At 65.0% G+C, this 113,636-nt stretch carries 108 protein-coding genes (1 of these 108 running past the window's edge); 45 read left to right on the forward strand and 63 right to left on the reverse strand.

The annotated features are described in order from the left end of the window. The 13 genes from QCE88_RS21330 to QCE88_RS21390 all read left to right on the forward strand — a co-directional run. Positions 1-727: bacteriophage T4 gp5 trimerisation domain-containing protein (locus QCE88_RS21330; RefSeq protein ID WP_409018177.1), on the forward strand; the 727-nt coding region annotated here is incomplete at its 5' end. A gap of 30 nt (positions 728-757) precedes the next feature. Further along, a complete protein-coding gene (locus QCE88_RS21335; RefSeq protein ID WP_309905831.1) occupies positions 758-883 on the forward strand; it encodes a hypothetical protein in 126 nt (41 codons plus the stop codon). Between the two features lie 181 nt (positions 884-1,064). After that, the gene (locus QCE88_RS21340; protein WP_309905833.1) at positions 1,065-3,266 is read left to right on the forward strand and encodes a type VI secretion system tip protein TssI/VgrG; all 2,202 of its coding nucleotides are present in this window, start codon (positions 1,065-1,067) and stop codon (positions 3,264-3,266) included. A 30-nt stretch (positions 3,267-3,296) separates the two neighbouring features. Further along, a complete protein-coding gene (locus QCE88_RS21345; RefSeq protein ID WP_309905835.1) occupies positions 3,297-5,747 on the forward strand; it encodes a DUF2169 domain-containing protein in 2,451 nt (816 codons plus the stop codon). Further along, positions 5,744-6,817 (forward strand): pentapeptide repeat-containing protein, encoded by a 1,074-nt coding sequence (locus QCE88_RS21350; RefSeq protein ID WP_309905838.1) that lies wholly within the window; start codon positions 5,744-5,746, stop codon positions 6,815-6,817. Before QCE88_RS21345 ends, QCE88_RS21350 begins: the two co-directional genes overlap by 4 nt. Positions 6,818-6,835: 18 nt before the next feature. Next, positions 6,836-7,498 carry a DUF3540 domain-containing protein gene (locus QCE88_RS21355; RefSeq protein ID WP_309905840.1) on the forward strand — a complete coding sequence of 221 codons (663 nt, stop codon included), beginning with the start codon at positions 6,836-6,838 and terminating at the stop codon, positions 7,496-7,498. Positions 7,499-7,514: 16 nt separating this feature from the next. Next, complete coding sequence (locus QCE88_RS21360) at positions 7,515-7,904, forward strand: PAAR-like domain-containing protein (protein ID WP_309905842.1); 390 nt, start codon at positions 7,515-7,517, stop codon at positions 7,902-7,904. Positions 7,905-7,918: 14 nt separating this feature from the next. After that, complete coding sequence (tssJ, locus tag QCE88_RS21365) at positions 7,919-8,431, forward strand: type VI secretion system lipoprotein TssJ (protein ID WP_309905844.1); 513 nt, start codon at positions 7,919-7,921, stop codon at positions 8,429-8,431. An 8-nt stretch (positions 8,432-8,439) separates the two neighbouring features. Then, on the forward strand, positions 8,440-9,816 hold the full coding sequence (tssK, locus tag QCE88_RS21370; RefSeq protein WP_309905846.1) for a type VI secretion system baseplate subunit TssK: 1,377 nt from the start codon (positions 8,440-8,442) through the stop codon (positions 9,814-9,816). 57 nt (positions 9,817-9,873) lie between these two features. Continuing rightward, entirely contained in the window at positions 9,874-11,139 is a 1,266-nt protein-coding gene (gene icmH, locus QCE88_RS21375) for a type IVB secretion system protein IcmH/DotU (protein WP_309905849.1), read from the forward strand. Beyond that, positions 11,136-14,684 carry a type VI secretion system membrane subunit TssM gene (tssM, locus tag QCE88_RS21380; RefSeq protein WP_309905850.1) on the forward strand — a complete coding sequence of 1,183 codons (3,549 nt, stop codon included), beginning with the start codon at positions 11,136-11,138 and terminating at the stop codon, positions 14,682-14,684. Before icmH ends, tssM begins: the two co-directional genes overlap by 4 nt. 38 nt (positions 14,685-14,722) lie before the next feature. Next, positions 14,723-15,628, forward strand: a complete 906-nt coding sequence (locus tag QCE88_RS21385) for an FHA domain-containing protein (RefSeq protein WP_309905852.1) — start codon at positions 14,723-14,725, stop codon at positions 15,626-15,628. Between the two features lie 19 nt (positions 15,629-15,647). After that, positions 15,648-16,475 carry a peptidase gene (locus QCE88_RS21390; RefSeq protein ID WP_309905854.1) on the forward strand — a complete coding sequence of 276 codons (828 nt, stop codon included), beginning with the start codon at positions 15,648-15,650 and terminating at the stop codon, positions 16,473-16,475. A 37-nt stretch (positions 16,476-16,512) separates the two neighbouring features. On the opposite strand, the gene QCE88_RS21395 is transcribed toward QCE88_RS21390, so the two are convergent. Both QCE88_RS21395 and QCE88_RS21400 read right to left on the reverse strand, forming a co-directional pair. Then, complete coding sequence (locus QCE88_RS21395) at positions 16,513-17,541, reverse strand: hypothetical protein (RefSeq protein ID WP_309905856.1); 1,029 nt, start codon at positions 17,539-17,541, stop codon at positions 16,513-16,515. A 41-nt stretch (positions 17,542-17,582) separates the two neighbouring features. Continuing rightward, positions 17,583-18,512 carry a LysR substrate-binding domain-containing protein gene (locus QCE88_RS21400; protein WP_309905858.1) on the reverse strand — a complete coding sequence of 310 codons (930 nt, stop codon included), beginning with the start codon at positions 18,510-18,512 and terminating at the stop codon, positions 17,583-17,585. A gap of 135 nt (positions 18,513-18,647) precedes the next feature. On the opposite strand from QCE88_RS21400, the gene QCE88_RS21405 reads away from it, so the two are divergent. Then, positions 18,648-18,935, forward strand: coding sequence for a hypothetical protein (locus tag QCE88_RS21405; protein ID WP_309905860.1), 288 nt, complete (start codon positions 18,648-18,650; stop codon positions 18,933-18,935). A gap of 411 nt (positions 18,936-19,346) precedes the next feature. On the opposite strand, the gene QCE88_RS21410 is transcribed toward QCE88_RS21405, so the two are convergent. The 7 genes from QCE88_RS21410 to QCE88_RS21440 form a co-directional block, all read right to left on the reverse strand. Next, positions 19,347-20,105: a flagellar brake protein gene (locus tag QCE88_RS21410; protein ID WP_309905861.1), complete on the reverse strand. Its 759-nt coding sequence runs from the start codon at positions 20,103-20,105 to the stop codon at positions 19,347-19,349. A 189-nt stretch (positions 20,106-20,294) separates the two neighbouring features. After that, a complete protein-coding gene (locus QCE88_RS21415) occupies positions 20,295-21,314 on the reverse strand; it encodes an ABC transporter substrate-binding protein (protein ID WP_309905863.1) in 1,020 nt (339 codons plus the stop codon). A 36-nt stretch (positions 21,315-21,350) separates the two neighbouring features. Further along, on the reverse strand, positions 21,351-22,256 hold the full coding sequence (locus tag QCE88_RS21420; protein WP_309905865.1) for an SMP-30/gluconolactonase/LRE family protein: 906 nt from the start codon (positions 22,254-22,256) through the stop codon (positions 21,351-21,353). 36 nt (positions 22,257-22,292) lie between these two features. Further along, a complete protein-coding gene (locus QCE88_RS21425; RefSeq protein ID WP_309905867.1) occupies positions 22,293-23,282 on the reverse strand; it encodes an ABC transporter permease in 990 nt (329 codons plus the stop codon). Next, a complete protein-coding gene (locus QCE88_RS21430) occupies positions 23,279-24,214 on the reverse strand; it encodes an ABC transporter permease (protein WP_309905870.1) in 936 nt (311 codons plus the stop codon). The genes QCE88_RS21425 and QCE88_RS21430 overlap by 4 nt, the downstream gene beginning before the upstream one ends. After that, on the reverse strand, positions 24,211-25,668 hold the full coding sequence (locus QCE88_RS21435; protein WP_309905872.1) for a sugar ABC transporter ATP-binding protein: 1,458 nt from the start codon (positions 25,666-25,668) through the stop codon (positions 24,211-24,213). The genes QCE88_RS21430 and QCE88_RS21435 overlap by 4 nt, the downstream gene beginning before the upstream one ends. Before the next feature lie 21 nt (positions 25,669-25,689). Continuing rightward, positions 25,690-26,718, reverse strand: coding sequence for an ABC transporter substrate-binding protein (locus QCE88_RS21440; protein ID WP_309905874.1), 1,029 nt, complete (start codon positions 26,716-26,718; stop codon positions 25,690-25,692). A 443-nt stretch (positions 26,719-27,161) separates the two neighbouring features. On the opposite strand from QCE88_RS21440, the gene QCE88_RS21445 reads away from it, so the two are divergent. From QCE88_RS21445 to QCE88_RS21455, 3 genes are all read left to right on the forward strand, one after another. Continuing rightward, entirely contained in the window at positions 27,162-27,980 is an 819-nt protein-coding gene (locus QCE88_RS21445) for a hypothetical protein (protein ID WP_309905876.1), read from the forward strand. A 284-nt stretch (positions 27,981-28,264) separates the two neighbouring features. Beyond that, the gene (locus tag QCE88_RS21450; RefSeq protein ID WP_309905878.1) at positions 28,265-29,497 is read left to right on the forward strand and encodes a GNAT family N-acetyltransferase; all 1,233 of its coding nucleotides are present in this window, start codon (positions 28,265-28,267) and stop codon (positions 29,495-29,497) included. Between the two features lie 358 nt (positions 29,498-29,855). Continuing rightward, on the forward strand, positions 29,856-30,812 hold the full coding sequence (locus QCE88_RS21455) for a GNAT family N-acetyltransferase (protein WP_309905880.1): 957 nt from the start codon (positions 29,856-29,858) through the stop codon (positions 30,810-30,812). 115 nt (positions 30,813-30,927) lie between these two features. Here QCE88_RS21455 and QCE88_RS21460 read toward each other — a convergent pair whose 3' ends face one another. The 4 genes from QCE88_RS21460 to QCE88_RS21475 all read right to left on the reverse strand — a co-directional run bounded on the left by QCE88_RS21460 (position 30,928) and on the right by QCE88_RS21475 (position 35,850). Next, a complete protein-coding gene (locus QCE88_RS21460) occupies positions 30,928-32,121 on the reverse strand; it encodes a GNAT family N-acetyltransferase (RefSeq protein WP_309905882.1) in 1,194 nt (397 codons plus the stop codon). A gap of 530 nt (positions 32,122-32,651) precedes the next feature. Continuing rightward, positions 32,652-34,211 (reverse strand): diguanylate cyclase, encoded by a 1,560-nt coding sequence (locus QCE88_RS21465; protein WP_409018179.1) that lies wholly within the window; start codon positions 34,209-34,211, stop codon positions 32,652-32,654. 139 nt (positions 34,212-34,350) lie between these two features. Beyond that, positions 34,351-34,668, reverse strand: coding sequence for a hypothetical protein (locus QCE88_RS21470; protein ID WP_309905884.1), 318 nt, complete (start codon positions 34,666-34,668; stop codon positions 34,351-34,353). Between the two features lie 60 nt (positions 34,669-34,728). Then, entirely contained in the window at positions 34,729-35,850 is a 1,122-nt protein-coding gene (locus QCE88_RS21475; protein ID WP_309905886.1) for a CAP domain-containing protein, read from the reverse strand. Between the two features lie 360 nt (positions 35,851-36,210). On the opposite strand from QCE88_RS21475, the gene QCE88_RS21480 reads away from it, so the two are divergent. Next, positions 36,211-37,254, forward strand: coding sequence for a helix-turn-helix domain-containing protein (locus QCE88_RS21480; protein WP_309905889.1), 1,044 nt, complete (start codon positions 36,211-36,213; stop codon positions 37,252-37,254). A gap of 121 nt (positions 37,255-37,375) precedes the next feature. Beyond that, positions 37,376-37,630: a DUF1272 domain-containing protein gene (locus QCE88_RS21485; protein ID WP_309905891.1), complete on the forward strand. Its 255-nt coding sequence runs from the start codon at positions 37,376-37,378 to the stop codon at positions 37,628-37,630. Between the two features lie 87 nt (positions 37,631-37,717). Here the strand turns inward: QCE88_RS21485 and QCE88_RS21490 are convergent, their stop codons facing one another. Then, complete coding sequence (locus tag QCE88_RS21490; protein ID WP_309905894.1) at positions 37,718-38,575, reverse strand: DMT family transporter; 858 nt, start codon at positions 38,573-38,575, stop codon at positions 37,718-37,720. A 138-nt stretch (positions 38,576-38,713) separates the two neighbouring features. On the opposite strand from QCE88_RS21490, the gene QCE88_RS21495 reads away from it, so the two are divergent. Then, positions 38,714-39,583, forward strand: coding sequence for a LysR substrate-binding domain-containing protein (locus QCE88_RS21495; RefSeq protein ID WP_309905896.1), 870 nt, complete (start codon positions 38,714-38,716; stop codon positions 39,581-39,583). On the opposite strand, the gene QCE88_RS21500 is transcribed toward QCE88_RS21495, so the two are convergent. Both QCE88_RS21500 and QCE88_RS21505 read right to left on the reverse strand, forming a co-directional pair. After that, on the reverse strand, positions 39,575-40,570 hold the full coding sequence (locus QCE88_RS21500) for an FkbO/Hyg5 family chorismatase (protein ID WP_309905898.1): 996 nt from the start codon (positions 40,568-40,570) through the stop codon (positions 39,575-39,577). The genes QCE88_RS21495 and QCE88_RS21500 overlap by 9 nt on opposite strands. Further along, positions 40,567-40,839 carry a hypothetical protein gene (locus tag QCE88_RS21505; RefSeq protein WP_309905900.1) on the reverse strand — a complete coding sequence of 91 codons (273 nt, stop codon included), beginning with the start codon at positions 40,837-40,839 and terminating at the stop codon, positions 40,567-40,569. Before QCE88_RS21505 ends, QCE88_RS21500 begins: the two co-directional genes overlap by 4 nt. Positions 40,840-41,041: 202 nt before the next feature. Here QCE88_RS21505 and QCE88_RS21510 point away from each other — a divergent pair, with 202 nt between their 5' ends. Both QCE88_RS21510 and QCE88_RS21515 read left to right on the forward strand, forming a co-directional pair. After that, positions 41,042-42,103, forward strand: coding sequence for an Ldh family oxidoreductase (locus QCE88_RS21510; RefSeq protein ID WP_309905901.1), 1,062 nt, complete (start codon positions 41,042-41,044; stop codon positions 42,101-42,103). A 107-nt stretch (positions 42,104-42,210) separates the two neighbouring features. Then, the gene (locus QCE88_RS21515) at positions 42,211-44,403 is read left to right on the forward strand and encodes an ATP-binding protein (protein WP_309905903.1); all 2,193 of its coding nucleotides are present in this window, start codon (positions 42,211-42,213) and stop codon (positions 44,401-44,403) included. Positions 44,404-44,421: 18 nt separating this feature from the next. Here the strand turns inward: QCE88_RS21515 and QCE88_RS21520 are convergent, their stop codons facing one another. From QCE88_RS21520 to QCE88_RS21530, 3 genes are read right to left on the reverse strand one after another with little or no spacing between them, the layout of a single operon-like run. Next, entirely contained in the window at positions 44,422-45,009 is a 588-nt protein-coding gene (locus QCE88_RS21520; protein WP_309905905.1) for a flavin reductase family protein, read from the reverse strand. 19 nt (positions 45,010-45,028) lie between these two features. Continuing rightward, complete coding sequence (locus QCE88_RS21525) at positions 45,029-45,715, reverse strand: GntR family transcriptional regulator (protein WP_309905907.1); 687 nt, start codon at positions 45,713-45,715, stop codon at positions 45,029-45,031. Continuing rightward, complete coding sequence (locus QCE88_RS21530) at positions 45,712-46,629, reverse strand: polysaccharide deacetylase family protein (protein ID WP_309905910.1); 918 nt, start codon at positions 46,627-46,629, stop codon at positions 45,712-45,714. Before QCE88_RS21530 ends, QCE88_RS21525 begins: the two co-directional genes overlap by 4 nt. A 273-nt stretch (positions 46,630-46,902) precedes the next feature. Between QCE88_RS21530 and QCE88_RS21535 the strand changes: the two genes are divergently transcribed. The 7 genes from QCE88_RS21535 to hpxZ are packed head-to-tail and all read left to right on the forward strand — an operon-like array spanning position 46,903 to position 53,117. Next, positions 46,903-47,958 (forward strand): ABC transporter ATP-binding protein, encoded by a 1,056-nt coding sequence (locus tag QCE88_RS21535; protein ID WP_309905912.1) that lies wholly within the window; start codon positions 46,903-46,905, stop codon positions 47,956-47,958. Positions 47,959-47,995: 37 nt separating this feature from the next. Continuing rightward, positions 47,996-49,285, forward strand: coding sequence for an extracellular solute-binding protein (locus tag QCE88_RS21540; RefSeq protein WP_309905914.1), 1,290 nt, complete (start codon positions 47,996-47,998; stop codon positions 49,283-49,285). 16 nt (positions 49,286-49,301) lie between these two features. Beyond that, positions 49,302-50,216 carry an ABC transporter permease gene (locus QCE88_RS21545; RefSeq protein WP_309905916.1) on the forward strand — a complete coding sequence of 305 codons (915 nt, stop codon included), beginning with the start codon at positions 49,302-49,304 and terminating at the stop codon, positions 50,214-50,216. A gap of 1 nt (position 50,217) precedes the next feature. After that, positions 50,218-51,105 carry an ABC transporter permease gene (locus QCE88_RS21550; RefSeq protein ID WP_309905918.1) on the forward strand — a complete coding sequence of 296 codons (888 nt, stop codon included), beginning with the start codon at positions 50,218-50,220 and terminating at the stop codon, positions 51,103-51,105. A 40-nt stretch (positions 51,106-51,145) separates the two neighbouring features. Continuing rightward, complete coding sequence (locus QCE88_RS21555) at positions 51,146-51,337, forward strand: AtzG-like protein (protein ID WP_309905920.1); 192 nt, start codon at positions 51,146-51,148, stop codon at positions 51,335-51,337. Next, positions 51,334-52,740 carry an AtzE family amidohydrolase gene (locus QCE88_RS21560; protein WP_309905922.1) on the forward strand — a complete coding sequence of 469 codons (1,407 nt, stop codon included), beginning with the start codon at positions 51,334-51,336 and terminating at the stop codon, positions 52,738-52,740. Before QCE88_RS21555 ends, QCE88_RS21560 begins: the two co-directional genes overlap by 4 nt. Then, complete coding sequence (gene hpxZ, locus QCE88_RS21565) at positions 52,737-53,117, forward strand: oxalurate catabolism protein HpxZ (RefSeq protein ID WP_309905924.1); 381 nt, start codon at positions 52,737-52,739, stop codon at positions 53,115-53,117. The genes QCE88_RS21560 and hpxZ overlap by 4 nt, the downstream gene beginning before the upstream one ends. 12 nt (positions 53,118-53,129) lie before the next feature. Here hpxZ and QCE88_RS21570 read toward each other — a convergent pair whose 3' ends face one another. The 11 genes from QCE88_RS21570 to QCE88_RS21620 all read right to left on the reverse strand — a co-directional run bounded on the left by QCE88_RS21570 (position 53,130) and on the right by QCE88_RS21620 (position 65,821). After that, positions 53,130-54,191, reverse strand: a complete 1,062-nt coding sequence (locus QCE88_RS21570) for an amidohydrolase family protein (protein WP_309905926.1) — start codon at positions 54,189-54,191, stop codon at positions 53,130-53,132. A gap of 1 nt (position 54,192) precedes the next feature. After that, entirely contained in the window at positions 54,193-55,497 is a 1,305-nt protein-coding gene (locus tag QCE88_RS21575; RefSeq protein ID WP_309835122.1) for an MFS transporter, read from the reverse strand. 156 nt (positions 55,498-55,653) lie between these two features. Then, positions 55,654-56,304, reverse strand: a complete 651-nt coding sequence (locus tag QCE88_RS21580) for a GntR family transcriptional regulator (RefSeq protein WP_309835125.1) — start codon at positions 56,302-56,304, stop codon at positions 55,654-55,656. A gap of 190 nt (positions 56,305-56,494) precedes the next feature. Further along, entirely contained in the window at positions 56,495-57,931 is a 1,437-nt protein-coding gene (gene aldA, locus QCE88_RS21585; protein ID WP_309905928.1) for an aldehyde dehydrogenase, read from the reverse strand. 50 nt (positions 57,932-57,981) lie between these two features. After that, a complete protein-coding gene (locus QCE88_RS21590) occupies positions 57,982-58,896 on the reverse strand; it encodes an SMP-30/gluconolactonase/LRE family protein (protein WP_309905930.1) in 915 nt (304 codons plus the stop codon). Between the two features lie 27 nt (positions 58,897-58,923). Further along, positions 58,924-60,267, reverse strand: coding sequence for an MFS transporter (locus tag QCE88_RS21595; protein ID WP_309905932.1), 1,344 nt, complete (start codon positions 60,265-60,267; stop codon positions 58,924-58,926). 48 nt (positions 60,268-60,315) lie between these two features. Beyond that, on the reverse strand, positions 60,316-60,726 hold the full coding sequence (locus QCE88_RS21600; protein ID WP_309835132.1) for an OB-fold domain-containing protein: 411 nt from the start codon (positions 60,724-60,726) through the stop codon (positions 60,316-60,318). Between the two features lie 3 nt (positions 60,727-60,729). Next, entirely contained in the window at positions 60,730-61,914 is a 1,185-nt protein-coding gene (locus tag QCE88_RS21605) for a thiolase family protein (RefSeq protein ID WP_309905934.1), read from the reverse strand. After that, positions 61,911-63,128, reverse strand: coding sequence for a CoA transferase (locus QCE88_RS21610; RefSeq protein WP_309905936.1), 1,218 nt, complete (start codon positions 63,126-63,128; stop codon positions 61,911-61,913). The genes QCE88_RS21605 and QCE88_RS21610 overlap by 4 nt, the downstream gene beginning before the upstream one ends. Continuing rightward, positions 63,128-64,267 carry a CoA transferase gene (locus tag QCE88_RS21615; protein ID WP_309905938.1) on the reverse strand — a complete coding sequence of 380 codons (1,140 nt, stop codon included), beginning with the start codon at positions 64,265-64,267 and terminating at the stop codon, positions 63,128-63,130. The genes QCE88_RS21610 and QCE88_RS21615 overlap by 1 nt, the downstream gene beginning before the upstream one ends. 132 nt (positions 64,268-64,399) lie before the next feature. Continuing rightward, positions 64,400-65,821, reverse strand: coding sequence for an aldehyde dehydrogenase family protein (locus tag QCE88_RS21620; RefSeq protein WP_309905940.1), 1,422 nt, complete (start codon positions 65,819-65,821; stop codon positions 64,400-64,402). A 100-nt stretch (positions 65,822-65,921) separates the two neighbouring features. Here QCE88_RS21620 and QCE88_RS21625 point away from each other — a divergent pair, with 100 nt between their 5' ends. The 7 genes from QCE88_RS21625 to QCE88_RS21655 all read left to right on the forward strand — a co-directional run bounded on the left by QCE88_RS21625 (position 65,922) and on the right by QCE88_RS21655 (position 73,574). Then, complete coding sequence (locus tag QCE88_RS21625; protein ID WP_309905943.1) at positions 65,922-66,851, forward strand: LysR family transcriptional regulator; 930 nt, start codon at positions 65,922-65,924, stop codon at positions 66,849-66,851. Positions 66,852-67,264: 413 nt separating this feature from the next. Further along, entirely contained in the window at positions 67,265-68,479 is a 1,215-nt protein-coding gene (locus tag QCE88_RS21630; protein ID WP_309906552.1) for a porin, read from the forward strand. Positions 68,480-68,583: 104 nt separating this feature from the next. Continuing rightward, positions 68,584-70,359 carry a tannase/feruloyl esterase family alpha/beta hydrolase gene (locus QCE88_RS21635; protein WP_309905945.1) on the forward strand — a complete coding sequence of 592 codons (1,776 nt, stop codon included), beginning with the start codon at positions 68,584-68,586 and terminating at the stop codon, positions 70,357-70,359. A 584-nt stretch (positions 70,360-70,943) separates the two neighbouring features. After that, complete coding sequence (locus QCE88_RS21640) at positions 70,944-72,041, forward strand: lipopolysaccharide biosynthesis protein (protein ID WP_409018180.1); 1,098 nt, start codon at positions 70,944-70,946, stop codon at positions 72,039-72,041. A gap of 87 nt (positions 72,042-72,128) precedes the next feature. Beyond that, positions 72,129-72,392, forward strand: coding sequence for a hypothetical protein (locus tag QCE88_RS21645; RefSeq protein ID WP_309905947.1), 264 nt, complete (start codon positions 72,129-72,131; stop codon positions 72,390-72,392). An 82-nt stretch (positions 72,393-72,474) separates the two neighbouring features. Further along, complete coding sequence (locus QCE88_RS21650) at positions 72,475-73,017, forward strand: hypothetical protein (RefSeq protein ID WP_309905949.1); 543 nt, start codon at positions 72,475-72,477, stop codon at positions 73,015-73,017. Positions 73,018-73,043: 26 nt separating this feature from the next. Next, the gene (locus QCE88_RS21655; RefSeq protein ID WP_309905951.1) at positions 73,044-73,574 is read left to right on the forward strand and encodes a hypothetical protein; all 531 of its coding nucleotides are present in this window, start codon (positions 73,044-73,046) and stop codon (positions 73,572-73,574) included. Positions 73,575-73,726: 152 nt separating this feature from the next. Here QCE88_RS21655 and QCE88_RS21660 read toward each other — a convergent pair whose 3' ends face one another. From QCE88_RS21660 to QCE88_RS21670, 3 genes are read right to left on the reverse strand one after another with little or no spacing between them, the layout of a single operon-like run. Continuing rightward, entirely contained in the window at positions 73,727-74,599 is an 873-nt protein-coding gene (locus QCE88_RS21660) for a tyrosine-protein phosphatase (RefSeq protein ID WP_409018181.1), read from the reverse strand. 2 nt (positions 74,600-74,601) lie between these two features. Then, positions 74,602-75,897 (reverse strand): ATP-binding protein, encoded by a 1,296-nt coding sequence (locus QCE88_RS21665; RefSeq protein ID WP_309905956.1) that lies wholly within the window; start codon positions 75,895-75,897, stop codon positions 74,602-74,604. A gap of 4 nt (positions 75,898-75,901) precedes the next feature. Next, entirely contained in the window at positions 75,902-76,630 is a 729-nt protein-coding gene (locus QCE88_RS21670) for a response regulator (protein WP_309905959.1), read from the reverse strand. Positions 76,631-76,863: 233 nt separating this feature from the next. Between QCE88_RS21670 and QCE88_RS21675 the strand changes: the two genes are divergently transcribed. Next, a complete protein-coding gene (locus QCE88_RS21675) occupies positions 76,864-77,613 on the forward strand; it encodes a response regulator (RefSeq protein WP_309905961.1) in 750 nt (249 codons plus the stop codon). A gap of 15 nt (positions 77,614-77,628) precedes the next feature. On the opposite strand, the gene QCE88_RS21680 is transcribed toward QCE88_RS21675, so the two are convergent. The 6 genes from QCE88_RS21680 to QCE88_RS21705 all read right to left on the reverse strand — a co-directional run bounded on the left by QCE88_RS21680 (position 77,629) and on the right by QCE88_RS21705 (position 81,419). Then, positions 77,629-78,282: a flagellar basal body L-ring protein FlgH gene (locus tag QCE88_RS21680; protein WP_309905963.1), complete on the reverse strand. Its 654-nt coding sequence runs from the start codon at positions 78,280-78,282 to the stop codon at positions 77,629-77,631. A gap of 18 nt (positions 78,283-78,300) precedes the next feature. Next, positions 78,301-78,921 (reverse strand): hypothetical protein, encoded by a 621-nt coding sequence (locus QCE88_RS21685; protein ID WP_309905966.1) that lies wholly within the window; start codon positions 78,919-78,921, stop codon positions 78,301-78,303. 1 nt (position 78,922) lies between these two features. After that, complete coding sequence (locus tag QCE88_RS21690) at positions 78,923-79,105, reverse strand: DUF6726 family protein (protein WP_309835155.1); 183 nt, start codon at positions 79,103-79,105, stop codon at positions 78,923-78,925. A 3-nt stretch (positions 79,106-79,108) separates the two neighbouring features. Continuing rightward, complete coding sequence (locus tag QCE88_RS21695; protein WP_309905968.1) at positions 79,109-79,279, reverse strand: hypothetical protein; 171 nt, start codon at positions 79,277-79,279, stop codon at positions 79,109-79,111. Between the two features lie 141 nt (positions 79,280-79,420). Beyond that, the gene (locus QCE88_RS21700; RefSeq protein ID WP_309905970.1) at positions 79,421-80,575 is read right to left on the reverse strand and encodes a phytanoyl-CoA dioxygenase family protein; all 1,155 of its coding nucleotides are present in this window, start codon (positions 80,573-80,575) and stop codon (positions 79,421-79,423) included. Positions 80,576-80,642: 67 nt separating this feature from the next. Next, positions 80,643-81,419: a helix-turn-helix transcriptional regulator gene (locus tag QCE88_RS21705; RefSeq protein WP_309905972.1), complete on the reverse strand. Its 777-nt coding sequence runs from the start codon at positions 81,417-81,419 to the stop codon at positions 80,643-80,645. A gap of 97 nt (positions 81,420-81,516) precedes the next feature. On the opposite strand from QCE88_RS21705, the gene QCE88_RS21710 reads away from it, so the two are divergent. Then, positions 81,517-81,795: a hypothetical protein gene (locus tag QCE88_RS21710; RefSeq protein WP_309905974.1), complete on the forward strand. Its 279-nt coding sequence runs from the start codon at positions 81,517-81,519 to the stop codon at positions 81,793-81,795. After that, the gene (locus QCE88_RS21715) at positions 81,792-82,748 is read left to right on the forward strand and encodes a zinc-binding alcohol dehydrogenase family protein (RefSeq protein ID WP_309905975.1); all 957 of its coding nucleotides are present in this window, start codon (positions 81,792-81,794) and stop codon (positions 82,746-82,748) included. The genes QCE88_RS21710 and QCE88_RS21715 overlap by 4 nt, the downstream gene beginning before the upstream one ends. A gap of 22 nt (positions 82,749-82,770) precedes the next feature. Here the strand turns inward: QCE88_RS21715 and QCE88_RS21720 are convergent, their stop codons facing one another. From QCE88_RS21720 to QCE88_RS21745, 6 genes are all read right to left on the reverse strand, one after another. Then, positions 82,771-83,109 (reverse strand): DUF3140 domain-containing protein, encoded by a 339-nt coding sequence (locus QCE88_RS21720; RefSeq protein WP_309905977.1) that lies wholly within the window; start codon positions 83,107-83,109, stop codon positions 82,771-82,773. Positions 83,110-83,171: 62 nt separating this feature from the next. After that, the gene (locus QCE88_RS21725; RefSeq protein ID WP_309905979.1) at positions 83,172-84,425 is read right to left on the reverse strand and encodes an allantoate amidohydrolase; all 1,254 of its coding nucleotides are present in this window, start codon (positions 84,423-84,425) and stop codon (positions 83,172-83,174) included. Further along, positions 84,422-85,303 carry an alpha/beta hydrolase gene (locus QCE88_RS21730; protein WP_309905981.1) on the reverse strand — a complete coding sequence of 294 codons (882 nt, stop codon included), beginning with the start codon at positions 85,301-85,303 and terminating at the stop codon, positions 84,422-84,424. Before QCE88_RS21730 ends, QCE88_RS21725 begins: the two co-directional genes overlap by 4 nt. Before the next feature lie 16 nt (positions 85,304-85,319). Continuing rightward, the gene (locus QCE88_RS21735; protein ID WP_309905983.1) at positions 85,320-86,453 is read right to left on the reverse strand and encodes a pyridoxal phosphate-dependent aminotransferase; all 1,134 of its coding nucleotides are present in this window, start codon (positions 86,451-86,453) and stop codon (positions 85,320-85,322) included. 10 nt (positions 86,454-86,463) lie between these two features. Beyond that, on the reverse strand, positions 86,464-87,249 hold the full coding sequence (locus tag QCE88_RS21740) for a short-chain dehydrogenase/reductase (RefSeq protein ID WP_309905985.1): 786 nt from the start codon (positions 87,247-87,249) through the stop codon (positions 86,464-86,466). Between the two features lie 147 nt (positions 87,250-87,396). After that, positions 87,397-88,713 carry an MFS transporter gene (locus QCE88_RS21745; RefSeq protein WP_309905987.1) on the reverse strand — a complete coding sequence of 439 codons (1,317 nt, stop codon included), beginning with the start codon at positions 88,711-88,713 and terminating at the stop codon, positions 87,397-87,399. Positions 88,714-88,942: 229 nt separating this feature from the next. On the opposite strand from QCE88_RS21745, the gene QCE88_RS21750 reads away from it, so the two are divergent. The 4 genes from QCE88_RS21750 (at position 88,943) to QCE88_RS21765 (ending at position 92,814) form a co-directional block, all read left to right on the forward strand. Continuing rightward, a complete protein-coding gene (locus QCE88_RS21750) occupies positions 88,943-90,013 on the forward strand; it encodes an SDR family oxidoreductase (RefSeq protein ID WP_309905989.1) in 1,071 nt (356 codons plus the stop codon). Positions 90,014-90,072: 59 nt separating this feature from the next. Beyond that, on the forward strand, positions 90,073-90,279 hold the full coding sequence (locus QCE88_RS21755; RefSeq protein ID WP_309905991.1) for a hypothetical protein: 207 nt from the start codon (positions 90,073-90,075) through the stop codon (positions 90,277-90,279). An 81-nt stretch (positions 90,280-90,360) separates the two neighbouring features. Further along, positions 90,361-90,669 carry a DUF4148 domain-containing protein gene (locus QCE88_RS21760; protein WP_309905993.1) on the forward strand — a complete coding sequence of 103 codons (309 nt, stop codon included), beginning with the start codon at positions 90,361-90,363 and terminating at the stop codon, positions 90,667-90,669. A gap of 339 nt (positions 90,670-91,008) precedes the next feature. Then, positions 91,009-92,814, forward strand: coding sequence for a serine hydrolase domain-containing protein (locus QCE88_RS21765; RefSeq protein WP_309906556.1), 1,806 nt, complete (start codon positions 91,009-91,011; stop codon positions 92,812-92,814). Positions 92,815-92,844: 30 nt separating this feature from the next. On the opposite strand, the gene QCE88_RS21770 is transcribed toward QCE88_RS21765, so the two are convergent. From QCE88_RS21770 to QCE88_RS21835, 14 genes are all read right to left on the reverse strand, one after another. Further along, entirely contained in the window at positions 92,845-93,606 is a 762-nt protein-coding gene (locus QCE88_RS21770; protein ID WP_309905995.1) for a 3-oxoacyl-ACP reductase, read from the reverse strand. 58 nt (positions 93,607-93,664) lie between these two features. Then, entirely contained in the window at positions 93,665-95,011 is a 1,347-nt protein-coding gene (locus tag QCE88_RS21775; RefSeq protein WP_309905997.1) for an MFS transporter, read from the reverse strand. A 159-nt stretch (positions 95,012-95,170) separates the two neighbouring features. Further along, positions 95,171-95,623 carry an RpiB/LacA/LacB family sugar-phosphate isomerase gene (locus tag QCE88_RS21780; RefSeq protein WP_309905999.1) on the reverse strand — a complete coding sequence of 151 codons (453 nt, stop codon included), beginning with the start codon at positions 95,621-95,623 and terminating at the stop codon, positions 95,171-95,173. Between the two features lie 41 nt (positions 95,624-95,664). Then, entirely contained in the window at positions 95,665-96,426 is a 762-nt protein-coding gene (locus QCE88_RS21785) for a triose-phosphate isomerase (RefSeq protein ID WP_309906001.1), read from the reverse strand. Between the two features lie 71 nt (positions 96,427-96,497). Further along, positions 96,498-97,451 (reverse strand): D-ribose ABC transporter substrate-binding protein, encoded by a 954-nt coding sequence (locus QCE88_RS21790; RefSeq protein ID WP_309906003.1) that lies wholly within the window; start codon positions 97,449-97,451, stop codon positions 96,498-96,500. A gap of 61 nt (positions 97,452-97,512) precedes the next feature. Further along, positions 97,513-98,613 carry an ABC transporter permease gene (locus QCE88_RS21795; RefSeq protein WP_309906004.1) on the reverse strand — a complete coding sequence of 367 codons (1,101 nt, stop codon included), beginning with the start codon at positions 98,611-98,613 and terminating at the stop codon, positions 97,513-97,515. Between the two features lie 23 nt (positions 98,614-98,636). After that, the gene (locus QCE88_RS21800) at positions 98,637-100,199 is read right to left on the reverse strand and encodes a sugar ABC transporter ATP-binding protein (RefSeq protein ID WP_309906006.1); all 1,563 of its coding nucleotides are present in this window, start codon (positions 100,197-100,199) and stop codon (positions 98,637-98,639) included. Further along, entirely contained in the window at positions 100,196-100,849 is a 654-nt protein-coding gene (locus QCE88_RS21805) for a DUF2291 domain-containing protein (RefSeq protein WP_309906008.1), read from the reverse strand. Before QCE88_RS21805 ends, QCE88_RS21800 begins: the two co-directional genes overlap by 4 nt. Positions 100,850-100,900: 51 nt before the next feature. Further along, positions 100,901-101,554: a dihydroxyacetone kinase subunit DhaL gene (gene dhaL, locus QCE88_RS21810; RefSeq protein ID WP_309906010.1), complete on the reverse strand. Its 654-nt coding sequence runs from the start codon at positions 101,552-101,554 to the stop codon at positions 100,901-100,903. Beyond that, entirely contained in the window at positions 101,551-102,573 is a 1,023-nt protein-coding gene (locus QCE88_RS21815; RefSeq protein WP_309906012.1) for a dihydroxyacetone kinase subunit DhaK, read from the reverse strand. Before QCE88_RS21815 ends, dhaL begins: the two co-directional genes overlap by 4 nt. A gap of 10 nt (positions 102,574-102,583) precedes the next feature. Next, positions 102,584-103,516: a TIM barrel protein gene (locus tag QCE88_RS21820; protein WP_309906014.1), complete on the reverse strand. Its 933-nt coding sequence runs from the start codon at positions 103,514-103,516 to the stop codon at positions 102,584-102,586. Between the two features lie 16 nt (positions 103,517-103,532). Then, positions 103,533-105,041, reverse strand: a complete 1,509-nt coding sequence (locus tag QCE88_RS21825) for a glycerol-3-phosphate dehydrogenase (protein ID WP_309906016.1) — start codon at positions 105,039-105,041, stop codon at positions 103,533-103,535. Between the two features lie 21 nt (positions 105,042-105,062). Next, positions 105,063-106,658, reverse strand: coding sequence for an FGGY-family carbohydrate kinase (locus tag QCE88_RS21830; RefSeq protein WP_309906018.1), 1,596 nt, complete (start codon positions 106,656-106,658; stop codon positions 105,063-105,065). Continuing rightward, entirely contained in the window at positions 106,658-107,635 is a 978-nt protein-coding gene (locus tag QCE88_RS21835) for a sugar-binding transcriptional regulator (RefSeq protein WP_309906020.1), read from the reverse strand. The genes QCE88_RS21830 and QCE88_RS21835 overlap by 1 nt, the downstream gene beginning before the upstream one ends. Before the next feature lie 176 nt (positions 107,636-107,811). On the opposite strand from QCE88_RS21835, the gene QCE88_RS21840 reads away from it, so the two are divergent. Further along, entirely contained in the window at positions 107,812-109,329 is a 1,518-nt protein-coding gene (locus QCE88_RS21840; RefSeq protein WP_309906022.1) for an FGGY-family carbohydrate kinase, read from the forward strand. 16 nt (positions 109,330-109,345) lie between these two features. Further along, a complete protein-coding gene (locus QCE88_RS21845; protein WP_309906024.1) occupies positions 109,346-111,064 on the forward strand; it encodes a glycerol-3-phosphate dehydrogenase/oxidase in 1,719 nt (572 codons plus the stop codon). A gap of 8 nt (positions 111,065-111,072) precedes the next feature. On the opposite strand, the gene QCE88_RS21850 is transcribed toward QCE88_RS21845, so the two are convergent. The 4 genes from QCE88_RS21850 to QCE88_RS21865 all read right to left on the reverse strand — a co-directional run. Beyond that, the gene (locus tag QCE88_RS21850; protein ID WP_309906026.1) at positions 111,073-111,534 is read right to left on the reverse strand and encodes a GNAT family N-acetyltransferase; all 462 of its coding nucleotides are present in this window, start codon (positions 111,532-111,534) and stop codon (positions 111,073-111,075) included. 163 nt (positions 111,535-111,697) lie between these two features. Beyond that, on the reverse strand, positions 111,698-112,018 hold the full coding sequence (locus tag QCE88_RS21855; protein WP_309906028.1) for a hypothetical protein: 321 nt from the start codon (positions 112,016-112,018) through the stop codon (positions 111,698-111,700). Between the two features lie 57 nt (positions 112,019-112,075). Continuing rightward, a complete protein-coding gene (locus QCE88_RS21860; RefSeq protein WP_309906030.1) occupies positions 112,076-113,413 on the reverse strand; it encodes a chloride channel protein in 1,338 nt (445 codons plus the stop codon). A gap of 80 nt (positions 113,414-113,493) precedes the next feature. Next, positions 113,494-113,636 carry the 3' end of a MarR family winged helix-turn-helix transcriptional regulator gene (locus tag QCE88_RS21865; protein WP_309906032.1) on the reverse strand. It continues 283 nt past the right edge of the window, so only the last 143 of its 426 coding nucleotides appear in the window; the start codon falls outside the window, past its right edge; its stop codon occupies positions 113,494-113,496.

A 113,636-nucleotide genomic window follows, 5' to 3' on the forward strand; every position in this document is an offset into this window, starting at 1 on the left:
CAACGCCAACATGTTCCGCTTCGAGGACAAGCAAGGTTCCGAGCAGGTCAAGCTGCATGCCGAGCGCAATTACGACACCTCCGTCGAAGCCAACACCACGCATACCACGGCGGGCTCGCACACCATCGAAGTGGGCTTGCCGCTCGCTTCCGGCGACAGCTCGACCTCGCCGCCGCCCTCCGGTGCGCAGCGTCTGTTGCAGCAGCAAGCAGGCACCCGCTCAGCCGGGCAGCAATTGCAGCAGGCCATGGCCGCACGGCGAGGCAAGCGCGGCAGGAAAGCCTATGCGCACCGCGAGATGCAGCAATCGACCACACCCGCTGCGCCAGCCATACAGCCGGCGCACCATGGCCTGGACGGTACGGACAACTTCTTTGCCCCGAAGGTCGACGCTCACGCCTTCTCCCTGACGGTGAACGGCAATGAAAACAAGCTCATCGCGGGCGAGTCGACGTCCCTGGTGCTCGGCATCGTCAACGACTTCGTCGGCGGCGACGAAAACCGCCTCAACGTAGGAAACAAGCTCGATGTCATCGGCGGGCTTTCCGAAGAACTCCACACTATTGACGTCGCTGCAACGGGAGCCGAGGTCAAGAACACCGGCTCCGTCGTCGAGAACAAGGGAAGCGAGATTACGTCGACCGGTTCATCCATCTCGAGCGTCGGCTCGGAGGTGTCGAACACGGGATCGTCGGTCCAGACCGTCGGTTACGAAGTCAAGTTTTGAAACCGGCATAACCAGGAAAGAAGACGCGCAATGAAGGTCATGAAACTCACCCGGCTGCCGTCGATGACGCGCCCTTATCGCCACCGCGGCAACCAGCAGCCGCGCGTTGAGGCGATGGCGAGCTCGTCAGCCGGCATGCCGGGGATGCGCGCATGACAGCCGTGAAGATCGAAGCAAGCATGCGAACCGTTTTGGAAGTTCCGTCACCAGAGTTCGACCTACGCAGTCGGCCGACAGCATTCGGGAATCGCAAGACCCAGTCTACCGATTCCCCTCAGGATGACTCAGTTTCAAAAAACGTTTTTCAGACCCACTATCCGATTATCACGAGAGCGACATGACCCAGATTGTCACCGCCTACACCCAGGCATTTGCAGCCGACACCCTCAGTTTCCGTTCCATGACGGGTAACGAAGCCCTTTCCACGCTCTTCGATTTCGAAGTGCAACTCGTCTCCAGCGATGCCTCGCTCGATCTCAAGAGCGCCCTCGGTAAATCGCTCACGCTGGAGATCCAGCCGCAGGTCGGTGCGCTGCGTTACCTCGATGGCCAGATCACCCGCTTTGAGTTCAACGGCCGCGAGACGCTCACTTCGCGCAGCTATATCTATACGGCCACCGTGCGGCCTTCGTTGTGGTATCTCACGCGCTCTGTCAACTGCCGCATCTTTCAAGAGAAGACGGTTGTCGAGATCATCCAGGAAGTCTTCACCGCTTACGGCTTTCCCGTCACCAACCGCTTGAGCACCACGTATCGCACCTGGGGTTTCTGCACCCAGTTCCAGGAGTCCGACTTCGCCTTCGTCAGCCGTCTGATGGAGCAGGAAGGCATCTACTACTACTTCACGCATCAGATGGGTCAGCACACGCTCGTGCTCGCCGACGACATGAGCGCGCATGATCCCTTGCCCGATTACGCCTCGCTGCCCTATCTCGCGCCCGATCAGATCGCGCTGCCCGAGACCGAAGGCGTCGATCAGTGGCACACCGAGGACAACGTCACCACCGGCCGCTATGTCGTCGATGATTACGACTTTCGCAAGCCCAAGGCCGACTTGCAAAGCCAGCAGGCCAATCCGCTCAGCGATGATCACGGCTCGTACGAGAAGTACAACTGGCAACTCGGCTACGTCAACGGCGACGAAGGCGATCATTACTCGCAGATGCGTCTCGAAGAGGAACAGACCGGTAGCGAAAGCGCTCACGGTCACACCACTATCCGCGCCTTCGCGCCAGGTTATCTTTTCACGCTCACCGGCTCTCCCCGCACGACCGACAACCGCGAGTACCTGATCGTCGGCGCAAGCTATCAGTTCCAGAGCGGTGGCGATGCCAGCGGCAGCAGCACTGCCCAATACGACACGGAGTTTCTCGCGCAACCCACGTCGCTGCCCTGGCGCGCTCCCTCGGTCACGCCGCTTCCTAAAGCAACCGGACCACAGACCGCAGTCGTCGTCGGCCCGGAGGGCGAGACCATCTGGACGGATCAGCTCGGTCGCGTGAAGCTGCAATTCCGCTGGGACCGCTACGGCAAGAGCGACGAGAACAGCTCCTGCTGGGTACGTGTCTCCGATGCATGGGCCGGGTCGAACTATGGCGGGATCTATATTCCGCGTATCGGCCAGGAAGTCGTCGTGGACTTCATGAACGGCAACATCGATCGGCCGCTCATCACCGGGCGCGTCTACAACGCCTCGCAGATGCCGCCGTTCAATCTCCCCGACTCGGCCACACAGAGCGGTTTCCTCACCCGCACGCCCAACGGCAACAGCAGCAACGCCAACATGTTCCGCTTCGAGGACAAGCAAGGTTCCGAGCAGATCAAGCTGCATGCCGAACGTAACTACGACACCTCCGTCGAAGCCAACACCACGCATACCACGGCGGGCTCGCACACGATCGAAGTAGGCTTGCCGCTCGCTTCCGGCGACAGCTCGACCTCACCACCGCCCTCCGGTGCGCAGCGTCTGCTGCAGCAACAGGCAAGCGCACCCGCCAGCACGACCGGCCAGTTGCAGCAGGCCATGGCGGCACGGCGAGGCAAACGCGGCAAAAGAGCCCATGCGCGCAGCGTCATGCAGCAATCCACGCCGCCGACATCGACCTCGACACTAGCCCCAACCTCATCGGACACGTCACAGCCCAAGACGCTGGCCAGCCAGATCCCTTCCTTCATCCAGAACTACTTCCAGCCGGACCTGGGCGGCAGCATCTACAGCGTCACCGTGAACGGTTTCAAGAACACGCTCGTCGCCGGCGAGTCGACGTCCGTGACGCTCGGGGTCGCCAACAACGTCATCAGCGGCGTCGAGAACCGCCTCAGCATCGGCAACAAGTTCGAAATCATCGCCGGGACGCGTGAACAGCTTCACGCTTTCAACACCAGCGTCAGAGGCGTCGAAATCGCGGCCCGAGCCTTCACCGTCGAAACCAAGGGGAACGAGATCAAGGCGACCGGTTCGTCCATCTCGACCCTCGGTTCAACGATATCGAGCACAGGGTCATCGATGCGTACCGTCGGCTACGACGTCAAGTTCTGACACCCGCATCACCATGAAAGAAGACGTGCAATGAAGATCATGAAACCAACCCGGCTGACGGTGCTGACGCGCCCTTACCGTCATCAGGGCAGTGAACTGCTGGGCGTTGCGGTGGCGTGCATGGCCACACTGGACGAAGCCTCGCGCGTCCTCGGCGAACAGGCGCTCTGGAATACGGTCGGTGCTGAACTGGCCGGTCAGACGCTGGATCTCGGCTTGCCCAAACGCCATCCCGAGTATCTCGCGACCGCCTGGGCCTACGGCGCGCATTGCGATGACCAGCACGCCTGCGAGGTCGGTCTGCGGGTCGCGCAGAGCAGCAAGCGGCTGCGCGTCACCGGGGACCGCGTCGCGCAGGACGGGCGGCCCCTGCCCGCCGCCCCGTTCGAGCGCTTGGCGCTCGACTGGACGATGGCGTATGGCGGCCCGGACTATCCGCAGAATCCGCTCGGCCTGGGCCACGAGACCTCCTCTGCGAAGCTGCCGAATCTCGCTTACGCCGACGACCCCATGACCCCGTCGGACGCACCGGTGCGCAGCGCCAGCTTCGCGCCGGTGCCCTCTGCGTGGCCGCAGCGTCGCGCGCTGTACGGCGAACTCGACGACACCTACATCGAAGAGGATTTCCCCGGCTTTCCGCGCGGCATGGATGCCGCGTACTTCAACATCGCGCCGGCCGACCAGCAGTTCCCCGACCTGAGCGCGCTGCCCGCCGCGTGCGACTATGAGCTCGTCAACCTGCATCCGGAGCGCGCGCGCATCGCGGGCCGGCTGCCGCCGCTGCACGTGCGCGCCTTCGCCTGGCACTCGAACACCGCCCCGGGCCGCGAGATTCCGATGCGGCTCACGACGCTCTGGTTCCTGCCGCACATCGAGAAGGTCGTGATGATCTATCACGGCGTAACGGCGATCCGTACCTTCGATGCAAGCGATATCGCCTGCCTGATGCTGGCCGCCGAGACCGACGGCCATCCGCGTCCCGCCGCGCACTACGAAGACATTCACACGCGCAGACTCGATCCACGGCGGGGCGTGCTGTACGCGATGCGCGACGGCGATCTGTTCCCGGAAGATCTGGCCGCAAGCGGCGACTCGCCCTGGACGCCCGGCGAACCGAATGCGATGGCCCGCCAGTTCCTCAACCGCCTGGAGCGCGAGACGCAGGCGCTCGGCGCGCCGGCGGCCCCGGCCGCGACGCCCATGCCCGCGCGGCCGGAGCAACTGGTCGAATACGTCGAGCAGACCCAGACGGACGCGGACCGCCGAATCGCTGATCTGCACAAGCGCGCGGACGAGATCCTCGCGGCCCCGCGCCCGCCCGCGCCCGCCGAGCCGGCGACGCCTCCCGAGATGCCGGAGATGCCGGGGGCGGTCATCGATCCCGCGCTGCTCGCCATGCGCCGCAAGACCCACTTGCATGCCGCGCAATTCCGGCCCGCGCCGCCGCAAGCCGTCGCGGGCCAGAGCGCCCGGGCGGCCAGCAGGCGCGCGTGGGTGACGCAGGCGCTCGCGGAAGGCCGGTCGCTGATCGAAGCCGATCTCGCCGGAGCGGATCTCTCGAACCTCGATCTCTCCGGTGTCGATCTCTCGCGCGCCAGCCTCGACGGCGCCGACCTGAGCAGCGCGATCTTCATCGGCGCCTGTCTGCGGCAGGCCAATCTGGTGCGTGCGAAGCTGCGCGGCACGCGCCTCTCCAACGCCGACCTGAGCGAAGCGAATCTCTCACTCGTGGAAGGCGAATCCGCCGATTTTCGCGAGGCCTGCCTGCGGCAAAGCGTGATCGAGCAAAGCAGTTTCGAGCACTGCGATTTCTCGGGCGCCACGCTCGACCGCACGCAGTTCAGCAAGGGACGGCTCGGCACGAGCCTCTTCCGTGAAGCGCGCATCAGCAACGTCGTCATGATGGATCAGGAGATCGAGCGGGCCGACTTCAGCCGCGCGGTCATCCGCAAGTTTGTGCTGTTCCGCTGCCCGTCGCAGACACTGGACTTCAGCGGCGCCGACATCATCGGGCTCGGCCTGACGGAATCCCCGGTCGAGCAGCGCCTGTGCTTCAACGGCGCGCGCCTGCACAAGGCGTGCTTCCTCCAGTGCGGCGCGCTGCATGCGAGCACCTTCGTGGAGGCCGAACTGGTTGAAGTGAACCTGCACGCCGCCGACCTCGCCCGCAGCGATTTCACGCGCGCCCGCATTGCCAACAGCGACCTCTCGAACGCCGATCTGCAAGCCTGCACGTTCCTCGACGCCCGCTTCGAGCGCGGCTATCTGGTCCGCGCCGACCTGCGGCTGGCCAGCCTGCACAGCGCCGATCTGATCGAGGCCCTGCTGCGCGCCGCCGATCTGCGCGGCGCGGACCTGCGCCAGGCCAATCTGTTCCGCGCCAATCTGGGCGACGTGCTGATCGACGACGCGACGCGTCTCGACGACGCCTATCAGGAACGGGTCATCTGGTGTCCGCGCGCGCGCCCGGAGGCGGCATGACGGATCGGCTCGGCCTTGAACAGCAGGTGCGTGACGGCATGCCGGTCAGGGCGCTGTCGCTCGAAGGCGCCGCGTTGCAAGGCATGGATTGCTCGGGCGGGGTCTTCGAGAAGGTGGATTTTCGCGCCGCGAACCTGACAGGCGCGCAACTCGCCGACTGCGTGTTCGACCATTGCCGCTTCGACCACGCGGTGCTGGCCGGCGCGCGCGTGAAGGGCAGCCAGTTCCTGAATTGCGACATGGAACAGGCCGACTGGTCTGCCTCGACCCTGCAGAGCGTGAGCTTCGTCGATTGCCGCGCGCCGCATGCGCGTTTCACGCGGGCCGCGCTGGACAGCTTCAATGTCCTGAAGGGCGATCTTGCGGGCAGCCACTTCGATCACGCGAAGCTCGCGTTCAGCTTCTTCGACGAAACCGCCGTGGCGGGCATCAGTTTCAACGCCTGCACGCTGCACAAGGTGTTCTTTCATCGCGTCGATCTGCGTCAGGCAGCGTTTCCCGACGCGTCGTTCGACAACGCCATCTTCGCGGAATGCAACCTGAGCGGCCAGACCTTGAGCGGCCAGACGCTGCTGCGTTGCCAGTTCATCGAGTGCGACATGAGCGGGGCCTGCTTCAACGACGCGCATCTGCCGCACACCGGCTTCACCGGCTCGCTGCTCGAAGGCGCCCGCTTCGACGGCGCGCGCGCGGCCTCGGCCTGCTTCTTCCGCGCCCGGGCCGAGCGCATCCAGTGCCGCGAAGCGGATCTGCCCGGCTCGATCTGGAGCGAGGCGCGGATAGACAACGCGGACTTTTCGCGGGCGCAGTTGCGCGGCAGCCAGTTTCGCCAGGCACAGGGCCGCGCCGCCTGCTTCGACGCGGCGCGCCTCGAAGCCGCGGATTTCACGGGCGCGACGCTGCACGACGCCCGCTTCGAAGACGCCACCTTCGAACGCACGCTGTTCCATCGCGCGGAGTCGGAAGAACGGCCCTGGTCGGACAAGGAAGGCGCCCGCGACGCCGACGAAGAACTGCACGCCGCCGAACAATGGTCGTCCCGGCGCGCCAGCCGGACGCCTGCTGCCTGATTACCGGAGAACCACTCAATGAGCATTCCTGCCAACCTGTTGACCCAGCAGCACATCGAAGCACAGTGGCCGCGCATCGGCCGCGTCCAGCAACTCGACGACGACGGCGCAACCGTACGCGTCGCGCTGGACGGTGAAGTGATCGCGTGCCAGCCCGCGTTCAGCTGCCTGCTCGCGCCGGCCTGCGGCGACACCGTGCTGGTCACGCGCGAACGCACGCACGGGCATTTCGTGATCGCCATCATCGAGCGGCCCGGCGACGCGCCGGCCACGCTGCGCATGGCCCGCCCGCTGATCGTCGAAGCCGAAGGCGGTCTGCGGCTGTCGAGCGCGCGGGATATCGAACTGGACGCGGCACGGCGCTGCGCGCTTCACGCGGACCACATGACGCTCGACAGCGCCCGCGCCGAACTGCACACCCGGACGCTGTCGCTGCGCGCGACGGTCGCGCAGGCGAGCACGGAGACCTGGCGCAGCGTGACGCGCTCGCTGGAAACACTGGCCGATCACATCGTGCAGGTCTGCAAGCAGAGCTTCCGCACCTGCGAAACGGTGGATCACGTGCGCGCCGCGCAGATCGATCACGAAAGCACGGAACTCATGCGGCTGCACAGCCGCAACGTGCTGTTGAGCGCCGACCATCTGTCGAAGATCGACGGCGAACAGATTCATCTCGGCTAACCCAGGGAGAACCAACATGGTGATGGTGAATTCGAGTGCGGGCGGCGGCAACGACGCGGTGTCGGTGAACAAGACGCCGCCGGTCGGCACGCCGGCGGGCTACGACAACAACTCACAGCGCGCGTCCGCCGAGCCCAACGTGACGAACGTGATGGTCGGCGGCGGCTTCGCGCACAACATGGGCACCACGACCCCGGCGTCCAACGGCGATCAGGGCGGCTCGCAAGGCGGCGTGGCGTCGGGCTCGGTCTCGGCTTCGTCGCGCAACTCGCGCGGCGCGAACACGGTGTTGCTGCAAGGCATGCCGACCACGCGCATGACCGATCCCACCTTGCAGAACAACGCCAACACCACGGGCACCGGCAGTTCGCCCAGCCAGACCAAAGTGCTGAACATGGCGTCGTAACACCGGGAGTTTCCATGATGAAAGGATTCGCACACCGTGCGGTCTGCGTCGTCGCGGCCATCGCGATGTGCGGATGCGCGTCCACCGAGCGCGACATGGACGTGCCGTACGAGATCACGCTGCATGTCGCCAACGACGCCAACCTGGGCGTGACCGGCAAGCCGTCGCCGATTCTCGTCGGCCTGTACGAGCTGAAGTCGACCGCGGCCTTCGACGCGGCCAGCTTCCCGACGCTTCAGGACCGCGCCAAGGAAGCGCTCGGCGAAGACCTCGTCTTCACGCAGCAACTCATCATGCAGCCCGGCGAAACGAAAACGCTGCACCGCCCGGGCGGCGCGCTCGCCACGCAGCTCGGCATCGTCGCGGGGTATCGGCTGATCGACAAGCGGGTGTGGAAACAGACCGTGGCGCTGACGCCGCCGAAGAGCACCAACCTCTACAAGGTGTGGCAGTTCTCGCCCCGCACCGAAAAGATCGCCGTGGACATCACCCGCCAGAGCGTGACCGTCACGCTCGACAAACGTTGAAGAACCTCATGAAAAACACCATCCGGGAGCGCGAATCATGGATCGATCACAGCAAGGTCGTGTGGTCCGAAGGCATGTATTTGCGGCCCCAGCACTTCCAGCAACTCGAGCGCTACGTCGAGCACTACGTGCAGCATCGCAGCGCGGCCGGCGCGTCGCCGTTCTTCTGGGGTCTCGCCGATATCGAAATCGATCACGGCGCGCTCAAGATCGGCAAGATTGCGTTGTTGTCGGCGCAGGGCGTGCTGCCTGACGGCACGCCGTTCTCGTTCCATAGCGGCGAGGACGCGCCCGTGCCGCTCGACGTTCCCGCCACGCTGCGCGACCAGCGCATCGTGCTCGCCGCGCCGCTGCGCCAGCACGGCGCGGTGGACGTGATCTACGAGGAGAGCCAGGCCTCGCTCGCGCGCTACGTCGCGCAGAACACCGAGCTGGCCGACAACGTCGCGGTCTCGCTCGGACCGGCGGCGGTGCAGCTCGGCAAGATGCGGCTGCGCCTGATGCCCGAGTCCGAACTCGGCGCGGACTGGCAGGGCATTGGCGTGGTGCGGGTGCGCGAACGTCATCCGGACAACCACGTCTCGCTCGATCCCGACTACATCGCGCCGATGCTCTCCGCGATCCGCCATCCGGTCCTGACCGGCCTCGTGCGCGAACTGCATGGCCTGCTCGAACAACGCGGCGCGCTGCTCGAACAGCGGCTCAAGCGCTCGGGGCGCGGCAGTGTCGGCGAAGTGGCGGATTTCCTGCTGCTCGGCCTGGTGAACCGCGCGCAGTCGGAAACCTGGCACGTGCAGCAGGCCGGCATGCAGCATCCGGAAATCCTCTTTCGCGACTGGCTGAGGCTCGCCTGCGATCTCAGCACCTTCACCAGCCCGACGCGGCGCCCAGTGGTGTGGCCGGTGTATCGCCACGACGACCTGCAAAGCGCGTTCGGCCCGCTGATGCTCGAACTGCGGCGGTCGCTGTCGAGCGTGATGGAGCAGAGCGCAGTGGCCATCGAGTTGCAGGAACGCGCGCAACGCGTCTGGGTGGCCCGCATCCCGACGCCCGAGCTGCTGCGCCGCGCCGCCTTCGTGCTCGCGGTGCGCGCGGACCTGCCCGCCGAAGCGGTGCAGACGCGTTATCCGGCGCAGGTCAAGATCGGGCCGGTCGAGCATCTGCACAACCTCGTGCATCTGCAACTGCCCGGTATCGGACTGCGCGCGCTGCCGGTCGCGCCGCGCCAGATTCCGTATCACGTCGATCACCACTACTTCGAGCTGGACTCCAGCTCGGAACTGTGGGGCCAGCTCGAAAAGTCAGGCGGACTCGCGCTGCACGTCGCGGGCGACCTGCCCGGGCTCTCGATGGAATGCTGGGCGATCCGCAGTCAGGACCGCTAGCCCGGCGCGCCGCCCCGATTCACTCTTCACCGACTTCAAGACGCTATGGCAGAAGCAATGGCACTGACGCCGCCGGACACGGTTGCGTCGCCGGCAGCCCCGGCACGCGGCGGCACCCCGCTGCTCGCAACCGCAAACAGCCTGCTCGATACGGCGATCCAGATCCGCATCGGCGGTCCCATCGAGCTCGAGGCCTTGCGCACCTGTCTCGTCAGCGAGATGCATGCGTTCCAGGAGCGCGCCACGCTGCTGGGCATTCCGGTCGAGACGATCATCGGCGCGCGCTACTGCCTGTGCACGGCCCTCGACGAGGCGATCGCGCTGACGCAATGGGGCGGCGAAGGGCGCTGGTCCACGCACAGCCTGCTCGTGACCTTCCACAGCGAAACCTGGGGCGGCGAAAAGTTCTTCCAGTTGCTAGCGCGGCTGTGCCAGAACCCGGCCGCGCATCTCGACCTGATCGAGTTGCAGTACTACTGCCTGCAACTGGGCTTCGAAGGCCGTTACCGCGTGCTCGACCAGGGCCAGAGCCAGCTCGACGGCATCCGTCAGCGGCTGTTGCGGATCCTGCGCGCGCAACGCGGCGAGTACGGCGCGCTGCTGTCGCAACATGCGCTGCCGGACAAGCGCATGGCAACCGGACGGCGCGGCCGCGTGCCGGTCTGGGTCTGGCTGATCGGCGCAGTGCTGGCGACGGGCGGCATGTTCACGGCGTTCAAGAGTTCCGCCGACCGGCGCGGCGACGTCGTCGCGGCCGCGATTCGCCACGCGCGGCTGCCGGACATCGCCGCGCAGAGCGTGAAGGCGCCGACGGCGGCGAGCCTGCTGCAGGGCCTGTGCCGGCTCGGGCTGATCGAGGTGAAGGATCTGCCTGACCGCAGCATCGTGACGATTCACGGCGACGGCCTGTTCGCGTCGGGTTCGGCCAACGAGAAGGACGCGTACCGGCCGGTGCTGGCGAGCATCGCGGGCGCGCTGAACCAGTTGCCCGGCGACATCGTCGTCAACGGCTTCACCGACGACCAGCCCATGCACTCGAAGGAATTCCCGTCGAATGACGCGCTCTCGCTGGCGCGCGCCCGGCGCGTCGAACAGATGCTGCTGGTGAACGGCTTGTCGGCCACCCGGCATATCACCGCGGCGGGGTTGGGCGACGCGAATCCCATCGCGTCGAACGACACGGCGAGCGGCCGGTCGCGCAATCGCCGCGTGGAGATCGTGCTGATGCGCTCGGCGGCCTCGCAGATCAGCGACGCACCGGGCGGCGATCCGCAGAACCCGCAGAGCCCGCCGGACAGCACACCCCAGGGAGCAGCGCAATGAGCTTTTTTCAACGCATCAGGAGCGCGCTGTTCAGCCGCGAAATGGCGGTGACGATCATGGTGCTGATCGTCGTCTGGATCATCTGGAACGACTTCTCGATCATTGCGATCGGCAATGCGCATCCGTTCGACACGCCCGAGGCCCGCGAGTGGCTGATCGCCGCCGTGCTGCTGATCTGGGCTATCTGGCTGCTCTGGCGGCTTGGCTGGATCGTCGCCATCGCGCGCGCCTGCGGCCGCACGCGCACCCGCTGGGTCGACCGCGCCGAAGTGGTGCGGCAACGGCGCGTGCCGCTGGGCGAAACCGAAAAGCGGCTGCGCGACGCCCTCACCGTGCTCAGGCGCGGCACGCACGAGCGCGGCAAGCCCTGGCGCGGCTGGCTCGACCGGCTCACCGGCCATTACGTCTATACGCTGCCGTGGTATGCGCTGCTCGGCGCGGACGGCGCGGGCAAGACTTCGTTCATCCGCGAGGCCGGGCTTGCGCAGCCGAAGTCGTCCGGGCCCGCTTCGCCGCTCGAAGACTGCTCGTGGTGGTTCGGCAATCGCTGTGTGCTGGTGGACGTGCCGGGCAGCTTCCTCGCGCCCGCCGATGGCAGCGCGGAGCGTTTCCCGCTGATGCGCCTGCTGCGGCGGCATCGTGCGGACCAGCCGGTCAACGGCGTGATCCTCGCGCTGCCCGTGGATGACCTGATGCATGCCGACGAGCGCCACTGTCTCGAGCTGATCGCCCGGCATCGCGCGCGTCTGCAGCGCATGCAGGACGAAGCCGGGATCGTGCTGCCGGTGTATCTCGTCGTGACCAAGATGGACCGTCTCGCGGGCTTCGCCGAAACCTTCGACGCCCTGCCTTCCGAAGCGCGCGCGCAGGTATGGGGCTGGACGCGTCCGGCCGATCCCGGCGCTGCGCCAGACGTCGCCTTCGAAAGCGGACTCGCGGCGCTGCTCGACCGCCTCAACGACGGCCTCGCCGACACGCTCGCCCGCGAGCCCGACGTGCGCAAGCGCCAGGACATCTATCTGTTTCCGCAGCAGTTCGCCGCGCTCAGGCCACGGCTCGCGCAGTGGTACGGAGAACTGTCGCGGCACTCGCAATACGAAACCAATCTTGCCGTGCGCGGGGTCTATTTCACCAGCGCGCGGCAGGGCGGCGAGCCGCTCGACCTGGTGCTCGGCGAACGGCGCGAGCGGCTCGGGCTGGCGGCGGCCCAGGCCATGCCGGCATTGGCGCCGCGCCTCGGCAGCACGTTCCTCGCGCGGCTCCTGCCGGACGTGTTGCTGGAGGAAAGCGCGTGGGCCGGCCGGAACCGCGCACAGACCGTCAGGCGCATGCTGATGCACGGCGGGGCGCTGCTCTGCACCGGACTGGCGCTGACCGTGCTGGCCGCGCTCTGGACCAACAGCTATCTCTCCAACCGGACCTTCCTGCGCGATGTCGCCGGGCAGACGGCCGACCTCGATCACACCGCCGGCGCGCCGCTGGAAGTGCCGCCCGGCGATGTCAGCGCGCTCGCGCCGCTGCTCGAAATGGAACGCGCCTTGCCGGAGAGTCCGGCCATCGACGTCGAGAATCCTTCTACGTTGAGTCACCGCATGGGCCTGTACCAGGGCGACAAGATCGTCGATGCAACCGGCGAGCTCTATCGGAAGACGCTGCGCGAAAAGCTGCTGCCGGTAGTCGCGGTGCGCATCCACGACATCCTCGAAGGGGCGCCGCCCGCCGACCTGGAATTCACCTATGACGCCCTGAAGGCCTATCTGATGCTCTACGACCAGAAGACCTGGGATCCCGAATTCCTCGCCGCCTGGCTGCAATTGAACGTCAACCACGCGCTGCCGGGCAACGCCACGAAGGAGGCGCGTTCACTGATCGACGGCCAGCTCTCCGACCTCGTCGCGCTGGGACCGCTCGCCTCGCCGTTTCCGCTCGACAACACGCTCGTGGGCACCGTGCGCAGCCGCCTGCTGCAAATGCCGTTTGCGCAGCGCACCTACCATTACCTGCGCCGCAAGGAGATGGACGCCATCAAGGCGCCCGCCATTTCGATCGCCTCCGCCGGCGGTCCGGAAGCGAGCCTCGTGCTGACGCGCAAGAGCGGACGGGCCATCACCGAGGGCGTGCCCGCGCTGTTCACCGTGAACGGCTACTGGGAGCACATCAACAAGGACATCGACGATGCGGTCGAGCAGATGCGCCGCGAGGATCACTGGGTGCTCGGCGTGCCCGCCGACGCCGCCGGCCAGGAAAGCAGCGACTCGCGCCGCCAGTTGATCGACGCGGTCAAGCGCCAGTACTTCGGCGACTTCATCCAGACCTGGGACGACTATCTCGGCGACATCAAGGTCGTGCCCAGCCAGTCGCTGGTGCAGAGCATGCAGATTGCCCGCACGCTGTCCTCGCGCGACTCGCCGCTCAAGCTGTTCTTCACGGCCGTCGCCCGTCAGACCGATCTGCTGGATGGCCATGGCGCACCGCTCAGGCGCGATACCGGACGCATTGCCGAACGCATCGGCGAGGCGCGCAGGTCGCTGGCGCAGATGTTCGGCGACGAATCGTCGCCCACGGGCAGCAGTTCCGGCGAACGGCCCGAGAGCATCGTCGACGATCATTTCGCGTCGCTCAGGCATCTGGTGCTGACCGGCGACGTCAACGACAAGGGCCCGGCGCCGATCGACGACGTGCTGAAGACCATCGACGGGCTGTATCAGTATCTGGTGTCCGTGAACGGCGCGGTGGACAGCAACAATCCGCCGCCCCAGACCGACGTGTTCAACCGGCTGAAGGCCGAGGCGGGACGCATGCCGTCGCAGATGCAGGGGATCGTCACCGACGTCTCGAAGACCGGCGAAGCGCAGGTCAACGGCATGATGAAGCGCGATCTGCGCAAGAACGCTTACTCCAGCGTGGGCGCGGTGTGCGCGCAGACCATCGCGGGACGCTATCCGTTCGCGCGCAATTCCAACCATGACGTGGCGAGCAGCGACTTCTCGCGGATGTTCTCGCCAGGCGGCCTGATGGACGACTTCTACCAGAAGAACCTGACGCACGCCGTGACGACGAGCGCGGATACGGCGTCGTTCAACTCCGACCCGGGCGGCGGCTTCGCGGCCTCGTTCCGCAACGCGTCGATCATCCGCAACGTGTTCTTCACGGGCAACGCGGCTTCGATGTCGTATGGCTTCTCCATCACGCCGCTCGACCTCGATCCCGCAATCACGGAATTCGTGCTCGACGTCGGCGGGCAAAGCATGCGTTACGCGCATGGCCCGCAGATCCCCGTCAACATGCAATGGCCCGGATCGCACAGCGAAGTGGTCAGCCTCCAGGTGGTGACGCCGTCGGGCGCGTCGGGCATCCGCACGCAGGGTCCGTGGGCGCTGCAACACCTGTTCGATCAGGCGAGCATCGTGCCCAACGGCAACGCGGACGGCTTCGTCGCCACGTTCACGGTGGACGGCCACAAGCTGTCGATGACGATTCGCAGCAACAGCGCGTACGACCCGTTCTTCCTGCCGCAAATGAGGGCCTTCGCATGTCCGTCGTGAACGCCTTGCACCACAGCAACACAGATAGCGAGTCCCTCATGCGACCTCTCAGACTGACCGCCATTGCCTACGACAACAAGATCCTGACGTCCCGCCTGAGCGCGACCTGCGACGCCGACGGCGCGGGCATCGGCCGGGCGGACGGCAACCTGCTGATCCTGCCCGACGAAGCCGCGCGGGTCATCGAGCGGCACGCGGTGCTGCATCACGAAGACGGCTGGCATATCGAGAACCTGGGCCCCGCCGCGAGTGTGGCGCTGAACGACCGGCCGCTCGCGGCGGGCGAGCGGGCGGGCATCGCGCCGGGCGACCGCATCGCGGTAGGTCCGTATACGCTGCTCGCCAGCGACGCCGCCCCGGCCAACTGGAATCTCGCGCCGGCCGCACCCTCGCCGGAACCCAGCGCTACGGCCAAGGAAAGCACGCTGACCAGCCTGACCGGCACGGCGCTGCCGGACCTGCTGGATCTGCCTTCCGACCCGCTGCTGCTGTTCGCGCAACAGGACGGCGTAAACCGCACGCTGCTCAGCGGCCCGGAGGATCCGATGGGCATGCCCGGCCTGGCGGAGTTCGGTGCGCCGCTGTTCGCGGAGCGCGCCGGCGGGCTCAAGTCCGATTACTCGCGCACAGCCAGCCTCGACGACGGCGCGATGCGCTACGACAGTCACTTCGGCTCACTGCATCCGTATGCGGACGACACGCCGTCGCCGTCGCCATCGCCTTCGCTTTCGCTTTCGCCACGAAACATCGAGGCGAATGCGGACGTACGTGGCGTCTCGGCAGAACTGTCGCGCTGGATCGAACTCGCCCGCGCCCTGGCCGCCGGCGGCGGCTGGCAGGCCGAGCAGGCGCTGCCACCCGCGCGGCTCACGCCGGAACTGATGCACACGCTGGGCTCGCTGCTGCGCTATCTCGAATTCCGCACGCGGGGCGATCTCCAATGACCGCCCTCAAGGAGTCTTCATGACCTACTGTGTGGCGATCAGCGTGGACGACGGCCTCGTGTTCCTGTCGGACACGCGTGTCAGCGCGGGCGTCGAGGAAGTCGCCGAGGCGCGCAAGATGACCGTATTCGAAACGCCCGGCGAGCGCGTGCTGGTGCTGCTCGGCGCGGGCAGCCTGGCGCAGACCCAGGCGGTCGTCGACCTGCTGAAGGACGCCTGCGACGGCGGCAGCGCGTCCCTGTTGACGGCGCCGACGCTGCGAGCCGCAGCCGGCATGGTCGCCGATGCCGTGCGCGCCGTGCATCGGCGCGAGGCGTCGGCGCTGGAGGCGTTCGAGCTCGACTTCAACTGCAGCTTCATTCTCGGCGGGCAGATTCGCACGCATGCCGCCACGCCGCCGGCACGGCCGCTTGCAGAACGCGAGCCCGTCGCTCCGCCGGAGCCGCAGCTCTTCCTGATCTATCCGAGCGGCAACACGGTGTGCGCGTCGGCCGCGATGCCTTATCTGCAGATCGGCGAGTCGCGCCATGGCCGTCCGCTGCTCGACTGGGCCTTCACGCGGCGCGCGCTGTCCCTCGACGAAGCAGCCAAGTGCGCGTTGCTCTCGATGGATGCGACCCTGCGCGCGAATCTCTCGGTAGCCTATCCGCTCGATCTGCTGGCGTACGAGCGCGACACGTTCCGCGTGGACCGGTTCACATCGCTGGACCAGCATCACGACTATCCGCGCAACTTGCGGCGCGCGTGGTGCGAGCGGGTCGATGCCGCGCTCGAAGGCATGCCCGCGCTCATCTGGGGCGAGCCCGAAGGCGTGCCGCGCGCACGCAAGGGAAGACGCGCGGGCTGAAGCAGGACTGATGCAGGGTTGATGCAGGACCGCCCGCTTACCTGAACCGTCCGAGCAGGCCCACGTCCGCGGCCATGCGGGCGCAGGCGCGGATGTCGTCGAGTCCGAGCTTCTTCTTGATCGACTTGTACAGCCGGTAGACCTGCCGCTGCGTCACGGAAAGATCGGCGGCGGCATGGCGCGCGTCGCCGCCGCGCCGGATCCATTCGAGAATGATGCGCTCGGAGTCGCTGAGGCCGTACTGCAAGGCGGCCGTGCGGCGAAAGCGGATCGACGGCCAGTCGAGCAGTTCTTCAGCCAGGCCGCGCAACTCGCGCTGCCCCCGCCAGATCCGTTCCTCGCCCTCCGGTGCGGCCGCCTCGGACCCGACGTGCAGGAGGCCGAACACGCGGCCGTTGGCGCCGCCGCGGTTGGCGGGAAAGAACACGTGACTGAGCAGTCCGTGCTGATGGGCCTCGGCACCCAGCCAGGAACCGCCCGACCCGGCGAACATGCCGAGGCCGCGCACCGGGAAATGCTCGTTCCTCGCATATTCCAGCACCGGGTCCGTCACGACGCGGCGCACATAGGTCTGCAGCCAGCCCGGCGAACAGGCGGCCAGGATCACATGGGTATCGTAGGTCGCCCGGCTCGGTGCCGCACCCGGCGTGGCCGAGAGCCAGTGGAACAGGGCGAAGGTGCCACCGTGGCGCCGGCACACCGGGCGCATCAGCCTCGACACGTCGAGTTCGCTCGCGCACTCGGACACGCTCGCCGGCGGGCGCACCGCGCCGTGCACGTGGACGCGGTGCGCAATGGCGTCGAGACAGGTGCGGTAGTGTTGCGCCAGCATCTCCTTGTAGGGATCGCTCTCGCGGAATTCGATCAGCTCCGCTACGCCGGCCACCGGCAACAGCTGCACGACGACGCTGCCGTCACGCCGCGTGAGCACGCGCTGGAGCATGACTTCATCGTCGCCGGCGTCGTCGAGCCGCAGTTCGACCGACCCTTCCCGCACCACGACCCGCTGGCTCCCGGCAGTGCTGCCGCCCGCCTCACGGTACAGATTGTGGAGCTCACGGCTCATGGCTCGAGACTTCCGCCGGACAGTGTTTATGGGTTGCGCGCCTAGATCCGCACAAGGCCCGAGTTGATCAGTTGCGTGTCCCAGCGCGCGGGTTCGCCAATCTCTTCGATCAGGTGATCGACGAGCACCTTGATGCGCGGCGGCGTGCCCACCGTCTTGCGATACACCGCCGAAATCCGCCCGCCGCACGGCGCGTAGTCCTGCAGCACCGGCACCACGTCGCCGGAGAGGATGGCATCCGCCGCGACGAAGGTCGGCAGGATCGCGAGTCCGAGCCCGGCGCGCACCGCTTCCAGCAGGACGGCGCCCGAGTCCGCGCGCATGCGCCGGCCGATGCGGAACGAGCGATACTTGCCGTCCACCATCAGGCTCCACATGCCGTTGGGTTCGAAATTGCAGTTGTTGAGGCCGTCGTGATGAATGAGGTCGCCGGGATGCGTCGGCGTGCCGCGCTTGTCCAGATACGCCGGGCTCGCACACACCAGCGTGTGATTGGCCGTGATCGTGCGGGCCACCAGCCGCGAATCCGGCAGTTCTCCGGTACGGATCGCGACGTCGTACTGTCCGTCCTGCAGGTTGCCGATGCGGTTCTGCGCTTCCACGTCGAGGCACAGATCGGGATGCCTTGCCGCAAACGTCGTGAGGACCGGCCCGAAGTGCGACGCCAGCAGGCTGGTCGGCACCACGATGCGCAGCGCACCGCGCAGGCTCGACTGGCTATCGCGCACCGACTCTTCCGCGAATTCGACTTCCTCCAGGATCTGCACCGCGCTCTTGTAGAACACCAGACCCGGCTCGGTCGTCCGCAGCGGCCGGCCCCGTTCGAGCAACGCGCAACCCAGATAGCGTTCGAGCTGGGTAATGCGCTCGCTCACGATCGACTTGGTTGCCCCCAGCCGGCGTGCGGCCTCGGAAATACTCGCTGCTTCCACAACGGCCACGAACGTCGCCATGTCGCTGAACTTGTTCATACTCTTTTCCCCTGATGCGAAAAGCCTGTTCGCGTACTGCTTTTCTGATTTGGCATCCCTGCCCGACCCTTGCATGAAACCGGCCGTGCCGGCGCACATCGCGACGCGTAGAGATGTCGATTTCGCGAGATTTTCATGCTGCTCAATCGCCACTTAATATTTTTGGCGAATCCTGAAATTAAAACCGTATTCAGTGTTTATTTCGCAGGCCATTTTAGAAAACACTTAATGCCCGCTTTTAGAAAACACTTAAACCGCTTGCATATGAAACGTTTGAACGCGGGTCGCCCCGGCGGTTATACCGTGAGTAAGGTAAATGACAGGGAGGCAAAGGCTTTCGAAAATATTTTCGGAAAGGCGCCGGCTTCGCCGGGCACCGCCGTCGAGGATTCCGCAATACGGAGCCCGCGACGGCGTGGCTGATTCATTTCTTTTGGAAAGTCATTCGAGACAACTGGAAAATGACGCGATCACCCCCGGCCCGCGTTGCGCAGTCTACGACGCTATTCTCAGCCGCAAATAATGATATTAATTTATAGCGGGATAACTTTGGAGAATCGCTTTGGAACCCGGTTCTCATCCCAACTATTGAAAATAGCCCGGATACGGGATTTATTGCGGAACCGGAAAATCACCATTGCGTCACAATTGTAATACACGGTAAAGAACGGTATTAATCCAGCGGATTTTCAGCCGCATGTCACTTTCAAATGGACTAAGCAGAAGCAGAAGTCGGAACGCAGAAAAGGGCTGCAAGCCGACGGCTTGCAGCACCCGTAAAGAATCGAATGCGCCGCGGCTCGTCCCCACGAAGCCAGCCGGCACACAAACGCATCAACGGCCGGCCGTGCGCAGATTACGGCTTTCCAGCTGCGTAATGACCCGCTGCAGCGTGCGTTCCGCGCGGCCGGAGAGATCGTTAAAACGGCAGCCGAGTACCGTGCGCGCTTCGCCGGAAGGCGTGATGGCCTGACGCGGCGCGACGATCTCGAGATGGACCGTCACCAGGCTGAACGCGCCCATTTGCAGCGTGACGTCGTTCCAGACCGTCCCGCGCGGCAGCGCTGCAAAGCGCGGGTCGGACGTCCGCAGTGCAATGCCGCCGAGCGACATATCCTGCAAATCGAGATCGAACGGCTCGCCTTCCGCATCGATTCCGCTCGCGACGAACGGCTCGCCCACCGGCGTCTCCACGCGATGAAACTCGCGCCGCTGGACGAAATACAGCAGTGCGGGAAATGCCGCTTCGAAGGCCGGGCGGCCCTCGAAGCTCACCGGCGTTGCGCGGCCCGTGACGAACTCCGTGCGGATGCCGCCCGGATGGCTGCGGAAGGTGAGGCTGTCGGCGGCGGCGAGCGCGGCGTTGTCGCTGCGCGCGCCGCCGTAGTCGAACACGAAGCGGGCCCTGCGGGAATCGACGTCGAGGAGTTGCGTGACGATCTGGCCGCCTTCGAACCCGGCCACCAGAAAGTCGCGGCGGGCCACCAGCCCGCGCAGACAAAGCGCCATCTGCAACGGATGGCGCAACGCGTAACGCGCGTCGATCTGGCTCGGGCGCGCGGCGGTATCGGCGAAAGTGAGTTCGGCAGTCATGTTGGGTTGGTCTCAGCGTATGGTTTTTTTTCGGCACATGAAGCGCCGCCTTTCACCATGCAGAGTCCGTGCCAACCTGCGCTGAAGCCGTGTGGTCAAGCGGGAGCGGGTTTTAGCCGCTCCCGGAGTGCCCGACGTTACGTTACGTCACGTGCCTGCGTCACGCACATCGAGGCCGCACGCAGCGCGCTACTTCTTGCCGTCCACCACCGCGACCACTTCCTCGCGCGTGTATTCCTTGTTCGCGAGCGCGCCGGCCGGCGTCTTCGCGAGCACGGCATCGAGTTCGTCCGGTTTGACTTCGAGCACCGGCATGCGGATGTCGTGCGGCACTTTCTTGCCGGCGAGAATCTGCTGCGTGACCCAGAACGCAAACGACGAGGCCCCCGGCGGAATGGTCACCGACATCGTCTGATAGCCGCTCTTCTTCTGCTCGGCCCACCACGCGAGTTCTTCCTGGCGGTTGCCGAGGATGATGATCGGCGTCGGACGGCCGGCCGCCTTGAGCGCCTGCGCCGCGCCGAAGCCGTCGCCGCCCTGCGTGACGACCGCGTCGATCGGCGGCAGCGTCGGCAGGATGCCGGCCACCTGCTTTTGCGCGACCGTTTGCGTCCAGTCGCCATGCACCGACCCGACGATCTTCATGTCCGGATACTTCTTCAGCTCGTCGACGATGCCCTGATGGATCTCGTCATCCACCGACACCCCGGCCAGCCCGCGGATCTCCAGCAGGTTGCCCTTGCCGTTGAGCCGTTTGGCGAGGTAATCGACCTGCATGCGCCCCATGCCCTGGAAATCCACGGCGATGCGATACGCACACGGTTCGGTCGCTATGCCGTCGAACGACACGATCGTCACGCCCGCGCCGCACGCCTGCTTGATGACGCCGTTGAGCGCGGTCGGCGAGACCGCGTCCACGGCGATGGCCTTGTAGCCCTGCAGGATCAGGTTCTGGATCTGCTGCACCTGTTCGGTGGCCTGGCTCTCGGCCGTGGTGAAGCTTGGCGCCGCCGCGACGACCTTCTGCTTCACCGCCGGATCGGCGACGTTGGACCAGCTTTTGAGCATCTGCTGGCGCCAGCTGTTGCCGGCATAGTTGTTGGACAAGGCGATCTTCATCGCCGAAGTGTCGCCGCTGGCAACCTGCGCGAACGCGGATGCCGACAGTGCGGTCATGAGCAGGCCCGCGGCCAGCCGATGCAATTGCATGCTGAGTCTCCTGTTGTTGGTGTTTGTGCTGGCCGGTCAGCGGCCCGCGCCTCTCACACCCACGTGCAGCGAGTAGATCGACGAGGTCGCGGCAATGAACAGCCGGTTGCGGTTGAATCCGCCGAAGGTGACATTCGCCACCACTTCGGGGATCAGGATCTTGCCGAGCAGCGCGCCATCGGGCGCGTAGCAGTGCACGCCGTCCTCGGCGCTGGTCCAGACGTTGCCGTGTTCGTCGAGGCGCATGCCGTCGGGCACGCCGCTTTGCATCTCGATGAAGACGCGGCCATTGCGCAACGCGCCGTCTGCCGCCACATCGAAAACGCGGATATGACGCGGCGCGGCGTCGTCGTGCGAAGCGCCGGAGTCCGCCACATACAGCTTCTTCTCGTCGGGCGAGAACGCGAGGCCGTTGGGCTTCACGAAGTCGTCGCAGGCAATGCGCACCTGCCCGTTCTCCGTCACGCGATACACGTTGCAGCGCCCGATCTCGCTGTCCGCGCGATAGCCTTCATAGTCGCTGAGAATGCCGTAGTCAGGATCGGTGAACCAGATCTCGCCGCGCGAATCGACAATCACGTCGTTCGGCGAATTGAGCCGCTTGCCTTCGAACGTGTCGGCCAGCACGGTCACGCTGCCGTCGTGCTCGGTGCGCGTGACGCGCCTTGCGCCGTGCTCGCAGCTGACGAGCCGCCCTTCGCGGTCGCGCGTGTTGCCGTTGCTGTAGTTCGACGGCGCGCGATACACGCCCACGCCCATGCCGGGCGCCCAGCGCAACATGCGGTTGTTCGGGATGTCGCTCCAGATGAGCAGGTCGGAGGCCGGGAAATACACCGGGCCTTCGGCCCACAGGCACTGGTCCGTCAGCTTGCTCAGGAACGCGTTCGGCTGCAGCAGCAGTCTGAAACGCGGGTCGTGGACTTCGATATCGCTCGGTTTCATGTCTCCTCGTCCGGTTGATTCTTCAAGTTGTGCCGTTCAGCGCACGGCCTTGCCGCCCGCCGCGACCGTCACCGCGATGATGAGCACGCCATAGACGATCGAGCGCACGCCCGCGTCCGCGCCCACCGCGTTGAGCACGGCGTTGGTCAGGAACAGGAACATCGATGCGCCCCACACGCCCGCGATGCTCGCCTTGCCGCCGGTCACGAGCGTGCCGCCGATCACGACCACGGCAATCGAGATCAGCATGTACTCGACGCCCATGTCGAGCGACGCGCCGCCCGACACCGCCGCGAGCAGCAACGCTGCGAGCGCCGCGATCATCGACGACAGCACATAGGCGAGGCAGCGCGTGCGATGCACGTTCACGCCGGCGAGCCACGCGGCGCGCGCGTTCTGGCCGATGGCCGACAGCCGGCGTCCGTACACCGCGCGATGCAGCAGCACGGCGAGCGCGCAGGACAGCGCCAGCGCCACGAGCGCGATATAGGGCACGCCAAGCAGCCGGTCCGTCGCGAACGCGCCGAGCGCGGGCGGCGGCGGCGGAAGCTGGCGTCCTTGCGTGATCGCGACCGACTGGATGATGAAGCTCGAGGACAGCGTCGCGATGATCGGCGGAATGCGCAGCAGGCGGATCAATGCGTAGTTGGCGACACCCACCACGACGCCCACGCCGAGCGCGGCCGCGACGCCTGTCGCAATCTGCGCGTTGTCGGCGTGCATCGCATGCATGCCGACCACGCCCGCCAGCGCGATGGTCGACGGCACGGACAAGTCGATGTTGCCGACGCCCGAGGTGATGACGAGCATCTGCCCGAGGCCGACCAGCACCATGAACACGCCGTAGGTGAGCGCCGTCTGCGCGACATTGCCCGCGATGCCCAGCCCGAAGATTCCGGCGATGGCGATCCACACGAGCACCGCGCCCACGAACGACCACGCCCACGGCGCCTGAATGTTGCGCAGCCGCGTCCAGCCGCTCTGCGCGGGCGTGGCGACGGCGTCGCTTGAAGATTGCGGATTCATCGGCGCTCTCCTCGTTGCAGCAGCACGCGCAGCGACAGCACGACAATCAGGATCGCGCCCTGCATGCCGACCTGCCAGTCCGCCGAGATGTTGAGGAAGGCGAGGAACGACGCGGCCAGGGTCAGCGTGATCGCGCCGAGCACCGCGCCGACCACACTCACGCGTCCGCCGACGAACTCGCCGCCGCCGAGGATCACCGCCGCGATCGAGAGCAGCGTGTAGCGCAAGGCGAGATTGGCGTCGGCGGACGTGGTGAGGCCGAGCAGCGACAGCCCCGACAGCACGCCGAAGCAGCCCGCCACGCCGTACAGCGTCGCCTTGCTGCGCACCAGCGACCAGCCGAAGCGGCGCATCGCGCGCGGATTGCCGCCCGCGCCGCGAATCCGCACGCCTGCGGAGGTGCGCATCAGCAGCAGATGACCGATGGCCGCGATCAGCACGGACCAGACGATGGGCGCGGCGATCCACGGCGTCTGATAACTCATGGCCGTGCCGAGCCACGCGGGACTCGTGCCGCCCGGCGACGGCAGCAGCACGATGGCGAGCCCGCTCCACACGAACGAGAGCCCGAGCGTCACGACAATCGACGGTATCTGCCGCAGTTCGATCAGCGCGCCGACGGCCGCATACGCGAGCACGCAGCCGATCAACGCCAGCACGCCGAGCCACGGCTGCTTGACGAGCAGCGTCGCGCCGATGCAGGCGACCAGGCTCACGAACGGGCCGATCGAGAGATCGAGATCGTTCACGGTGATGATCGCGAGTTGCGCGAGCGTCGCGAGCACGATGGGCACCGCGAGATTCAGCAACAGGTTCGAGCCGAAGTAGCTCATCACCGCGGGCTGCATGACGAGGATCGGCACCAGCACGGCGATCAGGGAAATGGCGGGCAACGCAGCGCGCAAACGTCCTTGAGCAATGGCGAGACTCATGCGGCGTGCTCCTGGAAACTGGCGGCGAGCAGCGCTTCTTCCGTGCATTCGTCGGCGTGCAGGATCCGTGTGACCGCCGACGAGCGGAACACATAGGTGCGGTCGCAATGCGACAGCTCCTCGTTTTCGGTCGTGTACCAGACGAAGGTGCGGCCCTTCGCGGCCTCGTCGTGCACGAGCTGGTAGATGTCGCGCTTGGTGCCGACATCGACGCCGCGCGTGGGATCGTCCATCAGGATGAGATCGGCGTCCGAGGCGAGCGCACGCGCGAACAGCACCTTCTGCTGATTCCCGCCCGACAGCGACAGGATGCCCGCGTTCATCGACGCGCCGCGTATGCCGATCTTCGTGCGCCACGCCTCCACCACCGCGCGCGCCGCCGCGAAGTCGATCAAGCCGCGCTTCCTGCGCGCGCCGCCGAGCAGCCAGCGGATGTCGAGATTGCCGGCAATCGACCAGACGGGGAACACGCCGTCGCAGCCACGATCGCCCGCGACGAACGCGACTTTGGCGCGCGCCGTGCCATGTCCCGTTGCCGCCGTATAGATGGACAGCAGCGCCTCGGTCTGCCCCTGCCCCGCCAGCCCCGCGAAGCCGACAATCTCGCCGCGCGCCGCCTCGATCGCCGTGTGCCTGCGCGCGCCGACTTTCCAGTGGAACTGCGGCCCGGCCTCGCGCACGGCACGCGCGCGTTGCGCGGCTGGCGTGCGCTCGGCTTCGAGATGCTGACCCATCGCCTGAATGATCGAGGCCCGGCTCGACGCCTCGCGCGGCAACACGCTGACGACGCCGCCGTCGCGCATCACCACGACGCGGTCGGCCACGCGCTCGATCTCGCCCAGCATGTGCGTGATCAGCACGCACGTGATGCCGCGCTCCGCCGCCTGTCGCACGAAGGCGAGCAACTGGTCGGCCGTGTGGGCGTCGAGCGAGGACGTGGGTTCATCGAGTATCACGAGCCGCACCGGCGACTCCGTCACCGTGAAGCCGCGCGCGATCTCCACCATCTGTTGCTGCGTGAGCGTCAGGTCGGAGACGAGTTCGTTGCCTTTCAAACCATTGCCCGGAAAGATGGCTTCCAGCGTCTCGCGCATCAGCGCCGTGGCCCGGCGCCGCCAGCCGCGCCCGCGCAACTGCGGATGCACGATGCACATGTTCTCGGCCACCGTCAGGTTCGCGCACAGCGACAGTTCCTGGAACACGCAGCGCACGCCCGCCGCGCGCGCCGCGTTGGCGTCGTAGTGCGGCGCGGCCTGTCCGTCCACCTCGATGCGGCCGTGCGTCGGCGGGTAGACGCCAGCGAGCACGGCCATCAGCGTCGACTTGCCCGCACCGTTGTGTCCGGCGATGCCCACGCATTCGCCGCGCTCGAACGCGAAGTCCACGCCTTCCAGCGCGCGCACCCGGCCGAACGTCTTGCCGATGCCTTCGAAGCGAATCAGCGCGTCATTCATCCACAAGCTCCTTGCGGGCAGTTATTTCTTGTCGAGCAGCGCGACCGTCTGCGGCAGCGTATAGGTCACGTCGGCGATCCCGCCCGGCGGCGTGGCCGCGAGCGTCGCGGGCAGTTCTTGCTGCGAGATCGCGAGCAGTGGCACGTTGATGGTCACGTCCTTCGGCAGCTTCTTGCCCGCCAGCACCTGCTGCGCGACCCAGAACGCAAAGCTCACCGCGCCTGGCGGATTCGACAGCGAACGCGACTGATAGCCGCTCTTCGTCTGCTCGTTCCACCACTGGAGTTCGGGATAGGTGCTGCCGATGATCATCGGCGGCGCGGGACGGTTGGCCGCCTTGAAGGCCTGCGCGATGCCGAACGACATCTCGCCTTCGGTCGCGACGCCGTCCACGTGGGCGAGCGTCGGCAGGATGCCCGCGACGGCCTTCTGCGCGACGGACTGCGTCCAGTCGCCATTGACGGAGCCGACCAGCTTCATGTCCGGATGCTTCTTGAGCCCTTCGAGGACGCCTTCGTGCATCAGGTTATCGACGGAAATGCCCGCCACGCCGCGCACTTCCAGGATATTGCCCTTGCCGTTCAGCCGCCCCGCCAGATACTCGACGCCCTGCTCGGCCCAGCCCTTGAAGTCGAAGTTCACGCGATACGCGCAGGGCTCGTCGACGATGCCGTCGAACGACACGACCACCACGCCCGCCGCGCAGGCCTTCTTGATGGTGCCGTTGAGCGCGGTGGGCGAGACGGCGTCGATGACGATCGCGTTATAGCCCTGCAGGATCAGGTTCTGGACCTGCTGCGCCTGCTCGGTGACCTGATTCTCGGCGGTCGTGAAGGCGGGCGCGGCGGCGACTTTCTTCTCCGTCACCGCCTGCTGCGAGACGGTATTCCAGCTCTTGAGCATGGACTGCCGCCACGCGTTGCCGGCGAAGCTGTTGGAGAGCGCGATCTTTTTCTGCGACGTGTCGCCGGTGGCGACCTGTGCGTGCGCGGCCTGGGTGAGCATGCAAGCGGCCAGCGCGGCCGTGGCCAGCATTCCTGTGCGGAACATACCGTTGTCTCCTGCTGTTCTTGTTGATCGAACTGCGCCGCTTTCAGCGGCGGTGACGGGATGGACGGCAGGGTGGAAAGCAGGTGTGTCGGGCCCAGCCCGAATGCGGAAGGAACGAATGGAGCGACATCATCTTGAGCACGCCTCTTTGGGAGCGCCTCGGTGCGATACCGAAGCCTTGCTTTCGAACAGCTGCCGGAGTGTTTCCATTTTGGTCAGGCCAATCAGAGTGGTCAGGCCAGACCGCCGACGCAGTATAACGACTGCTTAACTCGCATGCAATTCGTTCGACGATCGGCTTGAGCGCGGCGCGGAGCCTCTGCCAGCGCGGCCATCGTCAATTTATGTTGCCGATAGTCAGCGTAAAGCGCGCTTCCTTAGAATCGGTCTCGTGCCCGCTCGACCTGCCCGGCCGGCTTTGAACTTCAGCACAGGAACGCCTCATGTACCGATTCCCCGTACGGCTCCGAACCGTGCCTGTGAAGCGCACGCTCGCCACCATCCCGGAGCAGGATGAAGCATCGCTCATGCAGGACGCGGACGTGTCCGACGGGCCTGGACAGGTCGCAGCGGAGACCGCCGGGTCGCGCGTGCAGGCTTTGCTCAACCTCGTGGGCTTGCCGGAATGGCAGGCGTTCTGTCATGACCTGGACTTGAGTGCGGCGCTGGACGACGAAGTGGGCGGCGCGGAGCCGGACGAGATCTATTCGCGCCGGGCCTTCGCCATGGTCCGCAACCAGTTCAGGAAGGTCGGCTTCAAGTCGGGCAACAAAGTCCGTCCGGACGATCCGGCCAGCGTGCAGCGCGCCGAAGCCGCCAACGACATGGTCATTGCGCTTCAGGATTGCGTGTATGGCACCATGCCGCCCGATTTCGTCCTGCCGATGATCTGGGGCTGTGGCAACTGCGGCGAAATGAGCGGCGCGGCGGCACGCCTGCTCCGGCGTGCCGGCGTGCCGGCATCGATCCATGCCGTGGACGACAAGGGCAGCCATGCCTTCACGCTGGTCGGCGAGATTCCCGAGCACGCCAGGGATAACGTCAGGCTGACGGACTACGACGGCTGCTGGGTCGTCGATGCCTGGGCCGGTATCGTCTGCCCCGCAACCCGCTATTGCGAGACGTTTCTCCGCAAGATGGACACGTGGGCTCAGCGAGGGAAGAAGATCCTGCACAACAAGCGCTGGATCAGGGCCAACGACCTGAGCTGGCTCGACGCGGTCATCAACGGACCCAAGCATCCCGCCGTCGCACAGCCCTGAACGGCATGTCTTTCCTGTTTGCCCCTGCAGCGCAAGCACATCGCCACCGCCCTCGCAAGCTTCATGATCCGACCGCGCGCCTATGCCGCAGCCCTGTTCCGGCGCTTTATTACAGTTTGTCAGGAATGTGATCCAGCGCATATTCCGGTGCAGCCCCGCACGTGAAACTGGTCGCCGATCCACTCTCCAACGACGCGATGAAGCACCACGAGAAGTGCAATCGCTCCGCTCGGGACGCCGCGTCCGCGCGCCCGGCAGGGGAATCACTCTTAGAGGCCGGAGACATGAACAGCACATCGGAAGACGGCGACGCGCATCCCGCCGGATCCTCCCGCGCGGCGGATCGGGCGCTCAGCATCGAAGCCTGCCGCGATATAGAAACGTTTCGGCTGCTGCGCGACGAATGGACCGATCTGTCGCAGCGCGCCCAGGGACGCTACTTCCAGTCGTTCGAGTATTGTCACGGCAGTCTGATGGCCGAACATGCCGGCACTGCGCGCACGCTGTATTGCGTCGTTGCGCGGCGTGAGGGCCGGCTCGTCGCGGTGTGGCCGCTGGTGACGTCGGTGCGTCGCTGGTGGACCTTCGCGGAGCCGCTGGCGCCGCGCAATCAGTCGCCGAGCGATATCCTCGTCGCGCCCGAACCCGACGCCGACGCCATCGTCAAGGCCGTCTGGAACCATGCCGCGCGCACGAGCCGCGCGGACGTGTTCGAGCTGTGGCGCATCCGCAAGAGTTCACCGTTGCATGCCTGTCTGAAGCAGCACGCGATGATGCGTCGCGAAGTCGATGAAGCCACGCCGTTCGCCGCGCTGCGCGACGAGCGCGACTGGCTCGCGTATTGCCGGTCGCGACCCGCGCGCGAGCGGAATGCGCCCGAGTATCTGAAGCGCCGCATGGCAAAGCACGGGGCGTTTGCGATCGACGTGATCGAGCCTAAGGATGTGCGTCTGCCTGGGTTGATCGAATGGTTCGTCGCGCAGAAGCGCAAGTGGGCCGAAGAGAAAGCGGCAGACAGCCAATGGACTTTTTCCGCCGCGAGCCTGCGCTTCTGGCAAGCGTTGCTCACGGCAGACGCAGGCGCGCACTCGCCCTTTCGCCTCTTTGTCCTCACGCTCGACGGACAACCCGTTGCCGCGAACATTCTCGCCATCGACAGCGACACGGTCAGCCTCGTTGCCAATACGTACGATCTCGCGCATCGCAAGCTGTCGCCGGGGACGGTGCTCGTTGATGAATGCGTGCGCTGGGCCTTCGAACGTCATCTGGACTTCGACTTCGGTCCCGGCGAACAACGCTACAAGACCTCGTGGAGCGCGGGAGCAGCTTATGCCAGCGCGTCCTTCGTCGTGCTCGCCACGCGCTGGGGGCGAGCGGGCTACATGAGCAAGCAAGTCTTCAAGCACGCACGCGACTTCGCGATGCGTGGAGTGGAACGGCTCACACGCCGCCGTGATTTCAGCGAACGTTTACCACGTGTGGGGTCGACAACAATCCATCCATGCACCAGCAGATAACATTTGGTAACACCTTGCATGCATTGGCAGTTTTCGCCTCATGCGTATCGGTAGTTTGCGAGACCGCATCGACTCGGGATCGGCGTCGTCTGCAGCGCTTCAACGCCACGCGTCCCGATGTTGCCTTGAACAGCGCTATACGACGTATCGACCTGTTCCGAACCGCACAACACTAGACAATGGTCCTGAATGTATGGAATCGTCACTCGCCGGTAAATTCCTGAGGTTCGAGACGAACCGCAAGACCGCGTCCAGCAAGTTTCGCTTCGAAAGCGATCTTCGAACCACGCCTGGCCGCATCGAACCGATAACGGCGCAGCCGGCTCAAGTCGAAGCGCCTGCGTCCCTTGAGTCTACTGTGTCCCTTGTGGCCGACCCGCTGCCCGCCCGCTCGATCTTCCATGAACCCTGGTGGCTCGACCTCGCGACCGACGGCAACTGGCAAGCGGCCACCGTCCGGCGCGGCAACGAAATAGTGGGCGAAATGCCCTACTCGCTGCAACGCAAGGGATGGTGGACCACGTCGAAGATGCCGCCGCTCACGCGCACGCTCGGACCGGCGTTCAGACCTTCGACGGGCGACACGACCCGCGCGATGCTCGACCGCATCAGCATCACCGAAGAACTGATCGCGCAGATTCCCGAGGTGGACAGCTTCTATCAGATCCTCGATCCGCGCATCGAAGACGCGCTCGCCTTCGGACTCAACGGCTTCACCGTGGCCACGCGCTATACCTTGCAGTTCGCGCCGGACCGGGACATCGAAGCCTTGTGGAAAGGACTCAACGGCAAGACGCGCAACCTGATCCGCACGGGACAGAAGTTCCTGACGGCGCGGCGCATCGAGTCGCCCGAGGAGTTCAACGCTTTCTATGAAGCGAACCTCGCGGTCCGCAGCCGCAAGAACGTCTATGGCACGCAGTTGATGCGCCGGCTCGTGCAGGCATTCGTCGAGCGTGACGCGGGTTATCTGCTCGGCGCCTACGATGCCAGCGGAAAACTGGTCGCCGCGATTGGCGTGACCTTCGATTCCCATGCCGCCTACTACCTGCTTTCCTCGCGCGACCCCGGGGCGCACGCGGGCGCCATCAGCGTGTTGATCTGGGAAGCGATCCAGGATGCCCAACGCCGCAATCTGATCTTCGATTTCGACGGCATTCCCAATGCCAGCACGTTCCGCTTCCTCTGCGGCTTCAAGCCGATGCTCAAGCCGCGCCTGGTGATCGAACGCCACAAGTCGGTGTGGTCCATGGCGCGCGCAGTCAAGCGCGTGCTGCGTCCGGGCCGGTCCGAGTGGTTCCTTCCCACTGCGTGAATGAAGCCAGGCGCATGAAAGAACAAGGGCGGACATGAAGCATCATGTCCGCCCTTTTTGCTTGCCCTGAAGTGATTCCTTGAAGCCGCGGCGTTCATGCGCCGCGGCTTCCTTTTCATGCTGCCGGATGTTCCGCCCCGTTGCCACTGGACGGCACCGGGGCGACAGGGCGGCGCGAGCGATTCGCGCGCCATTCCTTGAGTTTCTTCGACAGCAGTTTCGCGTGGAAGGCAAAGCGCCCCCAGCCTGAAATCGCGATCTGATAGCTGCGCGTCGAGTCGACGTTGCCGCGGCTCCAGTACGCCTTGAACTCTTCCTTGCCGATGCCGAAGTCGAGATCGAGCCGCTTGTCCCAGCACCATTTCACGCAGTGCGCCATCATGATCGCGCCGGGCGAGAAGCGCGCGAAGGCCGGATCGAAACCGGCGATCAAACCGCTCGCCGACGTATCCGCCAGCCCCACGATATTGACGACGAGCGGCACGCCGTCGAGCGTCATCACGAACATCACGCCAAGCGGCTTGTCACGCGTGCCGTCGAGCAGATCGACGAGGAAAGTGCGATATTCCTTCGAGTACAGCCAGGGGCCGTTCTTGCCGGAGCGCTCGGCCCATTCCTGTTTGCGCGCGAGCATCCAGTCGACCCATTGCGCGTGGGCGGCGGTATCGTCGGTGGCGAGCTCGCGGATCTCGAGCGCGCCCTCTTTCATCAGGCGCCGTTCGAGCGCGGCAGGCTTCTTCTTCGAGAGCTTGCCGAGCGAATCGCGATAGGCATCCCAGTCCGGCTCCGCGCGCAGCAGCGCCGTGGCGCAAACGTCGGTGGTGGCTTCTGCGAGGCCCGGATGGCGTGTCGCGAGCTGGTCGAGCCGCGTGTCGCGGCCGACATAGGGCAGCGCAAGCACATCGCCGCGGCATTGCCGGGTGACGGCCTGCCAGGCAGCGTCGATGGCCGCGCGGGCATCGCTGCGGGCCAGGATCGCGCTGTGTTCGGCCGTGCCCGGTGTAAGCGGCTCGATGACATTCCACAACAGGCGGCGATGACTGACGAGCGGCCATACAAGCACCAGTTCGCCCTTCTCCCGATACACGATGCAATGCAGCCGCCGGCCACGCGGACCGGCCACGCGCGTCCAGCACAACCGGCAGACCTCGAAGGCCTGGTTATGCTGTCCCTCGACGGCGCTCCAGAGCGCGTCCCACTCGTTCTTCAAGGCAAGAAACGCGGCTTCATCGCTGATGATGCTCAGGCCGTCGGGCTGAACTTCCGGATTGCGGTCTGAGTTGCAATTTGAATTGCGGTCTGATGGCATGGCGCTGGTCGGATCGTTTTGTTTTGATGGTCGTCGAACGTGCCTCGCTCGTCCCGATGCATGCATGATTCATGCATCAGGGACGAACACGGACGCGCCTCGGGACATCGGCCCATGAGAGTCGATGGCCTTCGACATCCATCAAGCTATCGGATGTCGCGTTCGGCAAATGGGCGCTTGCGCACGAGCAGTGCAGCGATGGCGACAATCCACTCGGCTTTGTCGCGGCATGACTGGAGCCATCCGGCACGACGGCCGGCGGACGGCTGCGGCGGTATCCGACGCGCTGCTTGCCGACGCGTCGCTGGTTCCCTGAAGACAATCCCCGGCCTCATGTCGATCGTCCTTTGCTGGTTCTTTTTGTGCGCGGCGGGCATCGCGAAGATGCGCCAACCCGGTGCAAAGTCTAGACCCGCTCGCGCGAGTGCGAACGTTCGATCACGCGCATTGGTGACGCATCGCGCGTGGTGAAGAGAAGACAGGCAGGACGGATACAAGCGCTCGCGCAATTGAACGCCGCCGCGCGACGCTCAGCCCGGACTTGCCCGCATCACGCGATTACGCCCGCGCGCCTTCGCGTCATAGAGGGCTTCGTCGGCGGCACGGATGAGCGCGCTGACATCGTCGTCGCGTTCCGGCCGCCAGCTCGCGAGCCCGATGCTCGCCGTGACCCGGCCGAACTCGCTGCCCGCGTGCTCGATCGACAGATCGCTGATCGCCTTGCGAATCGTCTCGGCGACGCGCGCGGCGCCCTCGGCGGGCGTATCAGGCAGCACGACGACAAACTCCTCGCCGCCATAGCGCGCAGCCGTATCGAGCGGCCGCCGGATGTTCTCGCCGATACAGCGCGCCACGGCCGCGAGCGCATCGTCGCCGGCCTGATGGCCATAGGCGTCGTTATAGGCCTTGAAGCGATCGATATCGACGAACAGCAGCGAGAACAGACTCCGGGTACGCCGCGCGCGCCGCCATTCCTGATCCAGGATTTCGCCCAGCGTGCGGCGATTGTGCAGCCCCGTCAGGCCATCCGTGCGCGCCAGCAATTGCAACTCCGACTCCGCGCGTATGCGCCGCCGGAACTGCGCGGCCAGCACGAACGACAGCGTGATGAAGCCGATCGCGAGCGCGCCCATCGACGAGCCGATGATGATCGCCCGCCGCGTCCACGCCGCATAGATGTCTTCCTCCGCTTCGGCGACCATGATGATCAGCGGCAGGTTCGGGAAGTTGCGGTAGAAGTAGAGCCGCCGCGTGCCGTCGATCGACGAGGTCTCGCTGAAGCTGCCTTCCGGCGCGTTCTGGAAGCGCCGGAAGGTGTCGGCGCCGCGAATGTCGCGGCCGATCACGTGTGAATCGAACGGCTGACGCATGATCATCAGGCCGTCCTTGCTGATGAGCGACACGGCGCCATGCCGTCCGAGCGACAGACCCGCGAACAGCGTCCGGAAATAATCGAGATTGATCGTGATCATCGCGATGCCCGCGAACGAGCCGTCCGGGTTTTTCAGCCGCCGGCTGAGCGCGATGCTCGGTGCGCCGCCTCGCAGCCGCGACGAGAACGGACTGCTGATGTACAGCCCGGCATTGGGGTTGTCGCGCTGGACGGTGAAATAGCTGCGGTCTGCGAAATTGCCCTTGCGCGGCGTGACGCTGCTCGAATCGATGACGATGGTGCCGTTCGCATCGAGCACGAGCAGCGAGCCCAGGTCGCGCGCGGTCGCGGCGCGATCGAACAGCACGTCGTTGCGCAGAGCCGGCGGCAGCGCGGCCACCTCCGGCCGCTCGACACCCTCGACGACCGCCTGCAACGACAGCTCATACAGCTCGAAGTTACGTTCGATATCGCGTTCGGCGAGTAGCGCCAGATTGCGCGAGGTGTCGCGTGCGCGGTCGAGCGCGTCGACACGGCCCTGATACAGCACCAGCGCGCACAGGCCCATCATGACCAGCGCGATCAGCGTGCCGCACAGCACGATGATGTTCGGCGTCGAGATTTCCGGCTTCGCCGCCGCCGGTGGATTCAAAGTCGGGTGAGAGAGTTTGTCGATTGCCACTATGAGGATTTCTCGAATGCCGCAAAGCAAATGCATCTTTGCTCAGCACGGTCCTGGTTAGCGAACGTCGACGGTATTCTCTCCTATTTGTCCGAAATGGGTCGAATAAGCAACAAAACGAACGATTCGTTTCGGTTCTTGCAATCCATCTTTCGGCACGGGCAGCGATGGCCGATTACGCGGCCTGCTGCCGGCTGAGACCTTCGTCGATGGCATGCTTCGCCACCGGCACGGCGGCGATGGCCGCGGTCAGATCGGCGAAACCATCATGCGGGAAACGGCCGTCCAGTTCGTGCAGATTGCGCAGCGGGCACGGCTCTCCGCCCACCGGATCCTCGACGATCAGCACATACCGCCCCGCCTGATTGGCGCTCACGCGCAGCAGATAGCCACGATGCGATTCCCGGTATTCGATCGACGACGGTCCGGTGACCGCCGGTTCAGTGAATGCGTCAGCCGATGCACACGCTTCCGCGCGCCTGCTTCGCCGCAACGTCCTCCGGATCAATGATGGCAAGCACATGACAGTTGAATCCCCCGAAAGGCCGCTTGGTCATTCGAGCACCGTTGGCAGGCGCGAGCGGCCTTGCGCCTTGTTCGTCGCCGCGAGCGCCGCGCCGGTCGTGAATGACCAGCTCACGGAAAACGCCGTGGCGGTGGTGATCGAGGTGTTCGTCAGTGAACCGGTCACTGTCACGAAGTATTTCGAGTTCGCCGCCAACGGCGCGTACGGCACGCACAGCGCGAGGCGGGTCGAGTCTTCGTTGTTGGTGTTGTCGGATTCTTCGCACGGCACCGCGCTGCCGGAAGCGTCGGTGATCGCGAAGCGCACGTTCGAGAACGCGCCATTGCCTGAAGCATTCAGCGTCACCGGATAGCCGACGCTTTTCATGATGTATTGCGGGACGCGCGCCATCGGGTTCGGGCTTTCGTTCGCGATCCACGATGGCTTCACGTTCGTCTGGCCGTCGTACGGATAGGCAATCAGCCGGTTGTCCGGCGTCGCCGCGACGTAATCGACGAAATCGGCAACCAGGGTCGCGTATTGGGTGGGATCGGTGGTCGGAACCTGGCCGATTCCCACGCTCGTCGTGTCGAACAGGAAGATGGAGCGGTGAAACGGGGCGTCGAACAGGGCGTCGATGGCCTGGGTCGAATTCAGGAAGCCGCCGCCATAACCCGCCGCGATTTCTCCCGTCGAGTTCGTCGTGTAGCCGGCCGCCGCGACGCGGTCCGAAGGCTTCACGCCCGAGAAATACGGCTGCCCCGCCGTTTCATAGTGACCGATGGCCCCGGCCGCTTGCATGTAGCGCGCATGATTCGCTGCCGCCACGCCCACCGCCGACACATACTTCAGCGCGCTGAGGTTCAATTCCGCGCGGCGAGCGTTGATGTAGGCGAAAGAATCGTTGACGATGTCGCCGGTCGTGGCGGTCGCAGGCGCCGCCGCCGCGCCCGCCGGAGTGAACAGCGCGATGGCCGCCGGATCGTTCGTGGGAGCGGTCGTGGGCAAGGCGACAGGCTTCTGGGTCGAGTCGCCACTGCCGCTGCCCTTGTTCGATTGCGTCGCACCCGTGGTTTGCGCCGCGCCACCGCCATCCCCGCTACCACCGCCGCCGCAGGCGGCAAGAAGCAATGGCAACGCCGTCACGGCAGTCCGAGCCGTTTTTTTCATCCAATACCCCGTCAGGTCTGTTATTAGTCCCCGCGCCATTCGAGAGCGCGAGGTAAGTGTTTGCATGGATGTTATCGGCGCGCCGGCTCCGGACTTTCGGTTTCTCTCTCAGGTTTGCTTGGGTTCGTGTACCGGCCATGATCCCCGACCGACACCGTCCCCGTCGGACAAAGTGTCCGCAAAATCTTCCCAAATCGTCCGGCAGTGTCTTGCAGCGCTCGCTCACACGGAGACAGCCGCAAACACTTGCGAACACTTGGACATCACTTAAGCTTCAGCTTAAAACCGCCGATAACACGGAAAATCACAAAAGAATTCAACACATAACGAGACATCGGCCCGCCGCCGCCGACCTTTTCCATGCCGCAACCGCTCCATTTCGACAGTGCGCTGATCGACGCCCAGGCCGCCGAGGAAATCTGGCGCGAGAGCCTCAGGCCGATGTACGAGATTCACCGGCCGCGCGACGTGCCGTTCCGGGCGTCGATGCGCACCTGGGATCTGGGCGGCGCGCTGCTGATGACGCACCACGGCGCCGGCGACGAGGTCCAGTTCCGGCGCACGCGGCGGCGTATCGCAACGAGCGGCGTCGATCATTACCTGCTGCATTGCCTGTTGGGCGGCGCGCTGACGTCCGAATCCGTCGATGGCGAGCAGCGCGTGCCGGTGAACAGCGTCGCGATCCGCGACATGGCGGTGGAAAACATCGGCATTGCCCGCGATGCGCCGATGCTCACGCTCAGCATTCCGCGCGCGGCGCTGGATCGCCGCATGCCGGCTGGCGCGCGACTGCACGGCGCATGCTGGGATGCGCAGGATCCGATCGGCGGAATGATTGCCGCGCATCTCTGCTCGCTGGCGAAGCTCGCGACCGACATGGACGACGCGCAGGCCGCGCTCGCCGCCGAAGCCACGCTCGAACTGCTCGGCGCATGCCTGATTCCGAAAACCAGTCTGCAAGTGCGGAAGGACGATCCGCGACTCGCGCCGATGCTGCGTGCGCGGGCGCTGTCCTACATCGAGCAGAACCTGTCCGATCCGACGCTCGGCGCGGACACGCTGCGCGGCGCGCTGGGCGTGTCGCGCACGGCGCTGTACGAAGTGTTCGATCAGGCGGGCGGCGTCGCGCGGCATATCCGTGACCGCCGTCTCGACGAATCGATGCGGCGTCTGGTCGCTCCGCGGCATCGACACGAACGCATTGCCGAAATTGCTTATGCGATGGGATTCGGCAGCGAGAAGACTTTCAATCGCGCGTTCCGGGAGCGCTTCGCGTGCGCGCCGGGCGAAGTGCGCGAGCAAGGGGAGATGCGTCCGGCGCAGCGTGCGGCATTCGAAGAAGCAAGCGATGTCGGCACGATAGCCGCGCAGTATCACGCGAAGGTACGCGGCATTCGTGGATAAGAATGAGCAGCGGGGATGCTCGACCGCTCAAGGTCAGCGTTTATGATTCGGCGACGGCCATGGCATGCGTGCATGGCGTTCAATGCATGTCGATCCAATGTCGATACCAAGGAGACTCACGATGCTCGAACTGCGCCCCGGCTGCGAATGCTGCGACAAGGACCTGCCTCCCGATGCCACCGATGCCCTCATCTGCTCGTTCGAGTGCACCTTCTGCAAGGACTGCGCGGATCATGTGCTGAGCGGCATATGCCCGAACTGCGGCGGCGAACTCGTCGCGCGTCCGCGACGTCCCGCTGGCAAGCTGGCGAAGAACCCGGCTTCCACGAAGCGCGTGTTCAATGCGCAATGCCGCGAGCAACACGCGAAGGCTTGAATGATCGAATGGCTGTGATGCAAGCGTGAGGTTCGAAGGCGGGTCCATGCGTAATTCAAAGACGCATGCGCGGGGGACAGTTAGTTGCTACGAGCGTCGACGACGCTGTTCGGCAAGCCCGATCGCGATCAGCATCACCACCACGCCCATCAGTTGCACGCCACCGAGACGCTGATTCAGCAACAGCCAATCGATGACGATGCCCACCGCCGGATACACGAACTGAAGTACGGCGATGCGCCCCGTGTTCAGCCGCGCCATGCCGCTGTACATCAAGGTGTAGGCAAGACTCGTGTGGATGACACCGAGTCCCGCGAGCCAGAGCCATGACGCGCCCCATGCGGGCCAGCCGTGCTGCATGGGCCAGATCCACAACGTCAACGTGCCGATCGCGCATTGCCACCACGCGAGCGTTCCGGCGGGCAGCTCGCGCAGACGGCGCGCGATGATCGTCACGCAGGCCATGCAGAACGCGCCCAGCAAACACGATGCAACCGCGAGCCAATAGCCCTCGCCGTCTACTCCGTGCCCGATGACGCCGGTTGCAAGCACGAGGCCGATCATCGCTACGGCGACCGCGCCGGCGCGTCGCCTGCCGACGCGTTCGCCCAGGCACAGCGCGCCGAGCGCCAGCACCCACACCGGTTGCACATGGAACAGCACGATCGCCATGCCTGTCGGAATGTGTTCGATGGCGGTGAAAAACAAGCCCCAGCTCAGCACCATCAGCGAGCCGGCTGTCAAAACCCATGGCCCGGTTCGTCCGTTGAGCCGGAGGAAGCGGACCTGACCGCGCAGCACGAGCCACAGCGTCAGGCCGACCAGACCGAAGACGCAGCGAAACCACGTGGCGGTCAACGGATCGGCGTGCGCTTCATGCACGAAGAGCCCGATGGTGCCCAGCAACGCACAGCCGAGCACGAAGGGAAAGACGCCGGATGCCATGGCCGGCTTCGCGAGGCCAGCCGTCGCGGATTGAATGGGCGGGTTCGAATTCATGCAGCCAGTGTGGTCCGCATCGACGTGTCAGAAAAGCGCATAATTCATCTGGCATCCATTCGAAAATCGAAAATAACCAGAACGATGAAACAAGGCGATCTGCAAACCGACTGGCTCAAGTGCTTCGTCGCAGTGGTCGATGCGGGTTCACTGTCGAGCGCGGCCGGCGAGGTCAATCGCTCGCAATCGGCGGTGAGCATGCAGCTCAAGAAACTCGAAAGCGCGCTCGGGCTGCGGCTCATCGAGCGCAACGCGCGTACGCTCGAACTCACCCAGGACGGCCAGACCTTGCTCGGCTATGCGCGCCGCATCCTCGACCTGCACGCGCAGGCGCAGGTCGCGCTGCAAGGCGAGCAGCTGACCGGACGCGTGCGCCTCGGCGTGCCCGACGACTACGCGGAGAAGTACCTCACCCCCGTGCTGAAGCGCTTTGCGCCGCGTCACAGCGGCGTGGAGATCGAGTTGTCGTGCGAGCAGTCGACTTCGTTGATTCCGCGCGTGGCAAGCGGCGAACTGGACCTCGCGCTGATCTCGCGCGATCACGCACGGCGCGGCACGCTGCTCTTTCACGAGCCGATGGTCTGGGTCGGCGCGGCGCAGTTCGAGTTATGGCGGCGCGATCCGCTGCCGATCGCCGTCTATGAAAGCACGAGCCTTGCACGTCAGAGCGCGATTCATTCGCTCGCGCAGCAGGGAAGACGCTACAAGGTGGTCTATCACAGCTCGAGTCTCGCCGGACAGATCGCGGCGGTCGACAGCGGCCTCGCCGTGGCGGCGCTCACGCAATGCAGCGCGCCCGGACATCTGCGCATACTCGGCAGCGAGGAAGGCCTGGGACCGCTCGGGCCGATGCAGGTCGCGGTCTATCGCAGCCGCGATTCGCGCGGCTCGAAGGCGGTCGACGGCCTGCATGGTCTGCTGCTCAAGACCCTGCGCGAGTCGGCTTCACTCTGAGCCGCGGTGCCTCGCGATTCCTTCGATCTCGACGAGCAGATCCGTACGGCAGATATCGACCTTCAGGAAGCGCACCTCGGCGCGCGGATGAAACGTATCGCGAGCCAGTTGCATCACCTGCGGCAGATCATCCGCGCGCCGGTAGTAGACCTTGATCTGATCGAGATCCTGCAACGTGTAGCCATCCGTCACGCCGTGCGCCGCGAGATTGCCCGCGCTGACGAGGTGCGCCACGTTGTCGGTAGCCACGTCCCACTGTTTCAGCAGATCGCCCGCATGCAGCGTTTCGTGTCCGACAATGCTCGCCGTGCCCGACACATACAGCGCACCGTGCCGGTACGTGGCCCGCGCGAAGCTCGGCGGCTTCGGACCATAACGCTCGGGATAGCAATAAGCGGGCATCTGCCGCGAGTTCTCGATGTGCTTCGCGTCGTCGTCACGGCAGGCGAGGAAGTAGAAGCCGACGCCCTCGCCCCAGGTCCCGATGCCCGTGGCCGCAGGCATGCCCGCCTGCCCCGCGTCCGCTGCTTCGAACGCGAGCGCGCGTCCCCGGCAGAAATCGCGATAGACCTCGAGCCCGTCCGGATTCTCGCCATTGATATCCGGGATGTAATTCCACATGCGGAAGATCGTCGGGAAGTCGAGCGTGCGGACGAGCGCGAAGGCATCCGCATAGGCCCGTTGCGCGGCATCCGTATAGCCTTCACCGGCCGGAATGAAGCCCGCGCAAAAGAGCACGGCGTCATCGTGACCGTAGACGAGCCCGTTCTCCATGCCGCAGCGCGTTTCGCCGGATGTGCGCCAGATTTCGGCGAAGCTGTCGCGCGTGTCGTCGACCATGTGCAGACAGAGCGTCGGCACACCGTCTTCCAGGCAAGGCGCGGCGCTCGCCGCACCGAATACGACCCGCCCGAGCACGCCGCTCCCTTCCGCTGCGCCGCTATCGACGAAGCGCGCCTCGATCCCTTCCCGTTCAGCCGGCCTCAATCCGTTTCCTCCGCGTGCTCCGTGCCGAACAGATCGGCGGTCGGGGGCATGTCCTTCGGCGTCGGCAACGCGCCGCTGCGCACTTGTTCCAGCACGTCGGGCGGCAGCCAGGTGTCCTCCAGCGCGCCGATGCCGTTTTCAATCATCTGCTGAAGGAAGAACGACTGCTTGCGTCCCGTCACTTCTGCGAGGAGTCGCAGCCGTTGTTCGAATTGCGGATCGACCCGGACTGCGACCACCTTGAGCTTGTTTTCGGCGGTCCTTCTCACTGCGTGCTCCTGTTCCGTTGATGGCGCGCCGCTCTACGGCGCATCGATGCGGTGCTTCTACCATGGCGAATCGCGACGCAGCAAGCGAAAGCTTCGATCGGTCCGCCGGCAGCCTGACTGCGCGGTCTGACGCCCATGCAGGGCGGACGAAAGCTCAACCTGTTAAAGAGTGTTCGACGCCCCACAACGGAGACTTTCGCTCATGACCGACGCCGCACTCGTCCGCGTGCATCCCGATGCGCTGCGCGCATTCATTTCGCAAGTTTACCGTTCCGCGGGCGCGCCCTCCGAAGATGCGCTTCTGGCCGCCGATGCGATGGTCCAGGCCGACCTGTGGGGCCATCAATCGCACGGTGTGTTGCGGCTGGGCTGGTACTACGCGCGCCTGCGCTCCGGCGCGATGAAGGCGGTCACGCAGCCGACCTTTCCCGTCGATGCCGGCGCGATCGCGGTGATGGACGGCAACGACGGCATCGGTCCTGTCATCGCCCGGACGGCCGCGCTCGATGCGATCCGCCGCGCGCAGGCGCATGGTATCGGCGCGGTGTCGGTGCGTCATTCGAATCACTTCGGCACGTGCATGTATTTCACGCGCATGGGCGCCGAAGCGGGCTGCATCATGCTCGCGATGACCAACGGCGGCCCGAACATGGCGCCCTGGGGCGGTCTCAAGAAGTTGATCGGCACCAATCCGTGGTCGGTGGCCGCGCCCGCCGGCCGTTATCCGCCGATGGTCATGGACGTCGCCAACTCGGGCGTCGCGCGCGGCAAGATCGTGCTGGCGCAGTTGCGGCGCGAAACGATTCCGCAAGGCTGGGCCATCGACGTGCGCGGCCGGCCGACCACGGACCCGGTGGAGGGCCTCAAGGGCTTCATCCTGCCGATGGCCGGGCACAAGGGCTATGCAATCGGCACGATGGTGGACGTGCTGTCCGGCGTGCTGTCGGGCAGCGGCTTCCTGGACGACGTGCGCGGTCCTTATGAACCGGTCGGGCGCAGCAACGTCGGGCATCTGATGATTGCGCTGAACATCGCCGCGTTCCAGCCGCTCGATGCCTTCGAGGCCCGCATGGAACAGTACGTCGAAGCGTTGAAGTCGGCGCCGCGCGCGGAAGGTGCCGACGAGATTTTTTATCCCGGCGAAAAGGAAGTGCGGACGCAGGAATCGCAGCTGGAGCAAGGCCTTTATCTGCCCGCCGACACGCTGAAGGGCCTGGACGACGTGGCCTCGCAAGCCGGCGTAAGCATGGTGACGCGCGGCTGATCGCAACGCACGACCGTGCCGGGCGCGTGACGGCACGCGTGCTACCATCGACGACGCTTCGAGCCGACCGGTTCATGCTGTCGATCGTACCTGCCTGCACTGGCGTCATGGAAGAACCAGAAGAACTTTCCGGCTTCGGCACTGCGGAGCCGCTGCCTGCACTGCCGCCTCTCGACTTTCGCGCCGCGCGCAGGCGCCTGTTTGCCGCGCTCGCTGCGTCCATCGCCATTCCGCTGGCCTTCTTCGCCCTGTACGGTTACTACACTTACGGACGCGCGCTGAGCGAAACCGGCGAATCACTGCAACGGCTCGTGCGCGTGATCGACCAGCAGGCGGACACCGTCTTCAGCATCAATCGCGAACTGATCTCGCGCGTCGAGGAGATGCTCGGCAGCGGCGATGCGGACTTCATCGCGCGCAGCCAGACGGAGCTGCACGACAAGCTGCAACATCTCGTCGAAAGTCATCCGCAAATCGCGGCCATTTCGGTTCTCGACAGCAACGGCAAGCTCCTCGTCAGCAGCCGCTTCCTGCCGGTGCCGGACGTGTCGATCGGCGATCGCGCGGACTTCATCGCCACGCGCGACACGCGTTCGCAGTTTCATGTGTCGATGCCCGAACGCGGCCGCATCAAGAACACCGACATGATCAGCACGCTCACGTCGCGCTTCGCGCAGGACGGGCGTTTTCTCGGCGAGATTTCGATTGCATTGCGGCGCGACTATCTGATCGATTTCTATCGCCAGCTCTCGCTGAACGATCGCGCGCTGACGCTTGCACTGCATCGCGCCGACGGCGGCGTGCTCGCGCGCTTCCCCGCCCCGACCGCGCCCGATGCGCCCGATCGCCATGGCGTGCTCGCCCAGGCCTTCGCGTTGCAAGCGAGCGAGGGCCTGATGCGCTACGTCTCGCCACTCGACAATGACGAGAAACTGTCCGCATGGCGGCGCGTCGGCGGCTATCCGCTGTATGCCGCCGCGGGCTTCTCGATCCACGATATCCGGCTCGCATGGTGGCGGCGCGATGTGTCGATTGCGTCCATCGCATTGATCCCGTGCATCGCGGTGTGGGTGTTGATCGGCTTCTCGTTGCGGCGGCTTCGCGCGGAAGAAGCGGCCTGGCGCAACTGGCGCGGCGAACTGGCGCGCCGCCGTAGCGCCGAGGCCACCACGCGCCGCATGCAGCGCATGGGCGCGCTCGGCAATCTCGTCGCCAACGTCGCGCATGACTTCAACAATCTGCTGATGGTCGTGACCTCGAACATGGAGATCGCGCGACGCAAGCGCTTCAACGGTCTCGAAAAGGAAGTGGCCGCCGTGGAGCGCGCCTCGGTCAACGCGCAGGCACTCGCGCGCCGGCTGATGAGCGTCGCGCGCCGCCAGCCCTTGCAGATGCAGGTCATCCATCTGGACCGCTGGATGACGGAAGCGGAGCCGCTGATCCATGCATCGGTGGGCGAGAAGATTCGCGTGCACACGCGCGTGCCGGAAGCGACCTGGCCTGTGCGCGTCGATGCCACCGAACTGAACTCGGCGCTTATCAACATCGCCGTCAATGCGAAGGACGCCATGCCGAACGGCGGCACCTTCCATATCCAGTGCAGCAACGTGCGCCATATGGACGGACAGGAAGGACTGGATGGCGGCGAGTACGTCGTGATCTCGTGCAAGGACAGCGGCACCGGCATGCGGCCCGAAGTGGCCAAGCATGCGTTCGAGCCGCTCTTCACGACCAAGGGCGCGGGCGCCGGCACGGGGCTCGGCCTTGCACAAGTGCAGGCGATGGCCGAGCAGGCCGGCGGCGGCGCGCAGCTCAACTCGGCGTGGGGTTATGGAACGACCGTCGTCATCCATCTGCCGCACTGGACCGGCGACGACGACACACCCGCCGACGCGCCGCCCGTCGCGAGCGTCACACGCGATGCGCCCTCCTCCACGGTGCTGCTGGTGGAAGACAACGAGGAAGTCGCGGCGGGCCTGTGCGCGGTGCTCGAAGTGCTCGGCTGGCAGGCGCGTCACGAACCGTCGGGCGACGCGGCATTGCGCGTGCTCGAAGCGGGCGACGAATTCGACCTCGTGCTCTCGGACATCCAGATGCCCGGCGCCTATGACGGCATCAAGCTCGCCGAATGGATCAAGGCGCGTCGCCCGAAGCAGCCCGTCACGTTGATGACGGGCTATGCGGATCAGCTCGAACAGGCACGGCGCACCGGCTTTGCGATCCTCGCCAAGCCCTTCAACATCGACGACCTGAAGGCGCTGCTCAACAGCCTGCCGATGCGCGGCGCGGGCAAGGCCTGACGTGCGCTCACGCAGGCCTTACATCTGGAAGCGTTCGCGCGTGGTGATGTAGTCGCTCGCGCCGAAGCGGCCAACCGGAAAGTAATGTTGCAGCCGCACGCGCCACGAATCGAGATCGATGAGTTCGTCGCGTGCATGCAGCATCAGCACCTTGCCGATGAAGATATGGCGACTCGCGGTCGTCAGCGTCTCCCACAGTTCGCATTCGAATGCGACTGGCGCCTGCGCAATGCGCGGCGGCTTCACGCGCGACGAAGCCAGCGCTGTGAAGCCCACTTCGTCGAGTTCGGAGATGTCGGCGGCGAAGCGCTCGCCGCAGCGATGCATCTGCTGGGCGATGGCTTCATCGGCGAGATGCACGACGAACTCTTTCTCGCGCGGAATGTTCACCGCCGTGTCCTTCAAGGTGCCGTCCGCCAGCCGGTTGATGCTGAGCATCACGATGGGCGGTTCCTCGCCCAGCATGTTGAACATCGAGAACGGCGCGGCGTTCACGGTGCCGTCCGCGCCGAGCGTCGTCACGAGCGCGATCGGACGCGGCACGATGAGGCTCGCCATCAGCTTGTAGCGCTGATACTCGGTGATCGCTTCGAAGTCTATTTCCATGTCACTCCACTGCGGTTCGTCATGCGGGGTCGATGCCGAGCAGATGCGCGAGTCCCTTGGCGCCCGGCATGCGCGAGGTCTCGATACGCGCCTCCAGTGCACGCAGATGCGCGCTCATGTGCGCAATGGCGCCTTCGGCATCGCGGGCTTCGAGACAATCAAGGATAGCGGTGTGTTCGTCGTGTTCGCAAGGCGCATGCCCCGCCGACTCGTAAGCGCCGACGATCAGCGAGCAGCGCGACACCAGCTCCGTCAGATAGTGCTCAAGAATCGTATTGCCGGCAAGCGCCGCGATGCGCAGATGAAAGGTGCTCGCGAGCCGCGCCCATGAAGGCTGATCGAAACGATGCATGGCTTCGTGTTCCTCGTGCAACTGCTCGCGCAGCGTGGCGATGTCGGCGGGCGTCGCGCGCTGCACCGCCAGTTCGACCAGCGCGCGCTCCACGCCGAGACGCGCCTCGAAGATCGTGCGGGTTTCCTCGCGCGTCGGCTGCGCGATCACGGCGCCCTTGTTCGGACGCAGGACCACGATGCCGTCATAGGCGAGCTTTTCGAGCGCGCGCCGCACCACTGCGCGGCCCACGCCGAACAGCGCGCAGAGTTCCGGTTCGGGCAGCTTCGTGCCGGGCGTGAGCTTGCGGCTCAGCACGCCTTCGAAGATGGAGCGATAGATGCGCGCGTCGGCGCTTGCCTCGCGCGGCTTCATGCGACGGACGCCATGCGCGGTACCACCGTATCGACGTGCTGGGCGATCGCACCGGGCGTCGTGAGCCAGATGTCCTGGCGCGCGGACGCGATATACATGAGTGCGCGCCGCAGATGCCGCAGCCGATACGGCTGCCCGACCACATAAGGATGCAGCGCAATGCCCATCACCAGCGCCTGCGGTTCGCGCGCGCGTTGCGTCTGTTCGAGCATCTCGTCGAACTGGTCGACGATCATGTCGGCGAAGTCGCGCATGTCCATCTGCCGCGCCATGATCATCGGCAGATCGTTGAGTTCCTGTGGATAGGGAATGGACCACAGCGGACCGCCGCGCGTGTTCATGCGCACCGGACGGTCGTCGTGGCACCAGTTGAGCGTGTAGCGATAGCCGGTCTCCGCGAGCAGGTCCGGCGTGCGCCGCGATTCGGAGATCCACGGTGAGAGCCATCCCGTTGGCGCGACGCCCGAGCGCTCGGCCATGCGCGCGCGGCAATGCGCGAGCAGCGCGCGTTCGCCTGCTTCGTCGAGATCGCTCTGGCGGTGCGCATTCGTGTGGCCATGCGCGATCAGCTCGTCGCCGCGCGCGGCGCAGGCTTCGATGAGTTCCGGACAGTGATCGTAAAGCGAGGTGTTGATAAGCGTGCTCACAGGCATGTCGAGCGTATCGAACAATTCGATGCAGCGCCATGCGCCCACGCGGTTGCCGTACTCGCGCCAGCTGTAGTTGAGCACGTCGGGCTGCGGCGACAGCGGTCCGAGCGCGGCGCCCAGTCCCTCGCCGAACGCGAAGTGTTCCAGATTGAAGCCGAGATAGACAGCGAGACTGGCGCCGTTGGGCCAGCGGTAGCCATCGCCATCATGGATCGAGCGATAGGCGAAGCGCCCATGCGTCTGCAACGATTCGAAGTCGTTCATGTGGGTTCCGGATGAACCGGTTTGGTCAGGTCATGCCCCATTGCGGACGTTATCCGCACCTCGATCGCACACGCAGACTCCGCCTGCATGCCGACGATCGCGTGGCGAAATCGTGTGCAATATGTGCGCCAATTCGTCGACATGCGTTATCGAGCATGCGTCGCGGGGCATCGTCCTCCACTGCGTCGTCACGCTGCGCATTGCGAATGGCATATGTCTTGCAATGGCTTGCGCGCTGCATCCTCCACGCGTCTTCACACAGGACAAGCCTTCATGGTTCAGCCGGCATCCACCGTGGTCCACGCAAGCCCAGCCGATATCGAACTCGTGCACGTGACGAAGCGCTATGGCGATGCGCTCGCCGTCGATGCCATCGACCTGCGCATTCCCGGCGGCGCGTATTGCTGCCTGCTCGGTCCGTCTGGATGCGGCAAGACTTCGACGCTGCGCATGATCGCGGGCCATGAATGGGTCTCGGAGGGAGACGTGCTGATCGGCGGACGCAATGTCACGCGCGAGCAGCCGGTTGCACGCGGCACGGCGATGGTGTTCCAGAGCTATGCGCTGTTTCCGCATCTCTCCGCGCTCGACAACGTCGCCTTCAGCCTCAAGGTGCGCGGCGTCGCGAAGGAAGCGCGCAGGAAGCGGGCGGGTGAACTGCTCGATCTCGTCGCGATGTCGCCTTATGCGGAGCGCAGGCCCGCACAGCTTTCCGGTGGTCAACAACAACGCGTGGCGCTCGCCCGTGCGCTGCTCAACGAACCGCGCTGCCTGCTGCTCGACGAACCCCTCTCCGCACTCGATCCGTTCCTGCGCGTCCAGATGCGCGCCGAACTCAAGCGCTGGCAGAAGGAACTGGGCATCACCTTCGTGCATGTCACGCATTCGCAGGAAGAAGCCATGGCGCTGGCCGATCTCGTCGTCGTGATGAGTCACGGTCATATTGAACAGAGCGGCACGCCGTTCGATGTCTTCAACCGGCCGCGCACGGAATTCGTCGCACGCTTTCTCGGCGGCCATAACGTGCTTGGCACGCACGGACGCCTCTTCACGGTGCGCGCGGATCATCTGCGCATCGCGCCGCAAGGCAGCATGCCTGGCACCAGCGCGAGCGAGAGCGGGGTCTCGCGCATCGGCGGACTGGCCTGCACGGTGCGCGAGGCCGAGTATCAGGGCACGCACCTGCGCATGACGCTCGTTCCGCTCGACGGCTCGCCCGAACTCGTGTCGGTCATCAGCGACGCCGACTACGACCCGCAGCGTGCCGGTCCCGGCGCGCGCGTGACCGTCTGGTGGGACGAACAGAACGCGCATCCGCTCGCTGCATGAAATCCGGCATTCACAAAGCAAATTCGAGGAGAGTCCAATGAACGACGATCAAGGCAAGGCTTGCCAGGACAACGGCACGAACACGGGCATTTCACGGCGCACGTTCATCAAGGGCGCGGTAGCGGCAGCAGGCATTGCCGGCTTTCCCTATGTGCATGCGCAGGAAAAGATCACGCTGCGCTATCTCGGCACGGCAGTGAACCAGAGCGCGGAGATCGCCAAGAAGTTCAAGGAAGACACGGGCATCGAGATCCAGTACATCCCGGTCACGACCGACGACGTCACCAAGCGCATCATCACGCAGCCCAATTCCTTCGATATCGTCGACACCGAATACTTCGCGCTGAAGAAGCTGATTCCGGCCGGCACGCTCGCGGGCATGGACGCGAAACGCATCAAGCTCGCCGACAAGATCACGCCCGTGCTCACCAAGGGCGAGGTGAACGGCAAGAAGATCGGCGACCAAGGCACCGCGCCGAAGAAGGTGATGTTCCTGAAGGGCGCACGCTCGACCGAGTTCAGCGCGACGCCCACCGAATGGATGACGCTCATTCCCACCACCTACAACGCGGACACGCTCGGCATCCGTCCGGACCTGATCTCGCGTCCGGTGAGCAGCTGGGCCGACCTGCTCAACCCGCAGTTCAAGGGCAAGGCCGCGCTGCTCAACATCCCGGCGATCGGCATCATGGATGCGGCGATGGCCATCGAGGCGATGGGCCAGGTGAAGTACGGCGACAAGGGCAACATGACAAAGGCCGAGATCGACCAGACCATCAAGGTGTTGATCGAGGCCAAGCGCGCGGGACAGTTCCGCGCGTTCTGGCGCGACTTCAACGAGAGCGTCAACCTGATGGCCTCGGGCGAAGTCGTGATCCAGTCGATGTGGTCGCCCGCCGTCACGAAGGTCCGCACGATGGGCATCGCGTGCAAGTTCCAGCCGCTCAAGGAAGGCTATCGCTCATGGGCGTCGGGCTTCGGCTTTCCGCGCTCGCTGCAGGGCAGGAAGCTCGATGCGGCGTATGAATTCGTCAACTGGTTCCAGGACGGCTGGGCGGGCGCGTACCTGATGCGTCAGGGCTACTATCCCGGCGTGACTGACACGGCGAAGACCCACATGCAGGCTTACGAGTGGGACTACTGGATGGAAGGCAAGCCCGCCGCGCAGGACATCAAGGCGCCCGACGGCCAGTTGCTGGAGAAGGCCGGCACCGTGCGAGACGGCGGCTCGTACACCCAGCGCATGAGCGCGATTGCCTGCTGGAACGCGGTGATGGACGAGAACATCTACATGGTCCAGAAGTGGAACGAGTTCATCGCTGCGTGAAGGAGCGCCGTTCAAGATGGCTTCTGTCGAATATCTCCCGCAATCGAAGCCGGCGCCGGTGCGTCACCGGCGCGTGAGCGCATGGTTGCAGGCCACGCCGCTCACGCTGACCTTCGCGCTGTTCTTCATCGTGCCATTGGTCATCACGTTGATCGTGAGCTTCTGGGACTTCAACGAGTATCAGATCATCCCCGCGTTCACAGTGAAGAACTATGCGGCGATCTTCGACGGCTGCGGCTCGCTCACGGATGTCTGCGTAACCTTCAAGACCTACTGGTCCACGTTGCGGTTCTGCGCAATCGTATGGGCTGTGACGCTGCTGATCGGCTTCACGATCGCGTACTTCCTCGCTTTTCATGTACGCACCACGGCGATGCAGACCGTGCTGTTCCTCGTCTGCACGATTCCGTTCTGGACTTCGAACGTGATCCGCATGATCTCGTGGATCCCGCTTCTCGGGCGCAACGGTCTCGTGAATCAGGCGCTGCTTTCCGCGCATCTCGTCGAGCGGCCGGTGGACTGGCTGCTGTACTCGAACTTCTCCGTGGTGCTCGCTTTCGTCCACCTGTACACGTTCTTCATGATCGTGCCGATCTTCAACGCGATGATGCGCATCGACCGTTCTCTGCTGGAAGCCGCGCGCGACAGCGGCGCGAACGGCTGGCAAGTGATCCGCGATGTAGTCTTGCCGCTCTCGAAGACCGGCATCGTGATCGGCTCGATCTTTGTCATCACCATCGTGATGGGCGACTTTCTCACGGTCGGCGTGATGGGCGGACAGCAGATCGCCTCGGTCGGCAAGATCATTCAGGTGCAGACGGGCTATCTGCAATTCCCCGCCGCCGCCGCGAACGCCATCATCCTGCTGGCGGTCGTGCTGATGATCGTGTGGGCGCTGACGCGCGTCGTCGATATCAGAAAGGAGCTGTGACATGGCGGGCGCCATCAGGCATCGCGAACATCGGCCGGCAAGCTTCTACTGGCTCGCGCTGGTCTTCGGGCTCTTCGTGCTGTTTCTCTACGGGCCTGTCATCACCATCTTCATCCTCTCCTTTCAGGGGCCGGAAGGCGGCCTCACCTTTCCGATGCGCGGTGTTTCGCTGCACTGGTTCGCCGCACTGCGCGACGGCGTGGGCGACATCGACATCTGGGCCGCCTTCGGCCGCTCGGTGAAGCTGGCGCTCGCCGTGACCGTGCTCACCGTGCTGTTCTCCGTGACCGCCGGGCTCGCGTTCAGGCGGCGTTTTCGCGGTGAATCGGCGGTATTTTATATATCGGTGGCGAGCTTGATCATGCCGTCGATCATCGTCTCGCTGGGGATCGGCCTCACGTTTCGCTTGCTCGATACGAGCATCAAGTATCTCGCGAACGCATGGGGCTTCCAGTCCTTCGCCGACAACTGGACCACCTCGATGGGTCTCTATACGTCGGCGCTCGGCGCGCATCTCACCTGGACCTTGCCGTTCGGCCTGCTCGTCATGTTCGCTGTGTTCAATCGCTTCAATCCCGCGTACGAAGAGGCCGCGCGCGATCTCGGCGCGTCGCCGTGGCAGTCGTTCAAGCATGTGGTGCTGCCGATCATCGGGCCCTCGGTGATCGGCGTCGGCATGTTCGGCTTCACGCTCTCGTGGGACGAGATTGCGCGCACGTCGCAGGCTATCGGCGACCAGAACACCTTGCCGCTCGAATTGCAGGGCCTGACGACCTCCGTTACCACGCCCGTGATCTACGCGCTCGGCACGATGACGACGCTGCTGTCGCTTGCGGTGATGATCGGCGGATTGCTGATCGTCTGGGCGATCTCGAAACGCAGGGCCTAACGAACGCGCACGCCTTTCCATTTTCCTTGAGCCTACCTTGATGCATCCTGAAGCAAACGATGCCCTCGACGCCTACGCCGATGCCGCGCTCGCCTTGCACTTTCCCGCGCTCTCCGGCGAAGCCGCGCTGCGTGTGAAGGCGCAATTCATGCGTATCGCGCAACTCGCCGAACCGGTGCTCGCCTATCCCCTCTACGCCAGCGACGAACCCGCGCCGGTATATCGCCCATGAACGCGCGCGGGCACTTTCCCCTCGATGCACTCGCCATCGCGCGCGCTTACGCCGACGGCGCATTCAGTGCGCGTGATTTGATTGAAGCGACGCTCGCGCGCATCGATGCCGGCAATGCGCATGTCAACGCGTTCACCGCGATCACGCGCGACCGGGCGCTTGCGGAAGCAGCCACGCTCGATGCACGCCGCGCACGCGGCGAACCGTTGCCGCCGCTCGCGGGCGTGCCGTTCGCCGTGAAGAACCTGTTCGATATCGAAGGACTCACGACGCTCGCCGGATCGCGCGTGCTGGCCAACACGCCGCCCGCGACGCACGATGCAACCCTCGTGAAGCGGCTTTCGATGCAGGGCGCGATCCTGATCGGCGCGCTCAACATGGACGAGTTCGCATACGGCTTCACTACCGAGAATCATCACGCCGGGCCTTGCCGCAACCCGCACGATCTGACGCGCTCGGCGGGCGGCTCATCCGGCGGTAGCGCGGCTGCGGTCGCGGCGGGCTTCGTGCCGGTCACGCTCGGCACCGATACGAACGGCTCCGTGCGCGTGCCGGCTTCGCTGTGCGGGGTGTTCGGCGTGAAGCCCACGTATGGCCGCTTGTCGCGTCACGGTACCTGGCCCTTCGTTGCCAGCCTGGATCATATGGGTGCGTTCGCGCGCAACGCCGACGACCTCGCGGCGGTCTACGATGCGTTACAGTTCGCCGATCCGCTCGACCCCGCCTGTGCCATGCGCCCCTTCGAGACGGCGCGCAAGACGCACGGCACGTTGCGCGTTGCACGTCTGGGCGGCTACTTCGACGAGCATGCGAACCACGATGCACGCGCTGCTTCGCATGCCGTGGCCGCAGCGCTTGACGCTACGCAGACCGTCGAATTCCCCGACGCCGATGCCGCACGCGGTGCGGCCTTTGTCATCACGGCGGCCGAAGGGGGACAACTGCATGCGGAGAATCTGCGCACGCGTTATGACGAGCGCGAGCCTCTGTCGCGCGACCGGCTGATCGCCGGCGCGCTGTTGCCGGCCGCGTGGATCGTGCAGGCACAGCGCGTACGTGCGGCCTTGCGACGGCGCGTGCTCGAACTGTTCGCGCATCACGACGTGCTGATCGCGCCAGCGACGCCGATGGTCGCGCCGCGCATCGGCGACGAGTTCATGGAGATCAACGGCGAGACGCTCGCGGTGCAGGCCAATCTCGGCCTGCTGCCGCAGCCGGTATCCTGCCTCGGCCTGCCGGTCGTCGCCGTGCCGATGCGCAGCGCCAGCGGCCTGCCCATCGCCGTGCAATTGATTGCGGCACCGTGGCGCGAGGATCTCGCGTTCGAGGCCGCGCGTCGGCTCGAAGACGCGCAGCTTGCGTACTGTCCGCCGCCGCCGTCGTTCGACGTTGCACTGGCATGATGGAAACGAATCGTCCGGACGTGCTTGCCGAAGTCGATGCGGCCTTCGACGCCTATGAGCAGGCCCTCGTCAACAACGACGTCGCCATGCTCGACGCGCTCTTCTTCGACTCGCCGCATACGCTGCGTTATGGCGCAGCGGAAAATCTCTACGGATACGATGCGATCCGCGCGTTTCGGGCTGCGCGGCCGGGCAAGGGGCTCGCACGCACGGTGACGGCGCGCGTGGTCACGACTTATGGCGATGCATTCGCCGTGACCAACATCGAGTTTCGTCGCGATGGCGAGCCGCGTGTCGGACGACAAAGCCAGACGTGGGTGAAGATGCACGAGGGTTGGCGCGTGGTCAGCGCGCATGTCAGTTGGATGGAGCAATGACCGGCGCCGCTGCTATTCGATGCCATAGACGCGCGCGGCGTTATCGTGGAACAGCGCGGCCTTGTCGCGCGCATCCAGGCCCGCCGCGATCCGCTTGTACGCGTTCCAGATCACGCCATAGCTGAAGCAGCCCTTGTCCACAGGGAAATTGCTCTCGAACATGCAACGCGCCGGACCAAACAGTTCAATGCAGGTTTCGACGTAAGGCCGGATTGCCTCCGCGACGCGCGCTGAATCCGGCGGCGCGGCCGTGGTGTGAAAGTCGAAACCGAACAGCGCCATGCCGAAGCCGCCCAATTTCACATGCACCTGCGGACATGCCGCGAGCGCGGCCATCTCCTTGTGCCACGCGTCGAACACTTCCGCGCGATGTCCGCGATACGGCCCGAGCGCCAGCGGCCCGCCCACGTGGTTCAGCACGATCGTCGTCGCAGGATGCGCCTGAGCGAGCGCGCGCAATTCGGCGAGTTGCGTATGCACGAGCCATGCATCGAAGGCGAGCGAGCGCGCCGCCAGTTCGCGCATGCCGTGGTTGAACGCGGGTTGCAGCAGCAGTCGCGGCGGCGGCGTCGCGGCGGATGCGCGTACGTTCGGGTCCGCATGCCAGACGGCGATGTTGCGGATGCTTCTCAGCCGCCCTTCCGACACCTCCAGCATGCGGTCGAGCACCGGCCCCACGGCCGCGCCGAGCGCGAGGTCCGCGTTGCCCACCTGCGCGGCCGCCACGCGTGCGTGCGTCTGCATTTCCGTCTGCGCCCGCCGCGCCTCGCCCAACGCGAATTCAATTTCGCCGAGCGACGCATATTCCAGCGGACCGTCGCTGCGATAGTGCGTGTGACACTCGACGAACACCGTCGCTTGTACGTTGTGGCCCGAGTCGAGATCGCCGACGAAATCCTCCGCGCGATAGATCTTCCCCGGCAACTCCCACAGATGATGATGCGCGTCGATGATCGGAAGCGCCGGTTCCAGTGCATCCTCCCCATGCTGCGCCAGCCATTCCGTGCGAATGGCGATGTGCGGCGCGTTGGGGCGTGCTTCCGTTGCGGTTGCGTGCGTGGTCGTCCCGGTCATGTCAGCCCCCGACCTGTTCGGACATCGCGGGATTCGCGGCCGGCACGCGGCGCGCGCCGATGTGCGACCGCGTCAGCAGCCACGACGACAGCGCACCCACCACGAGCAGCCCGCCCGCGACGGCAAACGCCGCGTCGAAGTGGCCCGTTGCCGACACGACATAGCCGGTCACGATGGGCGCCAGGAAGCCGAAAACATTGCCGCCGACGAGTTGCAGGCCCATCGCGCGGCCGAGGTCGCTACGCGAGTTGAGCAGGTCGCTCAGCAGCGTCATGTTGAGCGCGAGACCTCCCGACACGCTGCCGAGCGCGATCGTGATAAGCAGCAGGATCACCACTACGCTCGACACGAACGGCACCAGCAGGATCACCGCGCCGCCGAGCATCACTGCGCCGAGCAACAGGCGCCGCCCGCCCGCTTCGACGGCGCTCGCCGTCAGCAGCCGGTCGCTCAGCAGTCCAAGCGCAATCGAGATCACCATCGAGCCGATGTAGGGCGCGGCCATCGCGGTGCCGCTCGTCATCAGCGTCATGCCGCGTTCCGTTTGCAGATAGTTCGGCAGCCAGGTCAGGAAGAGGTATTGCGTGTAGGCGCCGGTGCCCTGCGTCAGCATGAGGCCCCACATGGTCGGACTTCTCATCAGCCCGCGCAGTCCGATGGGCGCTTCGTCCGCCTTGCTCTGGCTCGTGGTTTCGCGCTCGCGGCAGATCAGCGCGCGCTCTTCATCGCTCAGCCAGGTAGCCGCTTCCGGTTCGCGAAAATACTTGAGCCACAACGCGAGCCACACGAAGCCCACCGCCCCGCAGATGGCGAACGACCAGCGCCAGCCGATCGCGGACACGAGCCACGCCAGCACCACCGCACCCAGCGCCGGACCAAAGTACGCGCCCGAGTTCGCGAAGGTCATGGCGGAAGCGCGTTCCTGGCGCGGCACCCATTCGCGGATGATGCGCGCCTCGGCCGGATAACACGATGCCTCGCCAATACCCATCACGATGCGCGCCGCCGCCACGCCTGCCAATGTCGAGGCCGCTCCGGTCAACGCGGTGGCGGCGGACCAGACCGCCATGCTGGTCGATGCGACGATGCGCGCACCGAAACGGTCCACCATCAGGCCGATGGGAATCAGGAACAACGTGTAGCCCCACAGGAACGACGAGAACAGATAGCCGAGCTGCACATTGTTCAGGCCGAGATCGGCCTTCACATGGCCCGCCGAAACCGAGAGCGCCACGCGGTCGAGATAGTTGATCGCGCACAGCGAGAACAGCATCAGGTACACCCAGTAGCGTGATTTCCAGCGCACTTCTGTCTCCTTGTTGTAGGTCGCGAGCGGGCCATCGTTCGCATGGCGCGATGGGCCAAGGACGAGCGTTAATGTGCGTTCGAATATAATTTATATTTTGTATAGAGACAAACCAAACCCGTGGCTTACAGGGTAATCACGGGGAAGAAGAGAAGTTCAGCGCGCTTCCTTGTGTTCCAGCAACAACGAGCCAACCCGGTTCCAGCCGCTTTCGATGTGATGGCACATTGCTTCCACGGCGCGCTCGAAGTCGCCAGCGGCCGCGTGTTCGAGGAATTCGTCGTGCTCGCTCGCAATCTGCTTGAAGCGCACCGACTGCTGCTCCTGATAGTTGAACGGATACTTTGCCCACAGCACGCGCACGAACTGTAGTGTCTGTGGCCGCTCCGCCATCTCGTACAGCCGGAAATGGAAGCGCACGTTGGCGGCGCGCGCCGCGAAGATGTCCTTGGATTTCGACAGCCGCGCGAACTCCGCCTCGGCTGCCTTCAGTTCCTTCAGCCCATCGATTGTCAGATTGGCGAGGGCGGCGCGTGTCAATTCGCGTTCGAGCAGCAGACGCAGCATGAAGATCTCGACGGCCTGGTCGTAGTCGAGTTCGGGCACGCAGAGCCCGCGATGCGGCTGGCTCACGATGTAGCCTTCCATCTCGAGGACCTTGAGCGCTTCGCGCACGGGCGTTACCGACACGCCCAGTTGCTCGGCGATCTCGACCTGCTTGAGCTTCTCGCCGCGCGCATATTCACCCGCGATGATCTGCTCGCGCAGTTTCTCCGCCACCTGATCCAGTTTCGTCAAGAACGCCATGTCTGCTGCTCCCCGTTCGGCCGAACGTCCGTCGTATGCGCCGCTGCCGCTGTCGCCGCCGCTTGCATGATGATGCTGAAATTGCCGGAATGGAAAACGCCAGTCCCATCCGGCGGACTGGCGCAATTTTATAATATATAAACGCCGGGAACGACCCAGGTCCGGCTTGGATTCCTCCTAAATGTGCCGCTCAAGCCTGCATGTACACCACATGCGTATGCATGAATTCATACAGCCCGTGCTTGCCGTCCGCGCCGCCGATGCCGGACTTGCGCACGCCTGCATGAAAGCCCTGCATCGCCTCGAAGTTCTCACGGTTGATGTAGGTTTCGCCGAAGTCGAGTTCACGGCACGCCTTCATCGCCGCCGAAAGATCGCGCGTATAGACCGATGACGTCAGCCCATAGATCGTGTCGTTGGCGAGCGCAATGCCTTCGTCGAGATCGTCGATGATCTGGATCGGCAGCACCGGCCCGAAGATCTCGTCGCGCATCACGCCCATGTCGGCGCTGCAGTTTGCGAGCACGGTAGGCAGGTAATGGAAGCCGGGACCGTCGGTGAAGATCGCGCCGCCTGTCACGGCCTGCGCGCCCGCCTGCACGGCCGAGCGGACCATCGCATCGACCTTCGCGAGTCCCTCGCGATTGATGAGCGGCCCCATGTCCACGCTTTCATCCAGCAGCGGGTCGCCGAACGTCGTCAGCTTCATCGCAGCGGCCATTTTGTCGGTGAATGACGCGGCGATGGAACGCTGCACATAGACGCGCTCCGCGCAGTTGCAGACCTGGCCGCTGTTGATGACGCGCGAATCGCGGATGGCGCTGACGGCAAGGTCGAGATCGGCGTCGGCGAGCACGATGGCAGGCGCCTTGCCGCCGAGTTCGAGATTGACCTTGGTGACGTTAGCCGCGGCCGCCGCCATGATGCGCGAGCCGGTTTCCACGCTGCCTGTGAAGCTGATGAGATTCACGCCGGGATGCGCCGAGAGCGCCGCTCCGGTCTCCCCGGCTCCGCCCACCACGTTGAACACGCCGGCGGGAAGATCCGTTTCCGCGACCAGACGCGCGAACTCGAAACAGTTGATGGGCGTCTCCTCGCTCGGTTTCACGACGATCGTGTTACCCGTGACGAGCGCGGGCGCCATTTTCCGCGCGATCAGGAAGAACGGAAAATTCCAAGGCAGAATGCCCGCCACGACACCGAGCGGCTTGCGGAACAGGAAAATCTGCTCGCCCGCCCGATCGCTCGTAATGATCTCGCCTTCGATGCGCCGTGCCCATTCGGCCATATAGTCCATATAGTCGGCGGTGAAGGCGACTTCCACCTGCGCGAGCGCGAGCGTCTTGCCCTGCTCCTCGCTGATGATGCGTGCGAGCCGCGCAGCCTGTGCGCGGATTTTCTCCGCGATGCGGCGCACGTACCCCGCGCGCTCGATGGCCGTCTTCTTCGCCCAGGCGGGCTGCGCGGCGCGCGCAGCGGCCACGGCTTCATCGACGGTCGAGCGGCTTGCCACCGGCGTACTGCCGATCACCTTCCCCGAGGCCGGATTGACGACATCGAGCGTTTCCTGCGCATCGATGAAACGTCCGCCGATGTAATGCTGGTATCCATTCTTGTTTGCTTGCATCGCTATTCCAGTTCGAGAATGCGCGCCCCATGGAGGGCGTGCGCATGCGTTCAGAGGACCGGTACGCCACGCGTTCCGGTGTAGATCGAGAACAGGCGGGGCCCCGCCGTGATGAACAGCCGGTTAAGCTTCGGCCCGCCAAAACACAGATTGGACACAGGCTCGGGCACATGGATGCGGCCAATCAGTTCGCCGTCCGGCGCGATGCACATCACGCCTTCATCGGAGACGGAACTGGTCCACACATTGCCGTCCACGTCGACACGCAGCCCGTCCGGCACGCCCTTCTCTACCGAGAAGAACACGCTGCGCCTGCCCGGCTTGCCCGTGCTGTCCAGTTCGAAACGGTAGATCGCGTGCTCGCCCTGCGGATCGTGCGTGCGGCCGCTATCAGCGACGTAGAGGCACCCCTCGTCATGCGAGAAAGCCAGTCCGTTCGGCTTCGACAAACCCTCGCATGCGATTGTCAGTTCATGCGTCAAAGGGTCCCAGCGATATACATTGCATGCGCCGATCTCGCTCTCTGCGCGGTCGCCCGTGTAGTCGCTCAGGATGCCGTAGTCGGGATCGGTGAACCAGATCGATCCATCAGCCTTCACGACGACATCGTTCGGTGAATTGAGGCGCTTGCCCTGATAGCGGTCCGCGATCACGGTGACAGCGCCGTTGAGTTCCGTGCGCGTCACGCGGCGCGTGCCGCTTTCGCAGGTCACGAGCCGGCCTTGCCGGTCGCGCGTCATGCCGTTCGCATGATTCGACGGTTCGCGCAAGATCGAGACGCCCTGCCCCTCCACCCAGCGATGAATCCGGCTCGACGGGATATCGACGAACAACAGCGTCTGCGTATCCGCGAACCATACCGGGCCTTCACTCCAGCGCATGCCGGCATGCAGTTCCTCGAGTACGCTGTTCGTGATGTAGCGGCGAAAGCGCGCATAGTTGATCGCTTCGAAACTTCGTGACATCGAATGCTTCTCCGTTTGATATGAGGCTCAGTCGCCGATCTTCTCGAAGACGGGTTGCGCCGACGGCATGGTCTGCATCGCGGGACGGCGGCGTTCGCCGTTCACGGGCCAGCGCATTGTCGAGACGACCAGTGCGCCGACAATCGCGGCCAGCGCGATGGCGAACAGACCGTACACCGGCGAGCCCATGGTTTGCGCCACCCAAGTGCGCAGATTCGGCGCGATGAATGCCCCGACAATGCCGAGCGAACTCGCGAAGCCGATGCCGAGTGCCGCCGCGCCGCCCGCGAGGCAACGCGGCAGGAAGGTCCAGTAGATCGAGCACACCGTGAGGAGCGCCGCACAGGACACGCACATGGCCAGCATCCGCAGGACCGGCGCGCCATAGGCGGTGAGCGCCAGCGACACACCGCCAATCAGGAACAACGTGATGCAGATCGCGCGATGCCGGTGGATGCGGTCAGCGAGCGTCGGCAGCCAGATGCAGACGACGCACGCAATAGCCCATGGAATCGCCGTCACGAGGCCGACCTCGAAGCCCATCGTCTTGCCAAGCAGCGCACCTACCTGCGCCGGCAGATAGAACACCACGCCGTAGAAGGCCATCTGCCCGAAGAAATGGCACACGGCTCCGCGCCACACGTTGGCGTCGGCGAGCATCTGTTTCCAGTTGCCGCCCGCATCATCGCGCGCCTTCGTCGACGCTTCGAGCGTGAGGCGATCCACGAGCGCCCGGCGTTCCTCGTCGGTCAGCCAGGCGGCCTTCGCGGGCGCATCGTCCATGTAGAAGAACGCCCATACACCGACCACGCATGCGGCCAGCCCTTCGATCAGGAACATCCACTGCCAGCCGGCGAGCGACAGCATTCCGTGGAGATTGAGCAGGGCGCCCGACACCGGTCCGCCCACCACCAGCGCAAGAGGCGCCGCGACGAAGAAGTAGCCAATGGCCTTGCCGCGCGAATCGTCCGGAAACCAGCAGCTCATGTAGTAGATGGCCGCCGGGAAGAGTCCCGCTTCCGCGGCGCCGAGCAGCAGGCGAAACACATAGAAGGACACCGGCCCTTGCGTGAACATCAGCGCGGCGCTCGCAAGACCCCACGTGACCATGATGCGCGAGATCCAGATCTTCGCGCCGAAGCGATGCATCATGATGTTGCTCGGCACCTCGAACAGCGCGTACGACACGAAGAACAACCCCGCGCCGAGTGCGAAGACGCTCTCTGATATCCCGACCGACACTTGCAGATCGCCCTTCACGAAACCCACGTTGGCGCGATCGAGAAACGACACGAGGAAAATGAGCATCAAGAAAGGAATCAGGCGGCGCTCGACCTTGGCCGTGGCACGTGACAACGCTGCTTCGTTCACAATGGGTCTCCGATATTATTTATATTGCCTGTCGGTTGTGCGCCACGCTCATTCGAGCCTGAAGCGCGGCAGGATGGTGTGGTCATCGAGCTCGGCATACACGAGGCGCACTTTGGCGCCGATGGCGCACGCGGCTTCGTCGAGCGGTTCGGGATTGGAGATCATCACGGGGCCCTCCGCGAGCCGCACGGCAATCACCTTGTAGGGTGCGGGATAGCGTTCGAGATAAGTGCGCTCGAAGCGCACCCACGAGATGATTTCGCCCTTGCCCGACAGCGGCTTCCAGACCAGCGCAGGCGACAGGCAATGGGGACACGCTGGTCCCGGCGGATAGTGGAAGCGGCCGCAATCGGCGCAGCACGGCAACTCCATTGCATGGCCGGCGATGCTGCGCCACATCGGCAGGTCGTAGTGCCCCAGCACCGCGCCCGGCGGGAATGAGAGGTTGTCTGCGTCCATGTCCTAGCCCTCGTTTCCGTAGATGATCGACACGGCCTTGCCCGCCACGTCCGACGTATAGTGCGCAAAGCGCGCATCGCGCACCTGGCGCTCGCCGCATTGCCCGCGCAACTGGCGCACGCATTCGATCTGATGCGCCCAGCCCTGCATGTAGGTTTCCGACAGATGCCCGCCGCTCGTGTTGGTGGGCAGCGCGCCATCGGGCCCGATACCCTGCTCGCGCAGGAAGCGTCCCGCTTCGCCGACCTCGCAATAGCCATAACCTTCGAGTGCGAGCGGCACGTGTACCGAGAAGCTGTCGTAGACCTGGAACACGTCGATGTCGCGTGGCCCGATGCCTGCCATGTCGAATGCCTGGCGCGCGCAATCCTGCTGCGCCGGCAAGTAGAACTCCGTGAGGCGCGGCTCGAGACTCGTGGCGCCCGCGTTCAAGTCGCGCCGTCCGAGGGCTTCGATGAACACCGGCTTCTGCTTCGCGCGCTTCGCCCGCTCGCGGCTCGTGACGATCAGCGCCACGCCGCCGTCGTTGATCATGCAGTAGTCATACAGCCGCAGCGGCGCGCAGATGGTCTTGGCCGCGAGGTAATCGTCGAGCGTGATGGGCTTGCGCATCACCGCGTTCGGATTCATCGAGGCCCATGCGCGCTGCGCCACGGACACGTGGCCGAGATCGGCATCTTCGAAGCCGCGCGCGGCCTTGTATGCCTGGAAGGTCAGTGCATACAGCGCGCCTTGCGACGTCATGCCCCACGGCGCGTGATAGACGTATGAGAGGAACATGTCGCCGCCCATCGCCTGCGGGCCGCCGTACTGAATCTTCGCCGTGCGCTGGTCGTTGCCGTAGACGAGCGCGATGGTCTCGGCCAGACCGCTTTCGATGGCCGAGACCGCCTGCGCAACCGACAGCACCGCGTCGGCCTGATCCCCCCAGCGCGGATTGATGCCGAGCACTTCCGACATGCGTTCGTAGGCCGTGGTGGGTCCGACGATCAGGCCGTCGATGTCGTCGCGGGTCAGGCCGGCGTCATTGAGCGCCGCGCGGAAGGCGGCGGCGCCATAGCCATAGCTGTCGGCAGGTTTTTCGTCGCGGCGCGCGCGCTGCCAGTCGCCGGGCCAGTCGGTATGACCGATGCCGACGACCGCTGCCGCATGGCTGAGCCGGCTTGTCGATGTCGATGTCCGCGTCATTTCAGGACCTCCCGTTCTTCCAGTTCGCGGATGCGTTCCTGCGAAAGACCCAGGTCGTCGCGCAACACCTGCCGGGTGTGCTCGCCAAAGAGCGGCGGCGGCGCAAGCGCGATGCGCGCGCCATCGACCAGAAATGGCGGCGAGCTGATGAGCGTCGGACCCACCTCCGGATGAGGCACGCGCTGCCAGTAGTCGCGCGCGGCGAGTTGTTCGTCTTTCTCGATGAGATCCCGCGAACTCGCAACGGCCGCCGCCGGCACGCCGGCTGCGCGCAGCAGCGCGGCCGCCTCTGCGGGCTGCTTGCCCAGAGTCCACGCCGACACCGCCGCTTCCACGCGATCCACCTGCGCGAGCCGTCCTGACGCGTGCTTCAGGCTGGCGTCGTCAGCGAGGTCCGTGCTACCGATGAGCGCGGCAAGCGCGCGCCATTGCGCGTCGTCGAGCACCGAGATGGCGACCCAGCAGTCCTGCCCCGCGCAACGGAAGATGTTGTGCGGCGCGTGCGTGCGATGCCGGTTGCCGACAGTCGGCGGCTCCTTGCCGGTGCGGGCGGCCTCGACGAGCAACGGTCCCATGAAGTTCGCCGTCGATTCGACCTGCGACAGATCGATCTTCATGCCGCGCCCTGTCTTGCGCCGATGCCGTAGCGCAGCCAGCACCGCGAAGGCGGCGTGATAAGGATTGGCGGCGTGATCCGGGAAGTGCGTGCCCGGGCCGATGGGCTCGGCCGCATCGTAGGCGGTGTGCATCATGATTCCGGTCACCGCGCTGATCGTCATGCCCACGCCGAGCAGCGACGCACGCGGCCCGTCCTGGCCGTACATCGGCATCGAGAGATAAATGAGATCGGGTTTGAGGGCCTTGAGCGCTTCATAGCCGAGACCGAGACGGTCCATCGCACCGGGGCCGAAGTTGTTGGTCACCACGTCGGACCGCGCGATCAGATCGAGCACGAGCTGCTTGCCTTCGGGCGTCTTCATGTCGATGGCAATGCTCTTCTTGCCCGTATTGCGCGACGCGAAGTAGCCGCTGCGATTGGTGCCCGCAATGCCGTCCTTGAACGGTCCCGCCGTGCGCACGGAATCGGGACGCGTCATGCTCTCGACTTTCACGACCTCCGCGCCGAAGTCCGAGAACACCTTGGTGCCGAACGGGCCCGCGCCCGCCCAGGTGAGATCCGCGAAGCGAATGCCCTTCAACAGGTCCTGCCGCATTACTGCACCTCCTCGGTGTCGATATGAGCCACGCGTTGCGGCAACCCGGGCGCGGGCGACACCTTCCACACGTTCTCCGAGAAGCGATACGGCGCGCCGGGCATCGTGAGCGTGTCGTCGAGCACACGGAAATAATCGGTATGCGCGAGTTGCGGATCGGCTAGCACGTCGCAGAGCGTCGAGGCCGGCCCGAGCACGATCTTGCGTTGCATGCCTTCGCGGGTGATGTCGTCCTTCGTGAACTGCGCGAAGAAAGGTTCGATGGTGCGCCGGAAGACGTCTTTCGCTTCGCGCGTCAGGCGCCATTGGCGGTCGGCCCAGCGCGGCGTCTCGAACTCATGCAGCGCGGCGTGGCCGGTCTGGCCGATCCACGTCATCAGCGCATTCCACGACACGCCGAGCGTGCGCGGCGCGGCGAGGAACACGTAGCCGTCCTTGCAGGCGAAGACGTTTTCGCTTGCGTCGCGTGTGCCTTCGCCGCCGCGCATCGAAATGCGTTTCTCGAAGTCGTAGACCTGGATCGAGTTCTGCAATGAATGCGCGATGGCCTCCTGCGCCGATATCTCGATCACATGTCCCTCGCCGCTCGCCTGCGCATCGAACAACGCAACCGACAACGCGACCGCCAGATAAACGCCGGTGACCATCGTCGACTGTGAGCCGGGCAGACGCAGCGGCGCGTCGTCGAGCTGGCCCGACAGCCATGCGATTCCGCCCGCCGCCTGCAGTACGAGATCGCTCGACGGCGCATCGGCAAGCGGGCCGGTGCGGCCGAACGGCGACACCGAAGCGAGCACGGCGTGCGGCGCCACTTCACGCAGCCAGTCGAACGCGTCATACAGCGCCGCGCCGCGTTCGACGACGATCGCATCGGCATCACGCGCCAGTTCCGCGAATGTGCGGCGCCCTTCAGCCGTGGTCGTGTCGAGGGCGATGGCGGACTTGCTGGCATTGAAGAATTCGAACTCACAGCGCGCCGCCGGATCGTCCGGTGACTGCGCCGCGCGCCGGTCGTTCGCACCGTGTGGCGGTTCCACGCGCAGCACTTCAGCGCCGAGGTCGGCGAACAATCGCGTGGCGTAGCGACCGAGGTCGTCGGTCAGGTCGAGGATCTTCAGGCCCTCGTAAGGTTGAGTCATGGGTTGTCTCCATGGTCCGGTTTCCGTTGCGAAAATATAATTTATATTTTGTATCGAGACAAGGCAACGCGGATTCGGGATTACCCTTCAATGGCGGGAAGCCGGCGCGGCCCCCGCTGCATCGTTATTTGATCAACTCAAGCCCAACAACGACTTCGGCTCCAGAAACGCTTCGATGCCAAACGTCCCGTACTCCCGCCCAATCCCCGATTGCTTGAAGCCGCCGAAAGGAGCGAGCGGTTCGTGCGCCAGCGTATTGATCAGCACACGTCCCGCCTCGATGCGCGACGCCACTTCACCCGCGCGAGCCTGATCGGCGGAACAGACGTACGCCTGCAAACCATAGGGCGTGTCGTTGGCAATGGCGATGGCGTCTTCGGTATCGCGATAGGGAATGATCGAAAGGACCGGCCCAAAAATCTCCTCCCGCGCGATGGTCATGTCGTTGCGCACGCCGCTGAACACGGTCGGGCGCACGAACCAGCCCGCGTTCACACCGTCCGGCCGCCCCGCGCCTCCCGCAATGAGCCGCGCCCCTTCCTTGATGCCGATGCCGATATAGCGCTGCACGCGCTCCCATTGCTTACGGCTCACCATGGGGCCAACGGTCGTGCGCGGATCGCGAGGATCGCCAGCCTGCACGTTCGCCACGGCGCGCATCATCCTGTCTTCGAACTCGGGCAAGCGCGCCTGCGGCACCAGAATGCGCGTGCCCGCGATACACGCCTGTCCGCTGTTCATGAAGCCGGCATCGAGAGCGAGCGGCACCGCGACGTCGAAATCGGCGTCATCGAGAATGATCATCGGCGACTTGCCGCCGAGTTCCAGCGTCACGCGCTTGAGCGTTTCCGCGGCGTTGCGCAGGATCGACTTGCCGACCACCGTCGATCCGGTGAACGACAGCTTCGCCACCTCCGGATGCGTGCCGATCTCCGCGCCCGCTGTCTCGCCACGACCGGTGACGATGTTGAACACGCCCGAAGGCAAGCCGGCCGCATGCAATGCTTCGGTCACGACGCGCGTTTGCATCGCGCTCATCTCGCTCGGCTTGATGACGGCGGTGCAGCCCGCCGCCAGCGCCGCCGCAAGCTTGCCGCAGATGAAGCCCGCGTTGCTGTTCCAGGGCGTGATCAGTCCTGCCACGCCAAGCGGCTGCATCACGACCCGCGCCGATCCCGCGCGGCGTTCGAACGCATAGTCTTCCAGCACACGGGCCGCGTCGAGCAGCACGTTGGCGGCATGCTGCGCCATCCAGCGGCCGCGCGACACGGGCGCGCCGTACTCCTCGGTGATCGCTTCGAACAGTTCGTCCTCTCTCGCGCGAACCGCTTCGTGCATGCGTTCCAGCATGTCGATGCGTTCGCGCTTGCTGGTGCGCGAGTGCGCCGGAAACGCCCGTTTCGCGGCGGCAATGGCGAGCCGCGCGTCCTGTGCATCGCCCAACCGCACCCGGCCGATCACCTGTTCCGTGGCGGGATTGACGAGCTCGAAAAACTCGTCGCCGTGTGGCGTCACGAAGGCGCCGTCGATATAAATGTGCTCGATAGTTCGCATGCTCGATCCTGGATGGGAAGCCAATGCGAACAAGATAGGGCCATTCGATTGATTCAACTAGCCGTACAATCGTGGACGCCTTGTTGAGCCATCCAGGATAATGAAAACCACAGGCATGACCGAACTCGAAGCGGTGCTCGCCGTTGCGCGTCATCGCAGCTTTCGCGCGGCGGCAAGCGACCTGAGCGTATCCACCTCCGCGCTGAGTCACACCGTCGCGGCGCTGGAGGCGCGCATCGGCGTGCGTCTCTTCAACCGGACCACGCGCAGCGTGGCGCTCACGGAAGCGGGCGCGCAGTTCGTGCAGAACGTAGCGCCCGCGCTCACGAGCATCCGTGAGGCACTGGAACAGGCGGGCAGCTTCCGCGACACGCCCTCGGGCACGCTGCGCATCAATACGTCGGCGGGCGCGGCGCATCAGGTCATGGCGGTGTTCATCGCGTTCCTCGAACGCTATCCGGACATGAAGCTGGATATCGTCACCGAGGGCCGGCTGATCGATATCGTCATCGAAGGTTTCGACGCCGGCATTCGCCTGATGGACACCGTGCCGCAGGACATGATCGCCGTGCCGTTCGGCCGGCGGCAGCGCTTCGCGGTGGTCGGCAGCCCGGCCTACTTCGCGCGCCGCAAGCCGCCGCGCACGCCCGCCGATCTCGCCACGCACGACTGCATCCGCAGCCGCATGCCGAGCGGTTCCATCTATCAATGGGAGTTCGAAAAGCATGGCCAGGCCGTGCGGATAGACGGCGCTGGTGCGCTGACGCTCGACGATCCCGGTCTCATGCTCGCGGCGGCGCGCGCCGGCCTCGGCCTCACGTATCTGACCGAATGGAACGTCCGCGCCGATCTCGCCAACGGCACGCTGAAGCGCGTGCTCGAAGACTGGACGCCGCCGCTCGATGGACTGTGTCTCTACTATCCCGGTCGTCGCCATGTGCCGGCGGGGCTGCGCGCGCTGATCGACATGATCCGCGAACACGCCAATGCCAAGTCTGAAAAGCCTGCCCGGCCACGTCGACGCTCGTGAAGACGTCGTATCTCTTTTGCTGATCGCGAGCCGCATGCATGGCGTGCGGCAGGCTGAGTCGATCGCATTTGAATCAACGACCATGCAACCGCGCCTTGCGAAGCATTGTCGACCCCATCAGTTTTATTTATCGCATTTCGTCCGCCACGCGGCACGACGAGCGCCCGCATACATCGCTTCGGACAAGGCCTGAGCACGTCTAGCTCCTCTTGCAAGCGGCTTCACCCACTGGTTAACCCTTTCTGTATGCGTCGATCCATCGGAGTACGTTCGGATCCGCAGGCGTGGGACGCACCATGCACTCCGCCTCCGCACAAGCACACCAACGACAATCCAGGAAGGGGCACACGAGAGTGAGACATTCACTGAAACATTTGAAGCCGCTGATACCGTTCAAGCGTCTGGGCGCGGGCATGATCGCGGGCACGGCGGTCGTCGTGGCGCCCGCGTTCGCCCAGAGCAGCGTGACACTCTATGGCATCGTCGACGATTCGATCGTCTATCAAAGCAGCCAGACGAATCTCGCGAAGTCCAACGCAGGCCGCTCGAATGTCAAGATGGCCTCGGGCATCTGGGCAGGCAGCCGCTTCGGGCTGAAGGGCGCCGAAGATCTCGGCGGCGGCAACAAGGCCATCTTCCAGCTGGAATCCGGCTTCGACATCAACAGCGGCGGCCAGCAGTTCACCAATGCGATGTTCGGCCGCCAGGCGTGGGTCGGGCTGACCAATCCGGCCTACGGCACGCTGACCCTGGGCCGCCAGTACGCGTCGTACTACACGCTGCTCTCACCCTATAGCCCGACCAACTGGCTGACCGGCTATTTCGGCGCACACCCCGGCGATCTCGACGGCATGGACACCATCTATCGGGCGAACAACTCGGTGGTCTACACCTCGCCGAAGTTCTACGGCTTCACCGTCAGCGGTTCATATTCGCTCGCCGGCGTCCCGGACAGCGTGTACCAGGGCTCGACGTGGTCCGCTGCGATCCAGTATCAACAAGGTCCGATCGGCGGCACGGTGGCGTTCTCGCGCATCAACAACGCGGCCAGCGGGGGCGGCATCTACAGCAGCAGTTCGACCACCATCAACAGCACCAGCGCCACCGACGGCTCCGGTCAGGCCGGCGTCTCGGCGATCACGGCGGGCTATCAGCGCGCCCAGGCGCAGCAGCGCTTCGCGCTCGCGGGCGGCTATCAGATCAACAGCGCCTGGGACGTCTCGGTCACGTATTCGAACGTGCAGTACCTCCCCGGCGTCAATTCGCTCTTCACCGACGAAGCCGTGTTCAACACAGTCGGTTCGGTGCTGCACTGGAAGGCGACAACCGCGTGGGACTTCGCGGCCGGTTATAGCTATACGTGGGCGAGCAAGGCGAACGGCATCGACGATGCCGCCTCGTATCATCAGTTCAACCTCTCGCAGTATTACTCGCTCTCGAAGCGCACCGGCCTCTACGCGCTCGAAGCCTTCCAGCGCGCCAACGGCCGCACGCTGGCGGTGCCGTCGGGCACGACGGCCAACCGTCAGACGGCCGCGAATGCGTCCATTGGCGACGGCTTCCAGGGTGCGCCCTCGGCCTCGCGCAGCATGTTCGCCGCCGGTGTCGGCATCATCCATCGCTTCTGATCTCCAGTGTCTTCCAGCCTGCGCGCACGGTGACGCACAGTGACGCACAGTTGCGCAGGCTGTCTTCCGCTGTTCGATATCACAAGAAATTTCAGGAGAGAACCATGAGAGCTCTGGTTTCCAGAAGGCTCGTCGCGGCGACGCGCGCGCGGGCCGCATCGTTGTGCACGGTGTTCGCGTGCGGGCTCGCCGCCGCCTTCCTCGCCGCGTGCGGCGGCAACGGCGGCAATGACAGTAGCCAGACAGCGGCGAACACTACGCTGACAGTCGTCAAACCCGTCACCGACTGTTCGAAACTGGCATCCGTCGATCTCAGCGACGTAGGCGGCGCAGGCAGCACGATCACCTCTGCCACCGTCACGGCCGCGACCATCAACGGCACATCAGTCAACTTCTGCACGGTGAAGGGCACGCTTGCGCCGGCCAACACCTTCGAAGTCGCCTTGCCGGTCGATTCGTGGACCCAGCGTTTCGCCGCGCTCGGCTGCGGCGGCCTGTGCGGCAATCTCAGCGATCCGACCAAGCAAACGTCGTTCAGCTTCAGCTACACCTGCCCGCTCGTGCAGCAGGGCGGCTTCGTGACGGCGGCCACCGACATGGGCCACTCGGGACAGGATGCCTCGTGGAGCACGGATCCGCAGAAGCAGGCCGACTTCGCCTATCGCGGCCAGCACATCACCACGCTCGCAGCGAAGAAGCTCATCAAGGCTTACTACGGACAGACGCAGAAGTATGCGTACTTCGTCGGCTGCTCGGACGGCGGTCGTGAAGCGCTGATGGCGGCGCAACGTTATCCGGCGGACTACAACGGCATCGTCGCGGGTGCGCCGGCCGCGCATTTCCAGATCCAGAACTCGCTCTATCACGGCTGGAACGTGGTCTCGAACAGCACGACCGGCACCAGCGCGGGCAAGGCCGTCCTGTACGCCGACAAGGCGCAGTTGCTGCACAAGGCGGTGGTCGCGGCATGCGGTGGCCAGGCGGGCGTGCCGGATGGCCTGCTCGCCGATCCGCGCACATGTCACTTCAATCCCGCCACGATCCAGTGCGCCGCGAGCGCGACCGACACGAGCACATGTCTCACCGCCGCCGAAGTCGCCACCGCGACGAAGATCTACAGCGGCCCGAGCGATACAAGCACCGGCATGCCGATGCTCGGCGGTTCGCCGCAATACGGTTCGGAAGCAAACTGGATTGGCGTGGAGGTGCCGACCTCGAACTCCACGGACGCCGCAGTGCCTGTAACGAGCCTGTTCAGCTACCTGATCGTGAGCGGCGCCTACAACCTGATCTTCACGGGATCGCCGGCGATACCGACCGTCGATACCTTTGGCTATCAGGACGCGAGCTTCTATCCGGCCTATCTGCAAGCCAACCATCCGCTCAACGATGCCACGAGTCCGGATCTCTCGGCATTCAAGAACGCGGGCGGCAAGTTGATCCTGTGGCATGGCTGGGCGGACCAGCACATCTCGCCGCTCTTCACGATCCGCTACTACGAGGCCGTGCAACAGACGATGGGCGAGGCCAACGCCAGCGCGTTCTCGCGGCTGTATGTGGTGCCGGGCGTCGGACATTGCGGCGGCGGCGAGGGCTTCCCGAACATCGACCTGGTGTCGCAGATCACGGGCTGGGTCGAACAGGGATCGGCGCCGACTGCGGTCATGAGCTATCAGACCGATGCCGACAGCAAGGTGACCGCCTCGCGCCCGGTGTACCCGTATCCGGCAGTCGCGAAGTTCAGCGGCAACGGTGACTGGCATGACGGCGCCAACTGGACGCAGGGCACGCCCCTCGTCACCGACGCGTTGCCGGCATGGGCGGGTGCGAGCTTCTATACCTCGTACATGCCGAAGACGCAGGGGGTAGCAGCGCCCTGAGCGGGAAAGCATCCACAGAAAGCGCCTTCAGGCATTCATCGGAAGAGAAGGCGTAATCGGTATCAGGCCATACATGTGGAAGCAGCTGCGATCAGTACTCCAACAAACAGAAGAAACTGATCGCAGCCCTTCACATACGAAGATGTTTTTTCCGGCTGTCGGGTTTACTTCCACCTCTTAACGAAGTAACCTTTCCTCCGCTGCGATGGTTGTCCCGCAATGTTCTCGACGGCACACCCAATCCGCCTGTTAGTTAGTAAATCTGACGTATCTCGCGGGCCATCACAGCACATGTTACCGACGTCACATCGAATTCGTTTGGTGTGACTCGTCAAGCCGCTCGCCATGCATTTGGCCCAGCGGCGTCCGCACCCTGAACGCATGGCAAGCCATGCGCATCAGCACGCGGATATCAGCCAAGCCAGTACAACCTGGACCTCACGACTCCTGGTCACATGACCGGGAGCCGCGTCCGTTCGTGTGTTGTCATTCGGATAACTAACGCCCGTTCGCAATTAAACCGGCTGCTTTACCGAATCTGGTCGCTCTCAATTCGAACCGTTTGATTCGCCATCCTCATGTTCATGAAATCATCGACTCAAGCCTCACACTCAACATCCCACTCCCTTCACGCGTCGAGACGCGCCGCGTTGCTCACCGCGATGTTCGCAAGCGCGCTACTCGCCGCATGCGGGGGCGGCAACGACAGCGCCGTGGATGCCGCCACGGGCAAGGCCGCGACGACGCCCAAGGCCACGTCGAAGGCCGCGAGCAACGGCTCGATCTTCTACGGCATGAACGGACACAACACCAATGGCGGCGCCTACGACGCCACCAGTCCGCAGACCCAGCTCGCGCAACTCCAGGATCTCGGCGCGACCATCTATCGCAACGACGTCTATAGCTCGACGTCGGCGGCCGCGCTGGCCAAGGTCGCGAAGGTCATGGCCGATGGCGGCGTGACGATGTATCCCGTGTTGATGGCGAACCTGAACTACAACAGCGAAGACGATGCCTACAACGCCGGCTATCAGCTCGGCCAGCAAACGGCCAGCTCGTACCACTACGCGTACTACGAGGTCGGCAACGAACTGGAAGCGAAGACGCTGAACGGCAACGTGGACGGCGTGCTATGGAAGCATTACAACAACAGCTCGTACATGCTGGCGCGCGGCGCGATTCGCGGGATGATCGCGGGCGTGAAGTCGGTGGATGGGTCGGCGAAGATCATTCTCGGCGGCACCTGGCTGCACTATGCGTTCTTCCAGATGCTCGCGGACGGCTCGCAGCCGGACGGCACGTGGGGTCATCCCACTGTCTCGTGGGACATTACGTCGTGGCACTGGTACTCGAATGAAGGCGACATCACCAACGCGTGCGGCGGCACGGGCTGCCATGACGTGCTGCAGGTGCTGCACAACATGGGCAAGCCCATCTGGATCAACGAGTTCGGCGTGCGGCCCGACTATGGCTCGTACAACCAGATCGCGTCGTACATGACCGGCGACACGATGATGGCGCAATACACGAGCGTCGCGTCGAAGTACAACATCCAGTCGATCCAGGGCTTCCAGCTCTACGACGACAGCGAAGGCAACTACGGTCTGATCGAGGGCGACGGCACCACGAAGAAACCCGCGTACTACTCGTACAAGAGCTTCGTGCAAAGCCACCCGATGTAAGTAAGAAAGGGAAAGGACCGCGCGTTCAAGCCTGCGCGCGGCTCGCCGTTATTGCAGTCCGCCAGACTGATAACGACGAGGATAGCGATGCAGATCTCCGGTGCGACGACCACGAGTGCCTACGTGAGCGCGGACGCGCCTGTGCCGCGCCGCGTGGCCGATGCTGATACAACCGCCGACGCAACAACGGACACATCAACCGAGCCTTCGTCGGTGAAGTCCTTCGCATACGGCGCGCTGGGCCTCGAACGCCCCGAAGTGCAGGCCACCGATGCCAACGGCTTCTACACCGCGGGCAAGTGGGTCGCGGCTGCGGCGACGATCGGCGGGATCATCTCGCTATTCGTTTGAAGACGGTTTGAAGAGGTCGAGTTAATACCTGGAAACAACTTGTCGAATCGGCGTGCTGCTCGCCGAATCGGGACACACGCTCATGCGCGACGATGCTGATGCCGCGCGGCTGACGCGCTGCGCACCGCGCCACGCGGTGTTTCCTCATTCGACATTACGCCAGGTCATGCACGCTCAACACATCGCCACCCGCTCCTTCACTCTCGCGCTGGGCCGCGCGCTCGCCGCCGCCGTGCTGCTCGCGCCGATGCTCCCCGCCGCCGCAGAAGATCTGCCTGACGTCTGCACGGCGTTGCAGACGATCGTCGCCACGCCCTCCTTCGGCACGCTCGCGCAAAGCCGCCCGCTGCTGCCCGCCGGTTCGCCGGGTCAGGGCACGTGTCGCGGCAGCGCGCACACCTACGATTGCCGCTGGCGCGCGCACTGGGGCGCGGACGGTGTCGTTGCCGACCCGTTGCAGGAACTCGGCGCGGACATCGCTGCATGCTTTCCCGACGTGCGTCATGACGTCAACACCGCCACGCGCCAGCATTTCGTCCTGCGCACGGCCGATACGGCACGCGTCACGACGCTGACTGCCACGATCGAAGGGGCGAACACGGTGCGCTTGCGCGTCGTGCGCTGAGCCAACACTGACGCAAGCACACCGCCATGCCCCGGCGTCTTTCCCTCGCGCTGGCGCTCGCCCTGAGCGCGAGCGCGCTGACTGGCTGCACCTGGACCCTGATCACCGCTGCCGATGCCGCCGGCTCGCTCGTGCAGGCCGGCTTTTCGGTGGCGTCGAACTATTCGTCGCCGACTTCGGTGACGGGCGAGCCGGCGTCGCTGCAATCGGTGTGCATCGAACTGAACCAGACGGTCGCGACCGGCGACTTCGTGCCCAATTTGCAAGTCTCGTTGCAGCGCCGCGGCGTCAATTCGATGGTCTATAACCCCGGCACGTCGCCGCCCGGTTGCGAGGCCATGCTCGTCTATGCCGCGACCACGAGCTGGGACAAGCATGCGTTCAGCAGCAACCCGGTGTCGTATCTGTCCGCTATCGATCTGACGCTGCTGCGGCGCGGCCAGATTCTCGTCACCGCGCGCTATGAAACCAACGACCTCAGCATGGACCGCTTCGCCAGCGCCCGGCAGAAGCTGGATGCGCTCGTGGGACGCATGGTGGTTGCTCAGGTGCCATGAACCATGATCCGCACCTTCCTTTCCGCATCTTTCCATCGACTCAAGGAACGATGCCGCAGTGCTAATCTGCCTGCGTAGTACGAGTTGTACCGATCCCTCTTGCGGCTCACCTGTCTCAGGCGAGCCGTTTTTTTATGCAGCAACGCGTGACATCAGGCCAGCAGCTTCGCGCGCAACATGCCGATGTCGCCCCCGCTCAACGACAGCCCTTGCGACAGGTAATTGTCGAGCGTGCCGAAGCCGCCCACCATCTCGTCGAATGCGGCTTCGATGGTCGCGCTCTGCGCCTGATACAGCGGCGCCACGGTTGCCGTGTCCGTGCCGAGCCGCGCTGAATGCGCCTGCATGCGTGCGGCGATCTGCGGCTGGGCCGCCGTGTTGGTCAGCAGATAGTCCTGGATAATCACGTCGAGCGGCACCTCCGCGATGGCCAGCAACAGCGCCGCTGCCCAGCCGGTCCGGTCCTTGCCGACCGCGCCATGAATCACTTGCGACCCGCTGACGCGTGCCAGCCGCGTGAGCAGCAGACCGAACTGCAACCGTGCCACCGGATCCGTGACCAGCTTGCGCTGCCGTTCGATCATCCATGCGCTCGCCGCCGCTGCGTCATGCGGCATGGCGGAAGCGACATCGATCGGCATGACTTCATGCGTCTCGCGCACCGCATTCGCCGGCACGCGATCCACCGCTAGCGAAGCCTCGGCCACCATGCGCAGATCATGCAGCGCACGCAGCCCGAGCCGAGCGAGCGTGGCGGCGTCTGCATCGTTCGGCGCGAACGCGCCCGAGCGATAGAACACGCCGCGTCGCAGGCGGCGTCCATCGAGCGAGGCGTAGCCATCGCCGATACCAGCCACATCGCGAAAATTTTCGACCGATGCCACGCGCGGCGTCTCCGCCATCGCGGCTTCATCGCTTGCACCGCCGCACGCGGACAAGAGCGCACTCGCGCCGAAAGCGGTCGAGAGCAGCGCGGCGCCGCGCAGGAAGGCGCGACGCGAGGTCGGAGTCGGTAGCGAGGTCACGATCATGTTGATTGAGCGGGAATGACGATACGCACGACCAGTCCGCCGCCCTCGGCATTGCCGATCTCACAGCGGCCATGCTGTTCGCGTACGAGACGTTCGACGATGGCAAGACCCAGCCCGCAATGGCCGTTGCCGCTGCGCGCGGGATCGAGCCGCACGAACGGGCGCAGTGCATCGTCGAGTTGCGCATCGGGAATGCCGGGGCCGTGATCGCGCACTTCGATCAGCCAGTCGGCACGCAGCCGCGCAGTCCTGATCTCCACAGGCGGCTCGCCATGTTCGAAGGCGTTGTCGACAAGATTGGTCAACAACCGGTCGATGAAGGTACGCGGCAGCACGAACCCGTCGCCCGCGTGCAGCGACAGTTGGAACAGCGCATCGTCGCCGTCCTCTGGCGCGGCGAACTGTTCCGCGATGAACGCATCCACGCCCGCCGGCGCGCTTTCGGACGGCGCACGCGCGGCGAACTCGAGGAACTGTTGCACGATGCGCGTCATCGAGTCGATGTCGCGCAGGAAATGCGCGCGTTCGCGCTCGTCTTTCGCGAGCACCGTCGCACGCAGCGACAGCCGCGTGAGCGGCGCCTTCAAATCGTGCGCAATACCGGCGAGCATGACCGCGCGATCGTCGTCGGCCTCGGCGATCTTGCTCACCATCTGATTGAACGCACCGATCAGATCGCGCAGCTCACGCGGCCCATGTTCGCCCACCGGCATCGGACGCTCGCCGCCGCCGAAGCGCCGCGCGGCCTGCGCGACCCGCGCCAGCGGGCGCTGCAATTGCCAGGTGACGAACAGCGACAGCAGCAGCGCGCCGCACAGCAATACGATGGACTCGGTGAAGATGGGCGCGGGCGGCGGCAGGTCAATCGGCGTGACGATCCAGAACGCGCTCGACGGATAACGCACCCACAGGCGCGGCATCTTGCGGCCGATACTGTCGATGGCGATCTGCGAGCCAGGCGGCAGGCCATCGGCAATCTGCTTCGCGAGATGCGCATGACGCGTCGTGCGTGGATCCTGGAGTTCGAGCGGTTCCGGCATGTTCCAGACCGGCACGATATGCACGCGCGTCTGGCGCATCAGCTTGCCGCCGAGCGTCACGTCGTTGTGCGCGGCTTCCAGCACGATCAGCAGCGCGCGCGCGTAACCATCGGCTTCCTTGTGTGGCGCCTGAATATGGAGCATCGCGAACCATCCGCCCTGCAGCACCAGCAGCACACAGACCGACAGCAGCGCCATGCGGCCGAACAAGGTATCCGCGATGCCGCGCGGCGAGAAGGCAGCCAGACGCATCGTGCTAGGCCCGGATGCGATCGAGCGCCGAGTGCTCTCCATCGGGCACGAAGACGAAGCCTTGTCCGCGCACCGTCTGCAAGTGGCGCGGCTGCGACGGATCGTCTTCGATCAGACGGCGCAGCCGCCACACCGGCACGTCGAGGCCACGGTCGCGGAACGGCAGGTCGTCGCGATGCACGAGATCGTGCAACAGCACGCGCGACAACACCTTGTACGGATGCTTGATGAACACCTTGAGCAACGCGAACTCGCTTTCGCGTAGCGGAATGCGCTTCTCGCCGCAGATCAGCGCACGCGTGACGAAGTCCACTTCGAAGCGTCCGAAGCGTTCGCGGGCGCAGCGCTCGGGCTGGCTCGGCGTGCTTGCGCGACGCCGCAGCACGGCTTCGATGCGTGCAAGCAGTTCGCGCGGATCGAAGGGTTTCGCGAGGTAATCGTCCGCACCGGTTTGCAGTCCCGCGATCTTCTGCGCCACGCTGTCGCAGCCCGTCACGAAGATCACCGGAATGTCCTCGCCCGCCGCGCGCAGGTCGCGGAGCGCGCGGAGCCCGTCGGTATCCGGCATCATGATGTCCAGCACCACGATGGAAGGCCGCTCCAGTTCCAGACGACGGCGCAGCCCCGCGCCTTCATGCAGCACGGAGACCTCGATGCCTTGCGTATGAAAGAAGCGGCGCAGCAGATCGCGCACCGCGGAGTCGTCGTCGACGATCAGAACCGATGTAGCCATATCGAAATTTTATTCGGTGCCCATTCCAATCGGCACGCGCCACATTATTCGGCGCATTACCGTTTCTTACGGCAGCGCGCGCCGCGACCTCGCGTCCTTGCATGCCATGGGCCGCCACGCCAGCCGCCACGGACGCCCGCGGCATTCACGACCCGCCAGCCATCCCGTAACAGAAAGAAATGGAAAGTTTCGCGCGATGGCCAGGCCGCCGATGCCGACCCTAGAATCGGCGCATGACACCACATGTACTCATGGTCGACGACGACCCCGTCGTGCGCGAACACGTGCGCGACTTCCTGACGCAACACGGCCTCGACGTGTCCGTGCTGGACGACGGCATCGCGCTGAAAAGCGCCGTGCAGAACCTGCGGCCCGCGCTGGTCGTGCTGGACGTGATGATGCCGGGCAAGGACGGCATCAGCGCGCTGCGTGAACTGCGCCACGCCCACGACGACATTCCCGTGATCCTGCTCACCGCGCGTTCGGACGTGCTGGATCGCGTGATCGGCCTCGAACTCGGCGCGGACGATTATCTCGGCAAGCCCTTCGATCCGCGCGAACTGCTGGCGCGCATCCGCACCATCCTGCGACGCCGCAACGGACCGCCGTCGTTCGTGCCCGGCGCGCCGGAGATACGTCCGAGCTATCGCTTCGGTCCCTTCGAAATGGACTTCGGCGCGCGTGAACTGCGCCGCGACGGCGAACGCATTGCGTTGCGTTCGGGTGAATTCGCGCTCTTGAAGACGCTCGTGAAGAACCAGATGACCGTGCTCTCGCGCGCGCAGTTGAACGAACATTTGCGTGGCGCGGGTGCGCATCGTGATCGCAGTCTCGATGTATCGATCTGGCGCCTGCGCCGTCTGCTGGAAACCGACCCGTCCGAGCCGCGCTATGTGCAGACGGTCTGGGGCCAGGGCTACATCTTCGTGCCGCATGGCGACCCGAGCGCGGCGGGACGCATTGCCGCGCGTCCGCCGTACTGATGCGTTGCCGCAAGCTCAGAACGTCAGCACGCTCATGAAGAGATGCTGCAACCATCCCATCGTGGTCGAATCGGCGAGCATGCCCACGCCCGCCTGTTCGATGCGCGCATTCGCCACCTTGTTCGACGCCACGTAATTCCCCGCCTCGATATCCTTCGGATTGACGATGCCGGAGAAGCGCATCTGATCCTGATTGCCGCTCATCGCGATGATCTTGTCGCCTGCGACGACGAGATTCCCGCCCGGCAAGGTGCCGATCACCGACACCGCGAGCGTGCCGCTCATCGCGCTCAGGTTGCTGGTGCTGCCGTTGCCCTTGAACGAGGTATCCGCCGAGCCCACGTTGAACAGGCGTGCAAGGCGGGCGGCCGCGCCGGTCGATTGATCGGCGGCCGTGGCGCTGATGCTGCTCGCGCGGCTCGCGCTGGCATCGGCGGTATTGCTGCCTGAATAGGACTCGGAAAGGCGAATGGTGAGCACGTCGCCCACGCGCTGCGCGCGCGAGGTCTCATACAGCGACACGGCATTGCCCGCCTGATAGATCGCGCCAAGCGTATTGACGTTGACCGGCTGCGCGACGGCCGGCGCATAAGTGGGCATCTCGACGATGGATCGCGACGACGAACACGCCGACAGCGCACACATGCACAGCAAGACTGTCAATTTCATGACGATGCGTTCCGGGATTCAAGGGGTGTCATGCAAGGCGGCGAGACGCCATGTGTCTTCGGTCTCGCGCAACCAGGTTTCGTAGGCTTTCAGGCGATAGATCACGCGCGCCGTCGCCGACGCGCCGTTCGCCTCCAGCGTGATGGAGCTCGTCGCGTTCTCCCAGCGGCGCGTCCGGTAGCCGTTCGCACGCACGACGCGGCCCGCGCCGAAACGCGACGACAAGGCCGCGCCGAGGTCGTCGGCCATGCGCGCATCGATCACGAATGACATGCGATAGAGGCGCGGTGTGGCATCGCCCGGCATCGCGGCGAAGCGCAGCACGTGGTCGCGCGCGGGAGCGCCGTCGACGACCGCTTGCGACGCCTGCCATCCCGCCTCGTCGCGATGCGCCCACTTGCAGCTGATGGTCAGGCTGTGCGGATCGCGCAGCACCATGCCGAGCGCCGCCGCTTCGACGTCGGTATCGCACAGCGCGACGCTGAGCGGCGGCGTCGCGCGTGCGGGCTCTTCGCGGCGGAAGACATCCAGCGGAACGCCCAGCCGCAGCCCGCGAAAGTCGTACGGTTGCTGCGCCCGCGCGGCTGCGGGCAACAACAGGGCGGCGATCAGCGCGCAGGGCAGAAGGATGCGCTTCATGTCAGTCGATCGCCGAAGCGCAGACATCGAACGGCGTGGCCGCCGCGTGGCCGACCACCGGCACGACCTTGAGCGTCGCGGCCGTCACGCGGCACGGCAGCGCGGCGAGCGCGCAGCCTTCGAGCGTCAGCGGGCACGATGCAAGCGCCGCGCACGCGAGCGCGAATCGAACGATCGCAGGCATGGCTCAGGCGGTCGTATCGACGTGATTGCCGAGATGCGCGGGATTGTTCACCGGCGTCTTCGTCGTTGGCGAGGGGATGCTTTCGGCCGCCGGGACTTCGGTGTTGCGCCGGATCGGCAGCGTGTTCGCCGTCTGCGGCACCGCGTGGCTGTTGAGGGGACTGTTGACGTTCATCCTGCGCGCTCCTTGGAGAAAATGGACGTTGCTGCTTGCAACGGCAGCCATCTTCTCCGGACGCGAGGCGCGGCGATCGGTTGAGAAAAATGCGCTTTTCGTCAGTGCTTACGAGGCGTTACCCACGCGTTACCGAATGTTTTATGTGGTGCGTTTCCACGCGTGATCGCGTAGCGCATCGGTCAAGCCTTGCAGCGGCCAGTCTTCGCGCAACGCCTCGCGCAACAGCGCTTGCTGGCTCGGCGGGGCGAGACCGCCCGAAGGCGGATCGCGATCGAGATTCGTTGGGAAGGCATAGCCCTCCGCGCACGCAGCGATGACCGCCTCGATCTCCTCATCGCTCATGCGGCCGGTGGACTTGCATTCGCTCAGGAACGGATACACGGCCTCGCACATGCGCGCGCGATCGAGCGATTCCATCGCCCGCCCGTAGGCCGACGACACCTGCAACAGATTGGCCATGCGCTGCACCTCGCGCGTCCGGTTCGCGCCCGCCGCATGGAACAGCGCGGGGCTGAAGAACAGCGCGTCGCCTTTTTCGAGCGGCAGTTGCACGCAGTGCGCCTCGAAATACGCGCGAAAGTCCGCAAGCCGCCACGCGAGATAGCCTTGTGCGTAACGCTGCGAGAATGGCAGGAGCTTCGTCGGTCCGCTTTCCACCGGCATGTCGCTGTGGGCCAGCGCGCCCTGCAAGGTCAGGAACGGCGACATCGCGTGAACATGCGCGGGATAGCGGCGCACTTCCTCTTCGGTCTGGAAACCCAGGTGATAGTCGCGATGCGCCTCCTGCGCCGCGCCGCCCGGCCGCACGACATTGACCTGCGACGTCATCTGATACGCGGGGCCGAGCCACGCTTCGGCCATGCACGCGAGAAACGGGTTCGCGAAATAGCGCGCGAAGACCTCAGGCGCTTGCAGGCAAAGCTTTTCCTGCGCGTTCCAGATGCGGTCGTTCGCGCCCGCCTTCGCGAAGTGATCCGCGCGGCTCGTGCCCTGCTCGCGCTCCTGCCGGATGATGTCTTCGAAGACAGCGGTGGCGTCGTCGATCGGGGCGGGGTCGGCGTAGGCGTGCTTCAGCACCAGCACGCCCGCGCCCGCGCGCAGCACCTCGGCCCATTCCGCCTGCAAGACCTTGCGTTGGGGCGCATCGTCGCCCAGCGCGCGGCAGTCATAGAGCGGAATGCCTCGCTGACTCGCGGCGGCATGGCGCGGCGGATGCGCCTCTTCCTGCGCGAGTACACGTTCGAAGTCATCGAGGGAACAGGCGTGCTCGCCGTACCAGTTCGTCTGGCTCATGTCTCCTCCTCCGCGTGTTCGTTCGACGATAGTATCCCGATCCGCCCCGGCAGCAGGTCTCAAGCGTTCAGCCGCCCGCGTGATAGCGCCCGGGCGTCGTGCCGAACGTGCGGCAAAACACGTCGATGAACGCACTGATGTTCTCGTAGCCCGTTTCCAGCGCGATGGTCGTCACCGGCACACGATCGGCCACGCGCTCCAGCGCACGCAGCATGCGCGCCTGCTGACGCCATTGCGCGAAGGTCAGCCCGGTGTCAGCCATGAAGCGCCGGCTCAACGTGCGCGGCGAGACGCCGGCCCACGCGGCCCATTCTTCAAGACGGCGGTTGTCGGCGAGATCGTTGGCGAGCGCGTCGGTGATCTTCAGCAAGGCCGGATCGCGCGGACGCTGCAAATGAAACGGCGCTTCCGGGGCCGCGGCGAGTTCATCGAGGATGACGTCGGCGATGCGCGCCCGCGCGGCATCGAGCGAGTCGTCCTGCCACGACGACGCGCGATGCACCGCTTCACGCAGCAGCGACGTGGCGCGTATGGCGCGGGGCTCGGCGGGCAAGGCCGCGCAACGCGCCTCGGTCACGAAGACACTCCATCCCGAGAACGGTCCGTAGGACCGCACCGAATGCGCCCGATGCGGCGGAATCCAGATGGCATGAACGGCGGGTACGACCCACTGGCGCGTATCGACGCCAATCGACACCAGGCCGCTCGACGCGCCCATCAACTGGCCGCGCGCGTGGCTATGCGAAGCCACTTCGCGCGGCTCGCTTTGCGTGAGTTCGGCGGCCGCGAGGAACGGGCCGTCCTGCGACATCACCAGTTCGGGGCGAATCAGGGGTGTAGTCATGGCCGGATTACGGTATCGAATGGCCTTTATACCGGAGACGGGCCTTGGGCGCACGTCTAGACTCGGCTTCATTGATTCATCCACGGAGCCATACGCGATGCGAGCCAGCCAGATGCTTCCCGATCATCTCGACGAAACCCGCCTCAACGGCACGACGATCCGCAAGGGCACGGTCGGCGCGTTTCTCGTCAATGCGCGTGTGTGGAGCGATCCGCACGCCAGTCCCGCGAGCCGCGCGGAAGCCGGACGCGATATCGAGGACGCCTTGCCGGCCTTGCTCGCGCTCGGCCTCTTCGACGTGCTGGACATCCGCGATCCCGCGCTGCGCGCATGGATGACCGGACTCGGCGCCCCATTCAACCAGGAGCAAGCATGAAAGCAGCAGTCGTCAAGCAGGCAGGCATCCCACCCGTGTGGACCGAGTTCGATGAACCGGTGGCCTCGGGTGAACAAGTCGTCGTGACAGTGGGCGCGTCGGCGTTGAGCCGCCTGACGCGCGGACGGGCATCCGGCGAGCATTATTCGTCGACGAAGACCTATCCGTTCGTCGCGGGCGTCGATGGCGCGGGTCGTCTCGACGATGGCCGGCGTGTCTATTTCTTCGGTCCTGTCGCGCCATTCGGCGCCATGGCCGAACGCACGCTGGTGCCGCTCGACCATTGCCTGCCGCTGGCCGATGCCATCGACGACATCGATGCCGCCGCCATCGCCATTCCCGGCATGTCGTCATGGGCGGCGCTCACCGAGCGCGCAAAGTTCGTCGCCGGCGAGACGGTATGGATCAACGGTGCGACGGGCGCGTCGGGTCAGCTTGCGGTGCAGGTGGCGAAGCGGCTCGGCGCGGGGAAGATCATCGCGACGGGACGTAATCGCGCGATGCTCGACCGGCTGCGCGAGTTGGGCGCGGACACGACGATCACCCTTGACGGCGACGAAGCCGCGCTTGGCCGTGCATTCGAAGCGCATTGCGCGGAAGGTGTCGATATCGTGCTGGACTATCTGTGGGGACCGAGTGCGCGGGCGTTGCTGATCGCTGCTGCGCGTGTATCCGAAGCACAACGCGCGCTGCGCTTCGTGCAGATCGGTTCGATGAGTGCGCAGGAGATCGCGCTGCCGGCGGCCGTATTGCGATCAAGCGCGATCAGCCTGCTTGGCAGCGGCCTGGGAAGCGTCGCGATGCCGCGCCTGTTCGCGGCCATGCAGGCGGTGTTGAATGCCGCTGCGGAAGGCGGCCTGCACGTGGAAACGAAAGCCGTGCCGATGCCGCATCTCGCCGAACACTGGAACGACGATGCCGGACGCGACCGCATCGTGTTCGTGAACGACTGAGGGTGCGCGCTCACTTGAGCGCTCATTTGAGCGGATCGTGTCCCCAGTTCATCAGCGAGTAACGCCAGTGCGAATGCTCGACCTCATGCGGACGTTGCGCGAGGTGCCGCTTCACATAGCCGTTCACCTTGCGCATGTGCGCGTAGTCGTCGGCGCCGAGATCGGCTTTCTTCTTGCCGAGAATGTCGATGATGTGCCGCCCCGACCTGTGCCCCACCGACTCGCCACCGTTCTTCTGTCCGACTTCGCGAGACGCGTCGGTATCGAGCCACTTGTCGAGTTGTGACGCCGTCATGTTGACGAGTTCCTTGAACGTCGTGTAGGTCTCTGCGTCTTCTGCTTCTCCATGGTGCGCGGTCATGCTTCCCTCCTGTAACGTCGAGCGGACCTTGCACGCTGAATCAGCAAAGTCCGCTCCCGCTTTCAGGAAGCCAGTTCGACGAGCACATCCGCGAGCACGCGCGTTCCGGCAGCCAGATCCGCCGATGCCGTGAATTCCGCCTCGCAATGCGTCAGCCCGAGATGCGACGGTACGAAGATCATGCCGCTCGGACACACCGCGTGCAGATAGCGCGCATCGTGGCCTGCGGTGGACAGGATGTCGCGATGCGGCAGATCGAGCCTTGCCGCGGCTTCGCGGATCAACTCACGCATCCGTGCAGGAAAGTCGAGCGACATCGCCGTGGAAAGCTCCGTCACGCGCACCGTGCACACGCCCGCATGCGCCTCGCAGATCGACGCGATGCGGTCGCCGAGCCGCGTCAGCGTGTCCGAGTCGGGATGCCGCAAGTCGATGGAAAAGTCCACCGAACTCGCCACCACCGACGGCGCGCTCGGCTTCACATCGAAACGCCCGACCGTGAACTTCACGATATCTTCGGCGTCGTGCATGGCGTCGGCCAGCGCCTGCACCATCGCGATGGCGGCCAGCAGCGCGTCCTTGCGTTCCGCGCGCGTGGACGTGCCCGCGTGCGCGGCCTCTCCGTCCACGCGCACCTTGAACGTGCGCTTGCCCTGAATGCCCGTGACGACGCCGATCGTCAATCCCTCCTTCTCCAGCATCGGACCTTGCTCGATATGCGCTTCGACAAACGCGGCCACGCGCTGTCCCAAAGCGCGCTCGGGCACCTCATGCAGAACCGCGCGCACGTCCGCGAGCGCCGCCGCCACGCTGACGCCGCCCTTGTCCGTCACGGCACGCACTTCGTCGAGTTCGCGCGCGCCCGCGAACACCGCCGAACCCATCATGCCGGGCGCGAAGCGCGAGCCTTCCTCGTTCATCCACGCGACGACTTCGATCGGCGCACGCGGTCTCACGCCCGAGGCGATGATCGCTTCGACGGCCTCGAACGCGGCCAGCACGCCATAAACGCCGTCGAACTGGCCGCCGGTCGGTTGCGAATCGAGATGCGATCCCGACAGCACCGGCGCCGCCTCCGCGTCCGTGCCTTCGAGACGCAGGAACAGATTGCCGATGGCATCGACGGACGGCTCGAGGCCCAGCGCCTCGCCCCAGCGCACGAGTTCGCGCTGCGCTTGCGCATCTTCCGCCGACAGCGCCTGCCGGTTCACGCCGCCCTTCTCTGTGGCGCCGATGCGCGCCATCGCTTCGAGCCGGCCTGCGAGACGCTGTTCATCGACGAACGCGCTTGCACGCGTCTGGTGCGGCGCGCTCATGACGTCTTCATGATCTGCGCAGGCACCGCGCGCGGATCGCGCGGCAGCCAGCGGTCCTGCTCGACCATCGCGAGAAACTCCGCGACATGCTGATTGAACAGCGCCGGTTCTTCGAGATTGAGCGTATGACCGGTCTTCGCCATCACGACGAGTCCACTCGCGGGCACCGTGCGCTTCAGGAAGATGCCGGGCTGAAGACAATGATCGTCCTCATCGCCGACGACGACCAGCGTAGGCACCGTCATCGCCTGAAGACGGGCTTCGAGGTCATAGATGGACGGACGGCGCGCCTGCACGCCGCGCATCGTCAGGGCAGAACCACGCGCGGAATGTTCGCCGAGCATCGTCGCGAATTCGAGCCAGCCGCGCGGGTCCTTCACCTGGAACGCAATGCGCGATGCCGCCAGCGCATAGGTCTTCGAGAACTGCTCGGCGCCCTGCGCCTCGAACTGCTTCGCAACTTCCAGCGACACATCGCGGAAGTGATCCTCGAACGCCTTCTCCGCGCCATAGCCCGCGCCCGCGACCACCAGCGAACGGGCGCGCTCCGGATAATCGAGCCCGAAATGCAGCGTCGCGAAGCCGCCCATCGACAGGCCCACGACATGCGCACGATCGATCTTCAACGCGTCGAGCACGTCGCGGATATCGCGCGCGGCGATGGACTGCGAGTAGCGCTCGATGTCCTCAGGCACGTCGGACGGCGCATAACCGCGCGCCGCGAAAGCAATGCAGCGATAACGCCGGCTGAAGTAGCGCATCTGCGGTTCCCAGCTGCGCAGGTCGCCGCCGAATTCATGCACGAAGACCAGCGGCGTGCCTTCGCCTGCTTCTTCGTAGTACAGGTTCACATCGTCGGAAGTTTTCAGATACGGCATGTCGGTTCCGGCCTCGTCAGAATTGATTCGCGGGCTGCTTGATGGACCGTGCGCGCTCGACCATCGAAGGCAGCAGTTCGCAGAATCGGTCGGCCCACAGTTCCGGCACGGTCAGGCTCACCTTCACGAAGCGATGCCCGAATTCCTTCGTGTGGTACGCGCCCTGACGGATCATCACGCGCTCGGCCTGGAACGCTTCCACCAGCGCCTCCGGCGTGATTCCCGCGTTGATGGTCTCCACGACCAGCAGATTCGCCTGCGACGGATACACCGGCACGCTCAATCCTTCCACATTCTTCGCCGCCTCGACGACCGCCGCCTGATTGCGCCGTTGACGCCGGTTGATCTCGGGAAACCATTCGCTCTTCGTGCGCAGCCCGGCGATCGCCGCGCGTTGCGACAGCACATTGCTGCCGAGATTGTTCGGCGGCGCGGAAGCGAAGCGTTCGATCAGATCCGGATGCGCGATCACCGCGCCGAGCCGCATGCCCGCCAGACCCAGCCACTTCGAAAAGCTGTACGTGACGATGGTCTTCTCGGGATAGAAGCGATACGCCGGCGTGAAGCTGTCGGCGAACTGGAAGTAGGTGGCGTCATGAATGAAATACGCGCCGACCGACCGCGCGATCTCCGCGAACTCGCGAATTTCGTCTTCGGTGTGACAGGTGCCGAGCGGGTTGTTCGGATCCACGAGATAGATCACGCCGGTGTTTTCGTTCACCGCCGCGCGCAATTGTGCGGGCGTGAGCTTGTAGTGCTGCCCCGCCGAGTAGATAGGCAGTTCGATCACGCGTGAACCCGCGCGCGCGGCGAATTGCATCGGCCAGGCCCAGCTCGGATTGGTCGTGACGAAATCCTTGCCCGCTTCGCAGATGTTGCGGCAGACGTTGTACAGCCCTTCCACCGCGCCATCGGTGACCATCACCGATGCATCAGGCAAGCCGATGTCCTCGCGGATCAACTGCCGCAGTTCCTCGAAGCCGAGCGGCGGCGCATAGGCGTGGTATTCGCCGCCATCGAGTGCGTCGATGACGGCCTGACGCACGGCCGGATGCGGCTCGAAGTGATTGGTGTTCTGGCCCAGCCACATCAGCCCTTCGCTGTTGCAGAGCCGGTCGAAATAGGCATTGCGTTCCTCGAATCGACGCATGACGTCCCCCTCAGATGATGGAACGGCGCGACGCAATGCCGCCGTCGATGGTCACGATCGTGCCCGTGATATACGCCGCGCGATCCGACGCGAGCCATACGATCAGGTCGGCCACCTCATCGGCCCGCGCTGCACGCTTGCCGGGATACTTGTCGAAGAGTTCTTCCCAGCGGCTTTCATCGTTGTACCAGTCGAGCGCGCGGCGCTTCATCAGCTTCACCATGCGGTCGGTGGCGACCGGACCCGGGTTCACGCCCACCACGCGGATGCCGTCGTCGAGCGCCCAGCCGCCGATGGCGCGCGTAAAGGCCATCATCGCCGCGTTGCCCGTCGAACCGATGATGTAGTTCGCGTCCCAGTTCTCGCCCGAATTGCCGATGTCGTTGACGATCACGCCGCTGCCGCGCTGCTTCATCGACGCGTACAGCTCGCGCGTCAGCGTGACGTACGAAAAGATCTTCATGTCGAGACTCGCGCGCCAGTCCGCGTCGCTCACCTTGTCGAGCGGGCCGGGGCTGGAGTCCGCCGCGTTGTTCACCAGAATGTCCGCGTTCGAGCAGGCGCGCGCGAGGTCGATGGCGTTCTGCGTGACCGAGAGATCCGTCGCGTGCACGTGGACGCGCGTGCCGTGCTTCGTCGCGATCTCGTCCTGCGCGCGATGCAGCGCATCGGCCGAACGCGCCGCCAGATGCAGTTCCGCGACGCCTTCCGCCGCGAACGCCCATGCCGTTGCCAGCCCGATGCCCTTCGACGCGCCGGTAATCAGCGCGGATTTGCCTTTCAGGTTCAAGTCCATGACGTTCCTCCTTGATGTATTTCTATACTCTTTCTATGAATACATAAACTAACACGAAGAAATACAAATGCACACTGCCGAGGGCGAAAAAAAACCGGCATGCGCGCGTGGCGGCATGCCGGTTCCCTACTGCGAGATTGGAAACAATCAGCGATTCACGAGCCTGGCGGGTATTAGCAGGATCATCGCGGCGCCGACGACCAGCACGCCCGCTGACACGTACATCGCGATCACGGAGGTATGCGTGAGATCGCGCAGCCAGCCGATCAGATAAGGACTGACAAAGCCCGCGAGACCTGCAAACGCGTTGATCGCCGCGATGCCCGCTGCCGCGCCCGTGCCGGCTAGAATCGCGGACGGCAGCGCCCAGAAGAGCGGTCCTGGCGTCAGCACGCCCGCCGCCGCCAGCGAAAGGCCGAGCAATGCGAGCGGCACATTCGATCCCGCGCCAGCCGTGACGGCATAACCCAGCGCGCCGACCAGCATCGGCACGATCAGATGCCAGCGGCGCTCGCCGGTACGGTCCGAATTGCGACCGCAGGAGACCATGGCGATCGCGCCGAAGATGAACGGAATCGCTGACAGCACGCCGATATGCAGCGCGCCCGACACGCCGGACGCCTTGATGAGCGTCGGCATCCAGAAGGTCAGGCCGTACTGGCCCATGATCACGCAGAAGTAGATCAGCGCCATCAGCAGCATGCGCGGGTCGCGGAACACCTGGCCGACCGTCTGCGAAATGCGCGTGTGCTTGGGCGGCACCGAGTCGAGCGCGTTCGCGATGATCGCGGCTTCCTCGCGCGTCAGCCACTTCGCCTTGTCCGGACGGTTCTCCAGGTAGAAGAACGCCGCGATGCCCAGCACGAGCGAAGGTAGCGCCTCGATCAGAAACAGCCAGCGCCAGCCAGGATGTCCGTGCGAGCCGTTGAACGATTCGAGAATCCAGCCGGAAAGCGGCCCGCCGATGATGCCCGCCAGCGGAATGCCCACCATGAAGATGGCCAGCACGTGCGAGCGGCGGCGCGCCGGATACCACTGCATCAGATAGAGCACGATGCCGGGATAGAAGCCCGCTTCGGCCGATCCGAGCAGGAAGCGCAGCACATAGAACTGGGTGGGCGTCTGCACGAAGAAGAAGGCGCCGGAAATGAGCGCCCAGGTCACCATGATGCGGGCGATCCAGGCCTTCGCGCCGACGCGCTGCATCATCAGGTTGCTCGGCACCTCGAAGAGGAAGTAGCCGATGAAGAACACGCCCGCGCCCAGGCCGTAGATGGTTTCGCTGAACTGGAGGTCGCTCAGCATCTGGAGTTTCGCGAAGCCGATGTTCACGCGGTCCAGATAGGCCGCAACATAACAGAGGATCAGGAACGGAATCAGGCGCAGCGTGACCTTGCGGTAGGTCCGGTCCTCGATCATCTGCGCTTGCGCTACGTCGCCCGGCGCATGCAGCGTGTCGCTCATTGACTGCTCCTTGTAGTGCGTGCCTGCGGTTGAGGAGTGGAAACCCGCTTTCTCTGTATCTCTTTCGGGCTTCAATGTATTCCGATGATACTCAATCAAAATACATTGCAAGCGGTTTTTTGGGTTCCAAGGTCAGTTAGCGGCGCGGCAAGCGATGTCAGCAGGTTTCCCGGCGAGGCGGCACACTGATGCGATTCCGCATTCCCCCACCCGAACACAAAGAGAAGCAATGGACAAACGAGCACTGATCATCGGCGGCACCGGTATTGTCGGACGCAACCTCGCCGAACACCTTCACGCGCGCGGCGACTGGACGATTGCCGGGCTGTCGCGCGGGCGGACGCCCGTTCCCGCCGGCATGGAATCGATCACGGCCGATCTCACGTCGGCCACGTCCGTCGCGGACGCGCTGAAGGGACGACAGTTCAGCCATGTCTTCTTCACCGCATGGGCGCGTCAGGCGACCGAAGCCGAGAACATCCGCGTCAACGGCGCGATGGTCGAGAACGTGCTCGCGGCGCTCGGCCCGGGCGGCGCGCTGTCGCATGCCGCGCTCGTCACCGGCCTGAAGCACTATCTCGGTCCGTTCGAAGCGTATGCGCAGGGCAACGTGCCCACGACGCCGTTCCGCGAGGAACAGGGCCGGCAGCCCGTCGACAACTTCTATTACGAGCAGGAAGACCGTCTCTTCGACGCCGCGAGCCGCTACGGCTTCGGCTGGAGCGTGCATCGGCCGCATACGATCATCGGCTATGCGGTCGGCAACGCGATGAACATGGGCGTCACGCTCGCCGTCTACGCCACGCTGTGCAAGGAAACCGGCGCGCCTTTCGTGTTCCCCGGCTCGGCCGCGCAATGGAACGGGCTCACTGACATGACCGACGCGCGTCTGCTCGCCCGGCAGCTCGAATGGGCCGCGACGTCCGCTCAGGCCCGCAACGAGGCGTTCAACGTCGTCAACGGCGACGTGTTCCGCTGGAACTGGATGTGGGCGCGCATCGCCGGGTATTTCGGCATCGAGCCGGCGCCGTTCGACGGCGAGACGCGTCCGCTCGACAGCCGCATGCAGCAGGCGCGCGCCCAGTGGACAGATATTGCGGCGCGGCATGCGCTGGCCGAACAGGATATCGACCGGCTGGTTTCCTGGTGGCACACGGACGCCGACCTCGGCCGTCCGATGGAAGTGCTGACCGACATGTCGAAGAGCCGCAAGCTCGGGTTCCTCGACTATCAGAGCACGCCCGATGCGTTCTTCGACCTGTTCGACCGCCTGAAGCGCGAACGCATCATTCCTGCGTGACGAACGGGGCAGGCACTCCCGATGCTCGGCGTTTGTATCAACGTACACGGGAGCCGGACATGAGCAAAGACGTGAAAGTGAGCCCTGCAAAGCCCGGCTGGAAAGCAGAAATCCCTCGGGAAGACCATACCTTCGTGGTCGTCACGGCAAAAAAGGACGATGCAATCCATGCCGCCAGAGCCCTGGAACCGGAGGCGCCGGTCGAAGTCGAGGACGAGCAAGCCAAGTCTGACGAGCCAGGCAAGCCTGACGCCAATCCGTCCTGAGAGCGATGCCGGCGTGCGCCGCGCCTGCCGGCCGCGCGGCCATCGTTCATACTGCCGGCAGCGCAATCAGCGGAGACCACCATGAATCTGTCAGGAACACGACTACACATAACGATCGGTGCGCTCGCCGTCGCCCTGTCCGGCTGTATCACACCGGCTGGACGATACGGCACCGGCGCCGATGGCCGGCACCTGAGCCCCCAACAATGCGTCGATCTCACCGCAATCAGAAACCATGCGCCGCCCACGCGCGCGCGCAACGACAGCGAACTGGCCGCTCTCGAAGAAGCGGGCTACAACCCCTCGCTGTTCTTCGACCCGTATTACCCGGACGACCTGCATCAGGCCCAGCGTCTGGTGGACCAGTGGTATCAGGCGGAGTGCAGGTAACGCGGCACTGGCAGCCGAGGCCCTCATTTGCCTACCACCATTTCCATTCCTAACGTATATTTCTCGGCAGTGACTTAAGAAGCGCGTCATCGAAGGGACCGGACGTTGCCTGCTCGCTCGAGCGGCAACGTCCGTCGCATTGCGCACGATCAACAAGCAACACAGCAATGGCGATGTCCCGTCTACCGGCTCCGGCCGGGCATCAGGCTTCTCCCAGGTCACGCAGCGCACGTTGCCATCCCAACCGCACTTCTCCGCCCTGTGAGAGGAACTGCCGTGTCCGACATCAAGCGCATCAACCCAGCCCCCGTTCGCCTCCAGCGCCGCCACTTTCTCGGCATGACCGGCGCCGGCCTGCTCGCCACCGTGCTGCCCGGCTGCGGCAGTAGCGACGACGATCACTCGTCCTATCCGCAGACCGTCGCGATGGGCCAGCAGATGATCCAGCAGGCCATCAACGATCCGGAAGAACCGGTGGCGGGCATCTCCGTCGCCATGCTCAAGGGCAATAATGTGTTCTGGCAGCAGGCTTTCGGCGTGTCGTCGGTGCCGGCGAAGACCGCCGCGACGACGCAGACGCGTTTCAACATCGGCTCGGTGAGCAAGCTGTTCGCTGCGCTGTCGGCGGCGATCCTGCAGGACCGCGGACGCCTCACGCTCGATACCCCGATCGTCCAGTATCTGCCGACCTTCACGATGCTCTCGCCGGAGTTCGCGCAGATCACCACGCGGCATCTGCTGTCGCACTCGTCGGGATTTCCCGGAACGAACGGCCGCAACCTGTTCACGTTCGCGCCGGTTGCGGGCTACGCAGCCGACACCCAGGCGGAACTCGCGAACACGCACCTGAAACATCTGCCGGGCGAACTGGCGGTGTATTGCAACGACGGCTTCACGATGGTCGAACAACTCGTGCTGGCGCTCAGCGGGCAGAGCTTCGCGGATTTCGTGCAGACGAACATCCTCACGCCGCTCAAGATGACGAACTCCAGTTATCTGACGAGCGTGCCTTCCAGCGGCACCTTCTCTTATCCCTTCGTGAACGGCACGCAGTATCAGGAATTCGTCAATGCATATGCTACCGGCGGCCTCAGCTCCACGCCCGCCGACATGATGAATCTCGCGCAGATGTTCCTCGGCGGCGGCGTGTTCCAGGGGACGCGCGTGGTGTCGGCGGCGGGTATCGCGGAGATGGGCATGGACCAGACCTTGACCCTCACGATCAACCCCGCGCCCGATTTCCACTGGGGTCTCGGCTGGGATTCGGTGCAGCAACCGGCATTGGGCGCCGCGGGCGTGCTCGGCTGGGAAAAGGACGGCGGCACCGCGTACTACTCGACCGAGTTCTTCGTCGTGCCGAAAGCGCAGCTGGCCCTGCTGATCACCGGCAACTCGGGTTATGACGCGCGGGGTATCGCGGAAGCGCTGGTGCTATCCGCGCTGAAGGAAGACGGCTCCATCGCGACACTGCCGCCCAAGGTGGGCACCACGGTGGCGCCGGTTTCGTCGGGGCCGAATATCTCTGCGGCCGGAGGCATCTACGGCAACTCCGACTCGCCGCTGCAAGTCATCGCGAACGCGGACGGCAGCGTGCAGTTGAATCAGTGGAACGGGAAGACGCGCGTATGGAAGCCGCTCGGCGCGTATCAGTATCGCAGCGACGGCTGGTGGGCGAACAGCACCGATCCCTCGTCCTATCAATTCACCGTGGTGACAGGAACCGACAGCGGCGGCAATCCGTACAACTTCCGCTATCTGATGAAGCGCGTGGTGCCCGGCGCGGGCTATGCGTTTCTCACGCTGCCGCTCGGTCAGCAGCTGGCGCCGCTCGCCGCGCTCGACGCCACCTGGCAACAGCGCCTCGGCACGCAATGGACGCTGACGAACGATGCGCCTTCCGCCGTGCCCATCGTCGTGCTCGGCAACGAGCCGGCCTTCCTCACGAGCCTGCCGGAACTGCCGGGCTACGTGCTGTATGGCAACGAGGATCTGCGCTATCAGCTCATCGTGCCGCTGCAGGACGATCGCGGCTTCATGTCGGTCAAGGTGCCCGGCAACTTCGGCCGCGATCTGTACGAGATCCGCTTCGCGCCAGGCAACGACTCGACACTCACCCTCGGCAGTTCGATCTACGCGAAGCTATAGACAATAGGCGACAGGCGTGCGCGGTCTGGCTCAGCCCTTGACCAGACCGCCATCGACGACGAGGTTCTGTCCCGTCACCGAGCGCGCCCACGGCGACAGGAAGAACAGGACCGCATCGGCGAATTCGGCGGGCGTCGTGACGCGGCGCAGCGGCGTGAAGCCCGCGACCATGTCGAAGACCGCTTCGGGGGTCGCGCTGCTGGCATCGGTGGTGCGCAGCAGGCCGCCCGACACCATGTTCACCGTGATGCCGTCCGGCCCGAGATCGTTCGATGCGGTTCTCGTCAGCGCCAGCAGCGCCGCCTTGGCCGCGGTGTAGTCGTGATAAGGCACGACCGGATTCTGGAACAGGTTGGTCCCGACATTCACGATGCGGCCGAAGCCCGCCGCGCGCATCGCAGGCAGCGCGGCCTGGATCGTGTTCAGCGCGCCCTTGACCGCGCCCTCGATCTGCTGCTGGAAACGCGTCCATTCGATATCGCCGAGCTTCGGGCGCGCGTCGCCGTCGAAGCTGAAATCGGCGAGCGCGTTGTTCACCACCGCATGGATGTGCCGGCCGGTCCTGACGTTGGCTTCGTCGAACAGGCGGGCGACCGAAGCGGCGTCGGTGACGTCGCCCTGCACGGCCACCACGCGCGGCCCGAGGCGCTCGGCCAGCGCGTGCGCCTGCGCCTCGCTCTGCCGATAGTTGATGACGACGCCCGCGCCTTCGCGAGCCAGCGCTTCCGTGATGGCCGCACCGAGCCCCCGCGCGCCACCGGTCACCAGGATGTTTTGTTCAGACAGCAGCATCGACTTCTCCGACGTTCGTTTGGACTGGACGGTCCATTATGCCGGAGGGGCCCACGGACTAAGCGGGATCAGCAGTCGCGACGGCATGACCCGCGTCCGGTCGAGGCGCGCGACGTGACCTGACGAGGCACATGGCCAGCATTGCGATGACGCCCGGAACGGCGATGGCGATGAAGTTCTGTTGCAGCGGCAGCGCTGCGCTCACCAGCAACCCGATCAGCACCGGCGCCAGGATTGCGCCGCTGCGACCCACGCCGGAAGCCCAGCCGATGCCCGTCGAACGCGCGGCCGCCGGGTACATCTGTCCGGCGAAGGCATAGGTGACGATCTGCGTGCCGATCGTCGATGCACCGGCAAGACCCACCAGCAGGAACAGCATTTCGACGGGCATCCGCACGCCCAGCAGACTGATGGACAGCGCGGCGAGCCCGTACATCGCAATCAGGACGTAGCGGATGTCGACACGATCCGCCAGCCAGCCTCCGCCGATTGCGCCAATCATCGCGCCGAAGTTCAGCACGAGCACGAACGTGAGCGCCGAGCCCAGCGAATGACCCGCGCCCGCCATCAGCTTCGTGAGCCACGAACTCAGCGCATAGACCATGAACAGACACATGAAGAAGGCAATCCACAGCAGGACCGTGTTGAGCCCGCGGCCGTCCACGAACAGTTGCCTGAGCGGAGAGCCCGCCTTGATGCCGGTGCCGCCCGGCGAGAACGTATCGGTATCGCGCGGGACGTAAGCAGGATCGACGGCGGACAGGATCTTTTTCAAGCCCTGGGTCCGCTGGCTGCGCACGAGAAAGGCCGCCGACTCCGGCATGTACTTCCAGATCACCGGCGCGAGCAACGCCGGCAGGCCCGCCGCCAGAAACACCGACTGCCAGCCGTGTTGCTCGATCATGGCCTTGCCCACCAGCGCCGCGAGCATGCCGCCCACCGAGTAGCCGCTGAACATCAGCGTGACCAGGGTGTTGCGCATCCTGCGCGGCGCGTATTCGGTCATCTGCGCGACGACGTTCGGCATCACGCCGCCAATGCCAAGCCCGGCGAGAAAACGCGCGACGCTGAACGTCACGGGATCGCGGGTGAAGCCGGCGGCAGCCGTGAAGAGACTGAACAGCAGCAGACAGATAACGATGGCGCGCACGCGGCCGATCCGGTCCGCGAACGATCCCAGCAACACCGCGCCAAGCATCATGCCGAGCAGCGCGGAGCTCACCATGAAGCCGGCGCTTGCCGGTTGCACGCCCATGTCCCGCATGATCGACGGCAGCGCAATGCCGACCACCGCGAGGTCATAGCCGTCGAAGATGATGATGAGCGCGCACCAGAACAGCAGCAGAAAATGGAAGGGGCGCAAGCGCGCCTGATCGCACAGGTGTTGAACGTCGATTCGACGCATGGTTGTCTCCGTTGATTGTCAGTGACGCTTTTTTTCAGCCGGCCCAGATTAGGCGAGCCGCGCGCGCAGCGTCCAATACCGATTGGGTGTCGGCCGATACCTGACAGGAATGAAACAGAGACTTACCGCGACAGGCGCGTTGCGCCTGTCGTCACGACGCTAGCGGTGGTACTTCGCATCCACCTGATCGATGGCCTTCACATTGCCCGCACTGCGGCCGTTCTCGTCGAAAGTGTTCGCCAAGAAGGCGTCAGCGATGGTCTTGGCCACTTCCGGACCGATCACGCGCGAACCCATCGTGATGATCTGCGCGTTGTTCGAAAGCGCCGCGCGCTCGGCCGAATAGGTGTCGTGACACAGCGCCGCGCGTATGCCCGGCACCTTGTTCGCCGAGATGCTGACGCCGATGCCCGTGCCGCACACCAGAATGGCGCGGTCATATTCGCCGCTGACCACGCCGGACGCGACGCGGTCTGACAGGTCGGCATAGAACTCGCCGGGGTTCTTCTCGTTGTTCGATACCTCGAAGACTTCGTAGCGGTCTTTCAGATAGTCCGCCAGCACGCGCGCCAGACCAACGCCGGCGCTGTCTCCGCCAATGGCAACCTTCATGATGAACTCCTTGATGTTTGAATGAGCAGCCGCATCGGTCGTCACAGCACCGCTGCCACGCGCTTGAGAATGTCCAGATAGCCCTCGACGTGCCATGCCGAACGCCCGATGAACAGGCCATCCACATTCGGGCACGCGGCGAGTTCCGCGCAGTTGTCCGGATTCACCGAACCGCCATAGAGACAGGGCACGCGACGGCCGAGCATCTCTTCCGCCACGCGGCTGATTTCGGCCTGGCGTGCATCGGCATAATCCGGGCTGGCCGGAATGCCGTTCTCGCCGATCGCCCACACGGGCTCATAAGCAAACAGCACCGGCGCCGCTTGCTGCTCCGGCGTGAGCCGCGCGAGCGCACCGCGCACCTCGGCGGCCAGCACCTCTTGCGCGCGTCCGCCGTTGCGGTCCGCGAGCGTTTCGCCGACGCAGATCAGCGGCGTCAGCCCATGGCGCACAGCGGCTTCGACCTTGCGGCCGACGGTGTCATCGGTTTCGCCGAAGTGCTCGCGCCGCTCGGAATGGCCGAGTTCGACCAGATCCATGCCGCAATCCACCAGCATCAACGGCGATATCTCGCCGGTCCACGCGCCGCGCTCGGCCCAGTGCATGTTCTGTGCACCGACCTTGACGTTGGTCTCGGCGAGGATCGACTTCACTTCGCGAATCGCCGTGAAAGGCGGGATCACGAAGCACTGGATACGCGGGTCGTCATGACTGGCGAGCAGGCCCTCGGCGAAAGCGCTCGCTTCCGAGAGAGTCTTGTTCATCTTCCAGCTCGTGCCGACCCAGAACAAAGATTCAGACATGATTTCCTGGCCGATCAGAAAGTCTCATCGAGCGGCCCACGCCCTCTTCGACGCGGGCCGAAACCGTCAACTCACTTCGAGAGCACGAACGGCGCGGTGTATTTCGACACGTTCGCCTTCGTGATCAGCACGCAGTCGAACAGTTGCTTCTCGCTCGCTGCGCCCGTCTTGCCGGTCTTCAGGAACTGGTCGGCTTCCTGCACCGCCTTTGCCGAGAATTCCGCCACCGGTTGCAGCACCGTGTATTGCAGATCGCCGGCCTTGACCGCTTCCACGGCGGCGGGCGAGCCATCGAAGCCGCCCACCTTGACGCTCTTCAGCTTGCCCGACTGCTTGAGCGCCGCGATGGCGCCGAGCGCCATTTCGTCGTTGCCGCTGATGATGCCGATCACATCCGGATGTGCCTGCATCAGGCTCTGCGTCGCGTTGAAGCCTTGCGTGCGGTCCCAGTTCGCCACTTGCGAGCCGACCATCTTCAGATCCGGATACTGCGACAGCACCGACTTGTAGCCGTTGGAACGCGTCGCGGCGTTGTTGTCGGACGGCGCGCCGAGCAGTTCAACGTAGTTGCCCTTCGAGCCGACGTCCTTGGTCCATTGCTGCGCGCCGAGCGCCGCGCCTTGCGCGTTGTTCGAGACGAGCTGCGCCTTCGCAAGACCGGTCTGGTTGATTTCCGCGTTGACGAGGAACACCGGGATGTTCGCGGCAACCGCCTTCTTCACGGCGCCCACCGAGCCGCTCGCGTTGGCCGGATCGAGAATGATGGCCACCGACTTGTTGGTGATGGCCGTGTCGATCTGCTGGCTTTCGGTATTCGTATCGCCCTTCGATGCCGAGACGTTCGCGGTATAGCCGAGCTTCTTCGCTTCGGCGGCCGCAATGTTGCCTTCGGCGAGCCAGTACGGATTGGCCGGATCGTTGACGATGATGCTGATGAGTCCGCCTGCCGCCTGAGCCTGCGCGGCGAACAGCGGGGTAGCCAGCGCAACGGCGGCGAGGAGCAGTGTTTTCTTCTTCATGTTCATGTCTCTCTCCAGAGTCAGTTGTGGATGCAGAACTACGTGATACTTCTCGCGGACGTACCGCTCATGCCTTGCTGCCGCCTTGCGGAGAAGCCAGCTGGCCGCCGCCCGGCGTGGGACGCTTGACGCGGCGGCGATACTGAATGGCGTTGAGCAACACCGCGAGGACGATGACCGCGCCGGTGAAGACCGTCTGCCAGTAAGACGAGATGCCGATGATCACGAGGCCATCGGACAGGAAGCCGATCACGAACGCGCCGAGCAGCGTGCCGCGGATGTTGCCGGTGCCGCCCATCAGCGACGCCCCGCCGATCACCACTGCCGCAATGGCCGTGAGTTCGTACGTGGTGCCGGCAGTCGGGCCGGCGGACGTCAGTTGCGACGAGAGGATCAGCCCGGCGATGGCCGCGCAGACGCCCGACAGCATGTACACGCTGATGAGCACGCGCTTGACGGGCACGCCGGACAACTCGGCGGCGCGGTCATTGCCGCCCGACGCGTAGAGCCAGCGGCCGAACGCGGAGCGGTTGAGCGCGATGCTGCCGAGGATCGCGATGACGGCGAGGATCAGCACGCCCACGGGCACGTGGAACAGGCGGTCGAAGCCGAGATAGTCGAAGCCGGTGTTGCCGAGGTCCGCCTGGCCGCCGAGGTTGTTGTAAGTCAGGCCGTTGGTCATCAGCAGCGCGAAGCCGCGCACGACGTACATCACACCGAGCGTCGCGACGAACGCGGGCACCTTGAAGCGCGCAATCAGAATGCCGTTCACCAGGCCGATGAACGCGCCCAGCAGACAGCACAGCACGACGACCACCCAGACCGACGGATACAGCACCACGCCGAACAGGTTCAGCGTGACGCCCTGCATGAAGAAGCCGGCGACGACGCCGGACAGGCCGAGCGTCGAGCCCACCGAAAGGTCGATGCCGCCGTTGATGATGACGAGCAACATGCCGATCGCCAGGATTCCGTAGATGGCCACGTGCGAGGCCATTGTCAGGAAGTTTTCCAATGCGAAATAATTCGGCGAAAGAAATGAAAAGATGATGATGATCGCGATCAGCGCAAAGAACGCGCGTCCTTCGAGCAGCATGCGGCCGAGATCGAACCCTTCTCCGTTCGATGCGGAGTGAGTCGATCTGGAGGTCTTGGCGGCGTCGTTCATGTGAATGTCTCCTTGTGCTGCGTTCAGGCCACCACGGCTTCGCCGGAGGCGGCCATGATGTCGTCCTTGTCGGCATCGGGGCCGAATTCCGCGGAAATCTTGCCGCGCCGCATGACGATGATGCGATGCGCGACGCTCAGGCATTCGCCCACTTCGGACGTCGAATACACGACCGCGAGGCCCTTCTTCGCGTTCTCGGCGAGCAGGCGGAACACTTCGGCCTTCGCGCCGATATCGATGCCCCGGCTCGGCTCGTCGAGCAGGATCACCTTCGGGCCGGTCGCGAGCATCTTGCCGATCACCACCTTCTGCTGGTTGCCGCCCGAAAGCGAACGGATGGAGGCGCCCGCGCCCGAGGTCTTCACATGCACGTTGCGAATCGACTCGCCGACCAGTTCGCGCTCGGCGGGCGGCGACATCAGTACGCCCTTCACAAAGCTGCGAATGCTGGCAAGCGACAGATTGGAGCCGACGCTCATGGTCGGCACGAGGCCGTCGCGCTGACGGTCTTCGGGCACGAGCACGAGCCCCCGGCCGATGCGCTGCGCGATGCTCAGGCCCGCGAGGTTCTCGCCTTCGAGCCGGATCGTGCCGCCGGTGACGGGCAGGCGCTTGCGCCCGGCCACGGCTTCGAGCAGTTCGGTGCGGCCCGCGCCCATCAGTCCGTAGATGCACACGATCTCGCCCGCGCGCACTTGAAGCGAAAGATGATCGACAACCGAAACGCCGGAGCCGGATTCATCGGCGACGCTGACTTCGTCGATATCGAGCGCGACTTCGCCGAACGCATAGCCCGTCGGCGGCGAACCGAGGTCGAAGTTCTCGCCGACCATGTTGCGCACGATCCAGCCGAGGTCGATGTCCTTGCGCTCGGCGGTCGCGGTGATGCGGCCATCGCGCAGCACAACGGCGTAGTCCGTGACCTGCAAGGCCTCTTCCAGATGATGCGAGATGTAGACGATGGACACGCCCCGGCTCGTCAGATCGCGGATCACCTTGAACAGCACTTCGACTTCCGACGCGCTCAGCGCCGACGTCGGCTCGTCCATGATCAGGATGCGCGAGTCCACCGACAGCGCGCGTGCAATCTCGACCACTTGCTGCTGGCCGAGGCGCAGGTCGCGGATGAGCGTCATTGGATCGACGTCTTCTTCGAGTTCCTGCATCAGCGCGCGCGTCTGGCGCGCTTCCTCCGCGAAGTTCACGCCGGTGCGCGTGCGAATCTCGCGGCCCATGAAGATGTTGTCGCGCACGCTCAGGTTGGGCGCGAGACTCAGCTCCTGGTGAATGATCGAGATGCCGTGGTTGCGGGCATCGGTGGAGGACGTGAACGCGACCGGTGCGCCATCGAGTTCGATCTCGCCCGAGGTCGGCTTCTCGACGCCGGACAGGATCTTCATCAGCGTCGACTTGCCCGCGCCGTTCTCGCCGAACAGCGTCGTGACCTTGCCGCGATGAATCTCGAAGTTCACGCCCTTGAGCGCATGCACGCCGCCGTAGGACTTGACGATGTCGCGCGCCGACAGCAGCACGCTGTCCTTCGCCGCGCCCGGCGTGCCGGTTGGGGTTGAAGTGGCGGTGCTCATTTCACATCCAGTTTCACGGGAGTCACGAGCCAGCCGTTCGGATTGACGAGCTGGAACACGCCGGTAACGTCGATGGTCTTGCCGGACAGCTTGGCCGTGTCCACTTTCGACAGGACCTGCTTCTTCATCTCCGCGTTGATCGCATAGCCCGCGTTCTGATAGTCGATCTGGTTCGTGAACTGGCCGAAGCTGATGTCGCCGGTGGCGTCGCGCAGGTCGGTGCCGTTGATCGCCGGGCCGGTCTGCACGCGGATCTTGAGCGTATCCGGCAGGCCGGGCACCTTCACGTCATAGATGCCCGAGTCGTCGTTGCCCGCGACGCCGGTGAACTTCACCGACATCTCCGGTCCAATGCCGCCGCCCGCAATGCCATACTGCTTGCCCGCCGCGTCCTGATCCTTGGCGATGGCGGCGGCGAGCGTCGCGGCATCGACGGCGCGCTTCGAGATTGCAGCCTGCGTTTTCGGAAACTGTTTCGCGCCGTAGGCGGCCGGCTCGAACTCCTTGCTCGTCGCATCCGGACCCGAACCGATCTTCACGACCTTCGTGCTCATCGCCATCGCGACCAGCACAGCGAGCACCACGACCCCTTCGATCGCGATACGCATGCCGCGCGTGGACGGCCTCTTGGTTGAAGCGACTGCATTCATCGACACACCTCCGTCTCGAAGGAATCACAAAGTGGCTGGCATGCAGCCCGTTTATTCGGCGTCACGCTTGCTCCAGTCGGCGGCGATGACCGCCAGCACCATCGACGCCGACGCCGCGCCCGGGTCGATATGACCCAGACTGCGTTCGCCGAGGCGCGCGGAGCGTCCCTTGGTGGCGACCATGGTCTTGGTGGCTTCGGCGCCCTGCGTCGCGGCTTCGCGCACGCGCTGCATGATGTCGCGCACGCGCAAGCCGTCCGCCGTGCCTTGCGATGCATTTGCTGCGGCGGGCGCCCACACGTCCACCATGGTCTTCTCGCCGGTTTCGGCCTTGCCGCGCGACTGGATGCCTTCAGCCATCGCGACGATCAGGCCGGGCGCCTCGGCGAGCGGCAATTCGGTGCGCGCACCCGCTGCCTTCGCGGCGCGCATGAAGGCGGTCGCGTACAGCGGCCCCGACGATGCGCCCACCGCATTCAGGAAACCCTTCGCCGCCGCGTTCCATTGATCCGCGAGCGTGGCCTCGGGCGGCAGCGCATCGATAGCCTTTGATGCCGCCGTGAAGCCCTGCTCCATCGCAATGCCGTGATCCGCATCGCCGATCACGCCGTCGAGGCGGCAGAGTTCGTCGCGGGCGGCGGCGATCGTGCTCGCCAGTTCGCGGAACAGTTGGGCAATGTCGGTGGTGGTCAGCGCGGGCATCATGCGGGCCTCTGCTGGAACATCGCGCACTCGCACGGATGATCGATCAGGCGTTGCAATTCGTCGTCGAGATGCATCACGGTGATCGACGCACCCGCCATTTCCAGCGACGTACACAACGGCCCCACCAGCGTGCGATGCACGACGAGGCCCGCGTCCTTCAGGCGTTGCGACACGCGCCGGTTGAGGATGTACAACTCCATCAGCGGTGTGGAGCCAAGCGAGTTCACCAGCACCGCGACGCGATCGCCCTGGGCCGCGCTCATCTCCGCGAGGATGGCGTCCATGATTTCGTCGGTGATGGCGTCGGCGGAACGCAGGCTTTCGCGGCGCATGCCTGGCTCACCGTGAATGCCCATGCCGATTTCCATCTCGCCGATGCCGATCTCGAAGTTGGGCTGGCGCGTCTGCGGCAGCGAACACGGCGCGAGCGCGACGCCCAGCGTGTAGGTGCGGGCGTTCGCATGGCGCGCGACGCGTTCCACTTCGTCGAGCGGCAGCATCAGGTCCGCCGCCGCGCCTGCTGCCTTGAAGATGAACACGTTGCCCGCCACGCCCCGGCGCGTCTCGCGCTTGTCGCGCGGCGCGGACGCGATGTCGTCGGTGGTCAGCACCGTGCGCGCCTCGACGCCTTCGAGTTCGAGCATCTCGGTGGCCATGTCGAAGTTCATGACATCGCCAGCGTAGTTGCCGTACATGAACAGCACGCCCGCGCCGCCGTGCGCGGCGAGCGCCGCATCCACGGCCGGTTGCGGCGGCGGCGAGGCGAACACGTTGCCGATCACGGCGGCATCGGCGAGACCTTTGCCGACGAAGCCGAGAAAGGTCGGCTCGTGACCCGAACCGCCGCCGATAATCAACGCCACCTTGCCTTCACGCGGCCCGTGACGCGCGATGATCGCGCGCGGCGCCTGCTCGCTGCGGGTCAGAAGATCACCGTGCGCGGCCATGACGCCTTCGAGCATTTCATCGACGGCCGCGTTGCCGTCGTTGATCAACTTCTGTGTCATCGTGCCTGACATGGCCGGTTCCTCAGATGTGAAGACTGGCGACGCCAGTATCGAAATGCGGCGCCCAGAACGCCACCGATTCCGCGATCTGCGCGACCACTTGCCGGTCGGTCGGCTCGCGTTCCTTGAACGACAGTTCCAGGCAGATCTCGTTGTCGCGGCCGCCGCCCGCGTGCAGCGCCTCGATCAGCGGTTCCGGTTGAATACGGCCGCGCGCATTGTGCTCGGCGGTGAACGGCCGGTGCCCGCCCTTGTCCAGCAGCGACTGCTTGATGTGGATGATCGGCGAAACGGGCGGCACCGCGCGGGCCCATGCATAGGGATCGAAGTCGTCAGGATTGGAGCTGGTGACGTCGCCGTGATCGATGTCCGCCATCATCCACATCGGCACGGCCATGTTCGCGGCGCTCAAACGTTGTTGCAGCGTCATGCAGGCGTCGATGGTCTCGCCGAACTCGCGGCCGATCGACATCGGTTCCCAGAACACGTACTTCAGGCCCGCCGCCTTCGCGTGCTCGGCCACTTCGGCCCAGCAGTCGATAGCCGTTTGAATGAGCGCTTCGCGGCGCTGTGCATCGTCGAAATCGCGGTACGTGAAGATCGCGAACTGCGTACCGATGGACTCGCCGCCCAGATCCGCCGTGATGTCCGCGAAGGTCTTGAACCAGTCGATGTAATAGCGGCGCACGTCGGCATCCGGGTGACCGAAGTGATTCAGCCGCCCGTACGGGCCCGTCATGCCCGAGGTGATGCGCACGCCGGTGCGGTTCATCGCGGCGCGCATCTCGCGTGTCAGCCGGCGCGTGACCGCCGCCGGCCACGACGGATTGATGAACTCGTGCGTCAGCTGCACGTCGCGGATCTTCATCTCGTGCGCGATGCTGTCGATGAGATCCGCCGGCTCGGCGAAGCGGTTCACCAGCGGATTCGTGTTCAGTGAAAGCGTAAAGGGCATGTTCGTCTCGTAACGTTCAGGCGGATTTGCGCATCAGGCCATCGAGCCAGGTTTCGAAAGCGGTTTTCTGCGCCGCGCTCATGTGCAATCCGTGCTTGGTGCGGCGCGTGAGCATGTCTTCCGCCGTCGCGGCCCATTCGTGCGCCATCAGGTAACGCGCTTCGGCTTCGTAGAAGTTCGGCCCGAACTGCTCGCCCAAGCCCGCGAGCGAGGTCGCGCCGTTCAGCACTTCCGACGTCAGCGAGCCGTAGGTCTGCGTGTAGTAGCGCGTAAGCGGGCGCGGCAACCAGTCGTGCGCCGCCTGCAACGAGGCCATGAAGCGCGGCACGTCCGCGCCTTCGATATCGCCGCCGGGCAGCGTTGCGGACGCGGTCCAGTCGGCGCCCATCTTCGGGAAGGCCGGCTGGAGCTTTTGCAGCGCATGTTCGGCGAGCTTGCGGAAGGTCGTGATCTTGCCGCCGAACACATTCAGCAAGGGCGCACCGCCGCTGTCGTCGAGATCGAATACATAGTCGCGCGTGACGGCGGACGGGTTGCCCTTGCCGTCGTCGTAAAGCGGACGCACGCCCGAGAAGGTCTGCACGATGTCCTGGCGACGCAGCGGATGCTTGAAATAGCGGTTCACCGCCGACAGCAGATAGTCGATTTCCTCACTCGAAATCTGCACGCTTTCCGGCGCGCCATCCCAGGGCACATCCGTGGTGCCGATCAGCGCCTTGTCGCCTTCATAGGCGTTGATGAAGATCACTCGCTTGTCGTGGTTCTGCACCAGATACGAATGCGGACCGTCCCAGAACTTCGGCGTGACGATATGGCTGCCCTTGACGAGCCGCACCTTGCGCGTGGATGTCGCATTCGCGCGGCCGATCACGTCCGAGACCCACGGTCCCGCCGCGTTGACCAGCGCCCGCGCGGTGATGGTGCGCGTCGAGCCGTTGCGCGTATCGCGCAGTTCGACCCGCCACGCGCCGTTCTCGCGCCGCGCCGCCACGCACGCCGTGCGCGTCAGCACTTGCGCGCCGCGCTGCGCGGCATCGACCGCGTTGAGCACGACGAGGCGCGCGTCGTCGACCCAGCAGTCCGAATACTCGAACGCACGGCGATACTCGTCCTTGATCGGCGCGCCTTCGGGCATGCGGTGCAGGTCCAGCGAACGCGTGCCCGGCAGCTTCTTGCGGCCGCCGAGATGGTCATAGAGAAACAGCCCGGTGCGCACGAGCCACGCGGGACGGTCGCCGGGACTGTGCGGCAGCACGAAGCGCAGCGGCCAGATAATGTGCGGCGCGGCGTTGAGCAGCACTTCACGTTCGATCAACGCCTCGCGCACGAGCCGGAACTCGTAGTACTCGAGATAACGCAGTCCGCCATGCACCAGCTTGCCGGAGCGCGACGACGTGCCTTGCGCCAGATCGTCCTTCTCGCACAGGATCACCGACAGCCCGCGACCCGCCGCATCGCGCGCGATGCCCGCGCCGTTGATGCCGCCGCCGATGACACACAGGTCCACCATGTCGTTGTTGCTCATCTCAGCGTTCCATGTTCGACGTTAGTTCAGGCTCGCGGGCAGCGTCTCGGGCCGCTGCCGCGCTTTCAGCAGCCGCGCGGTTTCGTCCCACGTGGGCACCAGCGCCTGACGCGCCTGCCGGTAGGCCGGAAAGAGGCGCGCGTACAACTGCATGAGGTCGGCGTCAGGCGTCTCGGGCTGGCCGAGCAGCGGCGTCACCCATTCGGCGATGCACGCCTCCATGTCCGGATACACGCCGAGCGCCACGGCCGCCATCATCGCGGCGCCGGCCGCGCCGGCTTCGTCGCGTGTGGAGATGCGCGTCGGCGCACCGACCACCGCGCCGAGCACGTCGCGCAGCGCACGCGAACGGGTTGCGCCGCCGGTGAGGCGCAGTTCTTCGGGCATCGGCACGCCCATCGAGAGATAACAGTCGCGCGCCGCCATGCCGAGCCCTTCGACGACCGCGCGGAACAGGTCGGGATAGCGGCTCTCGCTCGTCAGGCCGATGAAGTCCGCGCGCGCGTTCGGATCCACGAACGGGCCGCGCTCGCCGGCATCGGAGATATAGGGGTGATACAGGAGCGCACCCGGACGGCCCGAGTGCAGCCAGCCGTCGATGCACTTCATCCGGTCCGCATGCGACAGGCGCGTGCCGAACTGTTGCAGCAGGTCCGACGCGAGGTTCAGCACCCAGTCCACATTCAGCGTCGCCGCCATGTTCGACTGCACCTGCGCCGACATGCCCGGCAGCGGCAACGCGATCACATAACCGGTGCCTTCGGCGTTCAGTTGCACGTCTTCATTGCGCATCGCGCGCATGTGCATGCCCGTCGAGCCGACGATCGAGCAGCTCGCGCCCGCCGCGCCTTCCGTGTGGATGCCCGCGCCGAGCGCGGTCAGCACGATATCGACGAAGCCCAGGCACACGGGCGTGCCCTCGGCGAGGCCCGTCGCCGCCGCAGCTTCGGCCGAGAGCGGATGCGTGGTTTCAGTGCCGTCGACGATGTCGGGCAACAAGCGCCGGAACGTCGAGAGGCCGAGTGCGTCGATCACGGTGTCGTCGTAGCGGCGCGTGCGGAAGTTGCCATACGTGAAGCTCGCTTCCGAAGGATCGGTGGCGCGCACGTCGGTCAGCTTCAGGTACAGCCAGTCCTTGCAGTGCAGCGCGACTTCGGTGCGCTTCAATACCTCGGGCGTCGTCGCGGCCATGTGGGCGATCTGCGCGCCCTGGCTGCACGATGCGAGGCCGGTGCCCGTCGCTTCGAAGCGCGCCCAGCTGGCAGGCGCTTCCTGCAAGCGTCGCACCGTGGCGGCGGCGCGTGCGTCGAGCCAGAGCCAGGCATCGCCCGCCGGACGGTTGTCCGCGCCGACCAGCCAGGTGCCGTCGCCTTGTCCCGTGACGGCCAGCGCCAGCGTGCGCTGCGCCAGTCCGTCGATCTTCGTACCGAGATCGCGCAGCGTTTGTGCGCAGTCGGACCAGGTCTGATCGAGCGATTGCGTCGCGGCGCCGTCGGCGCTCGTCGCATAGCGGTTCGGCACGGACGCGACGGCAATCTGCCGTCCCGTCAGGTCGAAGGCCACGGCCTTGATGACCGAGGTGCCCGCATCGATGCCGATCAGAAGGTCGCCGTTCATCACCCTTGCTCCGCGTCGTCGGAGTCTTCGCGCAGTGCGAGCGCGGAGGCTTCGTCGGTAATCAGTCCGCTCAGCAGGCCGCTGTTGAGCACCGCGCGGATCGCCGCGATCTTCGACGTGCCGCCCGCAATCGCGACGATGCGCCTGCCCTTGACATCGGCGAGCGCGGGCGCGACCGTGCGCGCGGCCAGCGACGTTTCGACGGACTCGCCCGCCGCGCTGAAGAAATGCCCCAGCAATTCGCCGCGTCCGCCGCGCTCGTGTACTTCGTTGATTTCGGCAGGCTCGATCATTTGCGACGCCACCAGTTGCGCCTCCGCATTCGCCGTGCCGATGCCGACCACCATCAGGTCCGCGTGCGCGGCGAGATCGAAGACCTCGCGCACGCCGCGCTGCGACATCAGCACTTCGCGATCTTCTGCGGTGTTCGCGAAGAACGGCAGCGGCATCACATAGGACACCGCGCCGGTCTGTTCGGCCAGCCGATGAATCACGTCATAAGGATTGGCGGTGTACTTGCGCGTCACGCCGCCGAGCAGCGACACGAAGCGCACCGTGCCCGCGTCCATGCGCGGCATGCTCGCGACGACCGCCGCCAGCGTGCGGCCATGCCCGATACCGATCACGCCGTCCTGGCACGCCATGATTTCGCGTTGCAGGAACTGCGCGCCCGCGACGCCGAGCGCGCGCAGCGGCAGTTCGTCTTCGTTCAGGTCCGGCACCACCTCGCAATAGCTCAGACCATAACGCTGCGCCAGTTCAGCCTCGAGTCCCACGCATTCCGCCACATCGCCGTCGATGGAGAACTTCACCGCGCCGCTCTGGTTGGCGCGCATGATCAGCCGGTGTGCTTTGACACTGCTCACACCGAGGCGCGCCGCGACGTCCGCCTGCGTCTGACCGGCGACGTAATGCAGCCACGCCGCGCGGATCGCCAGGCTTTCGTCTCCATCGCGCCTTTCGACGGACTTCGTCATGTGCTCTCCGTTGTGCGTGGAGTGATATTTTTTCCACGCGATGAAATTTTTTTCAGTTCGCTCACGATATTCGCGTGCAACCTCGATTAACATCGGCAGTAACCCTAGATGAACGTCGTGGCGGAAGAGACCGGACAGGCCCTGCTGCGATGCAATAAAAAACATTCGGAGACACGATGGAGACGTATCTGCTGGGCGTCGACAGTGGTTCGACGGCCACCAAGGCGGTCATCTTCGACACCGCCGGGCGCGCGCTGGCCACCGGCAGCCGGCGTGTGGAACAGCGCCAGCCGCACGCGCGGCATGTCGAGCGCGACATGAATGACACCTGGCTGGCCGCATGCGGCGCGATCCGCGATGCGGTGGCGCAAATGCCGGAAGCCTCGATCACGGCGGTCGGCGTGACGGGTCACGGCGACGGTCTCTATCTCGCTGACGCCGCGGGCGCACCGCTCGGGCCGGGCTTGGTGTCGATAGATAGGCTCGCGTTGGGTGTGCGCGAACAGTGGCGCGAGGCAGGCGTGCTCGATGCAGCGCTCACGTTGACGGGGCAGCAGCCTTATCCCTACGCCGCCGTCAGTTTGCTCAAGTGGATTCAGTTGAACGAGCCCGAGCGGTTCGCGCGCATCGGCCATGTGCTGTTCTGCAAGGACTGGCTGCGGCTCTGCCTGACCGGCGTTCCCGCGACGGACCCGACCGAGGCCAGTTCGTCGTTCACGGAAGTGCGCTCACAGACCTATCACGACGATGTCCTCGCGCTCTACGGGCTCGAAGCGGTACGCGGCGCGTTGCCGGAGATCGTGCCGTCCGCCGCGCAGGCCGGGCGGGTCAGCGCGCTCGCCGCCGCGCAAACAGGCCTGACGGAAGGAACGCCGGTCGCGTGCGGGCTGCACGACGTCACATCGAGCGCGGTGGGCATGGGCAATACCGAGCCCGGTGTGCTCTCGATCACGGCGGGCACCTTCAGCATCAACGAGATCCTTTCCGATCAACCCCGCATCGATGCCCGCTGGGCGTGCCGCAACGGCACGCGTCCGGGTCAGTGGATGAACATGTCGATCTCGCCGGCATCGTCGAGCAATGTCGACTGGGCCACGCGCGAACTCTTCCAGCACGAGGCGCAGGAAGCCGCGCGGCGCGGCTGTTCGCTGTTCGATTTGATCGGCGAGGAAGTGGAAGCGGCGTTCAGTGAACCGAGTTCGGTCATGTTCCATCCGTTCCTGTTCGGCTCGCCCTTCGAGGAGCCGGCAAGCGCATCGTTCTTTGGCGTGCGCTCGTGGCATCGCCGGGCGCATCTGGCGCGCGCGGTGCTCGAAGGCATGGTGTTCAACCATCGCTGGCATGTCGAGGCGCTGACCAGCGCATTTCCCGCCACGCGCGCCGGGCTGACGGGCGGAGGCTCGTCAAGTCCGTTGCTCGCGCAGTTGTTCGCCGATGCGCTTGGCGTCGCCGTCGATATTCCCGAAAGCCAGGAAGCCAGCGCACTCGGCGCGGCGCTGTGTGCGGGCGTGAGCGTGGGCGTGTATGCATCGCTCGCCGATGCCGCCGCCTGCGCGTGCCGCGTGCAGCGCACGCACACGCCGGACGCGACGCGTCATGCCCGCCTCGACGATGCCTACCGGCTGTGGACGCAACTCGCCCAGGCCGTTCAACCTTTGTGGGCGGCGCTGGATCGTTCGGCGAGCGCGCATTGATGCAGGAGAACAATCGATGACTGAACGAAGCCGCGACTTCTTTCTCGACCGGCTCAGACAGAGCCCGAAGATCAGCGTGTTGATCATCGGCGGCGGGATCAATGGTGCCGGGCTGTTCCGCGATCTGTCCTTGCAGGGCGTGGATTGCCTGTTGATCGACAAGACCGATTTCGCCGCAGGCGCAAGCAGCGCGCCGTCGCGGCTGATTCACGGCGGCGTGAAGTATCTGGAAACCGGCGAGTTCCGTCTCGTCGCTGAATCCACGCTGGAACGCAATCTGTTGTTGAAGAACGCGCCGCATTTCGTGTTGCCCCTGCAGACGGTCCTGCCCATCCACTCGTACTCCGGCGGATTGATCGCTTCGGCACGACGCTTCTTCGGCATGAAGGCCAAGCTCACCGAACGCGGCGCGATCATCTCGAAGATCGGTCTCGCGCTGTACGACTTTCTCGGGCGGCACGATCGCACCATGCCGCGTCATCATTTCGCGTTGCGAGCGCGTTCGCTCGCCTCGCTGCCCTTGCTCGATCCGACCATCAAAGCGACGGCCACGTACTACGACGCTCAGGTCACGCATGCCGAGCGCCTGAACTTCGAACTCGTCGCCGATGGGCTCGCGGCCTGCGAAGGCTCGGCGGCGGCGAACTATATGAGCGTGGATCGTGCGGAAGGCGGCATCGTCTGGCTGCGCGATCTCGACACGCGTGCGCTTATCGCGGTTGAGCCGGCTGTGATCGTCAACGCGGGCGGCGCGTGGATCGACAGCGTCAATGCGGCGCTTGGCATCGAGCGGAAATACATCGGCGGCGCGAAGGGCTCGCATCTGGTCGTCGAACATGCTGAGCTTTACAAGCAGTTGCAGGGACGCATGGTGTACTACGGATCGGACGACGGGCGCATCTCGCTGGTTTATCCGTTCATGGGCAAGCTGTTGATCGGCTCGACTGATATCCGCGTGAGCGACCCCGACAGCGTCCGCTGCGACGACGACGAAGTCGCCTACATGTTGACTGTCTTGCGCGAGGTGTTTCCGGGCGTGGTGCTGAAGGAGTCGGACATTCGCTTCCGGTATAGCGGCGTGCGTCCGCTACCCTTCTCCGATGCCGCGAATCCTGGCGACGTCAGCCGCGACCATGTGATGCATGCCGACCGCCTTCCCGACGCGCAGACGCCGGTGCTCTCGCTGGTGGGCGGCAAGTGGACGACGTTTCGCGGCTTCGCGGAAACCGCCGCCGATGCCGTGCTGACCCAACTCGGACGCGCGCGCAAGACGGGCACGCGGCATGAGGCGATAGGCGGCGGACACGGCTTTCCGCGCGATACAAAGGCGCGTGCAGGATGGATCGATGAAGCTGTGCAGCGGTATGGCGTGTCGGCGGCGCGGGCCGAGTCGCTGTTGACGCGCTATGGCACGACGGCGAGTCGTGTCGCTGCGTACTGCGCGCAAGCGCCGGATACGCCGCTTGCCAGCGAACCGAGCTTTACGGCGCGAGAGATTGCGTATCTATGCAGCCACGATATGGTGACGCACCTCTCCGACCTGCTCTTTCGCCGCACGACGCTCGCCATCTCGGGACAACTGACGCATGCCTTGTTGCTGGAAGTTGCGGAGATCGCCGCGAAGACGCTGGGATGGAATGCGGACCGCATGCAGACCGAAATCGATACGACGCGCGAAATGGCGCGCGATCGTCACGGCGTCGTGCTTGCAGCTACCGCACGCGATACCGCCTGAACGCCGCTTCAGAGCGCCTTGCGATACACGAGGAAGCCCGACTTCGTCGCCACCTGATCGTAGAGCTTCATGGCGGTTTCGTTGGTTTCGTGGGTCTGCCAGTAGACGCGTTCGGCATTGGCCTTCTTCGCCTCGACATAGACCGCTTCGATCAGCGCACGGCCGATGCCCTTGCCGCGCACCGAACTCAGCGTGAACAGATCCTGCAAGTAGCAGATGGGGCCCGCCATCGTCGTATGACGGTGGTACAGGAAGTGAACCAGTCCGACGAGCTTGCCTTCGCTCTCCGCGACCATCGCATGCATGGGTTCATAGCCGTCGAAGAAGCGGCCCCACGTGATGTCGGTGACCGACTGCGCTAGCGCCGTCTCGCCTGAACGTCCGTAGAACGCGTTGTAGCCGTCCCAGAGCGGCAACCACGCGTCGTAGTCTTCGGGAACGGCATAGCGGATGGTGAGTGAGCTGCTCATGTCGACAAGTCCTCGCGGATGGGAGCGTGCAGTATAGGCACGCGCATGGCGCGTTGGGGAGAACCAATCGGGACGTCGACATGGGAGCCATTGCGGGGCCGCAACGACACGAAGCGGGTCGCGACGTGGCGCGACCCGCTTCAGACTTCAACCTGCATCAAGCTTATTGCGCAGCAGGCGACTTCACGCTCGGTGTGGCGAGCGTGTTATTGCTCGTCGGCGCAGCGGTGGTGGCGGCCGAATTGCTGTTGGTCGCGCTCGGCAGACCCGAGTTCGGCGAGCGCGTGCCCATGCCGCTACCCGAGTTGGTCATGCCCGGCGTGCCATAGCCGCCGGTGTTATTGGCGCGATTCACCTGATTGGCGGGGCTGGCCGTGCTGCCTGACGTACCGCCGCCAGCGCCTCCGCTGGACTGTGCAAGCGCAGCGCCCGACAGCGTAAGTGCGGCGACGGCCGCGATGAGCATTCCATTTGCCTTCTTCATGATCCGTCCCTCCTGACCTGAATGGGTTTTGAGCGCAGGCGGTCATCGCCCGCTCGATCATGGTTCAGCAATGACCGTGCCGCGGTCTGGCTTGCTCATGTATTTCTGGGCGAGCGCCTCATACAAGGCCGGTGCAAACAGCTTCGAAACCTGACTGGAAATGAGCGCGGTTGCCATCAAGGACAACACGAGCGCATGCCCATTGATCATCTCGATGACGATCACGAACGCCGTGATCGGGCTCTGCGTGACGGCCGCAAGGTAGCCGACCATGCCCAGTGCGATGAGCATCGGCAATTGCATGTGGCCGAACACGAGATGCAGCGCGTTGCCGATGCCCGCGCCAATCGCAAGCGACGGCGCGAACAAACCGCCGGGCGCGCCGGGAAGATAGGAACCGACCATCGACGCCATCTTGAGCAGCGGATAACTCACGCCAAGCTGCGAGTTGCCTTCGAGCATGCCGCGCGCTTCCGCATAGCCGCTGCCGAAGGTATGGCCGCCCGCGGCCACGCCGATCACGGCGATAAACAGTCCGCATGCCGCGCCGAACGCCACCGGATGCGACTGGCGAAAATCCACGACTGACGCCGGCATCCAGCGGTGCGTGTTGAGCAGCAGCCAGCAGAAGATGCCGCCCGCGACACCCGTCAGTGCGCCGAGCAGCACCACGGCCAGCGCGAGCGAATTGGGAAACTGCCCGCTCAGGTCGATAGTGCCGAAATACGTATAGTTGCCTTGCAGTGCAAGCGAAACGACACCCGCAAAAATGATGGCTGTAATGAGCACGCCGCTCGTGCGCTGCTCGAAACTGCGGGTGAGTTCCTCGATGGCGAACACCACGCCGGCGAGCGGCGCATTGAAGGCGGCGGAGAGGCCGGCCGCCGCGCCCGCCAGCGCGAGATTGCGTTCCAGCGCACCCCCGCGCATGCTGCGCAGACGCGCCGGATAGAAACGGCGCAGGCTGAACATCAGGGCCGCGCCCACATGAATGGTCGGACCTTCGCGGCCGATGGTGAAGCCGCCGAGAATCGACAGAAACGAAATGGCGATCTTGCCGACGAGGATGCGCAGCGTGAGCAGTCGCGGGCCGAGTTCGCGTCCGTCGTGCAGCATCGCGATGACTTGCGGAATGCCGCTGCCCTCGGACCCCGGAAAGAAGCGCCGCGTCAGCCAGACAGCCAAAGCCGAGATGGCGGGCGTCAGCAGCAGCGGCAGCCACCAGTGAGCGGCGATCATGCGCAGGAAGGCGTCGTAACCGAAGTCGATCAGCCGTGCGTACAAGACCGCGATGAGTCCGGTCGCGACCGCGCCCAGCCAGAACACGCCGTAATGCAGCCACAGCCGCCTGCCGCGCAGCATCGTGCGTCGGTCGATGAATCCAGGGAAGCGCATCGGGAAACGAAGAAGATGATTTAAGGCACATTGTGACATAAATCGAAACGGTCTTCGGCCTCAGCCTTTCAAAAGAGCCATCAGCTTGATGTCGGCTGCGCCGCGAACACCCAGGAAAACGAGCCGTAATGCGCCTTGTGTTCGGCCGCGAGCCTGAGCAGACAGCGTGCGCCCTTGGCCGTCAGATGCACCTGAACCTGGCGTCGGTCTGTCTTGTCGGCCT

This window comes from Caballeronia sp. LZ035 (assembly GCF_031451175.1).
Lineage (GTDB): Bacteria > Pseudomonadota > Gammaproteobacteria > Burkholderiales > Burkholderiaceae > Caballeronia.

Excerpts from the sequence above, each read along its gene's own strand:
- QCE88_RS21335 (WP_309905831.1), top strand. The coding sequence starts at position 758 with ATGAAGGTCATGAAACTCACCCGGCTGCCGTCGATGACGCGCCCTTAT.
- QCE88_RS21340 (WP_309905833.1), top strand. The coding sequence starts at position 1,065 with ATGACCCAGATTGTCACCGCCTACACCCAGGCATTTGCAGCCGACACC.
- QCE88_RS21345 (WP_309905835.1), top strand. The coding sequence starts at position 3,297 with ATGAAGATCATGAAACCAACCCGGCTGACGGTGCTGACGCGCCCTTAC.
- QCE88_RS21350 (WP_309905838.1), top strand. The coding sequence starts at position 5,744 with ATGACGGATCGGCTCGGCCTTGAACAGCAGGTGCGTGACGGCATGCCG.
- QCE88_RS21355 (WP_309905840.1), top strand. The coding sequence starts at position 6,836 with ATGAGCATTCCTGCCAACCTGTTGACCCAGCAGCACATCGAAGCACAG.
- QCE88_RS21360 (WP_309905842.1), top strand. The coding sequence starts at position 7,515 with ATGGTGATGGTGAATTCGAGTGCGGGCGGCGGCAACGACGCGGTGTCG.
- tssJ (WP_309905844.1), top strand. The coding sequence starts at position 7,919 with ATGATGAAAGGATTCGCACACCGTGCGGTCTGCGTCGTCGCGGCCATC.
- tssK (WP_309905846.1), top strand. The coding sequence starts at position 8,440 with ATGAAAAACACCATCCGGGAGCGCGAATCATGGATCGATCACAGCAAG.
- icmH (WP_309905849.1), top strand. The coding sequence starts at position 9,874 with ATGGCACTGACGCCGCCGGACACGGTTGCGTCGCCGGCAGCCCCGGCA.
- tssM (WP_309905850.1), top strand. The coding sequence starts at position 11,136 with ATGAGCTTTTTTCAACGCATCAGGAGCGCGCTGTTCAGCCGCGAAATG.
- QCE88_RS21385 (WP_309905852.1), top strand. The coding sequence starts at position 14,723 with ATGCGACCTCTCAGACTGACCGCCATTGCCTACGACAACAAGATCCTG.
- QCE88_RS21390 (WP_309905854.1), top strand. The coding sequence starts at position 15,648 with ATGACCTACTGTGTGGCGATCAGCGTGGACGACGGCCTCGTGTTCCTG.
- QCE88_RS21395 (WP_309905856.1), bottom strand. The coding sequence starts at position 17,541 with ATGAGCCGTGAGCTCCACAATCTGTACCGTGAGGCGGGCGGCAGCACT.
- QCE88_RS21400 (WP_309905858.1), bottom strand. The coding sequence starts at position 18,512 with ATGAACAAGTTCAGCGACATGGCGACGTTCGTGGCCGTTGTGGAAGCA.
- QCE88_RS21405 (WP_309905860.1), top strand. The coding sequence starts at position 18,648 with ATGCTGCTCAATCGCCACTTAATATTTTTGGCGAATCCTGAAATTAAA.
- QCE88_RS21410 (WP_309905861.1), bottom strand. The coding sequence starts at position 20,105 with ATGACTGCCGAACTCACTTTCGCCGATACCGCCGCGCGCCCGAGCCAG.
- QCE88_RS21415 (WP_309905863.1), bottom strand. The coding sequence starts at position 21,314 with ATGCAATTGCATCGGCTGGCCGCGGGCCTGCTCATGACCGCACTGTCG.
- QCE88_RS21420 (WP_309905865.1), bottom strand. The coding sequence starts at position 22,256 with ATGAAACCGAGCGATATCGAAGTCCACGACCCGCGTTTCAGACTGCTG.
- QCE88_RS21425 (WP_309905867.1), bottom strand. The coding sequence starts at position 23,282 with ATGAATCCGCAATCTTCAAGCGACGCCGTCGCCACGCCCGCGCAGAGC.
- QCE88_RS21430 (WP_309905870.1), bottom strand. The coding sequence starts at position 24,214 with ATGAGTCTCGCCATTGCTCAAGGACGTTTGCGCGCTGCGTTGCCCGCC.
- QCE88_RS21435 (WP_309905872.1), bottom strand. The coding sequence starts at position 25,668 with ATGAATGACGCGCTGATTCGCTTCGAAGGCATCGGCAAGACGTTCGGC.
- QCE88_RS21440 (WP_309905874.1), bottom strand. The coding sequence starts at position 26,718 with ATGTTCCGCACAGGAATGCTGGCCACGGCCGCGCTGGCCGCTTGCATG.
- QCE88_RS21445 (WP_309905876.1), top strand. The coding sequence starts at position 27,162 with ATGTACCGATTCCCCGTACGGCTCCGAACCGTGCCTGTGAAGCGCACG.
- QCE88_RS21450 (WP_309905878.1), top strand. The coding sequence starts at position 28,265 with ATGAACAGCACATCGGAAGACGGCGACGCGCATCCCGCCGGATCCTCC.
- QCE88_RS21460 (WP_309905882.1), bottom strand. The coding sequence starts at position 32,121 with ATGCCATCAGACCGCAATTCAAATTGCAACTCAGACCGCAATCCGGAA.
- QCE88_RS21465 (WP_409018179.1), bottom strand. The coding sequence starts at position 34,211 with ATGCATTTGCTTTGCGGCATTCGAGAAATCCTCATAGTGGCAATCGAC.
- QCE88_RS21475 (WP_309905886.1), bottom strand. The coding sequence starts at position 35,850 with ATGAAAAAAACGGCTCGGACTGCCGTGACGGCGTTGCCATTGCTTCTT.
- QCE88_RS21480 (WP_309905889.1), top strand. The coding sequence starts at position 36,211 with ATGCCGCAACCGCTCCATTTCGACAGTGCGCTGATCGACGCCCAGGCC.
- QCE88_RS21485 (WP_309905891.1), top strand. The coding sequence starts at position 37,376 with ATGCTCGAACTGCGCCCCGGCTGCGAATGCTGCGACAAGGACCTGCCT.
- QCE88_RS21490 (WP_309905894.1), bottom strand. The coding sequence starts at position 38,575 with ATGGCATCCGGCGTCTTTCCCTTCGTGCTCGGCTGTGCGTTGCTGGGC.
- QCE88_RS21495 (WP_309905896.1), top strand. The coding sequence starts at position 38,714 with ATGAAACAAGGCGATCTGCAAACCGACTGGCTCAAGTGCTTCGTCGCA.
- QCE88_RS21510 (WP_309905901.1), top strand. The coding sequence starts at position 41,042 with ATGACCGACGCCGCACTCGTCCGCGTGCATCCCGATGCGCTGCGCGCA.
- QCE88_RS21515 (WP_309905903.1), top strand. The coding sequence starts at position 42,211 with ATGGAAGAACCAGAAGAACTTTCCGGCTTCGGCACTGCGGAGCCGCTG.
- QCE88_RS21520 (WP_309905905.1), bottom strand. The coding sequence starts at position 45,009 with ATGGAAATAGACTTCGAAGCGATCACCGAGTATCAGCGCTACAAGCTG.
- QCE88_RS21525 (WP_309905907.1), bottom strand. The coding sequence starts at position 45,715 with ATGAAGCCGCGCGAGGCAAGCGCCGACGCGCGCATCTATCGCTCCATC.
- QCE88_RS21530 (WP_309905910.1), bottom strand. The coding sequence starts at position 46,629 with ATGAACGACTTCGAATCGTTGCAGACGCATGGGCGCTTCGCCTATCGC.
- QCE88_RS21535 (WP_309905912.1), top strand. The coding sequence starts at position 46,903 with ATGGTTCAGCCGGCATCCACCGTGGTCCACGCAAGCCCAGCCGATATC.
- QCE88_RS21540 (WP_309905914.1), top strand. The coding sequence starts at position 47,996 with ATGAACGACGATCAAGGCAAGGCTTGCCAGGACAACGGCACGAACACG.
- QCE88_RS21545 (WP_309905916.1), top strand. The coding sequence starts at position 49,302 with ATGGCTTCTGTCGAATATCTCCCGCAATCGAAGCCGGCGCCGGTGCGT.
- QCE88_RS21550 (WP_309905918.1), top strand. The coding sequence starts at position 50,218 with ATGGCGGGCGCCATCAGGCATCGCGAACATCGGCCGGCAAGCTTCTAC.
- QCE88_RS21555 (WP_309905920.1), top strand. The coding sequence starts at position 51,146 with ATGCATCCTGAAGCAAACGATGCCCTCGACGCCTACGCCGATGCCGCG.
- QCE88_RS21560 (WP_309905922.1), top strand. The coding sequence starts at position 51,334 with ATGAACGCGCGCGGGCACTTTCCCCTCGATGCACTCGCCATCGCGCGC.
- hpxZ (WP_309905924.1), top strand. The coding sequence starts at position 52,737 with ATGATGGAAACGAATCGTCCGGACGTGCTTGCCGAAGTCGATGCGGCC.
- QCE88_RS21570 (WP_309905926.1), bottom strand. The coding sequence starts at position 54,191 with ATGACCGGGACGACCACGCACGCAACCGCAACGGAAGCACGCCCCAAC.
- QCE88_RS21580 (WP_309835125.1), bottom strand. The coding sequence starts at position 56,304 with ATGGCGTTCTTGACGAAACTGGATCAGGTGGCGGAGAAACTGCGCGAG.
- aldA (WP_309905928.1), bottom strand. The coding sequence starts at position 57,931 with ATGCAAGCAAACAAGAATGGATACCAGCATTACATCGGCGGACGTTTC.
- QCE88_RS21590 (WP_309905930.1), bottom strand. The coding sequence starts at position 58,896 with ATGTCACGAAGTTTCGAAGCGATCAACTATGCGCGCTTTCGCCGCTAC.
- QCE88_RS21600 (WP_309835132.1), bottom strand. The coding sequence starts at position 60,726 with ATGGACGCAGACAACCTCTCATTCCCGCCGGGCGCGGTGCTGGGGCAC.
- QCE88_RS21605 (WP_309905934.1), bottom strand. The coding sequence starts at position 61,914 with ATGACGCGGACATCGACATCGACAAGCCGGCTCAGCCATGCGGCAGCG.
- QCE88_RS21610 (WP_309905936.1), bottom strand. The coding sequence starts at position 63,128 with ATGCGGCAGGACCTGTTGAAGGGCATTCGCTTCGCGGATCTCACCTGG.
- QCE88_RS21615 (WP_309905938.1), bottom strand. The coding sequence starts at position 64,267 with ATGACTCAACCTTACGAGGGCCTGAAGATCCTCGACCTGACCGACGAC.
- QCE88_RS21620 (WP_309905940.1), bottom strand. The coding sequence starts at position 65,821 with ATGCGAACTATCGAGCACATTTATATCGACGGCGCCTTCGTGACGCCA.
- QCE88_RS21625 (WP_309905943.1), top strand. The coding sequence starts at position 65,922 with ATGAAAACCACAGGCATGACCGAACTCGAAGCGGTGCTCGCCGTTGCG.
- QCE88_RS21630 (WP_309906552.1), top strand. The coding sequence starts at position 67,265 with ATGATCGCGGGCACGGCGGTCGTCGTGGCGCCCGCGTTCGCCCAGAGC.
- QCE88_RS21635 (WP_309905945.1), top strand. The coding sequence starts at position 68,584 with ATGAGAGCTCTGGTTTCCAGAAGGCTCGTCGCGGCGACGCGCGCGCGG.
- QCE88_RS21640 (WP_409018180.1), top strand. The coding sequence starts at position 70,944 with ATGAAATCATCGACTCAAGCCTCACACTCAACATCCCACTCCCTTCAC.
- QCE88_RS21645 (WP_309905947.1), top strand. The coding sequence starts at position 72,129 with ATGCAGATCTCCGGTGCGACGACCACGAGTGCCTACGTGAGCGCGGAC.
- QCE88_RS21650 (WP_309905949.1), top strand. The coding sequence starts at position 72,475 with ATGCGCGACGATGCTGATGCCGCGCGGCTGACGCGCTGCGCACCGCGC.
- QCE88_RS21655 (WP_309905951.1), top strand. The coding sequence starts at position 73,044 with ATGCCCCGGCGTCTTTCCCTCGCGCTGGCGCTCGCCCTGAGCGCGAGC.
- QCE88_RS21665 (WP_309905956.1), bottom strand. The coding sequence starts at position 75,897 with ATGCGTCTGGCTGCCTTCTCGCCGCGCGGCATCGCGGATACCTTGTTC.
- QCE88_RS21670 (WP_309905959.1), bottom strand. The coding sequence starts at position 76,630 with ATGGCTACATCGGTTCTGATCGTCGACGACGACTCCGCGGTGCGCGAT.
- QCE88_RS21675 (WP_309905961.1), top strand. The coding sequence starts at position 76,864 with ATGACACCACATGTACTCATGGTCGACGACGACCCCGTCGTGCGCGAA.
- QCE88_RS21680 (WP_309905963.1), bottom strand. The coding sequence starts at position 78,282 with ATGAAATTGACAGTCTTGCTGTGCATGTGTGCGCTGTCGGCGTGTTCG.
- QCE88_RS21685 (WP_309905966.1), bottom strand. The coding sequence starts at position 78,921 with ATGAAGCGCATCCTTCTGCCCTGCGCGCTGATCGCCGCCCTGTTGTTG.
- QCE88_RS21690 (WP_309835155.1), bottom strand. The coding sequence starts at position 79,105 with ATGCCTGCGATCGTTCGATTCGCGCTCGCGTGCGCGGCGCTTGCATCG.
- QCE88_RS21695 (WP_309905968.1), bottom strand. The coding sequence starts at position 79,279 with ATGAACGTCAACAGTCCCCTCAACAGCCACGCGGTGCCGCAGACGGCG.
- QCE88_RS21700 (WP_309905970.1), bottom strand. The coding sequence starts at position 80,575 with ATGAGCCAGACGAACTGGTACGGCGAGCACGCCTGTTCCCTCGATGAC.
- QCE88_RS21705 (WP_309905972.1), bottom strand. The coding sequence starts at position 81,419 with ATGACTACACCCCTGATTCGCCCCGAACTGGTGATGTCGCAGGACGGC.
- QCE88_RS21710 (WP_309905974.1), top strand. The coding sequence starts at position 81,517 with ATGCGAGCCAGCCAGATGCTTCCCGATCATCTCGACGAAACCCGCCTC.
- QCE88_RS21715 (WP_309905975.1), top strand. The coding sequence starts at position 81,792 with ATGAAAGCAGCAGTCGTCAAGCAGGCAGGCATCCCACCCGTGTGGACC.
- QCE88_RS21720 (WP_309905977.1), bottom strand. The coding sequence starts at position 83,109 with ATGACCGCGCACCATGGAGAAGCAGAAGACGCAGAGACCTACACGACG.
- QCE88_RS21725 (WP_309905979.1), bottom strand. The coding sequence starts at position 84,425 with ATGAGCGCGCCGCACCAGACGCGTGCAAGCGCGTTCGTCGATGAACAG.
- QCE88_RS21730 (WP_309905981.1), bottom strand. The coding sequence starts at position 85,303 with ATGCCGTATCTGAAAACTTCCGACGATGTGAACCTGTACTACGAAGAA.
- QCE88_RS21735 (WP_309905983.1), bottom strand. The coding sequence starts at position 86,453 with ATGCGTCGATTCGAGGAACGCAATGCCTATTTCGACCGGCTCTGCAAC.
- QCE88_RS21740 (WP_309905985.1), bottom strand. The coding sequence starts at position 87,249 with ATGGACTTGAACCTGAAAGGCAAATCCGCGCTGATTACCGGCGCGTCG.
- QCE88_RS21745 (WP_309905987.1), bottom strand. The coding sequence starts at position 88,713 with ATGAGCGACACGCTGCATGCGCCGGGCGACGTAGCGCAAGCGCAGATG.
- QCE88_RS21750 (WP_309905989.1), top strand. The coding sequence starts at position 88,943 with ATGGACAAACGAGCACTGATCATCGGCGGCACCGGTATTGTCGGACGC.
- QCE88_RS21755 (WP_309905991.1), top strand. The coding sequence starts at position 90,073 with ATGAGCAAAGACGTGAAAGTGAGCCCTGCAAAGCCCGGCTGGAAAGCA.
- QCE88_RS21760 (WP_309905993.1), top strand. The coding sequence starts at position 90,361 with ATGAATCTGTCAGGAACACGACTACACATAACGATCGGTGCGCTCGCC.
- QCE88_RS21765 (WP_309906556.1), top strand. The coding sequence starts at position 91,009 with ATGACCGGCGCCGGCCTGCTCGCCACCGTGCTGCCCGGCTGCGGCAGT.
- QCE88_RS21770 (WP_309905995.1), bottom strand. The coding sequence starts at position 93,606 with ATGCTGCTGTCTGAACAAAACATCCTGGTGACCGGTGGCGCGCGGGGG.
- QCE88_RS21775 (WP_309905997.1), bottom strand. The coding sequence starts at position 95,011 with ATGCGTCGAATCGACGTTCAACACCTGTGCGATCAGGCGCGCTTGCGC.
- QCE88_RS21780 (WP_309905999.1), bottom strand. The coding sequence starts at position 95,623 with ATGAAGGTTGCCATTGGCGGAGACAGCGCCGGCGTTGGTCTGGCGCGC.
- QCE88_RS21785 (WP_309906001.1), bottom strand. The coding sequence starts at position 96,426 with ATGTCTGAATCTTTGTTCTGGGTCGGCACGAGCTGGAAGATGAACAAG.
- QCE88_RS21790 (WP_309906003.1), bottom strand. The coding sequence starts at position 97,451 with ATGAACATGAAGAAGAAAACACTGCTCCTCGCCGCCGTTGCGCTGGCT.
- QCE88_RS21795 (WP_309906004.1), bottom strand. The coding sequence starts at position 98,613 with ATGAACGACGCCGCCAAGACCTCCAGATCGACTCACTCCGCATCGAAC.
- QCE88_RS21800 (WP_309906006.1), bottom strand. The coding sequence starts at position 100,199 with ATGAGCACCGCCACTTCAACCCCAACCGGCACGCCGGGCGCGGCGAAG.
- QCE88_RS21805 (WP_309906008.1), bottom strand. The coding sequence starts at position 100,849 with ATGAATGCAGTCGCTTCAACCAAGAGGCCGTCCACGCGCGGCATGCGT.
- dhaL (WP_309906010.1), bottom strand. The coding sequence starts at position 101,554 with ATGATGCCCGCGCTGACCACCACCGACATTGCCCAACTGTTCCGCGAA.
- QCE88_RS21815 (WP_309906012.1), bottom strand. The coding sequence starts at position 102,573 with ATGTCAGGCACGATGACACAGAAGTTGATCAACGACGGCAACGCGGCC.
- QCE88_RS21820 (WP_309906014.1), bottom strand. The coding sequence starts at position 103,516 with ATGCCCTTTACGCTTTCACTGAACACGAATCCGCTGGTGAACCGCTTC.
- QCE88_RS21825 (WP_309906016.1), bottom strand. The coding sequence starts at position 105,041 with ATGAGCAACAACGACATGGTGGACCTGTGTGTCATCGGCGGCGGCATC.
- QCE88_RS21830 (WP_309906018.1), bottom strand. The coding sequence starts at position 106,658 with ATGAACGGCGACCTTCTGATCGGCATCGATGCGGGCACCTCGGTCATC.
- QCE88_RS21835 (WP_309906020.1), bottom strand. The coding sequence starts at position 107,635 with ATGACGAAGTCCGTCGAAAGGCGCGATGGAGACGAAAGCCTGGCGATC.
- QCE88_RS21840 (WP_309906022.1), top strand. The coding sequence starts at position 107,812 with ATGGAGACGTATCTGCTGGGCGTCGACAGTGGTTCGACGGCCACCAAG.
- QCE88_RS21845 (WP_309906024.1), top strand. The coding sequence starts at position 109,346 with ATGACTGAACGAAGCCGCGACTTCTTTCTCGACCGGCTCAGACAGAGC.
- QCE88_RS21850 (WP_309906026.1), bottom strand. The coding sequence starts at position 111,534 with ATGAGCAGCTCACTCACCATCCGCTATGCCGTTCCCGAAGACTACGAC.
- QCE88_RS21855 (WP_309906028.1), bottom strand. The coding sequence starts at position 112,018 with ATGAAGAAGGCAAATGGAATGCTCATCGCGGCCGTCGCCGCACTTACG.
- QCE88_RS21860 (WP_309906030.1), bottom strand. The coding sequence starts at position 113,413 with ATGCGCTTCCCTGGATTCATCGACCGACGCACGATGCTGCGCGGCAGG.